Raw genomic sequence first — 100,753 nt, 5'->3', positions numbered from 1 at the left:
TCAGCTTTCTCGGTCGGGGCCGAATGGACAACCTCCTGAAGGCTCACAGCTAGCTAGCGGTACCCCGTCACATCGGCCGGTTTGCCGACGTCCTGAACCTCGGGAACATAACGCCAGGCATCGGGTCGCGAACCGTCGAGATCGGTGAAGCCATAGATCTGCGCCAACCCGCCGCTCGATAGCGATTGCCCGTTCCAGCGCGAACGATCGGGATCCGCCGCCAGCGCCGCCACGGCGCGGCCGACGAAGCGCGGCGTCTCCGAGATGGCAAAATGCGGCACCTTCGCGGTTGCATCGCGCCAGTCGTCCTCCGTGACGCCGAACGCCTCGAGCATCATTTCCGAACGCAACCAGCCGGGCGTGAGCGAAACCGACGTAGCACCATGCGCCGCGAGATCCTTGGCATGGGCCCATGCCATGCGCGTCACCGACACTTTGGCGAGGTCGTAGAAGGGCGACAGCCGATAGTGATCGGCATTGTATTCGGCAGTGCCATCGGTGACTTCGACGAGCAGGCCGCCCGGGCGCTCGATCAGAAGTGGCAGCGCGTAGTGGGCCGTGATCAGATGCGTGTCGATGCCGAGCCGCAGCATGCGAAGACCATTCTTGAGATCATGCTCCCAGACCGGTTTGTTCCATTCGAACAGCTTTTCGCCGCCCCAGATGTCGTTGACCAGAATGTCGAGCCGACCCTGCTCGGAGCGGATACGCTCAACCAGCTTGCGCACGTCTTCGGCAACCAGATGGTCGACTTGCACGGCAATCCCGTTGCCGCCGTGCGCCGAGACCAGCGCCGCCGTTTCCTCGATGGTTTCGGGCCGGGCATATTCGGATTGATGCGTTCGCGTCGTCCGTCCCGTGACATAGACAGTTGCGCCGGCAGCACCCAATTCAACCGCAATCCCTCGCCCCGCGCCCCGCGTTGCACCGGCGACCAAAGCAACTTTGCCATGAAGCGTCATTGAACTCTCCTGAACCAGGCCACTTCGCAGGGGCTGGCCTTCGCCAGCGCCATCGTATATAAATGATCATTCGTTTATAAATTGATGTCAAGATGCCTCGACCGAAAACGCAATCCGACGAGCAGGTGCTTGAGGCGGCCCACAGGCTGATCCATGAGCATGGCCCGGAGGCTCTCACCTTTGATCGGCTGGCGCAGGCTTGCGGCCTTTCCGGCTCGACGCTGGTGCAGCGTTTCAAAAACAAGGTCGTACTGAGGCAAAGGACCTTGCTACAGGCGTGGGACCGGCTGGATGAGAAGACCGCGACACTTGCGGCGATGGTTCCAAGGACCCCCAGCGGGGCGGTCGGGCTGCTCGTGGCGCTGTCGCGAGACTACGGTGGTATTGAATCCTATGCTGAAGGGCTGCTCGTTCTGCGCGAGGATCTTCGTGACCCTGTGCTTCGCGCACGCGGAGCGTCGTGGAAGTCGGCGCTGTGCAATATCCTCGACTCTTGCTTCACTTCAAACGCCAATGCGCCCTTGGAGATCGGCCTGCTGATGGCATCGCATTGGCAAGGCTCGTTGCTGTGGTGGAGTTTCGACCCGAAGCTCGAGGTGGCATCCTATGTCGAAGACAGCCTGAACCGTTTCGTGGCCGCAATCACGACGGCCCGAAAGCCGTAACCGGTCTTCGGGCCGTGGATTGGAAGCGGGCGGCGCTCAGGATGAGCTTACGTCTGGGCTTGGTCCGCATTTCGCGGGCCGAGAAAGAACGCCGCCAAAGCCGCCAGCAACGTCGCGATCCCGCAGTAGGCGAAAGCGCTGGCAACGCCGGCATTGTCGACCAGCAGGCCGCCGAAAACGGCACCCAGCGCGATCGCCACCTGGAACGTGGCGACCATCAGCCCGCCGGCGCTTTCGGCCTGGTCGGGAGCGGCCCGCACCAGCCAGGTTTGCAGCCCGACCGGCACCGCGCCAAAGGCAAAGCCCCAGGCGGCCACTGCTATTGCCGCCACAACAGGCGAGGCGCCGACGGTGAGCAGCAGGAGCGCCGCCACCGCGATCAGCAGAGGCGCCATGCCGACAGCGGTCTTGAGGTTGCGCTCAGCCATGAACCCGCCGGCAAAATTGCCGAAGAAGCCACCGACGCCGTAGGCGAGCAGCACAAGCGAAATGGTCTCGATGTCCAGTGCGGGCACCTTCTCGAGAAACGGGCGGACATAGGTGAAGCCGGCAAAGTGCCCCGAAGCGACCAGCACGACCACCAGAAGCGCAACCCGGATCATCGGCCGCTTCAGCACTTCAAACAGGGTCCGAAAGCTCGCCACGCCCGCCGGCGGCAGCCTGGGAATGGTGGCGACCTGCACCAGCAGCGCCAAGGCGCTGACAACAGCCGCGATCATGAAGGCCGTACGCCATCCCCAGATGTCGCCGACATAGGCGCCGACCGGGGCCGCGCAGACGGTCGCCACCGAAACACCGGTGAGAATGATCGACATGGCGCGTGGCATCAGCCGCATCGGAACAAGCCGCATCGCCATGGCCGCCGACATCGACCAGAACCCGCCAAGGCTGATTCCGAGCATGATGCGAGCGATCAGAAGAACGGGAAGCGAAGACGCAAACGCTGCCAACAGGTTCGACAGGATCAGCAGCACCGTCAGCGCCCACATGACCAGCCTGCGATCCAGCCGTCTGGTGACGATGGCCATGGTCGGGGCGGCTATCGCGCCGACAACGGCTGTCGCCGTCACCGCTTGTCCGGCAGTTCCTTCCGTGACACCGAGATCCTGCGCCAGCGGCGTCAGCAGGCTGGCGGGCAGGAATTCCGCCGTCACCAGTCCAAACACACCGAGCGCGAGGGATACGACCGCCCCCCACGCCGGCTCGGCTCGTTCGTCAGTTTCCGCAGGATCGAGAACGGCGTCCATGACGCCTGTCGCGGGTTCGGTCATGATGGATCTCCGGTCTGGTTGCAGTGCAACAATTGGCTGCAGTGCAACATAGGGAGTGACTGTCTGGAGTTTCCATGCTAGAAACGCCGCAATGAATTACAATTCGTCCAAAACTACCCTGCCGGCTTCTGGCGATCCGCTGACTGATATGCTGCGCGGATTGCGTCTCGATGGCGTCGACTATGGCCGCTGTGTCCTGGGCGAACCGTGGGCAGTGTCCTTTCCTGCCCAGAAGGCGGCGCGGTTCCACTTTATAGGCCGGCAAGGCTGCTGGCTGCTGTCGCCGGCGAAAGAATGGATCGAGCTGACGGTGGGCGACGCGCTGCTGATACCGCGCGGCGACGAGCACGTGCTGGCCAGCGCGCCGGGGGTATCAGCTGTGCCCATCGGCCGATACAGCATCGAACCGGTGTGCGAAAACGTCTACGACGTCTCGAACGAGTGCGGCGGCCCAAAGACCTTGCTGTTCTGCGGCAGCATGCATTTCAATCTCGACGGATCGCATCCCTTGCTGGACATGATGCCCGACCTGATGCGCGCGCATGAACTGATGGCGAATGCGCCGGGCATCCAGCATCTGCTTGATGCAATGGCAGGCGAGGTGACAATGGACCGGGTCGGATCGGGCGGCATACTGGCACGCCTTGCCGACGTGCTGGCCGCTACGATCATCCGCTCCTGGGTGGAGAATGGCTGCGGCGACGCTACCGGCTGGATCGCGGCGGTCAGAAATCCGGATGTCGGAAAGGTGCTGGCCGCAATTCACATCCAGCCGGACCGGGACTGGACGGTCGAAGCCCTGGCGCGGACGATGGGAGCCTCGCGTTCTGCCTTTGCCCAACGCTTCGCAACCGTGGTCGGAGAAACGCCGGCTAAATATGTCCTGCGGGTGCGCATGCATCAGGCGCGGCAATGGCTGGCCCGCGACAGAATGAGAGTGTCCGTGGTCGCGGCGAAGCTGGGCTACGATTCAGAAGCGTCCTTCAGCCGCGCTTTCAAGCGGGTCATCGGCGTGGCGCCGAGCCATCTTCGCAACACCGGCGGCAGCGACGACGAGAGCTGAAACGGGGAAGCTCAGCCGGCTGCCGGGCCTGGAGGAATTGCCAAGTCTTTTGGACGGCGCGTCATTGCCCAGCGACGTCTCGTGAATAATCTGACCAGCGGAGGAACCCTTGATGGCCAATCGCTTTCCACTGTTTGCGCTCGCCGCCTTGTCCTTCATTCCGGGGCGGGCATTTGCCCTTGAAGACAGCTACCTGCCGACCGACAAGATCCCCTATGTCGCTGAAGCGCCGGACCAGCCGCAACGCCTCGGCGCGCTATGGGGCGACCGGGCCAAGGGCCCGGCGGGAACCTTGCTCAAAGTCCCCGGCAACTGGCGCGCACCGGTTCATGCGCATACTGCCGACTATCGCGCGGTGGTCATCCAGGGGCTCTGGGCGCATTGGCAAATGGACGGCGGCGAAGCAACCAAGGTCGAGCTTCCTCCGGGGTCCTACTGGACCCAGAAGGCCAATGAAATGCATGATGACGCCTGCCTCTCGGATACGGAATGCGTGATCCTGCTGATCAACGAAACGCCTTACGAAACCTATCTGCCGAAATAATCAGGCTGGTAACCATGGAGCAACGCCAATACGGCTGCGTGCCAGGGCGCCTGCTTGCGGGGCGACAAGCCAAGGCTGCTGCCGCAAGCCGCAAAAGGCCTTAACCCGCCTCATCCGGCGTGACGCAGGCTTATCCCACTGCCCTTGTCGAACAGCACCACCTTGTCCGGGTTCCAGGCAAAGCGCACCGGCTGTTCGATCTCGACATCAGTTCTGGCCGGCACCGTGGCCCGCAACATGGCGTCGCCGACCCGCAGCGTCAGAATCTTTTCGACGCCATGATTTTCGACATCGTGGATGCGGGCTTCCACCGGCGCCCCGGTCTCGAGATAGACGTCCTCGGGACGAATACCGAAGACGAGCGGGCGACCGTCCGTCGCCGCGCCCGTCTTGGCACCCCCCGCGAAAGGCAGTTCGAAATTCAGCGGCGCCATCACCGCCCGGCCGTCGACGAGCTTGCCGTCGATGAGATTCATCGGCGGCGAGCCGACGAAGCTCGCCACATAGGTGTCGCGCGGATTGTTGTAGATTTCATACGGTGTGCCGGTCTGGACGATGCGGCCATGGTTGAGCACGCCGACCTTGTCGCCCATCGACATCGCCTCGATCTGGTCGTGCGTCACGAACAGGAAGGTGGCTCCGAGCTGCATCTGCAGGTTCTTCAGCTCGGTGCGCAGCGCCTCGCGCAGCTTGGCGTCGAGCGCCGACAACGGCTCGTCCATCAGGAACACGCGCGGCTTGCGCACGATGGCGCGGCCGATCGAGACACGCTGCATCTCGCCGCCCGAAAGCCGGTCCGTCTTGCGGTCGAGCAGATGCTCTATCCGCAGTGTCCTGGCGGCGCGGTCGACACGATCCTTGATCTCGGCGTCGGGCAGCCGGCGTATCTTCGGCTTCAGCGGAAATTCGAGGTTTTCGCGCACCGTGTAACGCGGATAGAGCGAATATTGCTGCAGCACCAGCGCCACGTCGCGCTCGGCCGCGCCCCAGTTGGCGACATCGACGCCGTCGATGAAGACCTGCCCCTCGCTCGGCTTTTCCAGGCCGGCGATCATCCGCAGCGTCGTCGTCTTGCCGGCGCCCGTCTCGCCGAGCAGCACGAAGAACTCGCCATCGGCGATATCGAGGTTGAGCCCGGTCAATGCGGTGTGATTGCCGAATGTCTTCGAGATGTTCTTGAGCTGGATATGGGCCATCAGAGTCTCACCCCCAGCGATTTGCCGCTCGCCGTATCGAAGAAATGCGCCTGGGCCGGATCGATCCTGGCGAAGACCTTCACGCCGGGCCCGCTGACGAACCCGCTCCTGGTGCGGGCACGCAGCATCGTGGAGCCGACCTTCAGGTCGACGATGTCGAAGGATCCGAGCGGCTCGACGATCTGCGCCTCGACCGGCAAGAACCCTTCCGTCGCTTCGCGGCGAACGATGACGCCTTCCGGCCGGATGCCGAGCGCGAGTTTGTCACTGGCATGGCCGTTGAGCTTCGACAGCAGCGCGCGCGGGAACTCGAAGCCGGTGGCCGCTCCGCCGACCGTCACCGAGGCAGACGAGGCTTTTTCCGCCACAGCCACGTCGGCGACGTTCATCACCGGGCTGCCGACGAACTGCGCAACGAACAGATTGGCCGGCCGCGAGTAGACCTCGTCCGGTGAGCCGACCTGCTGCAGCACGCCTTCATGCATGATGACGATGCGGTCGGCGAGGCTCATCGCCTCGATCTGGTCATGGGTGACATAGATGGTCGTCGAGCCCTGCTTGATGTGGAGGCGCTTGATCTCGGCCCGCATCTCCTCGCGAAGCTTGGCGTCGAGCGCTCCGATCGGCTCGTCCATCAGCATCGCCTTCGGCCGCCGCACCAGCGCCCGGCCGATGGCCACGCGCTGCATGTCGCCGCCCGACAGCGCCGAGGGCTTCCTGGCGAGGAGATCGCTGATCTGCAGCGTCTTGGCGACCGAGCGCACCTCGCTGTCGATCTCGGCCTTGCTCTTGCGCGTCGCCCTGAGCGGGAAGGCGATGTTCTCGTAGACGCTCATATGCGGATAGAGCGAGAACGACTGGAAGACCATGGCGATGTCACGATCGGCCGCCTTGAGATGCTGGACCGGCTTGCCGTCGATGAGGACATCGCCGCCGTCGATCGTCTCCAGCCCGGCGATGGCGCGAAGCGTCGTCGTCTTGCCGCAGCCCGACTGGCCGAGCAGCACGATGAACTCGTTGTCGTCGATCTTGAGATTGAGGTCCTTGATGACCTGAACGGCGCCGAAATACTTCTGGACGCCGCGAAGCTCGATTTGGGTCACGTGCGGCCCTCATTGTGGTCGGAGACGTCGAAGACCCCATCTGTTTTCTCGGTTTCATCGTCCGGCTTGCCGAACCAGTTGGTGCACAGGAAGGTAACGAGCCCGATCAGGATGATTGTCACCCCATAGCGGTGCAGGAAGAGATTCCACGGCTGGCAGAGCGCGATGATGCCGCACACCATCACGATCTCGGCCGTGCGCTGGATTGTAGCATGGCGGATCATTTGCGGATCGCTCCGAAGGACATGCCGCGCAAGAGGTGGTTGCGAAGCAGGAAGGTGAAGATCGCGACCGGCAACAGGAACAGGAAGGTTCCGGCTGCAATCACTGTCCAGTCCGGAAGGCCGGAGCCGACCTGGCTGGGGATGAAGGGCGGTGCCGTCTGGGCGCGGCGGTTGGTCATGATCAGCGCGAAGGCATATTCGTTCCACGCCGTGATGAAGCAGAACACCGCGGTGGCGGCGATGCCGGTGGCGGCCTCCGGCAAAACGATCTTGAAGAAGGCCTCCATGCGCGTATAGCCGTCGACGAGGGCCGCCTCCTCATACTCCTTCGGAATCTCGTCCATGAACCCCTTCATCAGCCAGACCGAGAAGGACAGGTTGAAGGCGGTATAGAGGATGATCAGGCCCCAATGCGTGTCGTTGAGGCCGACGGCCCGGTACATCAGGAACATCGGGATCGCCACCACCACTGGCGGCAGCATGCGCGTCGACAGGATGAAGAAGAGCAGGTCCTGTTCGCCCTTTATCCTGAAGCGCGAGAACCCGTAAGCCGTGAAGGTGCCCATGCCGACGGCGAGGACGGTGGAGGTGATGGCGACGATCAGCGAATTCATGAAGCGGTTCGGATAGCCGGACCACTGCACCTCGCCCCTGCCCGAGCGCACCACCTTCTCGCCGCCGTCAAACACCAGCCGCTCCCACCACGGGGCGGCGGCGTATTGTTCCGGCGTCGGCGCGGTGCGCAACTGCGACCGCTTGGTGAAGAGCTTTACGAAGGGCGATATCTCCGGCTGGAAAACCACCGTCGGCGGGATGGTGGTGGCAAGGTTGCGCGGCTTGAACGCCGTCGAGGCTATCCAGTAGATCGGCGCCAGGAAGATGATCGTGACGATCAGCACACCGACGATGGCCAGCTTGTTGAGCGAACGCTCGGTAGAGGTGGTGACAGCGGCCATTCTAGCGCTCCTTCACCTTGTTCAGGTATTTGACGTAGATGTTGGTGATCGCCAGGATCATGATCAGCACGATGTAGGCGAGCGCGCAGGAGCGCCCGGTCTGCCATTCCTGGAATGCCATCTTGTAGAGCCGGATCGAGATCACCTCGGTGGTTGGCTGGCTGGTCAGGATGTAGGCGAGATCGAAGGTCTTGAACGCCTCCATGGTGCGGAAGATGATCGCAATCATCAGAATCGGCGCGACCAAGGGCAGCGTGATGCGAAAGAAGGTGTAGAACGAGCCGGCGCGGTCGATCGCCGCTGCCTCGTAGAGGTGCTTCGGCACTGCCGACAAGCCGGCAAGCGACAGCAGCATCACGAAGGGCGACCACATCCAGATGTCGGTGATGGCAACCGCGTAGAGCGCCATGTCGGGGTTGGACAGCCACTCGAAGGAGCCGAGGCCGAGCGTATAGTTGATGATGCCGAAGGACGGATCGTAGAGCAGTTTCCAGAACAGTCCGACGACGGCCATCGACAGCATCATTGGCAACAGCAGCAGTGTCGTCAGCAGGCCCTTCAACGGGATATCGCGGTTGAGCAGCAACGCCACGCCGAAGCCGACGATGACCTGGCCGACGACGGAGACGATGACATATTTGGCGGTGATGGCGAAATTCGACCAGATGAACGGGTCGTTGAGCAGCTCGCGGTAATTCTGCAGTCCGACGAAACTGGCCGGCGCGGGGCTCGACGCGCGAAAGTCGGTGAACGAATAGCCGAGCGAATAGAGCAGCGGAAAGATGTTGAAGACGATCAGGAAAATGATCGTCGGAATGATGAAGAGATTGCGGATCGTGAGGTCGCTCATGCCTCGGGCGGCGGAGCGCGAGTTGGGATCCAGCGTGGTCATGACTGCAGTGGCCAAGGCCCGTTCCTTCCTTGTCCGGAAACGAAAACGGAAGGGGCGGGCTCCCGCCCCCTCCGAGCGTTAGTGCCGGTTACTTCACGCGGTTGTATTTCTTGAACGTCGCGTTCCAGTCCGCGGCGAGGGAATCGAGCACTTCCTTGGCCGTGCCCTGATTGCCGGTGATGTACGGATAGACGCGTTGGTTCATCTGGATGAGCAGCTCGGCATATTCCGGCGTCGCCCAGAAGTCCTTCACCTTGAACATGGTTTCGTAGAAGGCCTTGTTGTAAGGCGTGGCGTTCTGGAATTCAGGCGACTCGAGCACCTTGGCGCTTGCCGTGTAGCCGCCGAGTTCCGCCCATTTCTTCTGCGTCTCGTCCTTGATGAACCATTCCAGGAACTTCATCGCCTCTTCCTGATTCTGGGAATAGGAGATGACGGAGATGCCCTGGCCGCCAAGCGCGGCGAACTGGTCGCCGTTCGGTCCTGGAGGATTGGCGAAGAAGCCGGTGACCTTGGCATTCGGGTTCGACGCCTCGTTGATGAGCGCCGGGAAGAAGGCGAAGTAGTTCATGCTCATCGCCGCCAGGTTCTCGGTGATCGCCTGGTTGTCCTCAATGAAGAAGCTCTTGGCCCAACCAGGAGGGGTGAAGGAATAGAGCTCCTTGTAGGCCTCGAGCGCCTTGACGTTCTGCTCGGAGTTGATGATCCCGTCGACCTTGTAAGTGGCATAGTCGCCAAGTTCGCCGCCGAAGGAGAAGATGGCGTTCTCGACACCCATCACCAGGGCGTCATACGAGTTATCGGTGTAAATGGCGACGCCGTAGCGTTTCTCGTCGGGACGGTGGAAGAATTCGGCGATGTCGCGCAGCGCCTTGAAATCCTTCGGCACGTCGAGATCGTAGCCATACTTGGCCTTGAAGGCTTCCTTTTCCTTGGGGTCCTCGAACCAGTCCTTGCGGTAGGACCAGCCGACTGCGTCACCCTCGGCCGGGATCGACCAGTACTTGCCGGAGTTCGACGGATATTCGGCGTAGTACTTGACTGTCGCTGGCGCCATCACCTCCTTCAGATTGTGCTTGTTGAAGAAGTCGGTGAGGTCGACATAGTGGCCCGCCTCCGATGCGGCGCCGATCCACTGGGAATCGCCGACCACCATGTCGTAGGCGCTGCCCTTGGCGTTGAACTCGGTGAAGGCCTTGGTCTGGAAGTCGGACCAAGGCGTGGTTTCGACCGTGACCTTCACGCCGGTCTCGGCCTCGTAAAGGTTGACGAGTTCCTGCAGGTAATTGGCCGGATCCCATTCCGCCCAGAAAATCGTGAGCTCCTGCGAATACGCCGCCGTTCCGCTGGCAAGCGTCATCGCGATACCAGCAAGCACGCTGGTCATTGTCTTGCGCATAATGATTTCCTCCCTTGTGCGCATTCTACCCGTGTCATGCGAGCCGGCGGCGAGGCCGGCCCTGGTAGTTCCTCCCGTGATGGCACCGTCCCGGTTTTTGAGCCTCCTCGCCCAGCCGGAAATGGATCGCAGCCCTCACTTTTAATCCGCGTCATTGTCCTGATCTGGTATTACCAATTTCGGACGAACGTCAAGCTCTTTCTTGGATGATGGAAGGCCCTCAGACAAGGGGATTCCAGCAACATCTGCCTGTTTTTCTTAAATTTTCCTACTCCTTGATACGCAAGGGCCTTGTTCGGACTACAGCATCGCGACTATTGTCGGTAATCGGCATCTCCATCTGGTCGAACCAGATCAAAGATTATTCCGTGGCTGTCGCCGGCGCGCTCCTGCCTCCTTCGGTCATCGATTCCATCACTGCAGCCCGTACCAGGGCGCCGGCTGCCCACTGCGCCACCGACATCATCTTGCGGCTGTCCAGCCCCCATATGTCTTTCAGCACGATGAGCACTTCGACGCCGAAGATCAATGACAGGGCCTGCGCCAGGCGCTTGAATTCGCGTGGCGGCAGCCGGTCCTTGAGCGGTGCGATCGCGTCCTTGAGCAGATCGACGCGATGGCCGCGCGTGAGGGCCGGCTCGCCGCCCAGCGTGCCGGCCTGCCGCCGCGCCCATTGGTCGAGCGACAGCTTTAGCGCCGCCTTGAAGGTCGCCTCGAAAGCTTCGATACGCGGCATGGCCGTGTCGAACAGTTCGGCAACCCGGCGTTCGGCATCGGCCGAGGTCGATTGCCAGGTGAGGATCGGCCCGAGACCTTCGTCGACCACTGCCTGTACCAGCGCCGCCTGGCTCGGAAAATAGCGATAGGCGGTAGCACGGGAAACCTGGGCCGCTTCCGCGACCTCACTGACCGAGGGCGTGGCGCCCGACTGCATCAGCCTTGTCGCCGTCTCCAGCATCAACCGCTTTGTGCGCACGCGGGCCCCATGCTTCGCTGCTTGGCCGGTGTCATCGTTCACCACTTGTTGACGTGAGACATCCATATCAATACGATACGCGCGTCTCAAAAAATTGCAATGGCATTCGCGTCGCCGAACGGCCGGCAAGAGCGGCAGGCGGCAACGCCGAGCGCGCCGAAAACCGGGGAAACGCAATGAAGCGCATCTACGTGGTGGGCACCGCCGACACCAAAGGCGAGGAACTCGCCTTTCTTGCCGACGCGATCACCGCCACCGGTGCCGTTGTTGCCCGCGTCGATGTTGGAACACGTGGCGCGACCGTGCCGGTCGATGTCTCGGCCGAGGAGGTCGCCGGTCACCATCCGGATGGCGGCAGTGCCGTGCTGGGCATCGATGACCGCGGCACCGCGGTGGCGGCAATGGCCATAGCCTTCACCCGGTTTGTCCAATCCCGCACCGACATATCAGGCATGGTCGGTATCGGTGGTGGTGGCGGCACTTCGATCATCACTGCCGCCATGCGCACGCTGCCGCTCGGCCTGCCTAAGATCATGGTCTCGACGCTCGCTTCGGGCGACACCGCGCCTTATGTCGATGTGTCCGACATCGTCATGATGCCGTCGGTGACCGACATGGCCAGCCTGAACCGGCTGTCCCGTGTCGTGCTGCACAATGCCGCCCAGGCGATATCCGGCATGGCGGCGAAGCCGGCGCCGCCGCCCGACGGCAAGCCGTCGATCGGCCTCACCATGTTCGGCGTGACCACGCCATGCGTGACGTCCATCGCCGATGAGCTTCGCTCTACCTATGACTGTATGGTCTTCCACGCCACCGGCACCGGCGGCCGCACCATGGAGAAGCTTGCCGACAGCGGCCTGCTGGCCGGCGTCATCGACATCACGACGACCGAGGTCTGCGATCTCTTGCTCGGTGGCGTGCTGCCGGCGACCGAAGACCGCTTCGGCGCGATCGCCCGCACCAGGCTGCCCTATGTCGGCTCGGTCGGCGCACTCGACATGGTGAATTTCTGGGCGCGGCCAACCGTTCCGGAACGCTATCGCGAACGCTTGTTATATGAGCACAATCCCAACGTGACGCTGATGCGCACGACCCCTGACGAAAGCCGCAAGATCGGCGAATGGATCGGCGCAAGACTGAGCCTCTGCGAGGGACCGGTCCGGTTCCTCATTCCCGAAAAAGGCATTTCGGCGCTCGATATCGAAGGCGGCGCCTTCTTCGACCCCGAAGCCGATGCAGCACTCTTCGAGGCCATCGAGCGCACGATCATGCCTGATAACACGCGACGCGTGACGCGCTTGCCGCTGCACATCAACGATCCCGAATTCGCCAAGGCTGCAACAGCGGCCTTTCTCGACATCGCCAGACAGTGAGAGACGAACCATGCCCGCCATACCGCGCAAGAAGATCCTGGAAAAATTCCGCAAGATGATTGCTGGTGGCGTGCCGATCGTCGGCGGCGGCGCCGGCACTGGCCTGTCGGCCAAGGCCGAGGAGGCCGGCGGCATCGACCTGATCATCATCTACAATTCCGGCCGCTACCGCATGGCCGGCCGCGGCTCGGCCGCCGGCTTGCTCGCCTATGGCAACGCCAACGAGATCGTCAAGGAAATGGCCTACGAGGTGCTGCCGGTGGTCAAGAAGACGCCGGTGTTGGCCGGCGTCAACGGCACCGATCCCTTCGTCATTATGCCGCTGCTGCTGACCGAACTGAAGACGATGGGCTTTTCCGGCGTGCAGAACTTTCCAACCATCGGCCTGTTCGACGGCCAGATGCGGCAGAGCTTCGAGGAAACCGGCATGGGCTTCGGGCTTGAGGTCGACATGATCGCGGAGGCGCACAAGCTCGACCTCCTGACGACGCCCTATGTGTTCAACCCCGACGAGGCGCGCGCCATGACCAAGGCCGGCGCTGACATCATCGTCGCCCATATGGGGGTGACCACCGGCGGCTCGATCGGCGCGACGTCGGCCAAGTCGCTGGACGACTGCGTCATAGAAATCGACGCCATCGCCGCGGCAGCGCGCTCGGTGCGCAAGGACGTCATCCTGCTTTGCCATGGCGGGCCGATCTCGATGCCGGACGACGCCCGCTACATCCTCGAACGCTGCAAGGGCCTGCACGGTTTTTACGGCGCCAGTTCGATGGAGCGGCTGCCGGCGGAAGCGGCAATCGCCAGGCAGACGGCGGATTTCAAGGCCATCACCCATGGCGGCGCAATCGCCAAGAAAAAGAAGGGATGAGACGATGACCGACAAGAGCAAGGTATTCGTGTATCCGAAGGATGTCAGCGCCTTCGGCTTCGACTGGGGTAGACTGTCGCTGACAGTCGCGCCCGAGGTGAACGGCGCGACGCACTTTTCCGGTGGCGTCGTCGACCTGCCATCCGGCAAGGGCCACACGCGCCACAATCATCCGGGCGCGGAGGAGATCATCTTCGTCATATCAGGCCATGGCGAGCAGATGGTCGAGGACGAGAGCGGCAATCCGGTCGTTGAGAAGGTCGGACCCGGCTGCACCATTTACGTGCCGGAAAGCCGCTTCCACTCAACACTGAACACCGGCGATGGCCCGATGCAGCTTTTCGTCGTTTATTCGCCGGCCGGGCCTGAGCTGGTGCTGCGCGACCTACCGGATTTCCGGCTGCTGCCGCCGGGCGGGAAATAGGCTCGGCTGCTTCCTTCTTCGGCAGCGCCGCCCCTCATCTGGCTGCCGCCATCTTCTCCTCGCAAACGGGGAGAAGGACGCTGCCACCAATGATTTCGCCAACCGCCAGCGTTGGCAGGAAGAGTGCCGGGGTCGCGCTCAGTTCCCTTCTCCCCCCGTCACTATACGGGGAGAAGGTGCCGGCAGGCGGATGAGGGGCAGCACCGTCATTCGCCTTATGAAGCGCTACCCCTGTTCCAACCCCTGCCCCGGTCGCCGAACATGACGTAGCCGGTATCGGTAACCGCCACCGTGTCCTCGAGCTTGATGAAGCCGCGCGTCGGGTGAAGCATCGTCGTCTCGACCGAGAGCACCATGTTTTTCTCCAGCGGCTTTTCGGCATAGGTGCCTTCATAGGTCACCGGATGGTTGGTCATCAGGAACGGCGCTTCATGCGTGATCAGCCCCATGCCGTGGGCAAAGAAATCGGTATAGGAGGCAACCTTCGATGCTTTCAGCACACCTTGCGCGTGGGAGATCATGTCGCCGCCGAGCGTGCCCGCCCTGACCTTGGAGAAGGCCGCCTGCTGCACCGTCTCGACCTCGGCCAGCAGATCTTCCAGCTCGGCGTCCGGCTCGCCCAGCACGCCCATGCGGCAGAGGTCGCCGATATAGCCGTGATAGTTGCCGCCGGAATCGATCGACAACACCTCGCCCTTCTGCCAGGCCTGCGGCGAGGCGGCTCGGTTGTGGCTGGAGCCCAGCGTCAAAAGGCAATATTCGAAATGCGCGCCGCGATTGGTCTCCTCGCGCCGCAACTGCTCGATGATCTCGCTCTTGGTCGTGCCTTCGCGCGCCCAGGCTATGGTTGCCAGCATGGAATCGGTGATCAGCTCGGAGGCAATGCGCAGCTTCTCCAGCTCTGCTTCCGTCTTGATCGCCCGCATCCGCTCCAGCATATCAGTCGCATCGATCAGCTTGGCGTCCGGCAGCGCCTTGCGGATCAGCGTGTAGGCATCGGACGGCAGAAAGGCCGGCTCGATGCCAATGCGGGCATCGCCCTTGCCGATTTTCGTCAGGTGTTCGACGGCAAGGTTTGCGGCGTCGAGCGTGCCCCAGCAGGCGGTGTGCAATGTCGGCGTCCAGAACGGGTTGTTCTGATGCTCACCGCCTTCCATGCGGTTGCCGATATAGGCGGCATGCTCCGGCCCACCCTTCTCGTAGACGACAACCGGCAGATAGCGACTGTGGCCGATCGCATCCATGGCCGCGAAGAAGATGAACTTATAGCCGCCAAGCAGATACTGCGTGTTGTGCTTGGAGGTGGCGAGCAGCACGTCGATGCCGGCCTCCTCCATCAGCCGATCGACCCTGGCGTGATCGAACGGGATGGTGCTGACGGCATTCTTGCCCGGGGCGACGTTCATCTTTCTTCTCCCTGAATCCCTGGCCGGCTGGTCGGATTGCCTGACTGTCGGTCAAATCTGCACTATTCTATCCAGTCTGGTCCAGCCAGAAATAGGTGCAACGGTCGCGGCGGCGCGCTCTGCCATCGTATACAGCAGCGTCGAACCTGATCTGGTCCTACCAGAATAGATCGACTTGAACCGCTTCCCTGCAACTGGTCCAGCGGACGGAATTTTCAAAGCCACAAGAGGATGCGCCAAATCCATCTCTGGCGAAACCCTCGGCGAGGCTCATAATCACACTTGCAAGGATACCATCTGGCATCCGAGGGTATTGGCCCACCCGGCCTGGGTGGCTGAGAGGGACGGAGTTCGATCATGTCAGAGTTCACGATTTCCAGGCGCACGGTGCTTGCCGGTTCGGCATTCCTTCTGGCTTCGACGGCGCTGCCGACCATCGGTCTGGCGCAGACTCCGAAGAAAGGTGGGCGGTTGGTCGTCGCCGCCGATTCCGAGCCGCGCAACCTCAATCCGGCGATCGTCGCCTCCAACGGCGTGTTCTTCATTTCGAGCAAGGTCGTGGAAACGCTGGCCGAGGCCTCCTTCGACGGCAAGGACGGGCTCGACCCGCGCCTCGCGCTCAGTTGGGAAGGCGCTGCCGACGGCCTGTCGGTGACATTCAAATTGCGCCAAGGCGTCAACTGGCATGACGGCAAACCCTTCACCTCCGCCGACGTCGCCTTCTCGGCGCTGCAAATCTGGAAGCCGCTGCAGAATCTCGGCCGCACCGTGTTCAAGGATCTGGAGGCGGTCGACACGCCGGACGAACTGACCGCGGTGTTCAAATTCGCCAAGCCGACACCGTTCCAGTTGATCCGCAACGCCCTGCCGGCGCTGAGCAGCGTGGTGCCGAAGCACGTCTACGAGAGCGGAAAGATCGAGGAGAACCCGGCCAACAACGCGCCGATCGGCACCGGCCCGTTCAAATTCGCCGAACACAAACCCGGCGAATATTACCGGCTGGAGAAGAATGCCGACTATTGGGGCAAGGACCAACCCTACCTCGACGAGATCATCTATCAGGTGCTGCCCGACCGCACCTCGGCAGCAAGCGCGCTTGAGGCGGAAGAGATCCAGCTCGCGGCCTTCTCCGCCGTGCCGCTGGCCGACCTCGACCGCATCTCCAAGGTGCCTGGTCTCAAGGTGATCACCAAGGGCTATGAAGGGCTGACCTATCAGCTCGTCGTCGAGCTCAACCATCGCCGCAAGGAGCTGGCCGACCTGAAAGTGCGCAAGGCGATCGCTCACGCCATCGACAAGGATTTCGTCGTCAAGACGGTGTTCCTCGGCTACGCCGCCACTGCCACCGGCCCGGTGCCGAAAAACGATCCGCAGTTCTATACGGCCGATGTGCCGACCTATGCCTTCGACGTGGCCAAGGCCAACGCCTTGCTCGACGAAGCCGGCTACAGACGAAGCGACGACGGCAAGCGCTTTTCGCTGAAGCTGCTGCCGGCACCCTATTTCAACGAGACCAAGCAGTTCGGCGACTATCTGCGCCAGGCGCTCGCCGCCATCGGCATCGACGCCCAGTTGGTCAACAACGACTCGGCCGCGCATATCAAGGCCGTCTACACCGACCACGCCTTCGACCTTGCGGTCGGGCCGCCGGTGTTCCGCGGCGATCCGGCGATCTCGACCACCATTCTGGTGCAGAGCGGCATTCCGGACGGCGTGCCTTTCTCCAACCAGGGCGGCTACAAGAACGACGAACTCGACGCCCTCATCGCCAAGGCATCCGAGACGCTCGACACAGCGGCCCGCACCGAACTCTACAAGGCATTCCAGAAGAAGGTGGCCGAAGACCTGCCGCTGATCAACGTCGCCGAATGGAGCTTCATCAGCGTGGTCAGAGACACGGTCGGGAATATCGCCAACAACCCGCGCTGGGCGGTGTCGAACTGGGCGGATACCTGGATGGAGGCTTGAACGAGCCATCCAGGCTTGCACCCGGACTATTCGGGTGCTCAGTTTCGATAATGAGCGTTCCTTCGCGCCCCCCTCTGTCCTGCCGGACATCTCCCCCACTTGGGGGGAGATCGGCTGTCATCTGGCCTTTCGCCAATCGCCAACGTTGCAGGAGTGAGCTGAGCGCCGAAGCTGCCAATCTCCCCCCTTGTGGGGGAGATGTCCGGCAGGACAGAGGGGGGCGCCGTAGAGCGCAGCACCGAAGACTTGGCTCTCCTATCAGCGTTGCACCATGAACCGCGCCCTCACCCTCATCCGTCGGCGCCTCATTGGCGGCATCTTCGTGCTGTTGATCGTCGTCATCGGCACTTTCCTTTTGCTGGAAACGGCCCCCGGTGATGCGGTCGACGCCTATATCGCCTCGACCGGCGGCGACGCCGGCATGATCGAATTGCTGCGCCATCGCTGGGGTCTCGATCAGTCGGTGCTGACGCGCCTAGCCAACTATCTCTGGGCGCTGCTGCATCTTGACCTCGGCCAGTCCGTCACCTTCTCGCGGCCGATCCGCGACGTGATCCTCGAACGCCTGCCCAACACGTTGCTGTTGATGGGCAGCGCCACCGCGCTCTCCTTCGGCCTCGGCTCGGCGCTTGGCATCTATGCCGGCGCCAGACCCGGCAGTGTTCGTGACCGCTTCTTGTCGATCGGATCCCTGGCCCTCTACGCCGTACCGGGCTTCTGGCTCGGGCTGGTGCTGATCATTGTCTTCGCCGTCGACCTGCGCTGGTTTCCGATCGGCGGCATCGAGAGCATCGCCTCGGGCAAGACCGGCCTCGACCGGGCTGTCGATATCGCCCGCCATCTCGTCCTGCCGGTGTCGGCACTCGGCTTCATCTATCTCGCGCTCTATCTGCGCATGATGCGTGCCGGCATGGCCGAGGTCTGGCGACAGGATTTTGTCCTTGCGGCTCGCGCCAAAGGGCTTTCCCGCCGCCGCATCGTGCTCGCCCACGTCGCCCGCAACGCACTGTTGCCGCTGGTCACCATGCTCGGCCTGCAATCGGCGCAGATGCTCGGCGGCAGCGTCGTCATCGAAAGCGTCTTTTCCGTGCCCGGCCTCGGACGGCTGGCGCAGGAAGCGGTGGCCGCGCGTGACATACCATTGTTGCTCGGTATCATCCTCGTCAGCGCCGTTATGGTCATCGTCATCAACCTTCTCGTTGACATCGCCTACGCTGTCCTTGATCCGCGCGTCGGCGCCAGCGAGGCGAGCGCGTGAACCCGCTCCGCCGCTTTCTCGGCACGCCGGAAGCGGTTGCCGGCGCGATCATCCTGATAGCGCTGTTCGCCATGGCGCTGACAGCGCCGCTGATCTTTCCCGGCGATCCGCAAGCCATTGCCGGGCCGGCGCTGCTGCCGCCTTTCCAGGACTGGTTGCTGCCGCTCGGCACCGACCGGCTCGGCCGCGACGTAACGGCCGAGCTTTTCCACGGCGCCCGCACCTCGCTGGCGGTCGGGCTGGCGGCGGCAGCCGCGGCTCTTGTCATAGGGGCAGTGGTCGGCACGCTGGCCGGCTTTGCCGGCGGCCTCGTCGACGAAGTGCTGATGCGTGTCACCGACGCCTTCCAGACCGTGCCAAGCTTCCTGCTGGCGCTCGCCTTCGTCAGCATCGTCGGGCCGTCGCTCGGCGTCGTCGTTGCGGCGATCGCGCTCGGCGCCTGGACCGGGCCAGCGCGTGTCGCCCGCGCCGAAGTGCTGTCGATCCGCGAGCGCGATTTTGTCGCGAGCGCCCGCGTCATCGGCATGCATCCGCTGGAGATCGCCTTTCGCGAAGTGCTGCCCAACGCATTGCCGCCGGTGCTGGCACTGTCGTCGGTGATCGTCGCCGCCGCGATCCTCACCGAAGCGGCGCTGTCGTTTCTCGGCCTCGGCGATCCCAACCGCGTGACCTGGGGCGGCATGATCGCCGAAGGCCGCGCCGTGCTGCGCACCGCGCCCTTCCTGTCGATCGTTCCGGGCATCGCACTCGTGCTGACCGTGCTCGGCGTCTATCTCGCCGGCGAAGGCGTCGTCGAGACGACAGCGGTGAGAAGGAGCCTGTCGTGACGGTGCTGCTTTCGGTCCGCGATCTGACGGTTACCTATCGCCGCGACGGAAGCGAGGTGGCGGCATTGAAACATATCAGCATCGACGTTGCCGCCGGCGAACGCGTCGCCATCATCGGCGAGAGCGGTTCAGGCAAGAGCACGCTGGCGCTTGCCATTGCCGGGCTGCTGCCGCAATCCTCGAGGATTGAAGGCCGCATCGATTGGCCGGGACGCAACCATGCTCCTATCGGTGGCCGCGACATCGGCTTCGTCTTCCAGGACCCCTCGGCCAGCCTCGATCCGGTGATGGCGGTCGGCAAGCAGATCGCGGAAGTCGCGCACACGCATCTCGGCCTTGGTTGGTCGGCCGCCTATGCCAAGGCAAAAACCCTGCTTGAACGCGTCCGCCTGCCCGACCCGGACGTCGCCTTGCGCGCCTATCCGCATCAGCTGTCCGGTGGCCAGAAACAGCGCGTGGCGATCGCCGCCGCGATCGCAGCCGGTCCGAAATTGCTCATCGCCGACGAGGCGACCAGCGCGCTCGACACCATCGTGCAGGCCGAGATCGCAGCACTCATCCGGCAATTGGTGGCCGAGGACGGCATGACGCTGCTGTTCGTCAGCCACGACATCGCGCTGGCCGCAGAGCTTGCCGAACGCATCGCCGTGTTCCGGCACGGCGACCTGGTGGAAATCGGCACGACCGCGCAGGTCGTCAATACCCCGCGCAACGCCTATACAAGAGCGCTGCTCGATGCCCACCTCGGCCTCGATGCCGGGCCAATGCCGTGGCGGACCGGAACGCCTGCATGAGCAGTCCGTTGCTGGCCGTTTCCGAACTGACCAAGCGATATCGTCGCGGCGGCCAGACCATTGCCGCCGTCGACGGCATTTCCTTTCACATCGAACCCGCCGAGACGTTGGCGCTGGCCGGGCCTTCCGGCAGCGGCAAGTCGACGATCGCACGGTTGCTGCTGCGCCTCATCGAACCCGACGCCGGCCATATCGAATTCGAAGGCGGCGATTTCCTGTCCTTGAACGGCGCCGCCTTGCGCGCCCGGCGTGCGCGTCTGCAAATGGTGTTCCAGGACCCGCTCGCCGCCTTCAACCCACGCGCCACCGTTGCGCGCGTGCTTGGCGATCCGCTGCGCGTCCATGGCATCGCCTCCCGGCGAGAGCGCCCGCGCCGCATCGCCGCTCTGCTCGAGCGCGTCGGCTTGAGCGCTGACCTGGCCACTCGCGCCATCCACGAGATCTCCGGCGGCCAGCGCCAGCGCATCGCGATTGCTCGCGCCATCGCCACAAAGCCGTCGCTGGTGGTGCTCGACGAGGCAGTGTCCGCGCTCGACGTGTCGGTGCGCGGACAGATCCTGCAATTGCTGCTCGATCTGCAGCGCGAGGAACGGATCGCCTATCTGTTCATTTCGCACGATCTCGGCGTTATCAGCGCCATCGCCCATCGTATCGCCATCCTCGACGCCGGGCGGATCGCCGAGAGCGGCGACGCCCGTGCCGTCATCGATGCGCCGCAGTCGGCGATCGGCAAGGCGCTGGTGGCGGCAACGCCAAAGCTGACCAGAACCAGCATGCATGACGCCTCGTGACAGACCCTGAGACCCGCTGAAAACCGTCGCGCAAGCTCGGCAAACCCGTCCGCGCCCTGCCTTCTGGCTCAGGCGCGACCGATCGTCAGTAACCCAGCGCGCAACCGTCCTTGCGCGGATCGGATGCGCCGGTAAGCGTGCCTTTGTCCCAGTCGATCAGCACCAGTTGGCCGCCGCCATGCGGCTCGGTCGCGATGGACAGCTGGTGGCCTCGCTCGCGCAGGCCGGCGATCGCATCGGCCGGAATTCCACGCTCGGCCTCCACCATGTCCTGTCTGTAAAACACCCTCGGCGCATCCAGCGCCTCCTGCGGGTCCATGCCGAAATCGATCATGTTGGTGAGCAAGTGGACGTGGCCGAAGGGCTGGTAGCCGCCGCCCATCACCCCGAACGGCATGACTGCCCGGCCTTTGGAAGTCATCATGCCCGGCATGATGGTGTGCATCGGGCGTTTTCCCGGTGCGATGCGGTTTGGATGGTCCGCCGCCAGGCGGAAGCTGCTGCCGCGGTTCTGCAGGACGACCCCGGTCCCGGGGCCGACGACGCCGCTGCCAAACGAACCAAAGGTCGAGTTGATGAAGCTGACCGCATTACGGTCGCGGTCGACCACCGAGATGTAGACAGTGTCGCTCGGCTGAAGCTCGAGGCGAGGCAGATGCGTCATCGCGCGCGCCGGATCGATCTCGGCGCGAAGCCGGTCCGCATGAAACCTGGACAGCAACTGCTCCACGGGAACATGGACGACATCCTGGTCGCCGATGAAATTGTCGCGATCCTGATAGGCAAGCCGGCCCGCTTCGATTTCGAGGTGAAGCCGCTCGGCGCCGTTCCGTTCCAGCGAGCCGAGCGCAAAGCCCGACAGCACATTCAGCATGATCAGTGCCGTCAGCCCCTGGTTGTTCGGCGGCATCTGATGGATGTCGTAACCTCGGTAGGACGTACCGACGGGCCTGACATAGTCGCCCCTGGTGGCCGCGAAATCCTCGAGCGCATGCAGCCCGCCAAGCGCACGCAGACGCGATACGATGTCGTCGGCGACCTCGCCCTCATAGAAGCCGGCGCGACCGCGGCGCGAGACGATGCGCAATGTGTCGGCCAGTTGCGGCTGCCGATGCAGCTCGCCGGCCTGCGGTGCCCTTCCATCCGGCAGGAAGATCCGCGCGGCATGCTCGTCGGCGGCAAGCAAGGGAACACTTTCGGCCCAGTCGAAGGCCACGCGGTCCTGGACGACATAGCCCTGCTCGGCGTAGCGAATGGCGGGCGCGAGCGCGGCGTCGATGCCCTTTCTGCCGTGATCCTCGAGCAGTCGGCACCAGGCGTCGATGGCACCCGGTACGGTGACCGCGTGTGGCCCGGATTCGGGCAGCGCGTCATGCCCCCTGTCCAGATACCATTCAGGGGTCGCCGCGGCGGGTGCGCGGCCCGAGCCATTGAAAGCGATGACCTCGCCTTGGCCGTTGGGACAGTAGAGGACGAAGCAGTCGCCGCCGATACCGGTCGATTGCGGTTCGACGACCGCCTGCACCGCAGCCGCGCACACGGCCGCGTCCATTGCGTTGCCGCCGGACCGCAGCATCTCGACCGCCGCCAGCGTCGCCAGCGGGTGCGACGTCGCGGCCATCGCTTCCGTCGCACGAACCGGCGACCGTCCGGGGAATTGAAAATCACGCATGCAGGATCAATAGCCTCTGACGGATCAGATGTGAACTGGCGACGGCGGCCAAAGAGCTGTGCCACCAAGCAGCATGACCGACAGCACGATCACCGTGGCGGCGCTAAACCCCTGGAAATTTCCGGCCTCAATCAGCGAATTTGAAACGATCCGTGGTGTAGTCGGGGTAGGCGTCCAGACTGTCGAAAAGGCCGCCCAGGTCAGGGGTGTCCGCCAATATTCCGGACAAGACCAGCGCAGTCGCCACGCCGGCACCAGTTCCACCGACGATATCGTGTTCGACGCTGTCGCCGACACAGACCACGCTGCTGCGGTCCGGGTTGCCCGCCAGCGCCAGTGCGGCGTCGAAGATCGGCGCGTAGGGCTTGCCGATGCGGGTGACGCTGCCACCGAGGCTCTCGTACAGATCCGCAAGCTGGCCAGCGCCAAAGCGAGGCCCCACTGCCGTCAGCATGATCTTGTCCGGGTTGGTGCAGAAGCACGGCACCTGCCGCATCGCTGCCGGTGCAAAAAGTCTGCGATAGTGGTCTATGTCATAGCGATCGCCCTCACTGGCGGCGATCAGCACCAACTCGGCGTCGCCGCCGTCGCCGGTCAATGCGAAAGGCAGGCCTTCAATCGCCGAGCGGTCGCCTTCACGGCTGATCAGCAGGCACTTTGTGTTTGGGCGCAGCTTTCCGGATGTCGCCATTTCGTGAAAGGACCGCCACGCGATCTCGCCGGAAGAGACGAATTGATCCCAGCTTCCCTGTTCGAAGCCGAGCTTCAGCAAGCGGATCTCGTTGGGCCGCGCCCTCCTGCCGGAGTTCGAGACCAGCACGATCGTCTTGCCTGCGCGCTTCAGCGCCGACAACGCCTCCACAGCACCCGGATAAGGGTTTGTGCCGTCGTGCAACACGCCGAACTGATCGAGCAGGAACACCTGATAGCGCTGAACCAGCGCTCCGATGCCGTCGAGATGTTCAATTGTTTTCGTGCTCACGAAAGCCCCGCTTCGATTGCGCCCATCAGCGCCAGCCGAGCCGTGCCGGCGGCCGCCTCATCCGAAAGCGCAGGCAGAAAGCTGACGCCCAGCTTGCGCTGCCGGATCGCCGTCCAGGCGGGATTTGCCGCACCGCCGCCGACACTTCTGACCGAGATCAGCCGAGGCGCGCCGAGCTCGGCAAGCCGGCGATAGCCGAGCGCCTCGATCCCGGCAATGCCCTCCAGCATCGCTTTCAGATAGTCGGCGTCGTCCGCCGGCCGCGGCGTCAGGCGTGGCGGCAGAGCAGGATCGGCTACGGGGAAGCGTTCGCCGACCGCGGGAAGCGGATAATAGTCGAGGCCCGTCTCTGTCATGGGGTCGATCGCCGCACTGAGCTCGATGATGCGCGCGAGAGGGAAATGCTGCGCCAGCACCTTGCCCCCGGAGTTTGACGCACCGCCCGCTAGATAGGCATCTCCCAACCGGTGACTGTAGATGCCGAACTGCGGTGCCGAGATCGGCCGGTCGGACAGGATCTTGATGGTCAGCGACGACCCCAGCGCGGTCACGCCGTCGCCAACTGCCGAAGCACCCGTTGCCAGGAACGACGCGCAACCATCCGTCGTGCCGGCGACCACGGCCACGTCGCGCGCCAGGCCGAACAGGTGGGCGGCGCTCGCGGTGAGCGTGCCGGAGACATCGCCCGGCCTGACGACACCCGGCAGCAATTCCATGCGCATGCCGGTCGCTGCGATCCAGTCCGGCCAGCGGCGGGCCTCGACGTCGTAGCCGGTTTTCAAGGCATTGTTCTCGTCGCTGATGTCGAAGCGGCCAGAGAACTGTCCCGATATCCAGTCGGCCTGGTGCAGCACCGCGGCGACGCCGGGCAAGCGTTGGAACAACAGTGCCTTGGCCAGACCGGACGTCGCCCCAAGCGCTGCGCTCGCTGCCGGCGCCTCGCGCGCGATCACGGCCAGAACGGCGTCGTCGTCGACCTTGTCGTTGTACATCAGCGGCTCGGCCAGCGGCCGCCCGGCGCCGTCGACCGGCAGCAGCGTGCCGGAAGTGCCGTCGACGGCGATCGACCGGACCGCCGCGCGATCGATGCCTGAAAGCAGTTCCGTCAGCGCCGCGCCGACCGCCGACCACCAGACTGAGGGGTCGCGGGCGTTCTGGCCAAATCTGTCGAGTGGAACGGCGGAACGCGCGGCAATCGAAAAGTTCGGACGCATGGCGACGGCGCGCGCACCTGATGTGCCGATGTCGATGCCGATCGAAAGCGGGCCGATCGAAAGCGGGTCGGTTGGAAGCGCCATGTCAGCTGCCAGCTGCATTGAGTTTCTGGCGATACTGCTCGGCGTCCCAGTTGATCAGTTCGTCGTTCTCGGCGGCGGTGAGATAGTTCAGCTTGGCCGCGACGTCGACCCGCGCCGTCACGTCGGCAAGGCAGCGTTGCAGAGCGTCGGCGCCGACACTGGCGTCGCCGCGCATCAGCACGCCAAGCCCGGGAAACAGGATTGCCGCAGGTGCCGTGCCGCATCGTTCGGTGACATGCTGCACGTCCTCATCGGGTCTCGCCACGACCGAACCCTGGCCGAGAAAGATGACGTGATCCGGATAGAGGCTGCCACCCGATGCCATTCGGCAGCTTTCGGGATCGATCGCGGCTGCATGCGCCTCGACATCCGCCGGCAACCTGTAACCGGTGCGTCCGATGAGCGCCGTCAATGCACCAACGTCGGCCGCCGAAACCTTGCGCGGCGGCCGCGCCAGAAGTCGTGTGACGCGACGCAGCAGCGCCTCGGCTCCGGCGACGGTTTCGGCTGCGACGACCAGGCCGTGATTGGCGAGGATCAGGACATCGACCCCGGGTCGCAGACGCTCGGCAATGCCCTGGGCAAGCGGCAGGCCCGGTCGGCGATAAGGAACATACGCCCATTCGAGGCCATCCAGGCGCTTGGCGACCTGAGCCTCGCAGTCGGCCTGTACCGCGAGCGAAATGGTGTCGACGCAATGGACATGCAGAACGACGCGCTGCGGCATCAGGGCGTGAACCGTGGTCTCGATCGAGGGCCGCAACCTGCTTGTGTTAAGCGCCTCGATGGCGAAGCCCTGTGGCTGGTCGGCGGCCGGGTCGCGCTGTTCGACAGCCCTGAGCAGCGGAGGGATCGCCACGGGAACCATGATGTCTTGCGCAAGCGCATCCTTCAACCAGGTACCGGAAGCCTTGATCCAGAGCGTGTCGCCGGCTTTCAGCGATGTGTTGCCGCCCGCGGCCTGGGTCAAATGCGGGTCGCGCCCGATGCTGGCCGAAAGCGACCGCAAAGCAGCCAAATCCTGCGCATCCGCATAGGTTGCCATCGAAATTCCTCCACAAACCGGCCGCGTGGCCACGGCTTTGGATGTCCCGGTGCCGGGATAACGAGTGACGCTGGTATCGCAGATGCGAGTAAGTTACGTCAATAGTGATCTTATCCCGTCAAATCGAGCTTGCAATCCGATGCGCGTTGAGTAAGTTGCACCAATTGCCGTGACAAAATGGCATTTCGGGAGGGTATCCGTTGAGCGACTCCGGCCGCCAGCGCCAGATCGTCGAGTTGTTGCGGGATCGCCCCTTCGCCTCGGTGCGCGAGCTGCAGGAGCGGCTCGGCGTATCGGCTGCGACGGTGCGGCGCGACATCGACAAGATCGACGAGGCCGGCGAAGCACGGAAAGTCTATGGCGGCATCTCGGCGCTGGATGGCGCTTCACAGGCCGGTATCGCCTATGCCAGGCCCTACGACGAGAACCGCGATCTCGCGGTCGAGGCCAAGCGGCAGATCGCCGCTCTTGCGGCGACCATGGTGCGCGACGGCGACGCGGTCATCGTGCATGGCGGTTCAACCTGCTTCCATCTCGGCGTCAAGCTCGCCGACCGCAACATCCGGCTCTACACCAACTCGATGCCGCTCGCGGCCTACCTTAACGACCACGGCCATTGCAGCCTGACCGTTGCCGGCGGCGAACTGCACCGTGAGCCTGGCATCATCCATTCGCTCACCCAGGCCGTGCCCTTCTACGCGTCGAAGTTCTTTCTTGGCGCGCAAGGCATCGGCCAGGAAGGCGTGCTGGAATCGCATCCGCTGCTGGTCCGCTCCATCGTCGAACTTAGCCTATGCGCCGACCAGATCGTGGTGCTGGCCGACAGCCGCAAACTGTCGATACACGCGCGCAACGTCGCGCTGCCGCTGTCCCGCATCGGCACGCTGGTGACCGACGACGGCCTCTCCGATGCCGACGCACGCATGCTGGAAGACGCCGGCGTCGTGGTGCGGATCGCCTCTTCCTCGGGAGGCATCCCGTGAAGGTGGCCGTCCTCGACTTCGGCAAGACCAACTCGAAGCTGTTCGTCTTCGGTCAGGGCGGGCAGATTCTCGACGAGCGCCGGACCCGCCCGAACTGGACGCGCAAAGGCGGCTTCAGCGTGCTTGACGAGACAGCGCTTCACGACTGGGCGGCTCGCGCCGTCGGCGAAGCGGTCGACATCCATGGCATAGCGGGGCTGATGGTCTCGGGCCATGGCTGCACCTTCGCCTTGGTCGACGATGCGGCGCTGACGCATCCAATCCTCGACTACGAGCAGGAACCGCCGGCTGAGATTGCCGCGCAGATTGATCGCCGCGTTCCGGATTTTGCCGAGACCTTCTCGCCGCGTCTGCCGCTCGGCTTCAACTATGGTCGCCACATGCTGTGGCTGAAGGCGGTGCACCCCAGCGCTTTCGCTGCCGCGAAATCGATCCTCGGCTATCCGCAATATTGGAGCTGGCGCTTTGGCGGCCGGGCGGTATCGGAAGTGTCCTATCTCGGCTGCCACTCGCATCTGTGGGCGCCGCGCAGGCGTGATTTCAGCTCATTGGTCGACGCGGAGGGCTGGCGCGGCCAGATGCCTTCCTTCGAGCGTGCCGGCGCCGTCATCGGTGAGCAGCGTTTTGGCGACGGGGTGCAGCCGATCGCCATCCACAACGGCGTCCATGACAGCAATGCGGCGCTCCATGCCTATCGCAGGCAGGAGCTTGGGCCGGTAACCGTCGTCTCGACCGGCACCTGGGTGGTCGTGCTCAATCCGGACTGTCCGCTCGATGCCCTCGATCGCGACCGCGACATGCTGGTCAACGTCGATATCGATGGTGGCCCGGTGCCGACCATCCGCTTCATGGGCGGGCGCGAATTCGCGACGATCAGCTCCGGCTGGCAGGGCGCGATCGCCCGCTCCACGGCACAGCAGGTGATCGGCGCCGGCATCATGGCGCTGCCCAGCTTCGCGCCGGGCGGGCCAATGCCTGGCCATCCCGGCGAATTGATCGGGCGCACGCCCAACGCGGAGGAACGCGCGGCCGTGGCGCTGCTCTATGTCGCGCTGATGGTCGATCTGTGTCTCGACCTGATCCATTCGAACAACACCGTGATCGTCGATGGCGGGCTGAACAGTGGCGGCCTGCTCGCCAGCCTGCTGGCGCAGCTGCGTCCCGGCCAGGCCTTCATGCAGGGCGCCACGCTGGAGGGCAGCGCCACCGGAGCAGCGGCTCTGGCCTTCGAGAACGTCGGACGCGAATTTGCCGCGGAGGCGCCGGAGCCTGTTCATGCTTCGAGCTTCACCGGGCTTGCCGGCTACCGCGACAGCTGGCGCGGCCTCGCCGCCGACCGGGGCGTCGCCGGCGCAGCAGCCGGAGGCGTGCAATGACCGCCGCTGCCCGAATCGAGACGGCGCGCCAGCCGGTGCTGGAAATGCGGCACATCTCCAAGACATTCGGCCCGATCCGCGCCTTGCAGGATGTGTCGCTGACCGTCCACGCCGGCGAACTGCACGCGCTGATGGGCGAAAACGGCGCCGGCAAGTCGACACTGATGAAGGTGCTGTCCGGCGCCTATCGGCCCGATACCGGCGGCGAGATCCTGATCGACGGCATACCGGCCGCCACCGGCGACCCGATCAAGGCACGCGCCAACGGCATTGCCGTCATTTATCAGGAGTTGTCGCTGGCGCCCAACCTGACGGTTGCGCAGAACATCTTCCTCGGCAACGAGCCGAGACGGTTCGGCATCGTCGACCGTGACCAGTGCAACCGGCGCGCCAAGGAAATCATCGCGCGGCTCGGCGTCTCCTTCTCGGCGCGTGCCTCCGTCTCCAGCCTCTCGCTCGGCGAACGCCAGCTGGTCGAGATCGCTCGCGCGCTGTCGACCAGCGCGCGCATCATCGTCATGGACGAGCCGACCACCTCGCTGACCTCGCGCGAGACCGACCGGCTGTTCGAGGTCATTGCGACGCTGAAGTCGCAAGGCATCGCCATCATCTACATCAGCCACCGCATGGAAGAGGTCTATCAGCTTGCCGATCGCGTCAGCGTGCTGCGCGACAGCGGCTATGTCGGCACGCTCGACCGCGCCGACCTGAATGCCTCACGCCTCGTCTCGATGATGGTCGGCCGTGACCTGTCCGCCTTCTACAAGAAGGATCACCGCCCACCGGACGAAAAGCGCGCAATCGCGCTATCGGTGCGCAGCATGTCGGACGGCAATCTGTTGAAGGACTGCTCCTTCGACCTGCACAAGGGCGAAGTGCTGGCACTGGCGGGCCTGGTCGGCTCGGGCCGCACCGAGCTCGCGCGGCTGATCTTCGGCGCCGACAGGCACACATCAGGCACGCTGGAGCTCAACGGCAAGTCTGTATCCATCGGCTCGCCGCGCGAGGCGCTTGATGCCGGCATCGCCTACCTCACCGAGGACCGCAAGGAACTCGGCCTGTTCCTCGACATGTCGATTTCCGACAATATCAGCATGGGTGTGCTCGCAAAGGATGCGCGGGGCGGCGGTTTCCGCGACTTCGCGGCGGCCGAAAAGCGTGCCGCCAAGTCCGTTTCCGACCTCTCCATCCGCACTAGGTCGGTGCAGGCCAATGCCGGCTCGCTGTCGGGCGGCAACCAGCAGAAGGTGCTGCTCGCCCGTCTGCTCGAAACCGAGCCGCAGGTTCTCATCCTCGATGAGCCGACCCGTGGCGTCGATGTCGGGGCAAAGTCGGAAATCTACCGGCTGATCGACGATCTCGCCAAGAAGGGCATCGCCATCCTGATGATCTCCAGCGAACTGCCGGAGGTGATCGGCGTCGCCGACCGCGTGCTGGTGATGCGCGACGGCACAATATCAGGCGAAGTGACGGCATCCGAAGGCCAGCCGCTCAGTCAGGAAGCAATCATGGAACTTGCAACGGGAGCAGCCAAGGGATGACCGACAAGGCAACCGAGATGAGCGACCAGGCTGTCGGCAGGAGCCGGCGGCTGCACACCGCCTTCGCCGCGCTTGGCATGCTGCCGGTCCTGATTCTTTTGGCGGCCGGCTTCCAGTTCATGAATCCGCGCTTCCTCACCGAGACCAATCTTCTGATCGTCACGCAGCAGTCGTCGATCAACATCGTGCTTGCGGCCGGCATGACCTTCGTCATCCTCACCGGCGGCATCGACCTGTCCGTCGGCTCCATCCTTGCCGCCTCGGCGATGGTGGCGGTGATGGTGTCGCTGGTGCCCGAGTGGGGCATGCTCGGCGTGCCGGCGGCTATTCTGGTCGGCCTCGGCTTCGGCGTCATCAACGGGCTGCTCGTCGCCTATATCAGGCTGCCGCCCTTTATCGTCACGCTGGGTTCACTGACAGCCGTGCGCGGTGTTGCCCGCCTGCTCGGCCAGGACACGACGGTGTTCAACTCGGACCTGCCGTTCGACTTCATCGGCAACGGTTCGCTGTTCGGCATCCCCTGGCTGGTCATCATCGCTTTGTCGGTCGTGGTGCTGTCCTGGCTGGTGCTGAAGCGCACGGTGCTCGGCACCTGGATCTATGCTGTCGGCGGCAATGCCGAGGCCGCGCGCCTCACCGGCATCAAGGTGCCGCTGGTACTGCTCTTCGTCTACGGCGTTTCCGGCCTTCTGGCCGGCCTTGGCGGCGCCATGTCGGCGGCCCGGCTGTACGCGGCCAACGGGCTGCAGCTTGGGCAGTCCTACGAACTCGACGCCATTGCTGCTGTCATTCTCGGCGGCACTAGCTTCGTCGGCGGCGTCGGCTCGATCTGGGGCACGCTGATCGGCGGGCTGATCATAGCGGTGCTCTCCAACGGACTCATCTTGGCCGGTGTTTCGGACATCTGGCAGTACATCATCAAGGGATTGGTCATCATCGTGGCGGTCGCCCTCGACCGCTACAGGCTCCAGGCAGGAGCAAGAACGTGATTGACCTTAGTCGCCGGCGTCAACGACCCGGTTTCATGTGTAACGCACCGTGAGAGGCGCGGGGCATCAGGAGGAAAACAATGAAGACCATCGCTAAACTGCTCTGCGGCGTTGCCCTCGCGGCCGTCGCCATCGCACCGGCTGCGGCCAAGGATCTGAACAAGGTCGGCATCTCGGTCGGCCTTCTCGGCAACCCCTTCTTCGTCGCCACCATCAAGGGCATCGAGGACGCGGCCAAGAAGATCAATCCCAATGTCGAAGTGACGTCGGTGTCGGCCGACTACGACCTCAACAAGCAGGTCTCGCAGGTCGACTCCTTCATCGCGGCCGGCGTCGACGTGATCATGCTCAACGCCGTCGATGCCAAGGCGATCGCGCCGGCGGTGAAGAAGGCGCAGGCGGCGGGCATCGTGGTTGCCGCGTTCGACGTTTCGGCGCCGGGCGCCGACGTCACCGTGATGACCAACAACGTCAAGGCCGGCGAAGCGGCCTGTCAGTATCTGGTCGACCAGACCGGCGGCACGGGTGACTATGTCATCCTGAACGGCCCGGCATCGTCGTCGATCCTGGAGCGGGTCAAGGGCTGCAAAGACGTCCTGGCAAAACACCCCGACATAAAGATCCTCTCCGACGACCAGAATGCCGAAGGCTCGCGCGACGGCGGCCTGAAGGTGTTCCAGTCGCTGCTGACCCGCTTCGACAAGATCGATGCCGTGTTCGCCATCAACGATCCGACGGCGATCGGTGCCCAGCTTGCGGCCAAGCAGCTCAACCGCTCGGAGTTCATCTTCACCGCGGTCGACGGCGCGCCGGACATCGAGAAGGAACTTGCGTCCGGTACGTCGATGATCAAGGCTTCGGCCTCGCAGGACCCCTATGTGATGGCTGGTCAGTCGCTGCAGATGGCAGCCGAAGTGCTCGCCGGCAAGAAGCCGGCCGAAGCGACGGTGCTGCTCGATCCGCAGCTGATCACGGCCGAGAATCTGAAGGACTACAAGGGTTGGACCGCGGCCCGCTAAGCCTCCAAGGCTGGTGCGGCCGGGATGACCGGCCGCACCGCTTTTTGTCTAAGCAACGGATTCTCCCGAGACTGGTTTCCATTTTTGGGTCCGATGCTCCCGCGTAACCGGAGACGATCATGTCGCGTATTGGAATTCATTCTTTCGTCTGGTCGGCGAGCTCGGCGCAAGGCGACCTCGAACGGACGCTGGCCAACACTAGGGAGGCCGGCTTCGACCTGATCGAATTCTCCTATCTCGACCCTGCCAATGTCGATGTTGGCGGGCTGGCCAAGCGCATCGCCGACCTCGATCTCGGCGTGGCGATCAGCATCGGGCTGCCGGCCGACGGCGACATTTCAAGCGCCGACAAGACGATTGCCGCGCACGGCGTCGAAATCCTCAACAACACGATCGCACTCACCCGTGATCTCGGCGGCCGGAAGGTCGCCGGCATCCTCAGCACCAGCCATGGATTGCAGACCGAGGCGCCGACGCGCGATCAATGGAACCGCAGTGCAGGCACGCTTGCCAAAGTCGCGGAGGCGGCCAAGGCCGCCGGCGTCACGCTCAACCTCGAGATCGTCAACCGCTTCGAAAGCAATCTGCTCAACACCGCCGCGCAAGGCCTGGCCTTCATCAAGGACACCGGCTCCGACAACATCTTCCTGCATCTCGACACCTTCCATATGAACATCGAGGAGGCCGATGTCGGACTGGCCATCCGCCATGCCGCTGACAAGATCGGCTATGTCCATATCGGCGAGAGCCATCGCGGCTTCCTCGGCACCGGCAACATCGACTTCGCTGCGATCTTCGATGCGCTGACCGCAATCGGCTATAGCGACGACCTCAGCTTCGAATCCTTCTCGTCTGAGATCGTCGACGAGAAGCTGTCGAAGAAAACCGCCATCTGGCGCAATCTGTGGACCGACAACATGGAGCTGGCCCGGCATGCGCGCCGTTTCATCGCCATCGGGCTGGAGACAGCGCAGCGCAAGGCCGAGCTTGTTTCATCAAGCCATCAGCCTTAGCACCACCCGACACTGACCGGGCGTGGCGCTAGATTGGAACCGCGGCCAGATCGATCTCGGTAATATGCCAGCGACCAAGGTTGGCGGTATAGAGTTTGTTACCCTTGAACGCGATATTGGTGGGATGCGCGAGCGTCGTCGCCGCCCGATCCTCGATCAGCACTTCGAGGCCTCTGTCTCGGCGCCAGCGATAAATCCGGCTTGGCTCGTAGCATGAGATGAAAAGCGAACCGTCGGGGGCAAAAGCCAATCCGTCCGGGACGTTGTCCACGCCCTCGACGACGACCTGCCGAGCCTCCGCCGCGCCGTCAGCGCCGATCGGCACATAGCTGATGCACGCCGCGTTGCTTTCCACCACATAGAGCCCGCTGCCGTCCGGTGCCATCGCCATGCCGTTGGCGAAGGCCATGGTTTCAACGCACCACAGGCCGCCGTCGCCCGTCTTGAGATCGTAGCGGAAGATGCCGGAGCGGTTGTCTTCGCCAACGCTGTCGGAAACGTAGAGCCAGCCTCTTGCCTCGTCGACGACCGGATAGTTCGGCACGCGGATGCCAGCCGAGGCGAAGCACTCCATAAGACCCGTCCCCGCATTCCAGCGAAAGATCGCCGAATGCTTCAAATCGCAGGCAAAGCAGTTCCCGGCGCTGTCGAATGCGATGCCGAGCAGAAAGCCTTCCGTGCCACCCATGCGTTCGACCGAGCCGCCATCGGCGGCCAGCCGCAAGAGATCGCCGGTTTCGGTGCCGCACCAGATGGACCCGTCGCGGTGGATCGCCACACCCTCCGGATGCGCGACACGCGGAGTGGTGAAGATGCCGTCGAAGAAGATCCTCGCGGCGGAGATTTCGAGCAGCGGCTTTGCCATGCAACCTCCCTTCAACTTCTCGCCATACGCAACCCCTGCTGGGCGGCGATGCAGCGCTCGACCATGACGCGGTCGGCGGCGAGAATCTCGGCGATGAGCGCGCCACGCTCCTTGGCGCTGACGAATTCCAGTCGGCGCAGACCGAGGGGATCGATCCGGTTTCGCAGGACATCCATCATATCGTTCGAGGGGAGCGAAATTTTCCGGCAATCGGCATCGAATGACACAGAAAAGCCGGTGGCATCGCGGATCTGCTGGTGCGTGATATCAGGCATGGTTTCGATGACAATCAGTTCCCGGCTCGATCGGTCGAGCCGAAAGACGCAAAGATCGGTGAACACAAGCGCCTCACCGATCCGATAGCCCATCGGCTCGCGTTCGGCCTGCGTCAGCAGTCCACGCGCCGAACTGGCGATCTCGACCGTCTCGACCAGCGACTGCGCCGAATGGCGGGGAACGTAGAGCAGATAGTCGCGATGCATGTTGGCGACATCGGCCATGCCGCCCTGCCCCGGTAGCCGGATCAGGCCGCCGTCGCGCTTGCGCAGCGCGATGGTGTTGACGCGGCCGCGTCGATCGACCTGCGCGGCGCCGACGATCTCGTGGGTCACCGCGCCGGCCTGATAGTAAGTCGAATAGGTGTCGTCGCCCCCGGCATGCGCCACCGCCGTCTCACAATCGAGACTTTCAATCAGCGACAGGATCATTGGGCTCGGCGCGATGTCGAGGTGGCCGCAACTCATCGTCGCGATGATCATGTCCGGCGCGTGCGTCGCCTTTGCCAGCCGGTAGGCGACGTTGGCCAGCGGCGACACCGCGCCGGCGCTGGCAAAGCTCTCATTGTCGAGTTCGGCGGCGATGCGGGCGGCAATGATCTCGTCGACGGACGCTTTCTCTTCGCCCTGCGCGAGCCCGGGCATTGCGATCACCGTTTCGGTGCGGACCTGCGCGGCTTTTTGAACCGGCTCCGGCACGCCTTCGGAAGGCAGGCTCAGAGTATCTACCAAAGAGGTTTCCCTAGCCGCGAAGACCCCCGACAACGCTTGATAGTCGGTCACATAGAATGGCAGGCAGGAGGCCGGATACGCGCCACCCGGCGCCAGCGCTATGGCCGAAACCTGATTGCGTGTGAGGAGGCTCTGGCGGCCGTCATGCCGCAGCGTCCCGACCGGGACGATTTCCTCGACCGTGACCAGCACTTGGCGCGCCGCGCCGGCCATGGCGAAGTCCAGCGCCCTTGGCCCGAGGATCTGGACATTGCCGCTCTCGTCGGCGCGCTGGGCGTGAACGACAAAAGTGTCGAGCCGCAAGGCCGGGATCATGCCGGTCGTGGTTCCCTCGATCGGATCTGGCGCGGAGATCGCGCCCGGCACGCGCGCCAGCATGTCCGATCCCTGCGGAAGCTGGAACGGCATTGACGGCAGGTTCTGTTGCGCCGCCCGCAACGCCTGGATCATCGCCAGCGCCGTCCAATCGCGGACTGGAACGGCATTCGTCTCGGCAGCCGCGCGGAACCGCGGCGGAAGGCCGAAAATATCCAGGCTGGAAAAGCAGAGGTCGATTTCCGCCACCGCATCCGCTTCGAGCAGCAGTTCGAGCGGCAACCCGCCGGCCCAGCAGACGTAGCGCAAATCCTTGACGTCCGAGCGGGCGATGGCGCGCAGCAAGGCGATCGGCAGCCGGGCGAAATGGTGGCCGCCGACGCCGAAGACGTCGCCGCTTCCGACCATCGCGGCCAGCCCGTCGACATCGGTGAAGCGCGGCCGGTTCGATTTGACCAGGGAGGTTGTCACACGATCTTTCACAGGGCGGATGCCTCGATACGATAGCGGGTCACGAACGGCCGGTCAGGTGAGAACTCCAGCGCCGTTGCAATACCCGACCGCGCGATGGGATTGTCCGCCAGCGCGGTCACAGGCCCGAGCCCGAAAGGTGAGCAGATCGGTTCGATGCCGATGGCGACATGGCGGCCGTTCCATGGTTCTGCCTTGCGGCCGCGATTGGAGTACCAGAGCAGCAGGCTCGGGAAATGCTCCTTCTGCCAGGATAGTTTCACCCGGTAGCCTTCCGAATGGTTGGCCAGCGATGCTGTGCCATCGAGCCCGTCTATCTGAAGAAGTTCCTCCGTCTCGGCCGCCAAAGGCAGGCGCGACGCGTCGACCAGGCCACCAGCGCGTGCTGGCACGCTGGTCAGATCGGCAAAGGTCGTATTCCCCGTAAACAGCGCCGCGCCCGGCTCCACGTCGTTCGGATAGGTGCGGCCATGGTCGAACGCGCCAAGCTCCAGCGCGGCAGCGCCGGTCTGCGTCGGCAGGCGGAACACGGGGTGCAAGCCGATCGGCAGGCGGCAGGCACGGCGAACGATGACCCTGAATTCGATGTCGATGGCAGGCGCCGACGGGTCGGGCGTCACCGTCCGCTCGACATGCGCGACCGGGCTCGAAGTCGGGTAGTCGAGCGTCAGAGATAGCGACCGACCGTCACTGTCTCGCCAATCCCACGCATGGTTGGAACTATGGCCATGGATTTCCTCGTCGGGCTCCGGCGGCCCCATGATCCGCGACCAATTCTCGGGCCATCCCTCCGTCGGCACCGAATAACCGAAAGGCACGCAAGGCCATTCGCCACGCAGCTTGCGCAGAATGCCCGGCAACGCTTCCGACCCCGGCTCGCCGGCCCAGGGCGCGACATGCATCGGCGAAACCTGCCGGCCGTCGGCAAGCACGAAAGTCACTGGCGCGAGCATCGCGCCGAGCCGCTGGACGGTCAACGCGCCATGCGCCCAGCCCAGTCCGCGATAGTCGTCGCCAGTCTTCATGACACGGGCTTCTTCATGACCCGGCCTTCTTCGCCCGCGCTCCGCTCTTCTCGGCGAACGCCTTCACCCGTTGCTGGCCGGTCTCGCTGCGATAGAGCCCGCCCAGAATGTCGCGTTCCATGGCAAGGCCGTCGGCCAGGCGGCCTGACACAGCATGTGCTGTCAGCGCTTTCAGTCCCTCGATCGCTGCGGCCGGTTCGGCAGCGATCATCCCGGCGAGCTCCAGCGCCCGCGGCATCAGCCTTTCGACATCGACGACCTCGTTGACCAGGCCGGCGTCGATGAATTCGGAAGCCGGCACAATGGCGCCGGTCATCAGCAGGAGATTGGCGCGGTTGCGGCCGAGTTTTTGGACGCTGCGCTGTGTGCCGCCGCCGCCGGGGATCAGCCCGAGCTTGATCTCCGGCAGGCCAAGTTTCGCATATTGGTTGGCGATCACGATGTCGCAGCACAGCACCAGCTCCATGCCGCCACCTAGCGCAAAGCCGTTGACCGCCGCGATCACCGGCTTGCGGTTGTTCTCGATCGCCGCATACATGCGCGTGCCGGCGGCCTGGAAGGCGTCGAACTCGGCAGCAGTCTGGGCGGCATATTCCTTGATGTCGGCGCCAGCCATGAAACCGCGCCCCTCGCCGGTCACCACGATCGCACCGACGCCCGCGGCCCCGGACAGCGCCTCGAAGGCTCCGGTGATCTCGCCTTGCATCAGCCGGTTCATGGCGTTGAGCTGGTCGGCGCGCCGGAAGGTGACGACGGCGACGCGGCCCGAGGTCTCGACCGTAAGTGTCTGGTAGGCTGGCATCTCAGGCAGCGTCCACGGTCATGTCGCCGGACGCTTCGAGCGCGGCGATCTCGTCTTTGGAGAGGCCGAACTCGGCCAGGATCTCGCGACCATGCTGGCCGACCAGCGGCGCGGGCCTTTCGATGCTTGCGGGCGTCTCGCTCATTTTGACTGCCGGCGCGACCACCCTGACCTTGCCGCCACGCGGATGATCGTAGCTGGTGATCATGCCCATGTGTTCGACCTGCGGGTCCTCGGCCGCGCGGCGAATATCCTTCACCTCGGCGCACCAGATGTCGACTGCGAGCAGCCGTTCCAGCAGATCCTGCGTGGCAAATTTCCTGGTCTCGGCGTTGACCTTTTCGAACACCTCGTCACGCTTGTCGAACAAGGTCTTCAGATCGTCGTAGACGGCAAGCTGCGGCGCCTCCAACGTCTCATACAGCGTCTTGAACGGGCTCATGGCGATCGACACGTAGCCGCCGTCCTTCGTTTCGTAGATGCCGAACGGCGCCTGCATGCCGGGATGGCCGATGCCGGAATTCGGGCGCACGAAATCCTCGCCGAGATTGAGCACGGCGACATATTCCTGGTTGAGATGCGCGAGCAGGCCGGCCAGCAGGTTGACCTCGATCTTCTGGCCCTTGCCTGTTTTCTCGCGATAGTAAAGCGCCGACAATATGCCGTAGACCATGTTCATCGCGCCGATCTGGTCGGCGAGACCGGCACCCGCCGGAACAGGTGCCTGATCGCCGCGGCCGGTGTTGGAAATCAGCCCGGACAGCCCCTGGATCAGCATGTCCTGGCCGGGACGCTCGACATAGGGACCTTCCTCGCCATAGCCGGAGCCCGAGCAATAGATGATGCCGGGATTGACTGCCTTGAAGTCCTCGTAGCCATAGCCGAGCTTGGCCAGAACGCCGGGGCGAAAATTCTGCACCACGACGTCGGCTTTCCTGGCCATGTCCATGACGATCGCATGCACCTTGCGGCTCTTCAAATTGAGCGCGATGGAGCGCTTGTTGCGGTTCCAGGCGAGGAAGTTCGGGCTCTCGGAACCGCCGATCCATTTGGCGAAGAAGGTCATGCTGCGGAACATGTCACCGGCGCCGGCGCGCTCGATCTTGATGACGTCGGCGCCCATGTCGCCGAGCAGCTGCGTGGCGAACGGCCCCTGCAGCAGATGGCTGAAATCAAGAATGCGGACGCCTTCGAGGGCCTTGTTCATTTTATGTCTCGTTTCGTGTTGTCAAAGCAGATCGGGAACATAGCGTGGCGCGGCGGTGAGCCCACCGTCGACGCGCAGGTCGGTGCCGGTGGTGAAGCCGGCGGCATCCGAAGCCAGGTAGACTGCGGCTTCGGCCACTTCGGAAGGCTCGCCGATGCGGCCGAGTGGATGCATCTTCACCCAGGCTTTGGCGAGATTACCGCCGATCTCCCTGACCAATTTGTCGTTCATCGGCGTGTTGATGGCGCCCGGCGAGATCGAGTTGACGCGGATGTTGAGCGGGCCGAACTCGACCGCCATCTGGCGTGTCATCGCCATCACCGCGCCCTTGGCGCCGGCATAGGCGGTCCAGCCGTCGAGCCCGATATGCCCCTGCGCCGAGGCCATATTGATGATCGAGCCCGATTTCTGCGCGATCATGTGCGGCAACGCGTATTTGCAGCCACGGAAGACGCTGGTCAGGTTGACCGCGATCAGGCGATGCCATTGCTCTTCGGTCATCTCGTGGACCGGCATGCCACCGATGGCGATGGCGGCGTTGTTGACCATCACGTCGAGATGGCCGGTCTTGCTGACGGCGGTAGCAATGACGTTGGCAATGTCGGCCTCTTTCGACACGTCGCAATGCACATAGTCGGCTTTGTGGCCGGCAGCGCGCAGTTCCGCTGCGAAGTGTTCACCCCTGTCGTCGGCGATGTCGCTTAGGAAGACATGCGCGCCTTCCCTTGCCATCGCCGCCGCGATCGCATGGCCGATGCCATCGGCAGCGCCTGTGATGATTGCGGTTTCGCCCTTGAGACGATCCATATCAGCCTCCAATGATGCGCCGGCGCTTCGCTTCGTCGAAAGCGACCGCGGCTATGATGATCATGCCGGTGATGACCAGCTGCCACTCGGTCGGCAGGCCGAGCCCGCGCAGCCCGTTGGACAGGAACTGCAGGATCAGCACACCAAGCGCCATGCCGGTCAGGCTGCCGATGCCGCCGGCAAGGCTCACCCCGCCGAGCACGGTGGCGGCAACGACCTGGAACTCGAAATTCAGTCCCGCCGTATGCTGCGCCGAGCCGACGCGGGCCGCCAGGATGATGCCGGCAACCGTCGCCAGCAGCGCGCTGATGATGAAGCAGATGAACTTGACGCGTCGCACGTCATAGCCGGCGAGCCGTGCCACCTCCGGATTTCCGCCGACGGCATAGATCTGCCGCCCGAATGGCCGGTGCTGCATCATGTAGGCGAAGGCGGCGAGCAGGACGATCGCAATCACCGCCGAATAGGGAACGACATTGAACAGGCGGCCATCCGACAGCGCGATGAAGCTGTCGAGGGCGGCATCGTCTGGGATCGCGCGCTGGCCGGTATAAAGATACACCCCGCCGCGCATGACGAACATCGTGCCCAGGGTCACGATCAGCGAGTTGATGCCGGCATAGGCTGTGAGATAGCCATTCACCACACCGATGGTCAGCCCGAACAGCAGCGCGCCACCGACGCCGAGCGCAAGCGAGTTCGTGTCGTTCATGATGATGATCAGCGGCAGGGCGATGGTCGCCAGCAGCGACCCGATCGAAATGTCGACCTCGCCGGACATGAAGACGATGGCGCAACCGATGCCGGCCGTCAGTGCGAGGGACGCCTGCCCGAGCACGTTGGTCATGTTGCGCACGGAGAAGAAATTCTCCGCGGTGAAGGAAAAGAATGTGATCACGAGAATGAGACAGAGGAGCAGCGCCAGTTCCTGCCGCGCGAAGAGCCGCGCCAGCATGGACGGCCCTTCTTTCATGGTATCGGTGCTTGCAAGACTCATCGCTTGCTCCCTTGGAAGGCGCCGGCCGAACGACGGCGAATGCTGCCGTGGAGCATCATCGTCTCATCCGATCGCTGCATTGAGGATTTTCTCCTGCGTGGCCTCGTCGCGGGACATGATCGCGGTGAGGCGACCTTCGCACATCACCGCGACACGATCGGCAAGGCCCAGCAGCTCGGGCATTTCCGACGTCATCATGACCACCGCCAGGCCTTCGCCGGCCAACCGGTCGATGAGCGCGAAGATCTCCGACTTGGCACCGACATCGATACCGCGGGTCGGCTCGTCGACCACGATCACTTTCAGGCCCCGCATCAGCCAGCGCGAAATCAGCACCTTCTGCTGATTGCCGCCGGACAGATTCTTGATCTGCTGGAACAGGCTGGGTGTCTTGATACGAAAGCGGTCGACATAATCCTGCACCGCCTTGCGTTCCCTGGCCTTGTCGATGAAGCCCATTCTGGCGAAGGCGCCGAGCGAGGCGAGGCTGGCATTCTGGTACACCGGCAATTCGCCCATCAGCCCTTCACTCTTGCGATCCTCGGTGAGCAGGCCGATGCCGAGCCGGACGCCGGTGTGCGTGTCGTGCGGCATCAGGTGACGACCGTCGACGGAAATCGTGCCGGAGATGATCGGATCGAAGCCGACAACCGCCTTGGCAAGCTCGGTTCGGCCCGCCCCCATCAAGCCGAAGAAGCCGAGGACTTCGCCGGCGTTCGCCTCGAAGGACACGTCCTTCAGCTTCTTCGCCGTGCTGAGCCCCTGCACGGAAAGGGCGACCTTGCTGCCCGGCGCGCCGCGCTTGCGGGGAAACAGGCTTTCGATGCGCCGGCCAATCATGTCCTGGATTAGCGTGTCGTTGGTGTGCTCGCCGATCGGTCTGGTCGAGACATGCCGGCCGTCGCGCAGAACAGTGACCGTGTCGGCAATCTCGAAAACCTCGTCGAGCTTGTGGCTGACATAAAGCACTGCGATGCCGAGCGCGGCCAGCCGGCGGATGACGGTGAACGGCAGCGAAATCTCATTCGGCGTCAGCGACGACGTCGGCTCGTCCATCACCACGACGCGGGCTTCATGGGCGAGCGCGCGAGCGATCTCGACCATCTGCTGCTGGCTGACCGGCAGCGATCCCGTCCGCGCTGCCGGATCGACGTTGAAGCCGATGCGGTTGAACAGCGCGGCGGAATCCGCGCGGATCTTTTTCCAGTCGATCGAACCGCCCTTGCCGGTCGGATAGCCTTCGAGGAAGATGTTCTCGGCGACCGTGAATTCGGAGATCAGCGCGATCTCCTGGAACACCACTTTGATGCCCTCTTTCAGGCTGTCGCGCGGCGACCTGATGTCGAGCTCGCGTCCGCGCATGCGGATGGTGCCGGCATCCTTGCCGTAGACCCCGGCCATGATCTTGATGAGCGTCGACTTGCCGGCGCCGTTCTCGCCCATCAAGGCGTGGATCTTGCCGGGCTCCAGGGTGAGATCGACATTGTCCAGTGCCACCACGCCCGGAAAGCGCTTGTCGATGCCGCGCATCTCAATCGCCGGCACGCCTGTGTCGACGGCCGCGCCTTCGCCGGGATAAAGGAAATCAACGGACATTGGCTCTGTTCCGGATGATGTCGAGATAGGTGGCCAGAATGATGACGACGCCGGGCACCACCATCTGCAGATCCTGGTTCCAGCCGAGAATGATGATGCCGTTGTCGATGACCTTCAACACCAGCACGCCGAGCAGCGTGCCGAACAGCGAACCGCGCCCGCCGAGCAGGCTGGTGCCGCCGAGGATGACGGCGGCGATCACCGTCAGCTCGAAGCCGCGCCCGGCGGTCGGCTGGCCTGCATTCATCAGCGACGACAGGATCATGCCGGCGACCCCGACGCACAGACCGGTGACGACGAAGGCAAACAGCTTCAGGCGTTCCGAGCGCACGCCGGAAAGACGAACCGCACGCTCATTGGCGCCGACCGCATAGAGATAGCGGCCAAGCGTGGTGAAGCGCAGCGTCACGGCTGCGATGGCGAAGATGACCACAGCGATGACCACGGGCAGCGGGATCGCGCCGATATAGCCGGCACCCAGATCGGTGAAGCTGATGAGGCGGTGGTGGTTCTGCACGGCCTCGCGGGTGAACAGGTAGACGCCGCCCTGCAGCATCATCATCGTGCCGATGGTGGCGATCAGCGAGTTCACCTTGAGCCTGGTGACGACCAGCCCGTTGAACAGGCCGACCCCGCCGGCAAAGGCAAACGCCGCCAGCATGCCAAGTGCGAGGCTGTGCGTCGAATTGAGGACGGCCATGCCGATACAGCCGACAAAGGCGAGCGACGCCCCGACAGAGAGATCGACTTCAGCGGTGATGATCAGCATGGTCATGCCCGAGGCGACGATCAGCACCAGCGCGCACTGGCGCAGGATGGCGATGATATTGGCCTCGGAATAGAACTGTGGCGCCGCCAACGAGATGGCGATGCAGAGCACGGCCAGGATGATCCCCAGCACGAGTTGGCTGCTGCCCAACAGCTGACCGCCGACAGAACGTCTGGGCGCGGAGGATTGCGTAAGCTCGCTCATTTCCGTCCATTTCCGATCCGCATCGACTGCCATCGCCATTCGAAACCAGCCGGCTCGAAACCCGGCCGGTTGCCTGTTTCGCCGTCGACACGACCTGATCCGGCGCCCTGCCCGCACGGCGGACAGGGCGATTTGGGATTCTACTTCTTCAGGTCGGCGGAGGTTTTCATGCACTTTTCCGGCGGCTGGAGCGCATTGACGGCGTCCCATTTGATCGTGCGGACAGTGCCGTCGTAATCGTAGTACTTCTTCCAGTCGTCGCCGTTCATCGGCGCGGTCGGGCTGACGATGTGCTCGGGCACCTCTTCGCCGTTGAACAGCTTCACTGCGGCATCGATAGCGGTGTGGCCTTCCTTTTCCGGGAACATCGCGGCTTCGATGCGGTAGGAGGGTTCGTTCTGTATCGCATTGATGAAGGCAAGGCCTTCGCCGCCCGTGCCGACCGTCAACAAATTATCCTGCGACTTGCCGGCCGCCTTCCAGGCCTGCAGGCCGCCAAGCGAAGAGGAATCGTTGATGCCATAGATGATGTTGATGTCGGCGTTCTTGGCAAGCGCCGCCGAAGACACTTCGAGCGCGCGGTCGGGATTGCCGCCGCCGTCGAGATCGTGGACCATGACCGCGTCGGGGATGATGGTCTTCAGGCCGTCCATGAAGCCTTGCGAACGCAGGACGGTGGCAGACAGGAGCGGCAGGCCGACATTCATCACCTGGGCTTTGCCGCCGAGCTTTTCCTTGGCGTATTTGCCTGCTTCGACGCCAGCCGTATAGCCGGTATCATAGTCGCAGATCGCGACCATGGTCGTCATGCCCTTGACCGGGTTGCCTTCCAGAACGACCGGGACGTCGTTGGATTTCGCCTGGCGCAGCAGCGGAACGACGCCCTCTTCGTTGACAGGCGTGACGATCAGCACGTCAACGCCTTTGGCCATAAAGTCTTCCGCGGCAGAAACCTGCTTGGCGATGTCGAGATTGGCGTCCTGCACCTCGAGCTCGATGCCGAGTTCCTTGGCGCGGGCCTGCATGCCCTTGATGACGTTCTGATACCACTCATGGGTGGCGTAGTTGGTGACATAGCCGATGCGCTTTGGCATATTTTCGGCCTGCGCGGCAGCAGTGCTCAGAGCCAGCGCGGCCGCTGAGGAAAGCAGGATTGACTTGGACCAGTTCATCTTCTTCTCCCTATTTATCATCTTGTTAGTTGCTGAACGGATAGTCCCGCCGTTCCGGGTCGGCACGTGACGAGGCGGTGGCTTCACCCGCCCCCAGCGCCGCCGATATTGTCTCGGCGGCCGCCTTCGCCCGCTCGAAGACGGTTTCGCGGTCGAAACGCGCGGCTTTCTGCGGCAGGAACGGGACGGTCAGCGCCGCAATGACCGCACCGGTGTGATCGCGCACCGGCAGTGAGACGTTGGTGCAGGCCTCGACGGCCAGGGAGGCGCGCATCTCGTAGCCGAGCCTTGCAGCTTCGTTCAGCCGCGCTTCGATTTCGGCCCGCGTGCCCTGTCCTTCGCCTGCAGCCACGATCCGCTCGACGATGCGCTCACGCTCGGCCTGGTTCGAATGCGCGAGCAGCACCGCGCCGGAGCTCGTTTCGAGGATCGGAAAATGCGAGCCGAGCGCGACCGAGTAGCGCATCGGCAAAGGCGAATCGATCTGCAACACCACCAGTGCGCTTTCGCCTTCGCGAACGACCAGATGACAGCTTTGATCGGTATTGGCGGAGAGCTCGCGCATCACCGGCAGCGCGCATTCGACCAGCCGGTTCACCGGCGGATGCAAATGCGCCAGCTCGAACAGCTTCAGCGAGAGGCGGAAGCGGTCGGATTGCGTCCGGAAGATGTAGCCGCGCTTTTCCAGCAGAAGCAGGATACGGTATATCTCATGGATGGAGCGCCCCAGGCCGGTGGCGATCTCGGTCTGGGTCAGCGGCTCGGCGCTGGACGCCATGAACTCGAGGACATCGAGCGCCTTTTCCACCGCCGGCACCCGATAGCCGTTGCGGCCGCTTTCGCCTTCATCACCGATCTGGGCTACGTCGGCGGCCATTATGCGACGCTCCGTTCCGGTTGGCCTTGCCTGGTCTCGCGATACAGCCGGTTAAGCCGGTCTGCCAGTTCCGTTGCCGGCATGTCGCCGGCGATGGCGGCCGCCGCATGCGGGGCGCATTCGCGAAAAAAGGTGATGAAGCCCGGATGCGTCGGGCGCAGGTAGGACGCCTCGATCGTCGCGAGTGTCGAGCTGAAGAAATTGCCGGAAAAATCGTTAACCTCGGCGTCCTTCCATGCTGCCAGCGATCCCGGCTGTCCGCCTGACTTCACGTAGTCGCCGCGCTGATAGCCGGGCGAGCATAGAAAAAGCGCGTAATCGATGGCGACCTGTTTGTGTTTCGACTGGGCGCTGACGCCGATGCCGGCACCACCGAGCAAGGCGCCGGCGAATCGCGGGGTCGGCACGTCGGCGAAGCGAAGATACGGCCTGTCGGCCTTCGAGGCGTAGTTCACATAGCCGAAGGCGAACGGCACATAGACCACATCGTCATGCGCGATCATGTGGTCGTAACAGCGGATCGGATTCCATTTCGACGAGTTCGGATGCGACAGCTCGGCAAGCTGGCGCAGCTGCGCGACAGCCTGCTGGACCTTCTCCCTTGCAATAAACTCCTCGCCGTTCTCCTGCGGATCGCCGAGTGTCAGGAGCAGGCACATGGCGTCCGTCGGCACGAACGGCAGGCCAAGCCACTTGCCGTCCCTGCGCACGCGCCGGCCAAGCTCCAGCACCTCTTCATGCGTACTGGGCACCGCTGCGTAGCGCTCCAGGAGATCCGGGCGATATGAAGCGATCTGGCAGGCGGCATCGATCGGCAGTGCCCACTGGCGCCCGTTCCTTGCGTAGGATCGCCAGGATGCGCCGACCGAATCGTGCTCGAACAAGCGGCGCTGCTCCAGCGACAGATGGCCGTCGAACGGCACCATCAGCTCACCATCGGCGATGTCGCCGATAAAGGGATGATCGAACACGATCAGATCGTAGGTTCCGAGCACGGGACCAAGCGCGCCCTCACCGAACTCGTAGAGGCTGCGGCGGTCCCATTCGATTTCCAGACCGGGATTGCCGGCACAGTACGTCTCGCTGCTGGCGTCGAGCGGACCCCAGCAGCGTCGATGATCCCATGCCAGACCGCGCAGTCTTGTCATTCGTAAAAATACCTCCCGAACCTACCATGCGCCGGGTCGGCCGATTAGTAGCAGGTATTTTTACCTGGACAAGTAGTTTTTACATACGAAAATCCTAACTTCTTGTTCCCGCTCGGCGATCCTCAGGCCAGCCCAAAACGCTCCACGGCGCGCATAATGCCGCGTAACTCGGCGAGGCCTTTCAGGCGGCCGATCAACGAGTAGCCAGGATTGATCCTGGTCTTGCCGATATCGTCGGCGAGCAGATGGCCATGATCGGGACGCATGGGAATCCGCCAGTCGGCACGACCTTCCTTGCGGCGACGCGTCTCTTCCTGCATCAAAGCGAGGATGACATGCGCCATGTCGGTGCCGCCCTCCAGATGCTCGGCTTCATAGAAGGAGCCGTCATCCTCGATGGTTACATTGCGCAGATGGACGAAATGGATCTGGTCGGCGAATTCCTTGACCATGCCGACAATGTCGTTGTCTGCGCGCGTACCATACGAGCCGGTGCAGAATGTCAGGCCGTTCGCCGGACTGTCGACGGCGTTGAGGATGAAACGCGCGTCCTCGGCGGTCGAAACGATCCGTGGCAAGCCATAGAGCGAGAATGGCGGGTCGTCGGGATGGATGCACATGCGCGCGCCGACTTCTTCGGCGACCGGAATGATCTCCTTCAGGAACCAGGCAAGGTTTTCTCGCAGTTCCGCCGGCCTGATCGCATCGTAATCGGCCAGCGCCTCCTTCATCGTCTCGCGATTGTAGCTGCGCTCGGTCGCCGGCAGGCCCGCGATGAGATTGCGTTCGATCCTGTCGATCTGCTCGTCGTTCAGCGCCTTGAAACGCAATTCCGCTTCCGCGATACGTGCCGCGCTGTAGCTGGCCTCGGCATTCCTGCGCTTCAGGACGAACAGGTCGTATGCGGCAAAATCGATCGCATCGAAACGCAGGGCGTAGCCTGTCGTTGGAAGTCGATAGGCAAGATCGGTGCGGGTCCAGTCGACCACAGGCATGAAGTTGTAGCAGATGGTCTTTATGCCGGCCTTCGCCAGCGCGCGGATGGTATCCTTGTACCAGCCCGAATAACGTTGCCTTTCCGCCGAGCCGATCTTGATCGAATTGTGAACGGGAATGCTCTCCACAACAGACCACGTCAGCCCTTCGGCCTCGATGATCCGCTTGCGCTCCAGTATGCTGTCGAGCGGCCAGGCGCGCCCGTCATAGATGTCGTGCAGGGCCGTCACCACGCCCGTCGCGCCTGCCTGTTTGACATGATCGAGCGTTACCGGATCGTCCGGTCCATACCATCGCCAACATTGTTCCATCGAGGCTTTCCCTTGCAATAAGACAGAACCGTATTGTTGGGCCACAACGGAAGTCAAACTAAAACTGGGAGCGCGCCGCCCATGAAACCACCAGGGTTTTAGGCCAGATCGGTTGCCTTTGCTGGGCTCAACGCTATGCTGGTCCAACAATTAGATGAAGGATCCGCCATTTTGGAGAGCTCTCAAGCTGCGCGCGAGAATGCCGCCGGACGGCGCATCGGCGGCAGGTCCGCAGTCGACATGACGGCCGGGCAGATCCTCGATCTGATCCGCGTACGGCAACTCAGCGTCGGCGACGTGCTGCCGACCGAACGTGAGCTCAGCGAGCTTGTCGGCGCCAGCCGCAATACCGTGCGCGAGGCGTTGCGCACGATCCGCACCTACGGCCTTATCGAGCCGAAGCCCCGCGTCGGTGCCGTCCTGGCCGATGGGCAGAGCACGGCCATCCGGAATTTCTTCGCGGCGCATATGGATATCTCGCGCTCGTCCTTCGCCGACATACAGGGGTTCAGGCGCATCATCGAGGTCGGCATCGGCGATCATATCGTCCTGCATGCCTCGAATGAACAGATCGAGGCACTCGATGAGATCAACGGCCAGATCGTTGCGAGCCGCTCGATCGAGGAGGCGGCCGAGAACGATTTCAATTTTCACAAGGCATTGATCGAGCTGTCGGGCAATCGCATGCTGGCAGACATGTACTCCTTCCTTTCCCCCGTGATCCTGCGGATCATGACCATCGGAAAGGAAATGCGCCCGGTGCTTGACGATACAAGGCGCGCTCACGGCGAGATCGTCGCGGCGTTGCGCTCGCGCGACAGGGTGGCCTATGCCTACCTGGTGAGCCGCCATCTCGATTTCGCCCTGCGGTTCCTGCCGGAAGAGCCGGCGTCCGACAGCCAGTGAGGGAGTTTCCGCAATGCAGGATTTCGACGGCAAGATCGCTCTGGTGACAGGGACGACCGGGATCGGCCTGGCAACCGCCAGACGTCTCGCGGCAGACGGCGCGGCGATCATCGCCTGCGGCATCGACCGCGCGGCCAATGCGGCGATGAAAGCGGAACTGGAAAGCTCCGGCGCCGAGGCGCTGGTCATGGCCGTCGACGTCTCCGTGCAGGATCAGGTTCGAGACGCGGTCGCGGCCGGTGTCGAGCGCTTCGGCGGCCTCGATATCATCGTCAATTCCGCGGCAATCCATCCGTATGGAACCGCGACCAGCACCGATTTCGACACCTGGAACCAGACGATGTCCGTCAATGTCGGCTCGATCTACCTGACCGCGCATTTCGGCATCCCGGAAATGATAAGGCGGGGCGGCGGGGCCATCGTCAACGTGGCTTCGGTGCAGGGCTTTGCCTGTCAGCAGAACGTCGCCGCCTATGCCACGACGAAGGGCGCCATCCACACGCTGACGCGCTCTCTGGCGCTCGACTATGCGCGCTCAGGCATCCGCGTCAATTCCGTCAGCCCGGGCTCGATCCGCTCCCCGATCCTGGAAAAGGCGGCCCGCGGAGAGAATGGCACCGATGCCGATGTCGAGGCCGCCTACAGGCGCTTCGGCGAAGCCCACCCCATCGGGCGCATCGGCGAGCCGGAGGAAGTGGCGGAGCTCATCGCCTTCCTCTGTTCGTCGAAAGCCGGGTTCTGCACCGGTGCGGACTACAAGATCGATGGCGGCCTGACTGCCGGTATCGGCGTGAAGTAGCGCCTGCGCCACGTTTGAGCGGTCTCGTGTCTATTTCAGGAATTGACGGAAGCGGCGAAGCGAAAGACCAAACAGCGCCGTTCCGATAATCAGCAGCGCCGCAAGCTGCGGCCAGACAACGTCAAGGCCCGCGCCACGGAACAGGACGGCCTGGGCCAACATGACGAAGTGCGTGTTTGGCGCGACGAACATGATGGCCTGGATGATCTCGGGCATGCTCTCACGCGGCGTGACGCCGCCGGACAGCAACTGAAGCGGAAGAAGCACCATCATCAGCAGCAGCCCGAATTGCGGCATCGAGCCCGCGATGGTCGCGAGGAATATCCCCAGACAGGTCATGGCGAATATGTCCAGCGCCGCTCCTGTCATGAACAGCAGTGCGGATCCGTTCGTGGGCACGGCGAGCAGGCCTTGCACGACAAAGCCCAGCGAGAGGCCGGAAGCCACCAGCACGACGAGACCCATCGACCAGACCTTGCTCAGCATGATTTCGAACGGCGTTACGGGCATGACCAGCAGGTGCTCGATCGTTCCATGCTCACGCTCGCGGATGAGTGCGGCGCCGGTCAGGATGATCGACAGCATTGTGATCGAATCGATCATGTCGGAGATTGCGCCAAACCAGCCTTTGTTGAGTCCGGGATTGAACCGCGCACGCAAGTCGAGAGCGACCGTTAGGGACGTCTCGGCGCGGTAGCGATTGAGAAATTCGCTCACTTCTCCCGATACGATCGACTGGACATATCCCCCGCCGGCGAAAGCCTGCGACATGCGCGTTGCATCGACATTGAGCTGGATCGTTGGCGACCTGCCGGCCAGAAGATCGCGCTGAAAGTTCGGAGGGATGTCGAGTGCGAATGTATCCGCGCCGGAATCCATGCGGCTGTCCATTTCGGGCTGCGAGATAAGCCGCGGCGCTGTGAAATAGGGAGGGTAGAACGCGGTTACGATGCGCGAGGATACCGGCGACTGGTCTTCGTCGACAATCGCGATCGGAGCACGGTTGAGGGTTTCGGGCATCGCCTTGGATGCTGTGTATATCGCCAAGGTGAAGGCATAGGCGATCAGCACGATCAGCATCGGATTCCTTGCGAGACCGCGCAGTTCCTTGAGACCAAGCTGGAGAACATTGACGAAACGCATTTCAGCGAGCCTGCTTCCTGAGAAGGACAATTCCGAGGCCCAGCAATACGGGAATGGCGATGAGGAGCGGCAAGAAGGCGCTCGACAGATCGCCAAAGCCGAGTGCCTTCGAGAAGGTACCGCGCGAGACGATGACGAAATAGGTCATCGGGTAGATCTGGCCGATGAAGGCGCCCACGCCCTCGAGCGACGAGACCGGATTGATCATGCCCGAATACTGAGATGCCGGAATCATGGTGATCAGTGCGGTTCCGAAGATCGCGGCGATCTGACTGCTCATGAAGGTCGAGAGCAGCAGCCCCATCCCCGTCGTGACAATGACATAGAGAAAGGCGGCAGCGGCGAAGGTTGCAAAACTGCCGGTGAACGGCACGCCGAAAACGAAGATGGCGAAGGCTGTCAGCAGCAGGAAGTTCAGCATCGCAAGCACGACATAGGGAATCTGCTTGCCGAGCAGGAATTCGAATCTGGTAACCGGCGTGACGTAGAAATTGATGATCGAGCCGAGTTCCTTTTCACGCACGACGCTCAGCACGGCGAGCATCGACGGTATCAACAGGAGAAGCATCGGGATCACCGCCGGCACGATGGCATCGAGGCTCCGGACATCGGGGTTGTAGCGATAGCGGATCGCCAGCTGGAAATCGGGAGCTGCTGCGGCATCGCCGTAGATTTCGCGTGCCTTCTGCGTCAGCCAGCCTGCATGCATGCCTTCGACGTAACCGAGCACGGTCTCGGCCCGCGTCGGCATGGCACCGTCGATCCATGCGCCGATCGTAACGTCGCGGCCACGCGCCAGGTTGCGTCCGAAACCGGGCGGGATTTCCATCGCCAGGCTGAGTTCGCCGTTCTCCATGCGCCGGTCGAGATCGGCGTGGTCCAAGATGGGCGCCTTCTCTATAAAATATCGCGAACCGGCGATTTGCAGCACGTAGTCACGGCTGATTGCCGTGTCGTCGTGATCGAGGACGGCGAAGGAGAGATCCTCCACATCCATGTTGATGCCGTAACCCACGACGAACATCAGGATGAGAGTGCCGACCGTGGCGAGCGTGGCACGGATCGGGTCGTGCAGAAGTTCGAGCGCCTCCCGCCGCGTATAGGCGAACATGCGCCGGGGATCGAAGAACCGCTTCAACTTGCCCGGTTTCCCTCGGGCATACGCGGCGGTGGTTGGGCTCTCCTTGTCGGCTTTCGGGAGCTCGGTCTGCCGCGTGCCGATGGCATCCTCCAGATAGCCTATGAAAGCCTCTTCCAGCGTTGCTACGGAGCGATTCTGGACGATCGCGGCCGGCGTATCGGTGACAAGAACCTTGCCCGCATGCATGAGCGAGACGCGGTCGCAACGTTCCGCCTCATTCATGAAGTGCGTCGAGACGAAGATCGTCACGTTCTGCTTGCGGGAGAGTTCGCAGAGTATTTGCCAGAACCCGTCGCGGGCGACCGGGTCCACACCGGATGTCGGCTCGTCGAGGATCAGGATATCGGGGGAATGGATCATCGCCACCGCGAGCGACAGGCGCTGCCGGATGCCGAGCGGCAGGGCATCGGGAAGCGTGTCCATATCGCCGACGAGACCGAAGCGCTTCGCCACGTCCTCGACCCTTTGCGGGATGGCGGCTGCATCCATGCCGAAAAGCCGGGCGTGGAGTTCGAGGTTCTGACGTACTGTCAGCTCGGAATAAAGGGAAAATCCCTGGGACATGTAGCCGACGCGCCGCCGAACCTCGATGTCATTCGGGTCTATCTCGCGCCCGAAGAGGCGGGCCTTGCCTTCGCTTGCCTGAAGCAGCCCGGTCAGCATTTTCATGGTGGTCGTCTTGCCGCAGCCGTTCGAGCCCAGGAAGCCGAAGATCTCGCCACGCCCGATACGGAAGCTCACATCGTCGACGGCGACGAAATCACCGAAGCGCTTGGTGAGATGTTCCGCTTCGATGGCAACTTCGCCGTTGACGCCCGCGGACCGGGGCGGGATCACCACCTGTTCGTGGCCGGCCTGCTTTTCTTGCGGAAGCAGTGCGATAAAGGCAGCGTCGATGTCGGGCGCGCCAGTCCGCTCAAGCAACTCTGCCGGCGTTCCCGAGGCCAGCACGCGCCCGCCATCCATTGCGATCAGCCAGTCGAAGCGGGCTGCTTCCTCCATGTAGGCTGTAGCAACGATGACGCTCATGCCGCCACGATTGCCGCGGATTTGATCGATCAACTCCCAGAACTGACGGCGCGACAGAGGATCAACGCCGGTCGTTGGCTCGTCCAGGATGAGGAGGTCGGGATCGTGGATGAGGGCGCAGCACAGACCGAGCTTCTGCTTCATGCCGCCGGAGAGGTTGCCAGCCTGCCGATCCTCGAAGGGTGCGAGTCCCGTGCTTTGCAGAAGTTCGCCGATGCGGCGCTCCCGCTCATCCCGGTCATGCCCGAACAGACGGCCGAAGAAGTCGATATTGTCGAAGACGGACAGCGTCGGATAGAGATTCTTTCCCAAGCCTTGCGGCATGTACGCAATCCTGGGGTACGCGGTCTGCCGATGGCGGGCGTCGGCCATGTCGCCGCCAAGCACTTCGATGTGTCCTTCCTGCAGCGCCCGCGCTCCGGCGATCAAGGATAGCATGCTGGACTTTCCGACGCCGTCCGGCCCGATCAGGCCAACCATGCAGCCGGAAGGTATTTCGAGGATAACGGCGTCCAGCGACCGTGTTTTTCCATAGCTATGGCCGACCTTCTCCAGACGTGCGACGGGCTGCGGCGACAGATTTGCAACGCCCGCGGACCAAGCATTCATTGCACCAGCTTTCCCTGGAGGCTGGCCGGCCACGCGGCCTGCGGATCAAGCCGGACATAGGCAACGCCCGGCAGGCCGGTCTTGACCTGTTGGATGTATTTGCGGAGCAATTCCGGCGAGATCTGCGCCTTGATCCGGAACATCAGCTTGAGGCGTTCTTCCTCGGTCTCGACTGTCTTGGGCGTGAACTGGGCGACGGCGGCGACGTAGCTGGCCTTGGCAGGGATCAGATACTGCGGCGCTGCGTCGAGCACGATCCGGATCTCCGTGCCGATGGCCACGCGGCCTGCCTGGGCCGTCGGCAGGAAGAAGGTCATGTAGACGTCGCCGAGATCGACGAGGTTGAGCACGCGCCCGCCGGCGGACAATACCTCTCCAGGTTCTGCCACCCGGTACTGCACACGTCCATCGCGTGGAGACTTGAGCGTGGCGTCGTCAATGTCGGCGTCGATGCTCTCGATCGCGGCGTGGGCTGCGGCGACTGCCGCCTTGGCGTCGATAACCTGTGCCTTGGCAGCGCTGATGGCGGCATCGCTTGCCGCTTGCTGGGCTTGTGCCGCAGCCACCGTAGCCTTTGCGGCCTGCTCGGCTGCCCGGTCGTTGTCGAGAATCTGTTGGGAAGTGGTGTTGTTCGCGGCAAGCTGCTTGGTGCGCACCAGTGTGCGCTCCGCGGCATCCAGTTCGGCTTCACGCTGCGCGACGACGGCGGCCGCGGACGTTCTTTCGGCTTCGCGCTGCGTGACCAGGCTGTTGGCTGTCTCAACGCCAATTATAGCGCGTTGCAACTGCGCTTCGGCCTGCCGGCGCTCTGCCTCGAGCTGCGCGGTGTCCATGCGGGCAAGCACGTCGCCGGCCTTGACGAAATCGCCTTCACCGACAAGGATTTCCTTGATCCGCCCCGGCGCTTTCGTCGACACGTCGATCTCGACCGCCTCTATGCGGCCGTTCCCCCTGGCTATGCCTTCCGGCAGATCGCCATCCTTGGATTGCTGCCATGCATAGTAACCGCCCGCGCCAAGAGCGATTAGAAGGCCAACGATCGGCCACGTCCTCTGTGAGATTTTCATCATTGGCCCTTGGTACCGGTGAGCACCGTTTCGTCATGTTGATCCGCCCGGACCCAAACAGAGACCGGCTGCGACGACCTTGATCCGCGTCAATCGCGGAAAGACCCATGCCGACAGCCTGGGCCGGTTTGTCGCGCGACTTCCTGTCATGGGGCGTCGACATTCGTCTTGCCGGCACGCATCGGCCTCGTCGACTACGCTTGGCGTTTTTCATGTGCACGGCGAGCCCAATGCCTGCGTAACACGCTGTAAGTGCGCATAGTGCACTTGCAGCCGAGTCAACCGTCTGATTCCCTTGGCTACGCTGGGCTGTCCTGATTCGCTCACTGTCTAAAGTCTTGCAGTGTGCGGGGAACAAGCCTTCCACCGACCGCTGCGCTGGCGCATTCAAGGGGAGAAACGGCAAATGAACACCGCAACGAGGCCGGTAATCTCGGAGATGAGGCCCAAGATTTCCGTCATCGGCGTTGGCGGCGGTGGCGGCAACGCCGTCAACAACATGATTGCCGAAGGCCTGCAGGGCACGGAATTCATCGTCGCCAACACCGATGCCCAGGCGCTCGCCATGTCGAAGGCAACGCGGCTGATCCAATTGGGAGCGCACATCACGGAAGGCCTGGGGGCAGGATCCCTGCCCGAGGTCGGCCATGCCGCGGCCGTGGAATCGATCGACGAAATCATGGACCATCTCGCGGGAACGCATATGTGTTTCGTGACCGCGGGCATGGGAGGCGGAACGGGAACTGGTGCCGCGCCGATCATAGCGCAGGCCGCCCGGAACGCGGGAATACTGACCGTGGCCGTCGTCACCAAGCCGTTTGTCTTCGAGGGGAACCGTCGAATGCATGCGGCCGATGAGGGCATCGAGCGGCTCCGCGAAAGTGCCGATACCGTCATCGTCATTCCGAACCAGAACCTCTTCAGGATCGCCGACGCCAAGACGACGTTCGCGGACGCGTTCGCGATGGCGGATCGCGTCCTCTACGCCGGCGTCGGCTGCATTACCGATCTCATCGTCAAGGAGGGGCTGATCAATCTCGACTTTGCCGACGTGAAGTCGGTGATGCGCGACATGGGTCGCGCGATGATGGGAACTGGCGAAGCCACCGGGGAGGACCGTGCCAGGAAGGCGGCCGAAGCGGCAATCGCAAACCCGCTTCTCGACGAAGCGTCCATGATGGGCGCCAAGGGCGTCCTTGTCTCGATATCGGGCGGCACGGACATGACGCTGTTCGAGGTCGACGAAGCCGCCACCCGCATCCGAGAGGAGGTCGACGCCGATGCCGATATCATCGTCGGCGCTATCTTCGACAAGGCGCTGGCAGGAAAATTCAGGGTGTCGGTCGTTGCGACGGGATTGCGGCGGGGGCTGGAGATACCGCTGACGGCAGGGGCGGAAAACCGCATGAATTGAACGACGCCCCTCATGGCAGCGCCGACGGTAGGATTCGACTTGGAACGCCGCCGCTAGAGACTACTATCAGATAGCGGTCGCTTACCAAACCGCAATTGTTGCGACCTGCGGCTTAAGTTATCGATTTTGTCTGTGCGCCCCTTGCCGGGAATTGGAACGTCAGCCCAGCGCTCATGGCACCGGCCGCGTGAACAGGGTGCGAAACAGCTCCTCCGCACATCGCAGGCCTTCATCTGTCAGAACCACCGACTTCGCCTTGTTTGCTGGATTCGCGATCATCCCCTTCTGGTGCAAGCGATCCAGGGCATCCCAATCCAACCCCTTCCAGGCGCGCCTCTCTTCATGCAGCGTTAGCCAAAGCAGGCCCAGAACGGCATCGTCGATCTTGTCGGTGTCCATCTCCATGCAAGCAGTCTAACACGGGAAAACGGCACCTGTCCCGCTGCGTCGGCTTCGCGCCCTTGCGGCCTCTGACCTCTGATGAGGACTAAAATCAACCGGCCGGCACAGCCGAACGCAAAAACGGCCCGCACAAGGCGGGCCGTTTTTGATATTTGGTTGCGGGGACACGCAACCATACCGACAATCACTGATCGTTTCGATTTGAGAATGCTAGGCCGCACCATGTTGGGGAATTTTTGGGCCCGGAGGACGCATTAAAATTGTTGATTTCATCGAGTTTTTCGTCGGCCTAAATCAAAAATCTTCCCGTATCGTTCCGCACACTGGCGATGGTACGGAACTGGATTGGCCGGCACCAACTCCGGCGATATCTCCGTGTCGAGTATGGCGTGGAGCACCCGGGTCGTCTCCGCGCTCAACCTCGCCCGAGGCGGCGACGAAGCGAATGAGATGCTGCATCAGGGTCTTGGGAACCGACGCGATGACTTTGTAGCGGGACATGTAACTGTCGACGCGTAGGTGCACCAACCCAGCTCGGCCAAGACGCCGGTGCCGACGACGAGCCCGCCATTCTGGTTGGCGAGGCGGAACAGGTAGTCCGTACACAGCCCAGCCTGCACTTCCTTGCACCGAATTGACCATGATCAATGCCGCGCATGTGAAGCCGTCGATGATTTAATTTGGAGGCGCTTGAGATCAGGGACGGAGAAATCGGTTATGAGCAGGCCCGCGCACCCGATCGAACCTTCGAGTGATCAGATCACGAAGCTATCTTCTTCCTTTTCGAAGGTGCCAAACCTTACGGACTATGCGGGCGAGTATATGCGCTTCACCTGGCGGGATGCCTGGAGGTTGCTCGACGGCCTGCCCGGCGAAAAAGGCTATAATATTGCTCACGAGGCCGTCGATCGGCATGCTGCCGGCCCAAAGGCCGACAAGGTGGCGATCCGCTGGCTCGGCAAGTCGGGTGATCGGCGCGAATTCACCTACCGCGATCTAAGCGAAGCAACCAGCCGTTTCGCGAACGCACTAATTAACCTTGGAGTTCTACCCGGCGAGCGTGTGTTCGTCCTGATGGGCCGTCTGCCTGAGCTCTATGTAGCGGTTCTGGGAGCACTCAAGGCGCGCTGCGTAGTCTCACCGCTCTTCTCCGCATTCGGCCCCGAGCCGATTGCAACACGTGTCGAGATTGGTGACGGGCGGGTCTTGGTCACGACACTCGGACTCTACCGCCGAAAGGTGGAAAGCGTGAGGGCGAAGCTTGCTGGGCTTGCCCACGTCATTTTGGTAGGCGACGAAACATTCGAGGATGCCGGACTACATGCTTGGTCCGCGCTGATGGAGACGGCATCAGCCAGTTTTGCGATTGCCCCGACCGACCCCGAAGACATGGCGCTTCTGCATTTCACCAGCGGCACCACGGGCCGGCCAAAGGGAGCGATCCATGTGCACGGTGCGATAGCCGCGCATCATATGACTGGCATCTACGCGCTCGATCTTCACGACGATGATGTCTTCTGGTGTACCGCCGATCCCGGCTGGGTCACCGGAACCAGTTACGGCATTCTGGCGCCGCTGACGAACGGCGTGACCAGCGTCGTCGTCGAAGCTGAATTCGATGCGCAGACTTGGTATTCGGTGCTTCAGCGCGAACGTGTGAACGTTTGGTATACTGCACCGACCGCCATCCGTATGATGATGCGGCTAGGTTCAGACGTGGTGAAGAGCTACGATCTGTCGGCACTGCGCTTCATGGCAAGTGTTGGTGAACCACTAAACCCGGAGGCGGTGGTGTGGGGCCAGGAAGCGTTTGGAATACCGTTTCATGATAACTGGTGGCAGACCGAAACCGGTGGCATCATGATTGCCAATTTCGCGGCACTTCCCATCAAACCGGGCTCGATGGGTCTGCCGCTGCCTGGCATCGCAGCGGCAATCGTGCGGCGCCTGAAGAATGGCGGAGTCGACGGCATCGACACGCCCATGGTCGAAGGCGAACTCGCACTCAGGAAGGGCTGGCCGTCGATGATGCGAGGCTATCTCAATGAGGAAGAGCGCTACCGCAAATGCTTCGTCGGTGACTGGTATCTGACCGGCGATCTCGCCAAGCGTGATTCCGACGGTTATTTCTGGTTCGTAGGACGAGCCGACGATGTCATCAAGTCGGCCGGCCATCTGATCGGTCCGTTCGAGGTGGAAAGCGCTCTCATGGAGCATCCGGCAGTGGCGGAGGCCGCTGTCATCGGCATACCAGATCCGACCGTCGGCGAAGTGGTCAAGGCTTTCGTCGCTCTGAAACCAGGCCACGAGCCGAACGAAAATCTGCGCAAGGAACTGCTCGGGCATGCCCGCAAGCGGCTAGGTCCCGCCGTTTCGCCCAAACAGATCGATTTCCGCGCAAACCTGCCCAAGACGCGCTCGGGCAAGATTATGCGCCGACTGCTCCGGGCCCGCGAACTTGGGTTACCGGAAGGGGATTTGTCGACGCTCGAAAGCGATGAGAAATGAGCGAAAGGCTACACATCGACCGTCAGCACGGGCAGCAGCTTTTCAGGGATATGCTGCGCATACGCCGCTTCGAGGCCAAATGCGCCGAACTTTATCAGGCGCAGAAGATCCGTGGCTTCTTGCATCTCTATGATGGGGAGGAGGCGGTCGCAGTTGGTGTCATGCAGGCGCTCGAAGCGCACGATGCCGTCGTCGCCACCTACCGTGACCACGGCCACGCGATTGCTAGAGGCCTTGCCATGGGCTCGCTCATGGCCGAAATGTACGGAAAGGTGGAGGGTTGCAGCCGCGGTCGTGGCGGCTCGATGCACTTTTTCGATCGGGCCAGGCGCTTCTATGGCGGCAACGCCATCGTTGGCGGCGGCTTGCCGCTTTCCATCGGCATCGCGCTCGCTGACAAGGAACTTCGTCCCGGTGCAGTCACAGCCTGCTTCTTCGGTGAAGGTGCGGCCGGCGAAGGCGAATTTCACGAGAGCATGAACCTCGCCGAGTTATGGGAACTGCCCGTCATATTCGTATGCGAGAACAATCTTTACGCCATGGGCATGCCACTCGAGCTTGCGGAAGCCGAGACTGACATCTTCCGCAAGGCGCAAGCATACCGCATGCCGAGCGAGAAGGTGGACGGTATGAACCCGGTCGCGGTCGAGGCCGCATCGCTGCGGGCGGTGGAGCGGGCGCGAAGCGGAAAGGGCCCCTCCTTCCTCGAGTGTCGCACCTATCGATTCCGCGCCCATTCCATGTTCGACGCCCAGCTCTACCGCACCAAAGAGGAGATAGCCCTTTGGAAGGAGCGCGACCCGGTCCCGCGAATGCAGGCGTGGCTTGAAGAGAACCACATGCTTTCCGCGGAGGAACTCAAGCGCATCGAGGATCAAGTCGATGTCGAGATCGATGCAGCCGTCGCCTTCGCCGAGGCAGGCCAGTGGGAGAAGGTGGAGGATCTCGAACGTTTCGTGCTGATGGACGAGGTGCCCGAATGAATTCCCCTGTGGCGAAACCTGTTCGAATGTCCTACCGAGAGGCGTGCCGGCAGGCGATCCGAGACGCGTTGACCAACGATCCGCGCACCTTCCTAATGGGCGAGGATGTCGGCCTCTATGGTGGCTGCTACGCCGTTACCAAGGGGCTTCTCGACGAGTTCGGTCCGAGTCGTATCCGCGATACGCCGCTCGCGGAGAGTGCTTTTGTCGGCGCCGGGATCGGAGCGGCGGTCGCGGGGATGCGCCCGATCGTCGAAATCATGACATGCAATTTCAGCTTGCTCGCGCTCGACCAGATTCTCAACAACGCCACTTCGATCGCGCATATGTCGGGCGGGCAGTTTGCCGTGCCGCTGGTCATCCGCATGGCAACGGGCGCCGGGCGCCAACTCGCAGCCCAGCATTCCCACAGCCTGGAGGGCTGGTATGCCCATATTCCCGGCCTCAAGGTGTTGGCGCCGGGCACCGTCGAGGATGCGCGACATATGCTGGGATCTGCGTTGGCAGATCCCAATCCGGTGCTGATCTTCGAGCACATCGTGCTTTACAACGCCGAGGATGAACTCGATCCGGCGGTCGCGTCGGTGGACATTGGTTCCGCAAAAATCCGGCGGCCGGGACGCGATGTAAGCGTGCTGACCTACGGCAATAGCCTGCCCAAGGCCTTGGCTGCCGCCGAGACGCTTGCCAAGGAAGGCATCGAGGCCGAGGTCGTCGACCTTCGCGTTCTGCGCCCGCTCGACAATGCGACAATCTTCGAGTCCGTCACTCGCACGCGGCGCTGCATCATTGTCGATGAGGGCTGGAAGAGCGGTTCAATTTCCGCCGAGATTGCCGCGCGCCTGTCGGAGGACCTCTTCTTCGAGCTTGACGGTCCGATCCGCCGGATCTGCAGCCGCGAAGTTCCCATTCCCTATTCCCGACACATGGAAGAAGCTGCCTTGCCGCAGACGTCTGCCATCATTGAAACCGCTCGAATCCTTGTTGGAAGCCGATGAGCGATTTCCTTATGCCATCGCTCGGAGCCGACATGGAGCGCGGCAAGCTCGTTGAGTGGCTTGTCAAGCCTGGCAGCGAGGTGAAAAAAGGCGACGTGATTGCCATCGTGGAAACTCACAAGGGGGCCTTTGAAGTCGACATATTCGAAGAAGGGGTGATTTCGGAGTTGTGTGCCGGCGAAGGCCAAGAGGTTCCGGTTGGCGGAGTGCTGGCACGGCTCATGCCGTCAAACAGCGTACCCGCAATCGTGCCACCACCCGGTCCAATGGCTCCCACTGCTGTGGTGAAAGCCCCCGAAGTTGCCTTGGCAGCACCGCCCTCACCCGGAGCTCCTTCCGCCTCTGCAAAGTCGCCCACGGTGGCACAGAAGGTATCCTCAATCAGTCCTGCATCAAGGGCGCGTGCCAAGGTGACGCCAGCCGCTGGGCGCCGGGCGGCTGAACTTGAAATCGATCCCTACACACTTAAGGGCACCGGAATCTATGGCTCGGTGACAATCGCCGATGTCGAGCGGGCATCAGCTTCGCAGGTCAGCCGGGAGGCATCGGCAAGACCGACAAGGCCGGGGCGTGGTTTCGATCCCCTGCAGATGCGCCAAGCAATTGCGGCGGCGATGTCACGTTCGAAGCGCGAGATCCCACACTACTACCTCACCACTACCATCGATATGGGCCCCTCATTGTCCTGGCTTGAGACGTTCAACACAGAGCGGCCACCAGATCAGCGTCTGCTGCCCGCCACCCTGTTCCTAAAGGCCACTGCCCTGGCGCTGCGCGAGGTACCGCAGTTCAACGGCTTTTGGGAGAATGGTCGGTTTAGGCCGGGAAGCGGAATACACATCGGCTGGGCAGTGTCGTTGAGAGGTGGCGGGCTGATCGCGCCGGCCGTTCACGATGTCGACACCATGACTCTATCGGAGCTCATGAGCGCGCTGCGCGACCTTGTGGCACGTGCACGTGGTGGTGGTCTGCGCAGCTCCGAGATGACCAATCCGTCATTTACTGTAACCAGCCTCGGCGAACGCGGCGCCGATTCCGTGATCGGTGTGATTTATCCCCCTCAGGTGGCGACGTTGGGTTTTGGGCGCATTGCCGTGCGTCCCTGGGTCATTGATGACAAGGTGACCGCGCGCCCGATAGTGGTGTCCTCGCTCGCAGCCGACCACCGCGCCAGCGACGGACATGCCGGCGGGCTGTTCCTCGCTGCCGTCGACCGCCTGCTTCAGGAGCCCGTCAAACTATGACCAAGGCCGAGATTCGACAGCTTGCTCTGGACATCCTCTCCGGCATCGCGCCCGAGACGGATCCTTCCGCAATTGCAGGCCACGAGGATATCCGTGAAGCACTCGACATCGATTCAATGGATTTTCTCAATTTTGTCATAGCCCTGCACCAGCGCACGGAAATTGAAATCCCGGAGGCCGACTATCCCAAACTGTTCACTCTCGACGGAGTGGTTGCGTATCTAAGTCAGTGACGCCGAGGTGAGATGCGAGTGGTGTCGATAACAGGCAATGCGGACTATGGCCGGAAACGACAAATAAGATCGCGACATGCAACCTGAAGCGCTGTGGTCGGCAAGGGCATCCGCGGTGCGCCCCGCGACGCTGATTGCAGATATCGCCCCGGCTCACGCGCGCGGCGCCAGTTTCGGGCTTCGCCAGTCGCTTGACACGGTTGGCGCGTTTGTCGGGCCGCTCCTGGCAATCGGCCTCATGTGAGACTCACTGCCAATCAATTCGTGACCGTGTTCTGGGCCGCTGTTATTCCCGGCTTTCTGGCGGTTGCTGTGCTAGTCATTGCCGTCCGCGAGCCGGTTCGACCTGCGGACCTGCGCAAGGTGCGCGCGCCGTTGAGTTTGCCCGAGCTGCGGCCTGGGCTTACCCTTCTGGTTCGTTGGCGCGGGCTTCACGGCGCTGGCGCTCCTTGGTCTGGGCCTGACCCGCTGGCGTGTCCCAGCCCTTGGGCACAATCAGAAGACCGAGACCGAAGAAGGAACAACGTCCAGTCAATCCGAAACTCGTCCCTGATGCACCTATTCGGTGGAAACCAATTGGCAGCGATGCAAGGCGGCATTGACCCGAATCAAAACCAAACTTCTTGCCTACTGTATGATTCAAAGTAAATCATCTGAACGAGGCTACCATGAAACCGCAGAGAACTTGGGTCCTGATCGCAGATGGAGCACGCGCACGAATTCTGCGAGATGCCCTGTCGACTGGGAAGACGCCTGACAAACAAGAAGATCTGGTGTTCCATACGGAACCGTGGCAATTGCGCGAGATCATGGCCGACAAGCCGGGTCGCAGCTTCGCTTCGACTGGGGCCCGACGATCGGCGATGGAATATCATTCCGATCCGGTGCGCGAGGAGGACCGAGCCTTTGCTGCAAAGCTGGCCCACACGCTGCATGGTCATCATGTTGCTGGAGATTTCGACCAGCTCGTGGTCGCTGCGCCCCCCCAGATGCTAGGCGACCTTCGTCTGGCCTTTCCGGAAAGCCTTCGCAAGGTCACGGCCGCAGAAATAGCCAGGGATCTCACCAAGCTGCCAGAACATGAGCTTCGGGACGTGATCCGGAAGCTCGAAATCAAGCCCCTGTCCGGGGATTGATGACCAGAGGGTAGCAGTCTTGTCGTCGTTCACCGAGTTCGTTCGCTCTCTCCGGGGTCGCATCGACCTAGCAACTGGCTGTGGCTGCGCGAATTCCTAATTTCTTGACCCTACCCGGGGAGATAGACGATGTGGATACGCACCCTGAGCATGAACGAATGCACAGAAGTGCTGGCCGGGCATCATTTGGCCCGCCTGGCGTGCGCCAAGGACGGGCACCCATATGTGGTCCCGATCTACTACGCCTACGCGGACAACGCACTCTATTGCTTCTCCATCCCAGGCAAGAAGATCGACTGGATGCGTGCCAATCCGCTTGTGTCGGTGCTCGTTGAAAGTCCGCTCCGAAGACGTCAGTGGAAGAGCGTGATCGCGGACGGACGCTATGAAGAGCTGCCCGAGAGGATCGGGCACAAGCGCCAGCGGGATCATGCATGGTCGTTGCTGAGCACGCATACGGATTGGTGGGAGCCGGGCGCCCTGAAGCCGGTGACGCCTCCCTTGGCCGACGATGCCCGGCACATATTCTTCCGTATAGTCATTGAGGAGGTTTCGGGACGCGAAGCGAAGGAGTAAAGGGGGCGCGGATCAACTCTGGTCACGAGCACCCTTGATGAATTCCGTTGTGACGCCCCGAGGGACGCTCACGTGTAGCCGGCAGACAAAGTGACAACGCGGAGATTGTCCACGACGCGGACAGCGCCCGGCGTGTTTTCCGCCGCGATGCGTATTGCTGCGCGCACCTTTTCATCCGCGACCGTTCCGTTCAGATTGACGACACCGTCGCGAACGACGATGTCGATCGTGGCGCCCTGCGTCCAGGGCTTGCTTTCGACTTCGTCCAAAATGCTCTTGCGGATTGTCAGGTCGCTGAAGACCGATGAAGGGATTTCACCCGTATGTCGCGATAGCGCCAACAATAGGTTGGAGCGGCTTACGATGCCGATCACTTTGCCGTCGCTGACGACCGGCAACCGCTTGATGCCACGTTCTTCCATCAGGTCGACGATCTCGCTGAGGGGGGTGTCCGGTCCGACGCTTGCGACATCGCGGCTCATGACGTGCTCGACCTTCCGCCCGTGCTCCTGCGCGTATTCCTGCGCCAGCTGTCTCGCACTCAGCCAGATTTCGAGCCATCGTGGGCGATGACGCTCGGTTCCGATCTCCTCCCGGCGCAACAGGTCACGTTCGGTAACAATGCCCAGCAGCTTTCCTTGTGCGTTGACGACCGGCAGGCCGCTGACGCGATGCTCAAGCATGACACGCGCCGCATGCTCGATGGTAGTGTCAGGGCGTACCGTCGTCGCCCCCAATGTCATGATGTCACTGGCTTTCATTGTCTTGCCTCACTGTTTTTTGGTCGCCGCTTCCGCCATAGCGACCTTGCGCTTCACCGCGATGAAGCTGTCGGGACTGACCGAGATCGAGTCGATGCCGCAGTCGACGAGGAATGTCGCGAATTCGGGATGATCGCTCGGCGCTTGCCCGCAGAGGCCAATCTTGGCGCCAGACTTGCGGGCTGCACTGATGACGTTCGAGATCATCCATTTGACTGCGGCATCCTGTTCATCGAACAAGCTCGCGAGCTCGGCGGAGTCCCGATCGACGCCAAGAGTGAGCTGTGTAAGGTCGTTCGATCCGATCGAGAAGCCGTCGAAGCGTTTTGCGAATTCCGCCGCTAGAATGACGTTGGACGGAATTTCGCACATGACGAAGACCTCCAGATCATCTTCGCCGCGCCTGAGCCCGTTCGCTGCCATGGCCTCGAGCACCTGGTCGGCCTCATGCGTCGACCGGCAAAACGGGATCATCACGATGACGTTCCGAAATCCCATTTCGTTCCGCAGCCGACGGATGGCTCGGCACTCAAGCGCGAAGCCCTCTCGGTAAAGCGGAGAATAGTAGCGGGATGCGCCTCGGAACCCGATCATCGGGTTTTCCTCTTTTGGCTCGAACTGGGCGCCACCGATCAGCCCGGCATATTCATTGGTCTTGAAATCGCTCATGCGCACAATGACGGGCTTCGGGTAAAGCGCCGCGGCGATGCGCGACAGTCCGCGCGCCAGCCGGTCGACAAAATACTCCGTCTTGTCTGCATAGCCGACCGTCAATTCCGCGATCTCGCGTTTGGCGGCCTCGACTTTGAGCTGATCATAGTGCACCAGCGCCATCGGATGGACTCGGATGTGGTTACTCACCACGAACTCCATGCGGGCAAGACCGACACCGTCGGCAGGAAGACGCCACCAGCGCAGCGCGGCGGCCGGATTTGCCAGATTGAGCATAATCTGGGTGTGCGTTTCTGGAAGGTTGGTCATGTCGACCATTTCTGTTTCGAAGTCGGCCGTTCCTTCGTAGACAAACCCCTGGTCGCCTTCGGCGCAGGACACCGTTACCACTTGCTCGCCATGCAGCAATTCAGTCGCGTTGCCGGTGCCAACGATTGCTGGCAACCCGAGTTCGCGACTGACGATGGCAGCATGCGATGTACGCCCGCCGTGATCGGTGACGATCGCAGCTGCCCGCTTCATGATTGGTACCCAATCCGGATCGGTGGTTCCTGTGACGAGGATAGCACCGTCGACGAAGGTGGCGATATCGCGGGCATTTTCGATCAGGCAGACTCGACCTGCGACGACCGCATCGCCGATGGCAAGGCCAGTGGTAAGCTTTCTGCCCTTTCGTGTGATTGTGTAGGACCTGAACGCCGCCGCTTCACGACGCGACTGGACCGTCTCCGGCCGGGCCTGGACGATGAAAGTCTCGCCCGTCTCGCCATCCTTTGCCCATTCCATGTCCATCGGGCAGCCGTAGTGGGTCTCGATCACAGTGGCCCACCTGGCCAGCGCCAGGATCTCGCGATCCTCAAGTACGAAAGCTGCGCGCTCCATCTTCGAGGTTGGCACGTTGCGAGTTGGCTTGTCGCCGGCGGCGTAGATCATCTTTTGCGCCTTGTCGCCGCACTTCTTGCCGATGATGGGTGCGAGAGCGGGATCGGAGAGCAGCGGCTTGAAAACCTGATATTCGTCGGGATCGACCGCGCCCTGCACAACGTTTTCACCCAGTCCCCAGGCGGCGTCGATCACGACGACATCCTTGAAGCCGGTTTCCGTGTCGATTGAGAACATGACACCCGATCCGCCAAGATCCGAACGGACCATCTGCTGAACGCCGATTGAAAGGGCGACGCTCATGTGGTCGAAGCCTTTTGCCTGGCGATAGCTAATGGCTCGATCGGTAAAGAGCGAGGCGTAGCAACGGCGGCATGCCACCAACAGCGCCTTGTCACCACGAATGTTCAAAAAGGTCTCCTGCTGGCCGGCAAAGCTCGCGTCGGGCAAATCCTCGGCGGTCGCGCTCGAACGCACGGCGACATCGACCTCTGCTTTTCCAATGCGCTGGCAAAGCTCGCGATACGCAGCCGTGATCGCGGCCGCGGTTTCCGCGGGCCAATCACCATGTAGAAACAATTCCCGAATCGCCTGGCCCGTCTCGGCAAGAGCAGCCTTGCCGGCAACCAATGCGCCAAGCAGCTCTTGGATGCGCTCTTTTAGCCGGTTCGCTTGTATGAAATCCCAGTAGGCCTCAGCCGTCGTCGCAAACCCAGGCGGGACACGAATGCCTTTTGGTGCCAGGGCCTGAACCATCTCGCCCAGGGAAGCATTCTTGCCACCGACACGGCCCACATCACCGCGTCCGATCTCTTCAAATCGGACCGCGAGTTTGTCGGCTCGTGAAGGCCGCCCACTCATTCGACTCTCCCTGACATTTTCTCAGTCTGCCAACTTCGCGTGCAGAAGCTTTGATCCCAGTCAAGAAATCGAAGGGCGCTGTTGTTGGCGGGTCATTAATGCAGCCTATGTCCTGCTTGGTGATCGAGCAGGCAGGACTCAGAGGATCGCGCCGGCACAGTCCTGTTTCCGATCCCTAAAGGGCTGGAAGCGGCAGCGAGACCCATCTGGGCGTCGAGCTCGTGCTCGGCCCTCAGGCCAGAGGTGATCGTTCGTGAGGGCGCACACCGGCCCAGGGCGGACACGTTTTTATTCGAACGCGCGATCGACGTGGTCGAGCCGACTGGTCCCGACACGTTGCTGGTGTTTACGCTGGGCGGGATCGAGGCGATCGGGCGCGTTGACCCGCAGGACAAAGTGCCCGTAGGAACGATGTTCCGGTTCGAGGTCAACATGAACCGCGCAAAGATATTCGATCCCGCAACCGGCCTTCACCTGTGACGTCAGGAACCTCGATGAGGCGCATCCGGAACCCGATTTTTTGCGGGCCTTGGGACAACGCGGACTTTAACCAGCTGGCACCGAACGCCTTGGCGGCAATGGATGTTGTCGAGGTCGAGGCGCATTATTACATTTTGATATTTGCGCCAGGTCAAGGCGGCGACAAGCCGGGTCCCAGCAAGCTGTTCGTCTGATAGTCAGTCGCGATTGGCGTACGCGATACAAGCGCCAATGGCTCACGGGTTGGTGTGGAAGATTGCCGAGCAGCTCGTGACACGGATCCTGACCATAACGCTCAACCCAGCGCTCGACGTTTCAAGCGAAACGGAAACCGTGCGCCCGACTCGCAAGGTGCGAACCACCGACACAAGGTTTGATCCCGGTGGTGGCGGGATCAATGTCGCTCGCGTGATCACGGCGTTAGGAGGAGAAGCCGAAGCCTACTTCCTTGCAGGAGGAGAGACAGGCTCCTTACTGGCTCGCCTGCTGCAAAAGGAAGGAGTGCTCGGTCACCTTGTGCCGATCAGGGGCGATACCAGGATCAGCTTCATGGTTCGCGAACGCAGCACGGGCCTCGAATATCGCTTTGTTCCCGAGGGGCCTTCAGTGCGGCCTGGAGAATTGAAGCCGTGTTTAGATATAATTGCATCCCACGCAGGGCAGTACGTTGTTGCGAGCGGGAGTCTCCCCAAGAACACAGCTTCCGACATTTACGGCCGAATGGCCAAGTTAGCTGCAGCGCGCGGTGCGAAATTTGTTCTCGACAGTTCCGGCACCGGTCTCGGTACGACGCTTAAGCATTCGCGTGTCTTCCTGGTGAAGCCGAGCCTTGGGGAGCTGGAGCAGTTTGTCGGCCACAAACTTGATGAAAGGGGTGTCCGCCAAGCTGCGTCCGACATCGTGGCCGGCGGCGCGGCAGAGTTGGTCGCGGTTACCATGGGGGCGGACGGCGCACTCCTTGCTAGCGCTCAAGGTGTACTGCGCGTACCTGCAATCCAGGTGCGAGCGCGCTCTACCGTAGGCGCGGGAGACAGCTTCCTCGGAGCAATGATCTGGGCACTTTCCGAAGGTAAGGCCCTTGAAGACGCTCTCAGATTGGGCGTTGCCGCTGGTGCAGCTGCAATTATGAGGCCCGGCTTTCAGCTTTGCCGTCGAAAGGACGTGTTCGACCTCAGCGCAGCTGCATTGTCATAGCGGCTGGCGCCATTGTGCTGAGCTACCTATCCGGCGAAATGCTGTCGAATATGTTAACATAAGACTTCCGCCTGGGACAGCGCCACTGCCGCACCACGCAATCCCGCGTCCAGCGCCTTGATCACAAAGATCGGGATCGGCTCGAGAAAGGACGACAGGCGCCCCTTATATTGAAACTCCCTGTGGAAGAACGCCAAACGGAAAGCGGTGGCTTCTGAAGGGTCGAAAACCCTCGCGGGGATGCCGCCGCCGAGATAGACGCCGCCCCGAGCGCCGTACACAAGGGCCATGTCTCCGGCGAAACGGCCGAGCCATTTCTCAAGATATCCGAGAGCTTCGAGGGCGAGGCGATTCTCGCCGTGCAGCGCCTGTTCCACGATCTCGGGTGCCGACGCCAGTCCCACCGCGCCCCCCTGCGTCTGGGCCAGCGCTTGGTAGATCTGCACGAGCCCTGGACCTGAAATCAAACGCTCCGCCGACACGTGCTTTTCGTTTTTTGCGATGAGCTTGATGAGCGAGAGTTCATCGGCATCTTCGGCCGCGAAGGAAATGTGGCCGCCTTCGCTGGGGATTGCGATCCAACCTGACGGAGAAGAGACAAGACCGGCAACACCTAGACCCGTGCCTGGTCCAAGCACGACCTTCGGCGCGCGGTCCACCGCGTCTCCTCCGCCGATCTTGTGGAGGTCGTGTGGGCCCAAGAAGGGCAGAGACATGGCGAGCGCCTCGAAATCATTGACCAAATGAACGTACTTTGCACCGCTTGCTAAACACAGATCCTTACGCGAGAAGGACCATGGAAGATTTGTCATTCGGACAGTCTCTTCCGTAACCGGACCGGCAATAGCAAAACCCGCGATCGAAGGCCGGTGCGGGATGCAATCCATGTAGGCTTTGATCGCGGTTTGGAGCGATGGAAACATGTCGCACCGAAAACTGGCGAAATGTTTGATTGTGAGCTCATCGATGTCCGCAATCGCAAACCGCGCATTGGTCCCGCCTATGTCAGCCACAAGAGCGATGCGAGATTTATCGGTTAGGGTCATGTTTCCAACACTCACTTCAAATGGATAGGTTCAACACAAGAGGATGTTCCGTTGATGCCAACTGATCATCCGCAAGGCAGGCGCGTAGCAGGCATTGCCGCCATACACCCAGAAATTTGAATGCTAGCACAAACGCCCAAAGCCATTTTGATTCACGTCAACGGACAATCCGTGTCTCTGCTCGAGGTTCAACAGTGAGCGTTTCACAAAAAATCCTGAATGGCGCTCACTTGTTTATCGCAACAACCACGGGTCTGCCTTGGTGCAACCTTTCAAAATGCAATACTATGATGACGCTTGCCGCAGCCGCGAAGAAGCACGGACGGAGACAAAAGCCTCCCAGTAGAGCGTGTAGGCGACGACCAAACCCACGAGAACGAGGCTCTTGCGGAGACGTGATGACCGGTCGCGGCATCGATCAGAATCCTGCCGCGCCCTCCGATCCAACGCTCTATGAGCCTCTCCTCCGTTCCGCAACCGATTACGCCGCCCGGCGGAACACAGGTCCGGCGAGATCGGTTATGACGACGCTTGCCCGCGGACTTTTCTGGTCGGGCAGGAAAAACATAAGCAAGCCGGGATGGGCACGCAGCTGTGGTTTCATGCTGACACCGCATTCCGGGCAAAAACGCGAGGTGGAACCAACATGGACATGATGTTCACCAGCCCAGCCTTCGACAATGACGCCATCGTCCCGCGTCGCCATACCTGCGGCGGGGAAGATGTCTCGCCGCCTTTCAAATGGCAGGACGCACCTGAGGGCACCAAAAGCTTCGCACTCACCTGTCACGATCCGGACGCACCCAGCGGCACGTTCTTCCACTGGGCCATATTTGATATCCCCTCACGCCAATTGCAGCTTGCCGAACGTCTGCCGCGAACGGAGACTTTTGCTGACGGCACGAAGCAAGCGGTGAACGATTTCGGCAGGATTGGTTATGCCGGGCCCTGCCCACCCAAGGGGCATGGCATCCACCATTATCATTTTCGGCTATTCGCACTTGATGTGGATCATCTCGACCTCGGCAAGGCAGACTGCCGACAGGTCGTGGCAGCGCTACAGCCCCATGTTCTGGCTTTCACCGAAATCGTCGGCCGCTTTCAGCGCTGATCTCAATCATGGGCGCGGTCCACGCAACGGTCAGGAATATCTGAGCCACTATTCGTTGACTGTGGAGGGCCTTCCTGCGGCCACCCTGGCCTGTGCGGCGTCCATCAAGGCAATCACGTCCTGATCCCTCAATTGACGGAAATCGCGATAATAAAGACCGATCGCCTGAAAGAATTCGGGCTCTTCAAGACAGATGACATCGTCGGCCTCTTTCCTCAGCGCCTCGATCGTCTCAGGCGGGGCCACCGGAACCGCCAGCACGATGCTGCCAGGCTTGCGTCGCCTCAGGCCGCGGATCGCGGCCCGGACGGTCGCGCCTGTTGCGATCCCGTCATCGACAATGATCGCAATCCGGCCTTCGACGTCGACACGGTGGCGATCGCCAACGTAGAGACGACGCCGGCGTTCGATTTCGGCGAGTTCCCTCTCGCATGACTTGTCAAACTCTGCCGCCGACACCCAGGCAAGGCGAATGACATCTTCGTTGCGCACAACGATGGGATCTTCGCCGTCGATGATCGCGCCCATGGCGAGCTCAGGCTGGGCAGGCACCCCAATCTTACGCACCAGCAGCAGGTCGAGCGGAGCCTTCAGATAGGAGGCCACCTCTGCCGCCACCGGTACGCCGCCGCGGGGCAAGGCCAGCACGATGACATTCTTCCCTCGATAGCGATCAAGGGCCTTGCCCAGCCGTTTTCCTGCCTCGGAGCGATCTGCGAACGGCATGGGATCAACCCTCTCTCGCATGGCGGGCTGCCGGCGAGAGGTGGCGCGTGAACCACGCGCTCGCCTCGGCGACAACAGCGTCAAGCGCACCAGATTCTAAAAAAAGATGGCTCGCACCCGGAATGACTTTCAGCTCCTTGGGACAGATGAGACGAGCCAGCGCCGATCTGTTCAGCGCAAGAACATCCTGGTCGTTCCCGCCAACAATCAGCAATGTTGGCGCACGGACCTTTTCGAGCGCGGCCGCCGCCATATCCGGTCGCCCGCCGCGCGACACCACGGCACCTATCCTGTCTCCGAGCGCCGCCGTCGCGACGAGGGCAGCTGCAGCACCGGTGCTTGCGCCAAACAATCCCACTGGCAGTTTATCCGTCCGCGGGTCCGCGAAGGTCCAATTCAAGGCTGTAGTCAGGCGTTCTGCGAGGAGCGGAACATCGAAGACATTGGATCTATCCGCCTCTTCTTCCTTCGTCAGCAAATCGAACAGCAAAGTGGCAAATCCAGCATGATTGAGGGCTTCCGCCACATAGGTGTTGCGCGGACTGAGCCGGCTTGAACCGCTGCCGTGAGCGAAGGCTATGATGGCACGCGACTGTTGCGGAAGGCACAGCGATCCGGCCAATCCAATCGGAGGGATCAAAACCTCGACGACTTCCCCGCGATCACCGCGATACAATTTGGGACTCCTGCTCACCGCTTCGCTCCAGACCGGTCTGAGTGCGGGACCGTGACAGAGCTTTGCGATCGGCCATGCTGCTTCGAGGGCGCACAATGTTCGACATCAATCGGGCCGGTGAGTGTTCCAAGTGCGACCAGGACTTGACGCAGCACGTCAGTCTCTTCGCCAGGCATGCTTTCCTCGAGAGCGACGGCCTCTTCTTCCGCATTGTAGAGCCAGCGACCGAGGATCTCGATCTTCTGCTCCTTCGATAGCATTGTTCGCGCCAAGACATCTTCCGGCCGACCAAAGACCGATGCCGGGTCGTTCAAGGCCTCTTCGAGATCAATCGCTGCCATCGAATTCAATCCTTAGCCTCGCTAGCCTATCGGTCCGATGCGAGGCACATGAGTAATCCATGAGACGCTCAGCGCGGCATTGATTCCGATCAACGAATGTGAAAATCGATGCCAGCAAGACTTGGCGGGCACGGGGGGAAAGCTGACGATAGACCTCGCTACGATCGCATGTCCGGCCCTTTCCGTAGGTTACTTGACATTCGTCCCCCAGCGCCGGTGAACAAATCGCTCCCAGGGCGAAAACAGAATTCTGTCAGCCAGCGAACCGATGATCACGATCATCGCCATGGCGCCGATTACCTGATCCATCGCCTGCAGCTCCCGCCCATAGTGCAGCAGTTGACCAAGGCCAAATCCCGTCAGGATGGTCACGTAGATCTCTGCCGCCATCAGGGAACGCCACGCGAAAGCCCAACCTTGCTTCATGCCGCTCACCAGGAACGGCAAGGATGCAGGCAGCATCACCCTGATCCAGAGATGCAGCCCCTGCGATCCCATGGTTCGCGCCGCGCGGGCATAGATCGGCGGAATGGTGCGTGCGCCATGATCGGTGGCGATGATAACGGACCAAACAGTTCCCATGACGACCACGAACAGCATCGCGCCTTCGGTCTGGCCGAACCACAGAAGTGCGAGGGGTACCCAACATACACTCGGCAACGTCTGCAGCCCGAGCGCTAGCGCTCCGACCGTATCCTCCAACATTTGTGAAGAACTGACGAGCAACCCGAGCGGCAGTCCGATCAGCAAACCGATTGCATAACCAACCAGAAGCCGCTTCATCGTCACATAGATCGCCTCAACAAGAGTCCCATCCAGCAAAGCTCCCCGAAGATACTCAGCAACGCTCCATGGTGAGGGGAACAGAACGGGCGACCACCGCCCACTGCTGGCAGCGATGCCCCAAATTGCCAGCAAGGCAATGAAGAAGAGTAAGGAAACAACAATGCGCTTCATTCCGGGACGCCGCCTCCAACTGTGCCCCGGAGGGCATCGGCGATGCGCGCGGCGTGCCCAACCAGGTCGACGTCATAGATGCTTCGCGGCCGTGGCAACGGAATGTCAAACGCCTGGATAATCTTTCCCGGCGCCTGCGACATCAGCAGTACCCGATCACCCAGACAGACCGCCTCGCGCATGTTGTGAGTGACAAAAACAATCGTCTTGCCGCTGTCGCGCCAGATGCGTTGTACGTCGTCGTAGAGGTGCTCCCGGGTCATCGCATCGAGCGCGCCAAACGGCTCATCCATAAGAAGCACTTGTGGATCGGCGGCAAGGGCGCGCGCCAATGCTACGCGCTGTTTCATGCCACCCGACAATTCGTGAACATGCACCCGCTCGAATTTCTCCAGCCCGACCAAGACAAGGAACCGATGTGCAATTTCGCGACGCTCGCCATTGGTGAGCTCGGGGCAGAGTTTCAGGCCGAACATGACGTTGCCGAACACGTCCAGCCACGGAAACAGCGACGGCTCCTGGAACACGACCAGCCGCTGCCGCCCGGGACCAGTGACCAGTTGACCGTCGGCAAGCACGTGCCCAGAGTCTGGCTTGGTCAGCCCGGCAATGATATCGAGGAGCGTTGACTTGCCACAACCGCTCGGCCCGACAAGGCAAACGACTTCGCCCGCCGCGACCTCGATCGAAATGCCGTCGAGTGCGTGTACGGTTGCCCGTGGAGTTCGGAACCACTTCGACACGCTTTCCACGATGAGCTTGCTTGAGGCTCCGGAGCCATGCTCGGACGTCACGCCCTGCCTTTGCGCTTCACCCATGTTCATGGAACATCAAGAAAGCGCGACAAATCGGGAACGGCGTGCAGGAAGCCGACTTGCTGAGCGCTGCTGACAAATCTCTGTAACGCTTCAAGCGAGATGTCGCTGGTCACCGTCAAGCGCGACCACGCACGCGCTATAAGCTCTGGCGCCATGTCGGTTCTGAACTGGAGCCTGAGTTCTTCCCTGATCATGCGCTGAGCTTCGGCAGGATTCTGGTTGATCCAGTCGGTCAGAGCCCGGTGGGCGGCTGCGAAGCGAGCTACAATCTCCCGATGCGACGATAGAAACTCAGCACGCGACACGAGGATGGTCGTAACAGCATTTTTCTCCTCGACCAACACCTTGCCTCCGGCTTCTTGCTCAAGGCGCGTTACCCATGGCTCAACGGTCCAGACAGCGTCGAGTTGTCTGGTCTTGAATAGCGCCAGCTGATCAGGATTGGCCGTCGGCAGGACCAGCGCGTCGCCGCCAGTTTGCGTGATCCGCAGTCCACCTGCCATGAGCCAAGCCCGCGCAGCGACATCCTGAGTATTTCCAAACTGAGGGGTGCCGATTCGTTTGCCGCGAAAGTCTGATGGGGTGGCGAGGTTTGCACCGGGCTGCACAACGAGCGCCGATCCTCCGTTTACCGCTCCGGCGATCACGCGAATCTCCTGCCCGTCAGAGCGTGCGTAAGCATTGATGGCCGGATTCGGTCCAACGTAGGCAAGGTCGAGGCTTCCAGCAAAGATCGCTTCCATGGCGCTCGGACCGGCGTTGTAAGCGTACCATTCGACCTCGACATCCTGGCCGATGCGCGCCGCAAACCAGTTCCGGCCCTGCCGTTCGAAATTCCTGGCGACCAGCGCCTGGACATGGGTGATGTTCGGAAAATGACCAACTCGCAGCGTGATGCCCTCTCCGCAAGCCGTCGATGGTACAAACGCCGACACGCCCAAGACTAACAACGCCAACAACCGTCGAGGCTTCAGATGCGAGTGGGACAACGAAGTGCGCCGGCCCGTATGGATTTCTCTCCGGCCAATCAATAGGCGCGGCGTCGAGCGGAGGATCCCAAGGAGAGCCCAAAGCACGCTCTCAGCGCACCGGCACAGCTCGCCGACCACGATTTCCCTCCAATACTTGAGCACTATATCGTGTAAGCGCCAATCCATAGGGACCGACCCTGTCGACGCATTGATACCGATCAACTCTTTGCCAGTGCACAGGCGGTTCATCAGAAACCTGGATCGCGTTCCCACGTAAGCAAGGGATTGCCACGAGCGTGCTTCTCATGCCATCTCGGTCCTGGCCCGCGCATATAGTGAAGCTCGGGCCGGTACGGGTCGAACAGATCTGTCACAAGCCCTTGCAATGCCCTTGCAATGGCTGGCCCTCTCCGAAAAGAGGCTGCGATAGCGATAGCTTTGGATGTCAGGTGTGCGCAGAGCATCAAACCACTCCCATGTCGGCCTACCGTTGAGTTGACGTCCGACAACCATCAGGCACTTCAACTGAATATCGGGACGCCGTTTGTACTTTGGATTTCAGTGCAAAAGCGCCTGTCCAACAATTCGGTTATGCCCTTAGGGGATTCTACGAAGTGCCGGCCGCCGTTCGGGTCCGATGGTCTTCCTTCGATCCGTGCCGATTTGTTTCTGACCCTCTCGCGACGGACCGCCAAAGTGCGGGGTCGGTCGTCAAAGACCTGTCCATCTGCAGACGCATCCTGTGGGAATAGCGAAAAGCCAGCGGGGCCGCTCAGGGCCCGCAGACCAGCGCTTGCGAAGCGCCGCTAGTCGATCCCGCTACGTGCTGCAACCGTCATCAACGATGAGTCTTGACCCGGATCAACGACACATTCGACTTCAGCCGGAACCGTCATTCAACAAAATCGAGAGGGCCAATGTTTTCAGGGAAGCGATTGGCTTTCCCTCAGGCAGTCCAAAATGAACCTGAAATGGCACCTGTCGAATGAGCCACCGCCACTCCGCACTTCGGATGAGGGACTGGTCTGGCATCTGAAACATGCCGTACATTGTGGTTGCCGGCCATTGCTGAATGATGTCAAGGACGAGGTGGAGAACCGTGGGATTTTTGTTGTTGTGCAATCCCGCACCTAGCTTGAGAAATATTCCGAGCGAATCCCAGTCTCCAATGCATTGAAGCTCAACGGGGCTCACCGCACAAGGAACCCGGTTGGTCCGTCTATCGCACGTCAAGAGGACAACCAATTGCTGTTCCTTTGCATACTGCATACTGCACGACATATGCGGTCAATTCATCGTCGCTTTCGTTGCAATCGGGCCGAGCCCATCGCACTGCTTCAATCGTGGATTTGGTTGAAATCGTTTCGCCGGCGTGATGCGCCGAGAGCGCCGCGGCGACCAGCTTCGATTTTTGAGGGACCGGCCGTAGTTTCAGTCCGACCCGCCCATCCTGGCCGCTCGCTTGGGTTGGTCAAGCCAGGATGATTTGATCCGGCTCAATGCGAAGATCGCTCCGAACGCTAGAATGACAAAATAAATTGAAGGAGCGATCGCATGACTCACACCTCTTTTACGGGGTTTGCACACGCGGCCGAGCAGGCCCAGCAATGGGTGAACGAATTGGCCCAGGATTTGGGCTTGAGCGAACAAAACGCCCACAGGCTTCTAAAATCCGTCCTGCACGCGTTGCGAGACTGGCTGTCGCCAGAGGAGATGGCCGACCTTTCAGCTCAGCTGCCCACACTCATCAGGGGCATATATTTCGAAGGCTGGAAACCGGACGCACCCACTTGGGAAAGGAAAAAGAGCGACTTCGTGATCTGCGTCAGGAACCACTTCGGATATGAACTCGACGTCGATATCAATCAGGCAATCAAAGCGGTTTTCAGGGTTCTCGACCGTCATATATCGCATGGCGAGATCGTCCAGGTCCGGAACTCGATGAAGAAGTCTCTTCGTCAGCTGTGGCCGATGGATTGACCCATGTTCCGTGATCGACAGGAGGCCGGACAAAAGCTTGGCGTTGAGTTGGAGAAACTCGGTTTACATCAGCCGGTCGTTCTCGCAATGCCGCGAGGTGGTGTCCCTGTCGCCGTGGAAGTGGCCAAAGTCCTGAAGGCTCCACTCGATCTCGTTGTCGTGCGCAAAATTGGCGCGCCGGGAAATCCTGAACTGGCAGTCGCGGCGATCGTGGATGGCAACCCCCCCGACATCGTGCTGAACCGCGAGATCGTCGAGGCCTACATGCTCGACGATGATGAGCTTCGCGTCTTGATTGCAAAGGAGCGCCCAGAACTGGAACGGCGCCGGCTCGCCTATCGCGGCAAGCGTCCACCCTTGTCGATCGCCGGCAAGACGGCAATCATCGTCGATGACGGTATCGCGACCGGGACTACCATGAAGGTTGCGATCCGGGCGCTGAAGCGGCGGTCGCCCGGCGAGATCGTCGTGGCAGTCCCTGTCGCGCCGCCCGACACATTGGCCGAGCTCGCCCGGGAAGCGGATCGGGTCGTGTGTCTCAGCCAGCCGGCAGGTTTCCATGCCCTTGGTTACCACTACCGCAGCTTCCCCCAGCTTACCGATGACGAAGTAACGGGAGCTCTCGCCGAGATCAGACAAGAACGCCGCGCGGGTCAGCGAACAGTTCGGCGCCGGACGACCACGCCCCGGGTGGCTTGAGTTACTCCAAGTTCTGTTCTCCGTCCGCCAGGCTATCGGCGGCAGGGTTTGATGAACCTCAAGGTGGCAAGCCGCGAATGCCGCGACAGTCGGCGGAACACAGGGCTCGCAAAGCATGCATCCGATTTTTTCTGCCCATGGCGTGACCAAGGTCTACTGCGCAGGCGATGTCGAGGTGTTCGCCCTGCGCGGATGTCGCTCTCGACCTCTATGAGGGAGAGATCGCTGTCCTGCTGGGACCATCAGGCGGCGGAAAGTCCACGCTACTCAACATCATGGGCGGGCTCGACCGGGTGACGACGGGTACCGTGCGCTTTCGTGGGGAGGAACTGACCACCTTTTCCGAGAGGCAGCTCACCCGCTTCCGGCGCGACCATGTCGGCTTTGTGTTCCAGTTCTACAATCTGATCCCGAGCCTCACCGCCTGGGAAAACGTCGCATTGGTCACCGAGATCTCGTCCAATCCGATGAAGCCCGATGAGGCGCTGAAGATGGTCGGCCTCAAGGATCGCATGGTGCATTTCCCCGCTCAGCTCTCCGGCGGTGAGCAGCAAAGAGTGGCGATTGCCCGTGCAATCGCCAAACGGCCCGAGGTTGTCGCGGATCAACGAGGAAATGAAGACGACCATGGCGATCATCACGCACAATGCCGGCATCCGCCAGATCGCGCATCGCGTCTTCACCTTCAAGGACGGTCGCATTGCCGATGTCGCCGTCAACGACCAGCGGGCAAGGCGCAACTGAGTTCGCGACGAATTGGCACTTCGATTGATGCGTATCAACGCAAGAACCTGAGCTGACATCATAACAGCCGACATTGATCATCCAATCCATGTCCACACTTGAGCGCACGAAGCTGCTGGCCGCGAGCCGGCTTGGGTATCTGGGGTGCACGCAAGGAGGGCAGCCTTACGTTGTACCGATCCACTTTGCCTACGCCGATCACCATCTCTATGCCTTCTCGATGCCTGGCAAGAAGGTCGAATGGATGCGGGCAAACCCCTTGGTATCCATCCTGGTCGATACGCGCGGCGAAGGGCGAGAATGGAAAAGCGTAGTAGCTGATGGTCGATACGAGGAACTGGTGGACCGGATCGACCGCATGTCGGAACGGGAGCATGCCTGGTCAATCTTGAGCAAGCATGTCGACTGGTGGGAACCTGGAGCCCTTAAGCCGGCGACACCTCCGCTTGCGGACCATTCGACACATGTATTCTTTCGGATTTCGATCGAGCACGTGTCAGGTCGCGAAGCGAAAGAGGGTACTATCTAAAACAGCTGTTGCGCACACTGGCCGTGCTTCATCGCGCCAATAAGACAGGCAGCAATTGATCCTCAAGCATCGACTTGGTGACGCCGCCGAAAATCCGCTCGCGCAATCGGGAATGACCATAGGCGCCCATCACCATCAGCTCCGCGCTGCTGTCGACCGCGTGCTGGCGAAGAACATCAGCGACGGAATGGTTCGCACTCGGCAGGCGGTCGACTGTTACTTTCACGCCATGCCGGGCGAGGTAGGCTGCGGCATCAGCTCCGGGTTCCTGACCGTGTGGTATTCGTCCTCCACCGGATCGACCATGACGAGGTGTACCGCATCGGCACCTACCAGCATGTCGAGTGACTCGCGGACGGCACGCGATGCCTCAAGACGGGCGTCCCACGCGACCATTACCCGCTTCGGCTTCAGTGTCGGCCGCGTCCCCGGGGGAACGATCAGCAGCGGCTTCCCGGACGAAAACAAGACGCCTTCGATCACCTTGCTCTTCAGCGTCTCGCCAGCGAGCAACTCCGGCCCGATCACCGTAATGTCGGCGTAGCGTGCGCGGCGACCAATTCTTTCGTCAGCCCAGCCAACCTCCGGATATTCGCTGGAGACATCGGCCGAAAGCGCCCTGTTCGCAAGAAAAGCCGATACGGCAGTGGCTCGCTTCTTCAAGAGCTTCTCATCGGCCTGCCGCTCCTTCAGCCAATCTTCCAAAACGATTGCCGCATACTCTCCGACCGGCGGTGCGGCGATGGCAACAGCAAGAACAGCAAGATGGGCGCCGATTTCGTTGCACAGATCAGCGGCGAGTTTGAGATCATCGTAACCCATATGCGGTCCCGTAACCGCAAGTATCGTCCTGAAAGCCATGGCGGCGGCTCCCGATCCTGTGTCAAATTTTGTGGCAATAATACCAAGACGGTTCGGCATGTTCATTGCGCTCAATCAAAGGCCATGCCGCCCAATTGATCCGGATCAACACGTGTACCCGTTGACGCAGTATGCTCAGCCGATCAATCCGTGGATACGCACATGAGATTCCTGATCGCAGCAGCTCTCGCAACGATGACCTGCGAAACGTCTAGTGCGCAGGAAATGAGTTATGGCGAGGCGGAATATCTGAATTCCTGCGCGGTCTGTCATGGCCTTGAGGGCAAGGGCGATGGTCCCCTTGGCGACGTGCTGTTGAAGCGCCCAGCCGACCTGACGCGCCTCTCCAAACTGAACGGCGGGATGTTTCCATATTCGAGGGTCTTTGGGACCATCGACGGCCGCTATGCCGTACCGGGTCATGGCGACCGTGAGATGCCGATCTGGGGTCGTCAGTTCCTCGAGCAAGACGAAAAACTCTACGGCCCCAGCGGCGGTGAGGTCGTCACGACCGAACGCATCCACAACCTGGCCGGTTACATTGAGACGCTCCAGCAATAGTTTCGGCGGCTGCGAAGGTCACCAAATGGCTTGCTGTGCCTGCATGGATTGGCGCACGTTCTCTCCGCGCCACCAACTTGGTTCTGGACCGCGATGAATGATATCAGCCTGAGGTTGGACGAGCGCCTTGGCCGGATTCATGCCAGGCAGCGTCTGGGGATCGAAGAGGATCACGAAGCACAAATCTTCGGCCAGGGCCTGAACTTCTTTCACCTGGAGAATTGGTATTCGATCCATGCGGTGATCCGCAACGGGCTGCGATTCACGGGGCTCTATCGGCGCGGGTCCCGCAATGCCGCCAACGTCCAACTCCGCGTCAACACGATCGTGTCGGCGACCCTGCCACGTGGCTTCCAAGGATTCCGGATACTGCACCTAAGCGATCTGCATACGGACATGAGCGGCCCAGCGATGGATCGCGTCATCGAACTTGTCGCCAGTCTTGACTATGACATTTGCGTGCTGACCGGTGATTTCCGTGCAAAGACCTTTGGCCCCTTTGAAGCTGCCCTGGACGGTGTTGCCCGCGTGCGCGCCTCTCTTAAGGGTCCACTATACGGAGTGCTTGGTAACCACGACACAGTTCGAATGGTTCCAGCCTTGGAGGACATGGGCATTCGCATGCTGATGAATGAACTCGAAGCGATCGAGCGGGGCGGAGAGCGTATCTATCTCGCAGGAATAGACGACGCGCATTTCTTCCGGGTCGACAATTTGGAGAAGGCGGCTGCCGATATGCCGGCCGAAGCTTTTTCGATCCTACTTTCGCACACGCCCGAGATTTTTCGCCAAGCAGCTCACGCTGGATTCGACGTGCTGCTCGCAGGTCACACCCATGGCGGCCAGATCTGTCTGCCGGGGGGAATTCCGATCACCCTGGATTCGAGACTCCCGCGGACGATGGGAGCCGGCGCGTGGATGTACCATGGCATGATGGGTTACACCTCCGTTGGCGCCGGCTCGAGCGTCGTCGCAGTACGGCTAAACTGTCTTCCCGAGATCACACTCCACCATCTGGCCAGCAAGGATTAGTAGGGTCTGTCTCTGATGCGCAGCATGTAGAGAAGCCGGGAGAACACGAGTTCGCCTATCCAGAACGCGCCGACACCGATCAAAATGTCCCAGCCCGAAAATCCCACAAGGTTCTTGACCGCCAGGAAAGGCAACAGAGATTCTGGCACCTGATCGAGGCCTGGCGCCTCGGCGCTCGGAGCCAAGCGCAAGCGACGTTTGATGAAGCTCGACAGCATGTCGCCAATCATGGCGTTCAACCCGACGAGCGCTCCGGTTTCAATGTCCAGCCCCACAAGAGGACCGCCCATCGCAGCTGCCATGATGGCTAGAACGAGACCGCGAAGAGTCTTCGACCGACCCAGGAGCGGCCGTCCGTCCCAGAAAAGCCAACCACCGTCGATCGGCCATACGAGCCAATCGCCAAGCATTTTCTTGGCGAGAACAGGCACACCGTTCGCGAGGGTCAGCAAAATGAGGCACTGAACGATCGACCAAAAATGAAACTCAGTCATAGGATTCCCAAAACGCATGAGGCCAGCGTCCTGCGGAAATCGCGAGCCTATCTTTATGCAAGCCGGAACAAATGCTGCATCTCGCGCATGACTTCGATAGCAATGCGCAACGGCATCCGAGGGTTGACCTTGGCAACTCGTTGAACCCTTCGGTGACAAGTCTAGCCTGTGCTTCGACCCAGCTGAGGCCGATCAAGGCAATGGTCGATGAGGGGGCTCGAGACATTTAGCCTTTCTTCTATCCGCAGCGCATTGTTCGGGTGCGCCGCCAAGTCACTTGCTCAGGTGCTACTGCCGCCGGCCTCAAGCGCCCTGCGCATGCGCCTGATGACCGCTGCGCGACTCCGTTCGTCGGCCGCGGCGCTGACCGCCTCGTTGACGTCCAGGAGAAGCTTTGAAAGGTCGTTGTGCCAGTCGAGGTGGGCAATCTTTTCCGGCCTCAAACGGCGGGGCTCGTTGACCTCGACCGGCAAATTGTGACCCGGGGTCAATTGGAAAGCATCGTCTAGCCTCGGGATGATGATCTTGTCGTCGGGTACCAATCCTGCGAGCCTTCCGCGCAGGCCGCCGAGTCCAGCTTCCTCTCCATGCGTCAAGAACACCAACTGCTTCACCGGAGTTCGGGCCGTGAACCAAGCGACCAATTCGCCGGCGTCGGCGTGGCCGGAATAGAGGTCCAACAGGCTGATACGTGCCTTGACCTCGACTTCCTCACCCTGGATGCGAACGCGCCGCGCGCCGTCGAGAAGTATCCTCCCGAGCGACCCTTGGGCCTGGTATCCGGCCATCATCACCGTGGCGTTTCGGCGCCAGAGATTGGCTTTGAGATGATGGCGGATACGCCCCGCGTCGCACATCCCGCTGGCGGCGATCACCACGAAGAAGCCGCTCAGGCGATTGATCGCCTTGCTCTGCTCTACCGTCTCCGTGAAGCGCAGTTCCCGTGAGTTGAGGGCCTGGCGCAGCACCTCTCCCTGTTCGATCTCGTTGGCATGCCGCTCGAAAATCGCGCTGGCGCGTGTCGCCAGCGGCGAGTCAACGAAGACCGGAGCTGTCGGCACCTCCCCCGCTTGCATGAGCAAATACAGGTCGACCAGCAGTTCTTGCGTCCGCTCGACAGCGAATGATGGGATAATGAGGGGGCCGTTCGCCTCGGCGGCGCCACGAACGACATCGCCGAGCTGGGATCGCCGCTGCTCTGGCGTGACGTCCGGCCGGTCGCGGTCGCCATAGGTCGATTCGCAGATCAGATAGTCGACGTCAGCCGGCCCCTCGGGATCGGTCTGTAGCAGCTTGTGGCCTGGGCCGATGTCGCCCGAAAACATGATGCGCAGCGGCGCATCATGTCGGTCGATCTCTAGCTCTACCGATGCCGAACCAAGCAGATGGCCGGCGTTCCAGAAGCGTGCGCGAAGGCCTTCAGCAACCTCGGTCCATTCGCCGTATGCAACAGCCCGGAACAAAGTCATGCACGCGGCGGCATCCTGCAGGCTGTAGATCGGTTCGACCGGCGGCCGGCCGCGCTGCGCGTTGCGGCGGTTCAGGTGTTCGACTTCCATTTCCTGGATATGCGCCGCGTCCGGCAGCATGACCGAGCAAAGATCGATGGTGGCACGGGTCGTATGGATCGGACCAGAAAAGCCCTGTTTGACCAGTTTCGGCAAAAGGCCGCTGTGGTCGATATGCGCGTGCGTCAGGATGACGGCGTCAATCGCGTCCGGTGGAAACGGGAGCGCACCATAGTTCAATTCCCGCTCGGACTTCGACCCCTGGAACAGGCCGCAGTCGATGAGAATGCGCGAATGCGGCGTCTCGATCTCATAACATGAGCCGGTGACGCCATGGGCTGCGCCGTGGAACCGCAGGATAGGATCCGTGTCGCCTCTCATCTCGCCACGACCTAGTGCGACAGGAGGACAGGCAGGCGCAGATCCGCGAGAACGCCTTCGGTCGCACCGCCTAGCACGAAGTCCCTGACGCGGGAATGACCATATCCACCCATGATAAGCAGGTCGCCGCCGATCTTGAGAGCCTCCTCCTGAACAGCAATTCCGATTGAACGATCCCCCGCCTGGATAGAGGCGGCCTCGGCCACCAGACCACGCGTCCTCAAGCCCTGTGCAAGGCGTTCGCCAATGTCGTGTCCGGGAAGCGGTTTTTCGTCGGTCACGGTCAGAACGGTAATCGAGGCGGCACGTTCGAGAAACGCCTGTGCGTCGGCAACAGCCCTTGCCGCCACACGGCTGCCGTCCCAGGCGACAACGACATGCCGAAGGACCTCGACGTCTGTGGAGTCGGGGAGGAGCAGGGTCGGTCGACCCGAACCGAACAGTATCGCCTCGGCTATCATCCGAGCCGTCTGGTTGGCCGGCGCCCAGCCGATCAGACCGACATCGAAATAGCGGCACTGCTTTGCGGCAACATCGCCCATCAAGGCCGGCGGCGCGGTCAGCTCCTGCGTAGTGAGGGTTACACCGCCATGCGCCGCCTGTTTCGCAATTGCCTCGAGCAGAGTACGCCCGCCCTTGCGACTCGCTGCTTCGACATCTCGTATCTTGGTGGGAAGATCGAGCAAATAGGTCGAGAGTGCGTTCGAAACGTCGGGAATGTCGACGTTAATGGCAACGGCATGCAGCGCTGCGTCGATCTGCTTTACAAGAGCGACCGAGTTCGCTGCGATTTTCGAGGAGTTCGCGTCTGGATAGGTAGCCAAGGTCAAGGAGGCAATCACTTTCATTAGATTCACCGCCATTGCCGCAACTGCCGATCGGCCGTCGTTTGCAACATTTTTGTAGTCGCAATGGACAAGACCAGCTTTGATCCAACGCAAATGCGGCAGCGCTCGAGCTGCACCGATAGTCCCGGCACAGCTGTTGCTCCGATTGCCGGCGTGACCGTCCGTTGCGAATTGAGGACCGCACAAACGTAGGCCGGATACGCTCACCGCGGAGCTGGGTTGCGGGCCGAGCAGGGCGAATCGAGTCGCTTCACAGGTCGGCGGTCTCTTCTCCGAGCCCGAGACGCTGCCGCCAGGCGAGCCGATGGCCGGCGGTCTTGCCGCGCACCAGGCTACATGCCTACCAGTCGTTACGCATGGCCCGGGTGGCGGGTCATGCGTAAGCCCAGAGCTTAGATCCAGCCTATTTCTACTCTGGCTGCGGCAAGACGCCGACAAAGGGCTCGTCGCCGCACGATTGACCACAAACGTACAAGAAGATTTTGCGGCAGTTGGCCACCCAGCCCAAAAACCTAACAATGGTGCAACGTAATAACCTAATCAACGCGCAGCATAAAAACCTAATACTAGGGCAGCACAAAACCCTAACGAGCGCTCAACACGAAAGCCTCAGAGGCCGTTTGGAAAATCGAGGGTTGGGGTTTTGCGGTGAGGCGATTTGTGATTCAAGCTGTGGATGTGGACCAAACAGAGTCGTGGGCGGATGGCCCAGATCGCCAAGAAGACCGAGCGTTACCCGTCTGATTTGACGGACGAGGAAGGACCAGATCGCCCCGCTGATACCCAAGCCCGGGCGTCGAGGCCGTCCGCGCGAGATTGATTTTCCGGGAGGTGATCAACGCCGTGCGCAATCTGGTCCGCTCCGGTTGCGGGTGGCGGATGCTGCCGATCCACTTCGGGCCTTCGCAGACGGTCTATGGCTGGTTCCGTGAACTGGCGCGGCGCTTTCTGTTCCTCCTTCGCGCCAATTCCAGACATTTTGATTATTCTAGAGATGCGCCTAGGCTAGCAAAGAGCCTTGGTTCCAAAATTGCACGCTTGTTCAAAGATCAGCGAATGCGCGCGCCTTGTGCGTCGAAGACGCAGGTGCGGCCTGGCACGAAGCGAAGCGTTATGGTCTCGCCAAACCGTGGCTGATCCTCGCGCCGTTCGGCAACCACCGTCTCGCCGCTCGGCAGCACACCGTGAACATAGGCGGTCGATCCGAGGCGCTCGGTGACGTCAACGGCAAGCGCAAGCTCAACACCTTGCTTTTCGTCGAGATGCTCCGGCCTGATGCCCAACATGACGTCCTGGCCGTTCTCGAGCCTTGTGGCCAGATGCGAAATGTCGACCCTGGCATCCCCGACAGTCACGGCCTTGCCGCTGTCGACCACGCTCGCCCTAAGGAAGTTCATGCGCGGCGAACCGATGAAGCCGGCGACGAAAGCATTGTCGGGGTCGTCATAGAGCGACAGCGGCGTGCCGATCTGCTCGATCTTGCCGGCCTTGAGCACGACGATCTTGTCGGCGAGCGTCAGCGCCTCGGTCTGGTCGTGCGTGACATAGACCATGGTCTTGCGGATCGACTGGTGCAGCCGCTTGATCTCGGCCCGCAACTCCGTGCGCAGCGCCGCGTCCAGATTGGACAGTGGCTCGTCAAACAGGAAGAGCCTGGGATCGCGCACCAGCGCCCGGCCGATGGCGACGCGCTGGCGCTGGCCGCCCGACAGCTCGCGCGGCCGGCGACCAAGCAGCGGCTCGATCTGCAGCAGGCGAGCCACCGCCTCGACCTTGTCGGTGGAAGTTTTGCGGTCGAACCCGCGCATCTTCAGCGGGAAGGCGATGTTCTCGGCGACCGACATGGTCGGATAGAGCGCATAGGACTGGAACACCATCGCCACGTCGCGCTCACGCGCGGGGAGATTGGTGACGTTGCGCTCGCCAATCACGATCGCGCCGGAATCGATCGGGTTCAGCCCGGCAATCGCATGCAGCAATGTCGACTTGCCGCAGCCGGACGGCCCGAGCAGCACGACGAAGGAGCCCTCCTCGACCTCGACCGAGACATCGTTCAGCACGCGCACCGCGCCGTAGGATTTCGACACCGACCTTATCGACAGTTTCGCCATCGGATTGTCCTCAGCCCTTTACGCTGCCCAGCGTCATGCCGCGCACGATCTGTCCCTGCACCAGAACGCCAAGCACGATCATCGGCAGCATGATGAGGGTGGCGGCCGCGGTGAGCGCGCCCCACTGGATGCCCTGGAATGTCAGGAACGATGTGATCGAGACCGGAAGGGTCTGCGTGTTGCGCCCGGTCAGCACCAGCGCGACAAAGAACTCGTTCCAGGTGAACAGCACACATAGGATAAGCGTGGCGACAATGCCGCCACGCGCAGCCGGCAGATAGACATGCCAGAACACGCTGAACTCTCGCGCCCCATCGACACGGGCTGCGTCGCGCAATTCCTTGGGGATGTCGTCGAAGAAAGTGATGAGCAGCGAGATGGCGAAGGGCACGTTGACGAAGGCGTAGGCGGCAATCAGCAGCCAATGCTGGTTCAAGGCGCCGATGCGGGTCGCCAGATAGTACATCGGAATGACGAACAGCAGCGCCGGCGCGATACGCAGGCTCAGGATGAATTTCTCCTTCGAGCGGCGCAGGGCGGCGGGCTGCTGCGCCAGCCCGTAGGCGGCGATCGAGCCGATGGCCACGGCAAGCGCGCTGGACAGGATCGAGATGATGAAGGAGTTGGCGAAGGCGCTGAGGAAACCCCGATTGGCGAAGACAGTCCGGTAGTTTTCCAGTGTCGGGCTGAACAACCAGACCGGCGGAATGGCGAAGGCATCGCGCGTCGTCTTGAACGAGGTGACAACCACCCAATAGAGCGGGAATAGCACCGCCAGCAGCAGGAGCAGCAGCCCGACATAGAAAAGCGCGCGTCTTGCCATCAGCGCTCTCCCGCCTTCGGAAACAGAACGCTGTACATAGTCAGCAGCGCGACATTGGTGAAGATGGTCAGGATGATGGCGATGGCCAGCGCGTAGGAAATGTCGAAATTGGTGAAGGCGACGATGTAGCCGTAATAGTTCAGCGTCTCGGTCGAGAGCGCCGGGCCGCCGCGCGTCATGATGTAGAAGAGATCGAAGGCCTTGATGCTGTCTATCGCTCTGATCAGCGCAACGATGGCCAGCGCCCGGCGCAGCATCGGCAACAGCACATACCAGGTGACCTGCCATTCGCGCGCGCCATCGACGCGGGCGGCATCGAGGGGATCGGTCGGCGCCGATTCAAGTGCGGCCATCACCAGAAGGATGACGAAGGGCGTCCATTGCCAGATATCCGCAATGAGCACCGAAAACAGTGCAACCTGCGGACTGCCCAGCCAGTCGACCTGGGATATGCCGGCCAGAGACAGGAGATAGTTCGCCATGCCGGAGGCGGGGTCGAAGAGGAAGCGCCAGGTCAGGCCGACAACCACCGGCGTCATGATGATGGGAACCAGAAGCAGCGTTCTGACCAGCCGCTTCATGGCGAAGTCACGATCGAGGAACAGCACGACGGCAAGCCCAAGCGCGATCTCGATCACTGTCGCCAGCGTCGTGAACAGCACCGTGCGCCAGAGCGCGGCCATGGCGCGCGGATCACCGAAGAAGCGGACATAATTATCCAGGCCAACGAATTTCTCGCGCCCGGCGCGCATCAGCGACAGGTCGTGCAGCGATATCCAGATCACGAACAGCGTCAGCGCCACCGATGCAACGGTCAGGCAGACGATGATCGGCTGGAAGAAATGCCTGGTCGGATCCGACGCTGTGGCCACGGTACTCAATCGATCAACCTCGCCGTTGATATCGCCCTGCCGCGCACAGGGAGCGCACGCGGCAGGGCACGCCTGCCCGCCTATCGGGCGAGCGCGGCGTTGTTGGCGTCATCGGCCTCTTTCAAGGCATCCGCGGCGCTGGCCGTCCCAGCGAGCGCCTTGGAGACGGCGATGCCGGTGTTGTTGATGATCTCGTTGGCCTGCTCGACCGTCGGCAGATATTGCGGATTGCCGGCATTGATGGCGGCGATCATGCCTTCCTTGAAGGCGCCATAACGCTTGCCGAAGGCCTCGCCGTTCAGAACCGAAAGCGAGGTCACGCCGGAGTTGGGATCGGTCTCGATCGCCTTCAGCTGCTGTTCCTTGGCGGTCGCCCAGGCGGCGAAGAGTGCTGCCGCCTCCTGGTTCTTGGATTCGGCCGAGACATACATCGAGTGGACGGCGAGCGAGGACGACCCGCCCTTGGGCGAGGCCGATTTCATCGGCACCGGCACATAGCCGACCTTGCCGGCCACCGACGAGACGGCCGGGTCTTCATTGTAGGCGCCGTTGACCGTGGCATCGAGCGTGATCGCCGCCTTGCCCTGCTGGAACAGAATCCGGTTTTCCTCCCAACCGAAGTTGGCGACACCGACCGGGCCGTAGTCCTTCAGCATCTTGGTGAAGGCATCGAGCGCGGCGACGCCCTCCGGCGTTGCCAGCGCCGACTTTCCATTGGCATCGAGGAAGGAACCGCCGAAGCCCCAGAGATAGGCGGCCCAGACATAGACGCCCTGGATGCCTTGCTGACCGCGCATTGTGATGCCGGCGATCTCCTTGTTGGTCTTTTCCGAGATCGTCTTGGCCGCGGTCTCGATGTCCTCGAAGCTCTTGGGTGCGGCGAGGCCGTATTGTTCGAACAGGTCCTTGCGGTACATCACGAACGTGCTCTCGCCATAGACCGGAAGCCCGTACACCTTGCCGTCGAGAACATTGGTGTTGAAATAGCCGGGCACGAAGTCAGCCTTGTCGTAATAGGCGGCGTGCTTGGCCAGGAAGTCGTCGAGCGGCACGATGAAGCCCGACTTCACGAAGCCCGGCAGGTAGATGATGTTGTTCTGGACGACGTCATAGCGGCCGGATTTGGAGGAGAATTCCAGGAGCTCCTTTGCCGTGATGTCGCTCTCGGGAACGACTTCGAGCGCCACGTCGATACCGGTCAGTTCCTTGAAGGCCGGCAGCAGTTTCTGGATGGCATCGGTGGTTGGATGACCTTCAAGCAGCACCGACAGTTGCACCCCGTCGAACGGCTTGTCCTGAGCCCAGGACGGCGAGGCCAGTGCGAGTGCGGCGGTGGCCGCGGTAAGCATCAACACATTGCGTCTGGTAAGCATTTTTTCGTCTCCCATTGTTGGGCCACTTGGCCTCGTTCATTTCGCGCCTAGTCAAAGCGCACGATTTCGCCGCTCTCTGCCGATTGCATCATTGCGAGGGTGAGTTCGAGCGAACGAAGGGCATCGCGACCGGTGGCGATCGGCATGTCAGCGCCGTCCAGCCAGGCCAGCAGGCCGTTGAGCTGGCGTGAGAGGTCGCCATCAATGCGGCCGTTGATAACAGGCCAATGCTGGGTGTCGATCTCGCGCGAGCTGTCGTTTCCGGCGTAATAGAGGCCGCTGTCGCCGCACTGGACCTCGAACGAGCCCTCGGTCCCGATCAGCTCCATACGGGCATCGATCATGTGGCGGGCGCCCGAAGGCAGCGACCAGGCGCTCTCGAAATTCACCACCGTGCCGCCGGAAAAGCGCACGATCGCCGCTATGCTGTCCTGCGTGCCGGAGGCGCCGAGCAGCCGGTCGGTCTGCTGGGCGTAGACGGAGACCGGCCACTGCCCGTCGAGCATCCACAGCACCATGTCGACGTCATGGACGGTGACGTGCAGCGCCAGCGGCAGCTTGCCGCCATAGCGCTTGGGACCTTCGGTGCGGGCGCTGTTGCGCCGGGCGTAGATGTGGATCGGCTCGCCGATCTTGCCTGATGTCATCAAGTCCTTCGCCGCGGCATAGCGCGGATCGAAGCGCAGGAGATAGCCGACGCCGAGCCTGACCTTGGCCGCCTCGCACGCCGCGATGATCGCCTGCGCGTCCTCGACCTTGGAGGAGATCGGCTTTTCGACGAAGACGTTGATGCCGGCCTTGGCCACCGCAACCGCCGGCGCCAGATGCAGATTGTCGGGCGTGCAGATCGAGACGAGGTCGAGATCGCGCTCGGCTGCCAGCAGCGCCTCATGGCTGTCATAGACCTTGCAGCCCGGCGCCTTGGCCGCCACTGCCCCGGCCAGCGCCAGATTGGGATCGACGATGGCCGCCAGCTCGCAGCCGACCATGTTGGCGAAGATGCCGGCATGCATGGAACCCATGAAGCCTGCACCGATAACGGCGACGCGGCGGCGCTTGATCATGTCGGGTTCCTTTTCAACTGCGGGCGGGCGTTCCAGGCAGCGACCTCACCAGCGAAACGGCGGGTGATGGCATCGGGCCTGGTGATGGCGCCGCCAACGACGATGAAGCGGGCGCCGAGTTCGAAGCAGCGGACAGCCTCCTGCGGGCTCCAGATCCGGCCTTCGGCGACGAAGGGCAGACCGGCGTGGGCGAATTCTTCCATCAGGTCGAAGGCGGGGCCGCGCTGCTCGGTGGAGTAATCCGTGTAGCCAGCCATGGTGGTGCTGATGACGCTGGCGCCGGCGTCGATGGCGCGCTTGCCTTCGTCCAGCGTGCTGACATCGCCCATCGACAGCCGCCCCCTCGCCGCAATAGTGTCGAACATCGCCTTGAGGTCGGCCGGGCGCGGCCGGTTGGTGGCATCCAGCGCCACGATGTCGGCGCCGGCATCGATGATCTTAGCCACATCGGCAAGCGTCGGGGTGATGTAGATCTCGGTGTCGTCGCGCCGGATCTTGATCAAGCCGATGACCGGGAGGTCGATGCGCCGGCGGACGGCGGCGATGTTGGCCGCGCCCTCGATGCGGACGCCGGATGCGCCGCCGATCACCACGGAGTGGGCCATCGCGGCGATATGCTCGGGAGCATCGAGCGGCATGCCGGGCTCCGCCTGGCACGACACAACCAGCGATCCTTCAAGCTGGGCGAGCACATTGCCCTGCACCTGGGGGGCCTGCACCTGGAGCATCTCCTTCGAACGGAAGCGTGACCCCTGCAAGCAACAGCAGATGAAACTTTCTGTCAAGAAATTATTTTTGATGAAAATTTCCGTCAACGAGCATTGCGGCTCCCAGCAGACCGGCGTCCGCCCCGGCCCGGGCGGCAACGATGGGACGCTGGAAAATGCGCGGCAGCAGCAGCGAGCGCGCCTGGAGCGCCTCGATGAAACCGCCGGCCAGGCCAACGCCGCCGCCAACCGCGAAGCAATCGACATCGACGGCCGCCGTCAGGTCGGCAAAGGCGTTGACCAGCGCCTCGACGGCGACGGCGATCACCTCCTTGGCACTTCCCTCACCTTGCGCGGCGGTCTCGAACAGTTCAGGGGCGGCAACCGGGCGGCCGAAGCGTTCGCCGCCACGACGGGCGAGAGCCGTGCCAGAGGCAATCGTTTCCAGGCAGCCGCGCCGGCCGCAGCCGCAAACGACGCCATCGGGCTCGGCCATGGTATGTCCGAGATGGCCGGCCAGCCCGGTGGCGCCGGTCAGTAAGCGGCCATCGACAACCAGGCCGCAGCCGATGCCGGTCGACACCGTGACGAACGCGAAGTTGCGGTAGAACCGGCCCGCGCCAACGCTGAACTCGGCCCAGGCTGCCGCCTGGGCATCGTTGATGACAAGCGGCGGCACGCCGAGCACGCTTTCGATCGCCTGCGCCAGCGGATAGCCGTCCTCGATGGGCAAGGTTTGCGGATTGAGCGCCGTCAGCGCGCCATCGCGAACGATGCCGGTGGTGGCGACGGCAACGGCGCCGACCCAATGCTTCGGGGCAAGACCGGCGATCGCCGCGACGAGGTCGTCGCCCTTGCCGGTCCTCGGCGTCGCCGTCTGCCACCGGCCAATCAACTGCCGGCCCCGGATTTCGGCGGCGGCAATTTTGGTGCCGCCGATGTCGATCGCCAGGACCGGCGCCGGGCGATCAGAAGCTGCGGTCACTCACGACCTCCGCCGTGCGGCTGAGCAGCACGAGCCGCCCGGGATCCTGCCGCGTCATCTCGGCCACCAGCGCGTCAACGATCAGAAGCTGGCTGATCTTCGACGGAAAGGCGCCACCGGTCAGCGGCGTTTCCGGCCACGACGCGATCAAGGCAAGATCGCAGGCGGCGATCAGCGGGCTTTTCGAACGGTTGGAGATGCCGATCACAAAGGCGCCCTTGGACCGGGCGAGCTCGGCGATGCGCACGGCATCAATGGTCGAGCCCGAGCTCGAAATGACCACCTGCACCGTACCCGGCTGCGCGGTTCCCGCCGCCATGACCGCCAGATGCGCGTCGCCCAGCGCACGGCTGAGCTTGCCGATGCGGGTCATCTTGTAGGCGAGGTACTGCGCCGTGACGGCGGAAGCTGCGATGCCGAAGCAGTCGATCGCGGTTGCGGCCAGAAGCTGGCCCGAGGCCTTCGCAATATCTGCCCTGACAATCAGCTGCTCGGTCTCGCGCAGCGAGATGATCGCGGTTTCCACCAACCGCTGGATATCGTCGGTCGGCAAGCCAATGTCCCTGGCCCGCTCGTCGGTCGCCAGTTCCTTGGCGAGCGCGAGCTTGAAGTCCTGAAACCCGGCAAAGCCCTGATCCCGGCAGAAGCGCATGACGCTGGCCTCGGACGCTCCGGACGCCTCGGCAAGTTCGGTTATGCTCTGGCGCAAAGTGGCGTCGGGCTGCGCCAGCACCGTGTCGGCGACGCGCGCCAGCGCCGGCGTCATGTCTCCGGCCGCCGCCCTCAGCGAGGCAATAAGCGCGTGTGTCATGGAATTTCCTTGCTGCTGCGATTTCCCTTTCGGGATCATGTCTTTCTATTTGAGTGCCACTTTTGGGATCATGCTCTAAAAGTGCTCCGCCACCCAGGGCGGCGGGCCGGCAAAGAGCTGGTCACACAGAATTATGTCTGCCGCATCGCCGGCGACCTGGCCATATTGCGCCAGTTTCGAGGCACTGCGAAAGCCCGTGAATAGCTGCACGAATGCCGGCGCCTGCAGGGCGACGGTCGGACCCGATGGGACTGTTGCCTCGCGCACCTCGACCGTGCCGGCCCTGATCTCGATTTCCAGCGCCGCCTGTCCGATCCGCAGCGCCAGCCTGGCATCGCGGACGTGGTAGCCGCGCTGCTTCAAGGCCGTGGCGGGATCGAGCACGCTGGCAAGCCATTCCTCCTGATGGGCAAGACGCCAGCCCTTGTCTGGCATCGCCGCCACCAGATCGTCCTGCGGGCCGCCATGCCAGCGCACGACCGGGTAGACCGAGCGGAACCTGGCCAGGAAGGAGAGAAGGCCTTGCGCGGCCTCCGGCGAACCGGCGTACCAGTCTCTGATATCAAGACGCGCCTCATCACCCATGTCGAGGATCAGGTAGGCCCCTTCGGCCAGATAGGCGGCCAGCGCGTCCGTCGGTTTGCGCCGCAGCTCGTTCCAATGCGCCGGGCATCGGGCGAGTAGCCCGGCTTCCCGGGTTGTCTTTTCGGCATAGGCTCTGGCAATGCGCGGATCATCAAGCTCGACGCGTTCGAAAGCGAGCTTGGATGCTGCTGGCAGGTTGGCTGTCTCCGCCTCGTAGACGATTTCATGGCCGGCGAGTTCGAAGCCGCTCCGACGATAGACCGGTCGCGTCGAGGCAAAGAGCGATGCGATGGCAGCACCTTTGCGTCGCGCTTCCTCGCAAAGGCCATCGACGAAGGGGATGGCCAGCCCCTGGCCGCGACGCTCCGGCGCGATCGCCACATGGGCAATGTTGGCCGCACACACAGGCCGGCCATGAAAGAGCTGCGCCGTCTCGAGCAGCGCCGCGCAGGCTGTTGCCTCACCCCTTTCGCCGCGCAGCAGCCTGAGCGAGCCGAGGCCGACATTGGCAATGTATTCGTCGGATCGCGCCTTGCTGAAGCCAAAAGCCCAGCTTAGCAGGGACGCGATCTCTGGAGCGTCCTTCGCCGTTGCCTGTCCAATGGTGGCGTTGAAGTTTTTTTTCACTAGTTTTCCATAGGTGATGATTTTCATCATACCTTGAAAACGGCAATGCGCAACCCGACCCCAAATTCATTCACACTCCTGCGGAAAACGGCAGGGTCGGCTTGGCGCTGGCCACCGCGGACTTGCCCAAGCCCATCCACCTGAAGCGATCTGCGGGCCAACCTGCGCGGTAGCTGACTTCTAATAAGTCCGTATCGATCTTGGCGGTCGCCTGCCGTCGGACCGACGAGCAATCACGTCCACGGTACGGAGACGATGACGCCACAAGGCTGAAGGACCCGGAACGGTTCTCCCTGGCCGGTCCCTCTTCGGGATGATTCGGCCACAACCTGACCTTCGCGTACGCGCTCAGGCAGCAGGTGTCAGACAACTTTGAAGCCCGCTCGCGGCTGGCGTGGCTGTGTCAGCTGACTACTGGATTTCTCTCTTGACTGAATTCGCAGTGAGGCACTGCTCGAAATCCGCCAAGCTGTTCCGCGTCTTCACTCATGCTCCCACCGGACCGGTCAGCCCGCGACAACTGGAGAAATCAAGTCTGGGCCGACCAGCTGAAAACCGGGCACCCCGCAAAGTTTCAGGCCGGTTGCGATTTCCTCGAGCAAGAGGTCCAGGACCCGTTCGACACCGGCCTGTCCCTCCACGGCGCCCAACAGAGCGGCCCGGCCGATTGCCGAGGCCGTCGCTCCGCGTGCTTTTGCCTTGATGACGTCCATGCCCGTACGGATGCCGGAATCGATCATCACCGAAGCCTGGCCGCCAACGGCATCATGCACGGCCCCGACGGCATCTATGCTCGAGACCGCGCCGTCGAGCTGGCGGCCGCCATGATTGGACACCCAGATCCCGTCAGCGCCCTCCCCAATCAATCTCGCCGCATCGCCCGGGTTGAGAACGCCCTTGACGATCAGCAGGCCCTTCCACCAGTCGCGGATCGTGCGAAAGTCATCCCAGTCGAAACCCGCATGGAGATTGCGGCCGACACGGGCGGCGATCGTCAAACCCGCGCTGGTGTCGCCGAGATAACCGCGAACATTCTCGAACTGCGGGAAGCCGCCGCGAAGCAAGCGAAACGACCACGCCGGATGCGCGATCCCTTCGAGCACGTGCCGCAGGGAAGGCCGCAGCGGGATCGATATCCCGTTCCTCAAATCCTTCTCGCGCTTGCCGCCCGTTTGGAGGTCGACGGTGACGACCAGCGCCGAATAGCCGAACTCTTCCGCCTGACGCACCAGCTTGCGATTGAAATCGAAATCCTTCAGCACATAAAGCTGGAACCAAAGCGGTCCCTGGACGGCCCTTGCCATCCGCTCGATGCCGGTCGTCGCATGGTCGACAGCGTGTAAGGTATGCCGCGCGCCGCTGCCGCCGTCGCAATGGCAATGTCGGCGCTGGGGCGCACGAGCGCGCACGATCCCATCGGACTGATCACCATCGGCGTCGGATAGGTCCTGGACCACAGCGTTGTGCTCAAGTCCGGCTGGGATACATCGGTCAGAACACGCGGCAGCAGCCGGATACGCTCGAAGCCGGCGCGGTTGTCGCGCAAGGTCAGTTCCTGCCCCGCCCCGCCATCGACGAACTCGAAGACGGATTTCGGCAACCGGCGGCGTGCCAGCTTGCGGAAATCCTCCACCGAGACGATGCGATCGAGCCGCCGCATCGCCTCAAGCCGCGAGCCGATCACAAACGGTTCCGGTGATCTCGGAGGTCGATGACCTTCCCTTCAGATCGGCGCTGAGCAGCCCCCTTGCCAGGCACGCTTCCGTCACGCGGCGGATCTGTTCGGCGGCCCGGCGCAGCCTTTCGTCGTCATGTCCGCGGCCGAGCCAGTCGAGCATTGCCGCCGCCGACAGGATCGTCCCGTAGGGATTTGCTATGCCCTTGCCGGCAATGTCCGGCGCGGACCCGTGCGCCGCCTGAAAAAAGCCCTTTGCGTCGCCGACCTCCGCCGACGGCGCCATGCCCATTCCACCGACCGTCGCCGCCGCCAGGTCCGAGAGAATGTCGCCGAACATGTTCTCGCTGACGATGACATTGAAATGGCCGGGCTTCAGCACGAGGTGCATGGCCATGGCGTCGACCAGCGCATGTTCGGTGGCAATGTCGGGGTAGTCCGTCGCCACCTCGTCGAAGACGGAGCGAAAGAAAGCGTAGCTGCGCAGCACGTTGGCCTTGTCGCAGCATGTCACCCGCCGCACGCCGTCGCGGGGCGCGCCGTTCGACTGACGCGCCAGCTCGAAGGCCTTGCGCACGATCCGCTCGATCCCGGCGCGCGTCTGCACGAGCGTATCGACCGCCACATCGCCTCGCAGCAGCGCCCCTGCCCCGCGCGCCGCGTAAAGCCCCTCGCTGTTCTCGCGCAGGATGATGTAGTCGATGTCGCCGGCCTTCACCCCGCTGAGCGGGCTGGGCACCCCTTCGAAGAGCCTGATGGGGCGGATGTAGGCGTAGAGGTCTAGCTCAAAGCGCAGCCTGAGCGTGAAATCCAGGCCTGCTTCCGTGCCGTCCGGATAGACCACGCCGGGCAGGCCGCCGGCGCCGTGCAGGATCGCATCCGCCGCCCGGCAGGCCTGGAAGGTCGGCTCGGGAAAGCTCTGCCCGGTCTTCAGGAAATGTTCCGCCCCGGCTGGGTATTCGGTGAACCGCAAAGGGCAGTCTGGCCCAAGCGCCGCCTTCACCACCTCGACCGCCGCGGCACACACCTCGGGGCCGATGCCGTCGCCATGCACGACCGCGATCTGGTAGACATCCTTCATCGCCAAATCCCCCGGGAACACCAGATGTTCAGATGCATTTGCCGCCGTCGACATTGAGGTCGACGCCCGTGATCATGCTGGCTTCGTCCGAACACAAGTAGGCTGCGGCGCTGCCCATGTCCTGCGGCGTCGACAGCCGGCCGATCGGAATGGTGGCGACGACGCGGGCGCGGTTTTCCTCGCCTGAGCCGATGAAGGTAGACAGAAGCGGCGTGTCGCCGGCAACCGGGTTGATCGCGTTGACGCGGATGCCGAACGGGGCGAGTTCCACCGCCATGGCGCGGGTGGCGGCGATCGCCCAGCCCTTGGAGGCATTATACCAGGTGAGGTTCGGACGCGGAGAGACGCCGCCGGTGGAAGCGACATTGAGGATGGCGCCGGATTTGATGGATTTGAAATGCGGAACAACGGCGCAGGCGCCGTTGTAGATCGAGCGCATATTGACGTTGGCGATGCGGTCGAACAGGCCTTCATCCATCGCCTCAAGGGGTAAGGGCGGCTGCGCGACACCGGCATTGTTGACCAGTATGTCGAGCCCGCCGAAGGCCGAGCGGGCCAGATCGGCGGCCGTCGCAAAGCTCTCCAACGTGGAGACGTCGCCTGTGATCGGCCGCACCTTGTCGCCGGCTCCGCGGCCGACGCGAGCCGCGGCGGCCTCGTCACGGTCCATCAGCACGACCGACGCGCCTTCGCTCACGAATTTCTTGACGATGCCTTCGCCAAATCCCGACCCGCCACCCGTGACGATGGCGACTTTGCCAGCAAGTCTCATATCTGTTCCTCCGTTGCCGGAACCATCGGGGAAGTCGCGCGCGTTGCACAGTCCGATTATCTGAACGCCCTTTTAGCTTTCCTTGTTTGAGGTCGCGCACGCCGGGAGTAATAGTCGCGTCGGAATTGCGAGGAGGAGAAGATGACGCTGAACTTCGACCCGAGGGTGAAGGCCGCGACGCTCTACCATGGCGAATTCCGGCCGATGCTCATCGGCGGCAAGTGGGTCGCGGCGCAGTCCGGGCGGGAGATGCAGGCACTCAACCCGGCGACGGGCGAAGTGCTGGCGACGGTGCCGCGCGGTTCGGCTGCCGATATTGACGCAGCCGTGGCCGCCGCGCGCACCGCTTTCGAAGGCCCGTGGTCCAAATTCTCGCCCTACGAGCGACAATGCGTGCTGCTCAGGATCGCCGATCTCTTCGAGAAGAACTGGGAAGAGCTCTGCGTCTCCGACACGCTCGACATGGGGCTGCCGATCACGCGCACGCTCGCCAACCGGCGCCGCGTCATCGGCATGCTGCGCTTCTATGCCGGGATGGCGACCGCGCTGCATGGCGAAGCGATCGACAATTCCATTCCTGGCGAGATCGTCACCTTCACCCGGCGTGAGCCGGTTGGCGTCGTCGGCGCGATCATCCCATGGAATGCCCCGACCGCCGCCTCGATCTGGAAGATCGCGCCGGCGTTAGCCACCGGCTGCACGATCGTGCTGAAGCCGTCGGAGGATGCTTCGCTGACACCGCTGCTGATCGCGCGGCTGATGCAGAAGGCCGGAGTGCCCGACGGCGTCGTCAACATCGTAACCGGAACCGGCGCCGAGGCCGGCGCAAGGCTTGCCGAGCATCCCGACGTCAACAAGATCGTCTTCACCGGCTCGACACTGACCGGCCAGGCGATCGCCCGCGCCGGTGTCACCAATCTCAAGCGCGTTTCGCTGGAGCTCGGCGGCAAGTCGCCGATCATCGTCTGCCGGGACGCCGATATCGACAAGGCTGTTCCGGTCGCAGCGATGGCGGTGTTCGTGCATTCGGGCCAGATCTGCATCGCCGGTTCGCGCCTGTTCGTGGCGCGCGAGGTCCATGACGAGTTCGTACGCCGGGTCGCCGAGTTCGCCGGCAAGCTGCGCATCGGCCACGGCATCGAGGCGGAGACCGAAATCGGGCCGCTGATCAACGCAAGACAGGCCGGAAGGGTCGAAGGCTACATCAAGGCCGGCAGCGACGAGGGCGCCAAGCTGGTCGCCGGCGGCTCGCGGCTGACGGGCGAGCTCTATGACGGCGGCAACTTCATCGCGCCGACCGTCTTCGGCGCGGTGTCGGACAAGATGACCATCGCGCGGGAAGAGATTTTCGGGCCGGTCATCTCGGCGATGCCTTTCGACACGCTGGATGAGGCCGTCGCGCGGGCGAACGCAACGCCTTACGGTCTGGCGGCCGGTATCTTCACCAGCAATCTCGGCACCGCGCACAAGCTCGCCCGCCGCGTCAAGGCCGGCTCGGTCTGGGTCAACATGTACCACGCCATCGATCCGGCCGTGCCGTTCGGCGGCATGAAGATGTCCGGTTACGGCCGTGAGGGCGGCGTCGAGCATCTGCACGAATATCTGGAGACGAAGGCGGTCTGGATCCAAACCGACTGAGGGTATGCTGATATTCAGATGAGGCCGGCCTGCGAACGGCGGCGTTCTGCGCTTCCGATGCTCACGTACTTTAAGTACGCTCCGCTCCGATTCTCGAACGCCACCATTCTCGACTCGGCCTGGCCTGAATCTCAACACACCCTGGCACGGGTGTAAGGTACCTGTCCGAAAGCATGGCGGGTCAGTGAGCCAGTTCGCGCAGATTGGTGCGGATCAGGTAGCCAAGCTGATCATCGTGGACGCCATGGACGTCGTGGCGGCGGCGGACAGGAGGACATCTCCGCCGTGCAGGACCGCTACTTCACCTGGGTAGAGGAGGATACCGACCCGAACGTCCTGGCCAACGTGCTGCACGCCTACATGCCGATGCTGAGGACTGCCGAGTTCGTCACGAAGAAATACGGCTTCAGCCGCGAGGCTCAGGACGAATATGCGCTTCAGTCACAGCTGCATACCGCTGTCACTCAGCAAGGAGGGCGGTTCGCCGACGAAATCGCCGTTCAGCATCACGATGCTGGTGAAGGACAGGGGCACCGGCGCGGTATCACATCATCTGATCACGCTCGACCGCGACGAGGCAACCGCCCGCAGACCGCGCTCGAAGGCCTGGCCGGGTTCAAACCCGTGATCGGCGGCGGCACGATTACCGCAGGCAATGTGAGCCAACTGTCCGAGGGGCCTCGGCCTGCATCGAAGCTCGCGGCGAGGCAGAACTGAAAAGGACAGAGCGGGAACTGGAGAAAGCGGTAGACGCGATTCTCGCTGGCATACCCCCGCTCAAACTGAAGGACCGTATCGGGACACTAGAGCGTTTCAGGTTTTGACGGAAGCATATCCTGCGTTGTTGAAATAGTTGGC

92 protein-coding genes and 6 pseudogenes are annotated in these 100,753 nt (G+C 62.3%); 41 read left to right on the top strand and 57 right to left on the bottom strand.

The window, feature by feature from the left end:
- Positions 1 to 53: 53 nt before the first annotated feature.
- Entirely contained in the window at positions 54 to 962 is a 909-nt protein-coding gene (locus tag E5X88_RS26460) for an SDR family oxidoreductase (RefSeq protein WP_292166469.1), read from the bottom strand.
- Between the two features lie 92 nt (positions 963 to 1,054).
- On the opposite strand from E5X88_RS26460, the gene E5X88_RS26455 reads away from it, so the two are divergent.
- Positions 1,055 to 1,627 carry a TetR/AcrR family transcriptional regulator gene (locus E5X88_RS26455; protein ID WP_292166468.1) on the top strand — a complete coding sequence of 191 codons (573 nt, stop codon included), beginning with the start codon at positions 1,055 to 1,057 and terminating at the stop codon, positions 1,625 to 1,627.
- 47 nt (positions 1,628 to 1,674) lie between these two features.
- On the opposite strand, the gene E5X88_RS26450 is transcribed toward E5X88_RS26455, so the two are convergent.
- Complete coding sequence (locus tag E5X88_RS26450; protein WP_292166466.1) at positions 1,675 to 2,898, bottom strand: MFS transporter; 1,224 nt, start codon at positions 2,896 to 2,898, stop codon at positions 1,675 to 1,677.
- Positions 2,899 to 2,989: 91 nt separating this feature from the next.
- On the opposite strand from E5X88_RS26450, the gene E5X88_RS26445 reads away from it, so the two are divergent.
- Together E5X88_RS26445 and E5X88_RS26440 are read left to right on the top strand one after the other, a co-directional pair.
- On the top strand, positions 2,990 to 3,961 hold the full coding sequence (locus E5X88_RS26445) for an AraC family transcriptional regulator (RefSeq protein WP_292166464.1): 972 nt from the start codon (positions 2,990 to 2,992) through the stop codon (positions 3,959 to 3,961).
- A 112-nt stretch (positions 3,962 to 4,073) separates the two neighbouring features.
- On the top strand, positions 4,074 to 4,505 hold the full coding sequence (locus E5X88_RS26440) for a DUF4437 domain-containing protein (protein WP_292166462.1): 432 nt from the start codon (positions 4,074 to 4,076) through the stop codon (positions 4,503 to 4,505).
- A 110-nt stretch (positions 4,506 to 4,615) separates the two neighbouring features.
- On the opposite strand, the gene E5X88_RS26435 is transcribed toward E5X88_RS26440, so the two are convergent.
- The 7 genes from E5X88_RS26435 to E5X88_RS26405 all read right to left on the bottom strand — a co-directional run bounded on the left by E5X88_RS26435 (position 4,616) and on the right by E5X88_RS26405 (position 11,317).
- Positions 4,616 to 5,701 carry an ABC transporter ATP-binding protein gene (locus E5X88_RS26435; RefSeq protein WP_292166460.1) on the bottom strand — a complete coding sequence of 362 codons (1,086 nt, stop codon included), beginning with the start codon at positions 5,699 to 5,701 and terminating at the stop codon, positions 4,616 to 4,618.
- A complete protein-coding gene (locus tag E5X88_RS26430; RefSeq protein ID WP_292166458.1) occupies positions 5,701 to 6,804 on the bottom strand; it encodes an ABC transporter ATP-binding protein in 1,104 nt (367 codons plus the stop codon). The genes E5X88_RS26435 and E5X88_RS26430 overlap by 1 nt, the downstream gene beginning before the upstream one ends.
- Complete coding sequence (locus E5X88_RS26425) at positions 6,801 to 7,028, bottom strand: hypothetical protein (protein WP_292166457.1); 228 nt, start codon at positions 7,026 to 7,028, stop codon at positions 6,801 to 6,803. The genes E5X88_RS26430 and E5X88_RS26425 overlap by 4 nt, the downstream gene beginning before the upstream one ends.
- Positions 7,025 to 7,984 carry a carbohydrate ABC transporter permease gene (locus E5X88_RS26420; RefSeq protein ID WP_292166456.1) on the bottom strand — a complete coding sequence of 320 codons (960 nt, stop codon included), beginning with the start codon at positions 7,982 to 7,984 and terminating at the stop codon, positions 7,025 to 7,027. Before E5X88_RS26420 ends, E5X88_RS26425 begins: the two co-directional genes overlap by 4 nt.
- Before the next feature lies 1 nt (position 7,985).
- On the bottom strand, positions 7,986 to 8,891 hold the full coding sequence (locus E5X88_RS26415) for a carbohydrate ABC transporter permease (RefSeq protein WP_292166455.1): 906 nt from the start codon (positions 8,889 to 8,891) through the stop codon (positions 7,986 to 7,988).
- Between the two features lie 73 nt (positions 8,892 to 8,964).
- On the bottom strand, positions 8,965 to 10,275 hold the full coding sequence (locus tag E5X88_RS26410) for an extracellular solute-binding protein (RefSeq protein WP_292166454.1): 1,311 nt from the start codon (positions 10,273 to 10,275) through the stop codon (positions 8,965 to 8,967).
- 361 nt (positions 10,276 to 10,636) lie between these two features.
- Positions 10,637 to 11,317 carry a TetR/AcrR family transcriptional regulator gene (locus tag E5X88_RS26405; RefSeq protein WP_292166452.1) on the bottom strand — a complete coding sequence of 227 codons (681 nt, stop codon included), beginning with the start codon at positions 11,315 to 11,317 and terminating at the stop codon, positions 10,637 to 10,639.
- A 110-nt stretch (positions 11,318 to 11,427) separates the two neighbouring features.
- Here E5X88_RS26405 and E5X88_RS26400 point away from each other — a divergent pair, with 110 nt between their 5' ends.
- From E5X88_RS26400 to E5X88_RS26390, 3 genes are read left to right on the top strand one after another with little or no spacing between them, the layout of a single operon-like run.
- Complete coding sequence (locus tag E5X88_RS26400) at positions 11,428 to 12,624, top strand: Tm-1-like ATP-binding domain-containing protein (RefSeq protein ID WP_292166450.1); 1,197 nt, start codon at positions 11,428 to 11,430, stop codon at positions 12,622 to 12,624.
- 10 nt (positions 12,625 to 12,634) lie between these two features.
- Positions 12,635 to 13,495, top strand: a complete 861-nt coding sequence (locus E5X88_RS26395; protein ID WP_292166449.1) for a phosphoenolpyruvate hydrolase family protein — start codon at positions 12,635 to 12,637, stop codon at positions 13,493 to 13,495.
- A gap of 4 nt (positions 13,496 to 13,499) precedes the next feature.
- Positions 13,500 to 13,919, top strand: coding sequence for a cupin domain-containing protein (locus E5X88_RS26390; protein WP_292166447.1), 420 nt, complete (start codon positions 13,500 to 13,502; stop codon positions 13,917 to 13,919).
- A gap of 215 nt (positions 13,920 to 14,134) precedes the next feature.
- Here the strand turns inward: E5X88_RS26390 and E5X88_RS26385 are convergent, their stop codons facing one another.
- Positions 14,135 to 15,325, bottom strand: coding sequence for a Xaa-Pro peptidase family protein (locus E5X88_RS26385; RefSeq protein WP_292166444.1), 1,191 nt, complete (start codon positions 15,323 to 15,325; stop codon positions 14,135 to 14,137).
- 357 nt (positions 15,326 to 15,682) lie between these two features.
- Here E5X88_RS26385 and E5X88_RS26380 point away from each other — a divergent pair, with 357 nt between their 5' ends.
- The 5 genes from E5X88_RS26380 (at position 15,683) to E5X88_RS26360 (ending at position 20,963) form a co-directional block, all read left to right on the top strand.
- On the top strand, positions 15,683 to 17,293 hold the full coding sequence (locus E5X88_RS26380; protein WP_292166442.1) for an ABC transporter substrate-binding protein: 1,611 nt from the start codon (positions 15,683 to 15,685) through the stop codon (positions 17,291 to 17,293).
- A gap of 271 nt (positions 17,294 to 17,564) precedes the next feature.
- Positions 17,565 to 18,551 carry an ABC transporter permease gene (locus E5X88_RS26375; RefSeq protein WP_292166440.1) on the top strand — a complete coding sequence of 329 codons (987 nt, stop codon included), beginning with the start codon at positions 17,565 to 17,567 and terminating at the stop codon, positions 18,549 to 18,551.
- Positions 18,548 to 19,378 (top strand): ABC transporter permease, encoded by an 831-nt coding sequence (locus tag E5X88_RS26370; protein ID WP_292166439.1) that lies wholly within the window; start codon positions 18,548 to 18,550, stop codon positions 19,376 to 19,378. The genes E5X88_RS26375 and E5X88_RS26370 overlap by 4 nt, the downstream gene beginning before the upstream one ends.
- Entirely contained in the window at positions 19,375 to 20,172 is a 798-nt protein-coding gene (locus E5X88_RS26365; protein WP_292166437.1) for an ABC transporter ATP-binding protein, read from the top strand. The genes E5X88_RS26370 and E5X88_RS26365 overlap by 4 nt, the downstream gene beginning before the upstream one ends.
- Positions 20,169 to 20,963, top strand: a complete 795-nt coding sequence (locus E5X88_RS26360) for an ATP-binding cassette domain-containing protein (protein WP_292166435.1) — start codon at positions 20,169 to 20,171, stop codon at positions 20,961 to 20,963. Before E5X88_RS26365 ends, E5X88_RS26360 begins: the two co-directional genes overlap by 4 nt.
- Positions 20,964 to 21,048: 85 nt before the next feature.
- Here E5X88_RS26360 and ggt read toward each other — a convergent pair whose 3' ends face one another.
- From ggt to E5X88_RS26340, 4 genes are all read right to left on the bottom strand, one after another.
- Positions 21,049 to 22,635 carry a gamma-glutamyltransferase gene (ggt, locus tag E5X88_RS26355; protein ID WP_292166434.1) on the bottom strand — a complete coding sequence of 529 codons (1,587 nt, stop codon included), beginning with the start codon at positions 22,633 to 22,635 and terminating at the stop codon, positions 21,049 to 21,051.
- A 127-nt stretch (positions 22,636 to 22,762) separates the two neighbouring features.
- On the bottom strand, positions 22,763 to 23,617 hold the full coding sequence (locus tag E5X88_RS26350; RefSeq protein WP_292166433.1) for a TIGR01459 family HAD-type hydrolase: 855 nt from the start codon (positions 23,615 to 23,617) through the stop codon (positions 22,763 to 22,765).
- Positions 23,614 to 24,915 carry an FGGY-family carbohydrate kinase gene (locus tag E5X88_RS26345; protein ID WP_292166432.1) on the bottom strand — a complete coding sequence of 434 codons (1,302 nt, stop codon included), beginning with the start codon at positions 24,913 to 24,915 and terminating at the stop codon, positions 23,614 to 23,616. The genes E5X88_RS26350 and E5X88_RS26345 overlap by 4 nt, the downstream gene beginning before the upstream one ends.
- 1 nt (position 24,916) lies before the next feature.
- Positions 24,917 to 25,960: a class II aldolase/adducin family protein gene (locus E5X88_RS26340; protein WP_292166431.1), complete on the bottom strand. Its 1,044-nt coding sequence runs from the start codon at positions 25,958 to 25,960 to the stop codon at positions 24,917 to 24,919.
- Positions 25,961 to 26,160: 200 nt separating this feature from the next.
- On the opposite strand from E5X88_RS26340, the gene E5X88_RS26335 reads away from it, so the two are divergent.
- The 6 genes from E5X88_RS26335 to E5X88_RS26310 all read left to right on the top strand — a co-directional run bounded on the left by E5X88_RS26335 (position 26,161) and on the right by E5X88_RS26310 (position 32,881).
- Positions 26,161 to 26,943, top strand: coding sequence for a DeoR/GlpR family DNA-binding transcription regulator (locus E5X88_RS26335; protein WP_292166430.1), 783 nt, complete (start codon positions 26,161 to 26,163; stop codon positions 26,941 to 26,943).
- The gene (locus E5X88_RS26330) at positions 26,940 to 28,319 is read left to right on the top strand and encodes a carbohydrate kinase (protein ID WP_292166428.1); all 1,380 of its coding nucleotides are present in this window, start codon (positions 26,940 to 26,942) and stop codon (positions 28,317 to 28,319) included. The genes E5X88_RS26335 and E5X88_RS26330 overlap by 4 nt, the downstream gene beginning before the upstream one ends.
- Positions 28,316 to 29,860 (top strand): sugar ABC transporter ATP-binding protein, encoded by a 1,545-nt coding sequence (locus E5X88_RS26325; RefSeq protein WP_292166426.1) that lies wholly within the window; start codon positions 28,316 to 28,318, stop codon positions 29,858 to 29,860. Before E5X88_RS26330 ends, E5X88_RS26325 begins: the two co-directional genes overlap by 4 nt.
- Entirely contained in the window at positions 29,857 to 30,849 is a 993-nt protein-coding gene (locus E5X88_RS26320; RefSeq protein ID WP_292166424.1) for a ribose ABC transporter permease, read from the top strand. Before E5X88_RS26325 ends, E5X88_RS26320 begins: the two co-directional genes overlap by 4 nt.
- A gap of 80 nt (positions 30,850 to 30,929) precedes the next feature.
- Positions 30,930 to 31,868, top strand: coding sequence for an ABC transporter substrate-binding protein (locus E5X88_RS26315; RefSeq protein ID WP_292166423.1), 939 nt, complete (start codon positions 30,930 to 30,932; stop codon positions 31,866 to 31,868).
- A 119-nt stretch (positions 31,869 to 31,987) separates the two neighbouring features.
- Complete coding sequence (locus tag E5X88_RS26310; protein ID WP_292166421.1) at positions 31,988 to 32,881, top strand: sugar phosphate isomerase/epimerase; 894 nt, start codon at positions 31,988 to 31,990, stop codon at positions 32,879 to 32,881.
- Positions 32,882 to 32,909: 28 nt separating this feature from the next.
- On the opposite strand, the gene E5X88_RS26305 is transcribed toward E5X88_RS26310, so the two are convergent.
- From E5X88_RS26305 to uxuA, 13 genes are all read right to left on the bottom strand, one after another.
- Positions 32,910 to 33,746, bottom strand: a complete 837-nt coding sequence (locus E5X88_RS26305) for an SMP-30/gluconolactonase/LRE family protein (RefSeq protein ID WP_292166419.1) — start codon at positions 33,744 to 33,746, stop codon at positions 32,910 to 32,912.
- 11 nt (positions 33,747 to 33,757) lie between these two features.
- Positions 33,758 to 35,539, bottom strand: coding sequence for a CoA-transferase (locus tag E5X88_RS26300; RefSeq protein ID WP_292166418.1), 1,782 nt, complete (start codon positions 35,537 to 35,539; stop codon positions 33,758 to 33,760).
- A gap of 8 nt (positions 35,540 to 35,547) precedes the next feature.
- The gene (locus E5X88_RS26295; protein ID WP_292166416.1) at positions 35,548 to 36,564 is read right to left on the bottom strand and encodes a hypothetical protein; all 1,017 of its coding nucleotides are present in this window, start codon (positions 36,562 to 36,564) and stop codon (positions 35,548 to 35,550) included.
- Positions 36,565 to 36,577: 13 nt separating this feature from the next.
- The gene (locus tag E5X88_RS26290) at positions 36,578 to 37,366 is read right to left on the bottom strand and encodes an enoyl-CoA hydratase/isomerase family protein (RefSeq protein WP_292166415.1); all 789 of its coding nucleotides are present in this window, start codon (positions 37,364 to 37,366) and stop codon (positions 36,578 to 36,580) included.
- A 1-nt stretch (position 37,367) separates the two neighbouring features.
- A complete protein-coding gene (locus E5X88_RS26285) occupies positions 37,368 to 38,573 on the bottom strand; it encodes a CaiB/BaiF CoA-transferase family protein (RefSeq protein WP_292166413.1) in 1,206 nt (401 codons plus the stop codon).
- A gap of 21 nt (positions 38,574 to 38,594) precedes the next feature.
- A complete protein-coding gene (locus E5X88_RS26280) occupies positions 38,595 to 39,380 on the bottom strand; it encodes an SDR family NAD(P)-dependent oxidoreductase (RefSeq protein ID WP_292166410.1) in 786 nt (261 codons plus the stop codon).
- 1 nt (position 39,381) lies between these two features.
- On the bottom strand, positions 39,382 to 40,377 hold the full coding sequence (locus tag E5X88_RS26275; protein ID WP_292166408.1) for an ABC transporter permease: 996 nt from the start codon (positions 40,375 to 40,377) through the stop codon (positions 39,382 to 39,384).
- A gap of 63 nt (positions 40,378 to 40,440) precedes the next feature.
- Positions 40,441 to 41,973, bottom strand: coding sequence for a sugar ABC transporter ATP-binding protein (locus E5X88_RS26270; RefSeq protein ID WP_292166407.1), 1,533 nt, complete (start codon positions 41,971 to 41,973; stop codon positions 40,441 to 40,443).
- On the bottom strand, positions 41,963 to 42,946 hold the full coding sequence (locus E5X88_RS26265; RefSeq protein ID WP_292166405.1) for an ABC transporter permease: 984 nt from the start codon (positions 42,944 to 42,946) through the stop codon (positions 41,963 to 41,965). Before E5X88_RS26265 ends, E5X88_RS26270 begins: the two co-directional genes overlap by 11 nt.
- 140 nt (positions 42,947 to 43,086) lie before the next feature.
- Complete coding sequence (locus E5X88_RS26260) at positions 43,087 to 44,118, bottom strand: sugar ABC transporter substrate-binding protein (protein ID WP_292166403.1); 1,032 nt, start codon at positions 44,116 to 44,118, stop codon at positions 43,087 to 43,089.
- Positions 44,119 to 44,143: 25 nt separating this feature from the next.
- Positions 44,144 to 44,995, bottom strand: a complete 852-nt coding sequence (locus E5X88_RS26255) for an IclR family transcriptional regulator (RefSeq protein ID WP_292166399.1) — start codon at positions 44,993 to 44,995, stop codon at positions 44,144 to 44,146.
- Positions 44,995 to 46,143: an extracellular solute-binding protein gene (locus tag E5X88_RS26250; RefSeq protein ID WP_292166398.1), complete on the bottom strand. Its 1,149-nt coding sequence runs from the start codon at positions 46,141 to 46,143 to the stop codon at positions 44,995 to 44,997. The genes E5X88_RS26255 and E5X88_RS26250 overlap by 1 nt, the downstream gene beginning before the upstream one ends.
- Before the next feature lie 122 nt (positions 46,144 to 46,265).
- On the bottom strand, positions 46,266 to 47,450 hold the full coding sequence (gene uxuA, locus E5X88_RS26245; protein WP_292166396.1) for a mannonate dehydratase: 1,185 nt from the start codon (positions 47,448 to 47,450) through the stop codon (positions 46,266 to 46,268).
- 171 nt (positions 47,451 to 47,621) lie between these two features.
- On the opposite strand from uxuA, the gene E5X88_RS26240 reads away from it, so the two are divergent.
- The gene (locus E5X88_RS26240) at positions 47,622 to 48,356 is read left to right on the top strand and encodes an FCD domain-containing protein (RefSeq protein ID WP_292166395.1); all 735 of its coding nucleotides are present in this window, start codon (positions 47,622 to 47,624) and stop codon (positions 48,354 to 48,356) included.
- 13 nt (positions 48,357 to 48,369) lie between these two features.
- Positions 48,370 to 49,155, top strand: a complete 786-nt coding sequence (locus tag E5X88_RS26235; RefSeq protein ID WP_292166393.1) for an SDR family oxidoreductase — start codon at positions 48,370 to 48,372, stop codon at positions 49,153 to 49,155.
- Positions 49,156 to 49,185: 30 nt separating this feature from the next.
- Here E5X88_RS26235 and E5X88_RS26230 read toward each other — a convergent pair whose 3' ends face one another.
- The 3 genes from E5X88_RS26230 to E5X88_RS26220 are packed head-to-tail and all read right to left on the bottom strand — an operon-like array spanning position 49,186 to position 54,144.
- Positions 49,186 to 50,298 carry an ABC transporter permease gene (locus E5X88_RS26230; protein ID WP_292166391.1) on the bottom strand — a complete coding sequence of 371 codons (1,113 nt, stop codon included), beginning with the start codon at positions 50,296 to 50,298 and terminating at the stop codon, positions 49,186 to 49,188.
- 1 nt (position 50,299) lies between these two features.
- Positions 50,300 to 53,077, bottom strand: a complete 2,778-nt coding sequence (rbbA, locus tag E5X88_RS26225) for a ribosome-associated ATPase/putative transporter RbbA (protein WP_292166389.1) — start codon at positions 53,075 to 53,077, stop codon at positions 50,300 to 50,302.
- On the bottom strand, positions 53,074 to 54,144 hold the full coding sequence (locus E5X88_RS26220; RefSeq protein ID WP_292166471.1) for an HlyD family efflux transporter periplasmic adaptor subunit: 1,071 nt from the start codon (positions 54,142 to 54,144) through the stop codon (positions 53,074 to 53,076). Before E5X88_RS26220 ends, rbbA begins: the two co-directional genes overlap by 4 nt.
- A gap of 406 nt (positions 54,145 to 54,550) precedes the next feature.
- Between E5X88_RS26220 and ftsZ the strand changes: the two genes are divergently transcribed.
- Positions 54,551 to 55,558 (top strand): cell division protein FtsZ, encoded by a 1,008-nt coding sequence (ftsZ, locus tag E5X88_RS26215; RefSeq protein ID WP_292166388.1) that lies wholly within the window; start codon positions 54,551 to 54,553, stop codon positions 55,556 to 55,558.
- A gap of 171 nt (positions 55,559 to 55,729) precedes the next feature.
- Here the strand turns inward: ftsZ and E5X88_RS26210 are convergent, their stop codons facing one another.
- A complete protein-coding gene (locus tag E5X88_RS26210; protein ID WP_292166387.1) occupies positions 55,730 to 55,963 on the bottom strand; it encodes a DUF6429 family protein in 234 nt (77 codons plus the stop codon).
- A 341-nt stretch (positions 55,964 to 56,304) separates the two neighbouring features.
- Positions 56,305 to 56,586 (bottom strand): annotated as a pseudogene (gene nadE / locus E5X88_RS26205) (NAD(+) synthase); the annotation flags it as partial.
- Between nadE and acsA the strand changes: the two are divergent.
- The 8 genes and pseudogenes from acsA to E5X88_RS26165 all read left to right on the top strand — a co-directional run bounded on the left by acsA (position 56,585) and on the right by E5X88_RS26165 (position 63,638).
- On the top strand, positions 56,585 to 58,468 hold the full coding sequence (gene acsA, locus E5X88_RS26200) for an acetate--CoA ligase (RefSeq protein ID WP_292166386.1): 1,884 nt from the start codon (positions 56,585 to 56,587) through the stop codon (positions 58,466 to 58,468). The pseudogene nadE and the gene acsA overlap by 2 nt on opposite strands.
- Entirely contained in the window at positions 58,465 to 59,451 is a 987-nt protein-coding gene (gene pdhA / locus E5X88_RS26195) for a pyruvate dehydrogenase (acetyl-transferring) E1 component subunit alpha (protein ID WP_292166385.1), read from the top strand. Before acsA ends, pdhA begins: the two co-directional genes overlap by 4 nt.
- Positions 59,452 to 59,477: 26 nt before the next feature.
- Positions 59,478 to 60,449, top strand: a complete 972-nt coding sequence (locus tag E5X88_RS26190; protein WP_292166382.1) for an alpha-ketoacid dehydrogenase subunit beta — start codon at positions 59,478 to 59,480, stop codon at positions 60,447 to 60,449.
- Positions 60,446 to 61,693, top strand: coding sequence for a dihydrolipoamide acetyltransferase family protein (locus E5X88_RS26185; protein WP_292166380.1), 1,248 nt, complete (start codon positions 60,446 to 60,448; stop codon positions 61,691 to 61,693). Before E5X88_RS26190 ends, E5X88_RS26185 begins: the two co-directional genes overlap by 4 nt.
- Complete coding sequence (locus E5X88_RS26180) at positions 61,690 to 61,926, top strand: acyl carrier protein (protein WP_292166378.1); 237 nt, start codon at positions 61,690 to 61,692, stop codon at positions 61,924 to 61,926. The genes E5X88_RS26185 and E5X88_RS26180 overlap by 4 nt, the downstream gene beginning before the upstream one ends.
- A 96-nt stretch (positions 61,927 to 62,022) precedes the next feature.
- Positions 62,023 to 62,353 (top strand): annotated as a pseudogene (locus E5X88_RS26175) (MFS transporter); the annotation flags it as partial.
- A gap of 226 nt (positions 62,354 to 62,579) precedes the next feature.
- On the top strand, positions 62,580 to 63,062 hold the full coding sequence (locus E5X88_RS26170) for a host attachment protein (RefSeq protein WP_292166470.1): 483 nt from the start codon (positions 62,580 to 62,582) through the stop codon (positions 63,060 to 63,062).
- A 129-nt stretch (positions 63,063 to 63,191) separates the two neighbouring features.
- Positions 63,192 to 63,638 carry a pyridoxamine 5'-phosphate oxidase family protein gene (locus tag E5X88_RS26165; protein ID WP_292166376.1) on the top strand — a complete coding sequence of 149 codons (447 nt, stop codon included), beginning with the start codon at positions 63,192 to 63,194 and terminating at the stop codon, positions 63,636 to 63,638.
- 68 nt (positions 63,639 to 63,706) lie between these two features.
- Here E5X88_RS26165 and E5X88_RS26160 read toward each other — a convergent pair whose 3' ends face one another.
- Positions 63,707 to 64,399, bottom strand: a complete 693-nt coding sequence (locus E5X88_RS26160; protein ID WP_292166374.1) for a CBS domain-containing protein — start codon at positions 64,397 to 64,399, stop codon at positions 63,707 to 63,709.
- A gap of 9 nt (positions 64,400 to 64,408) precedes the next feature.
- Positions 64,409 to 66,814, bottom strand: a complete 2,406-nt coding sequence (gene ppsA / locus E5X88_RS26155; protein ID WP_292166372.1) for a phosphoenolpyruvate synthase — start codon at positions 66,812 to 66,814, stop codon at positions 64,409 to 64,411.
- 243 nt (positions 66,815 to 67,057) lie between these two features.
- Here ppsA and E5X88_RS26150 point away from each other — a divergent pair, with 243 nt between their 5' ends.
- From E5X88_RS26150 to E5X88_RS26140, 3 genes are read left to right on the top strand one after another with little or no spacing between them, the layout of a single operon-like run.
- On the top strand, positions 67,058 to 67,294 hold the full coding sequence (locus E5X88_RS26150) for a hypothetical protein (RefSeq protein ID WP_292166370.1): 237 nt from the start codon (positions 67,058 to 67,060) through the stop codon (positions 67,292 to 67,294).
- A 14-nt stretch (positions 67,295 to 67,308) separates the two neighbouring features.
- Positions 67,309 to 67,488: a hypothetical protein gene (locus E5X88_RS26145; RefSeq protein WP_292166369.1), complete on the top strand. Its 180-nt coding sequence runs from the start codon at positions 67,309 to 67,311 to the stop codon at positions 67,486 to 67,488.
- A 37-nt stretch (positions 67,489 to 67,525) separates the two neighbouring features.
- Positions 67,526 to 68,488 carry a 1-phosphofructokinase family hexose kinase gene (locus E5X88_RS26140; RefSeq protein WP_292166367.1) on the top strand — a complete coding sequence of 321 codons (963 nt, stop codon included), beginning with the start codon at positions 67,526 to 67,528 and terminating at the stop codon, positions 68,486 to 68,488.
- Positions 68,489 to 68,541: 53 nt separating this feature from the next.
- On the opposite strand, the gene glk is transcribed toward E5X88_RS26140, so the two are convergent.
- The gene (glk, locus tag E5X88_RS26135) at positions 68,542 to 69,534 is read right to left on the bottom strand and encodes a glucokinase (protein WP_292166365.1); all 993 of its coding nucleotides are present in this window, start codon (positions 69,532 to 69,534) and stop codon (positions 68,542 to 68,544) included.
- Positions 69,535 to 70,180: 646 nt separating this feature from the next.
- On the opposite strand from glk, the gene E5X88_RS26130 reads away from it, so the two are divergent.
- Positions 70,181 to 70,645: a YbhB/YbcL family Raf kinase inhibitor-like protein gene (locus E5X88_RS26130; protein WP_292166364.1), complete on the top strand. Its 465-nt coding sequence runs from the start codon at positions 70,181 to 70,183 to the stop codon at positions 70,643 to 70,645.
- Positions 70,646 to 70,693: 48 nt separating this feature from the next.
- Here the strand turns inward: E5X88_RS26130 and E5X88_RS26125 are convergent, their stop codons facing one another.
- From E5X88_RS26125 to E5X88_RS26100, 6 genes are all read right to left on the bottom strand, one after another.
- Positions 70,694 to 71,371, bottom strand: coding sequence for a phosphoribosyltransferase (locus E5X88_RS26125; RefSeq protein ID WP_292166359.1), 678 nt, complete (start codon positions 71,369 to 71,371; stop codon positions 70,694 to 70,696).
- A gap of 4 nt (positions 71,372 to 71,375) precedes the next feature.
- Positions 71,376 to 72,047: a dienelactone hydrolase family protein gene (locus tag E5X88_RS26120; protein WP_292166358.1), complete on the bottom strand. Its 672-nt coding sequence runs from the start codon at positions 72,045 to 72,047 to the stop codon at positions 71,376 to 71,378.
- A gap of 14 nt (positions 72,048 to 72,061) precedes the next feature.
- On the bottom strand, positions 72,062 to 72,361 hold the full coding sequence (locus E5X88_RS26115) for a hypothetical protein (RefSeq protein ID WP_292166357.1): 300 nt from the start codon (positions 72,359 to 72,361) through the stop codon (positions 72,062 to 72,064).
- 216 nt (positions 72,362 to 72,577) lie between these two features.
- Entirely contained in the window at positions 72,578 to 73,345 is a 768-nt protein-coding gene (locus E5X88_RS26110; protein WP_292166355.1) for an ABC transporter permease, read from the bottom strand.
- The gene (locus E5X88_RS26105) at positions 73,342 to 74,169 is read right to left on the bottom strand and encodes an ABC transporter ATP-binding protein (protein ID WP_292166353.1); all 828 of its coding nucleotides are present in this window, start codon (positions 74,167 to 74,169) and stop codon (positions 73,342 to 73,344) included. Before E5X88_RS26105 ends, E5X88_RS26110 begins: the two co-directional genes overlap by 4 nt.
- On the bottom strand, positions 74,166 to 75,119 hold the full coding sequence (locus E5X88_RS26100; RefSeq protein WP_292166352.1) for an ABC transporter substrate-binding protein: 954 nt from the start codon (positions 75,117 to 75,119) through the stop codon (positions 74,166 to 74,168). Before E5X88_RS26100 ends, E5X88_RS26105 begins: the two co-directional genes overlap by 4 nt.
- A 1,569-nt stretch (positions 75,120 to 76,688) precedes the next feature.
- Between E5X88_RS26100 and E5X88_RS26095 the strand changes: the two genes are divergently transcribed.
- From E5X88_RS26095 to E5X88_RS26080, 4 genes and pseudogenes are all read left to right on the top strand, one after another.
- A complete protein-coding gene (locus E5X88_RS26095) occupies positions 76,689 to 77,114 on the top strand; it encodes a DUF2267 domain-containing protein (protein WP_292166351.1) in 426 nt (141 codons plus the stop codon).
- A gap of 3 nt (positions 77,115 to 77,117) precedes the next feature.
- Positions 77,118 to 77,813 carry a phosphoribosyltransferase gene (locus E5X88_RS26090; RefSeq protein WP_292166350.1) on the top strand — a complete coding sequence of 232 codons (696 nt, stop codon included), beginning with the start codon at positions 77,118 to 77,120 and terminating at the stop codon, positions 77,811 to 77,813.
- A 115-nt stretch (positions 77,814 to 77,928) separates the two neighbouring features.
- Positions 77,929 to 78,557, top strand: a pseudogene (locus E5X88_RS26085) (ABC transporter ATP-binding protein).
- Positions 78,558 to 78,645: 88 nt separating this feature from the next.
- Positions 78,646 to 79,086 carry a pyridoxamine 5'-phosphate oxidase family protein gene (locus E5X88_RS26080; protein ID WP_292166348.1) on the top strand — a complete coding sequence of 147 codons (441 nt, stop codon included), beginning with the start codon at positions 78,646 to 78,648 and terminating at the stop codon, positions 79,084 to 79,086.
- A 28-nt stretch (positions 79,087 to 79,114) separates the two neighbouring features.
- On the opposite strand, the pseudogene E5X88_RS26075 reads toward E5X88_RS26080, so the two are convergent.
- Positions 79,115 to 79,947, bottom strand: a pseudogene (locus tag E5X88_RS26075) (universal stress protein).
- Between the two features lie 162 nt (positions 79,948 to 80,109).
- Between E5X88_RS26075 and E5X88_RS26070 the strand changes: the two are divergent.
- Complete coding sequence (locus E5X88_RS26070) at positions 80,110 to 80,508, top strand: cytochrome c (protein ID WP_292166346.1); 399 nt, start codon at positions 80,110 to 80,112, stop codon at positions 80,506 to 80,508.
- Positions 80,509 to 80,601: 93 nt separating this feature from the next.
- A complete protein-coding gene (locus tag E5X88_RS26065) occupies positions 80,602 to 81,540 on the top strand; it encodes a metallophosphoesterase (protein ID WP_292166341.1) in 939 nt (312 codons plus the stop codon).
- On the opposite strand, the gene E5X88_RS26060 is transcribed toward E5X88_RS26065, so the two are convergent.
- The 3 genes from E5X88_RS26060 to E5X88_RS26050 form a co-directional block, all read right to left on the bottom strand.
- Positions 81,537 to 82,034 (bottom strand): CDP-archaeol synthase, encoded by a 498-nt coding sequence (locus tag E5X88_RS26060; protein ID WP_292166339.1) that lies wholly within the window; start codon positions 82,032 to 82,034, stop codon positions 81,537 to 81,539. The genes E5X88_RS26065 and E5X88_RS26060 overlap by 4 nt on opposite strands.
- A 281-nt stretch (positions 82,035 to 82,315) precedes the next feature.
- A complete protein-coding gene (locus E5X88_RS26055) occupies positions 82,316 to 83,923 on the bottom strand; it encodes an MBL fold metallo-hydrolase (RefSeq protein WP_292166337.1) in 1,608 nt (535 codons plus the stop codon).
- Between the two features lie 11 nt (positions 83,924 to 83,934).
- On the bottom strand, positions 83,935 to 84,978 hold the full coding sequence (locus E5X88_RS26050; protein ID WP_292166335.1) for a universal stress protein: 1,044 nt from the start codon (positions 84,976 to 84,978) through the stop codon (positions 83,935 to 83,937).
- 469 nt (positions 84,979 to 85,447) lie between these two features.
- Between E5X88_RS26050 and E5X88_RS26045 the strand changes: the two are divergent.
- Positions 85,448 to 85,725, top strand: a pseudogene (locus tag E5X88_RS26045) (transposase); the annotation flags it as partial.
- A gap of 95 nt (positions 85,726 to 85,820) precedes the next feature.
- Here the strand turns inward: E5X88_RS26045 and E5X88_RS26040 are convergent.
- The 12 genes and pseudogenes from E5X88_RS26040 to E5X88_RS25985 form a co-directional block, all read right to left on the bottom strand.
- A complete protein-coding gene (locus E5X88_RS26040; protein WP_292166333.1) occupies positions 85,821 to 86,882 on the bottom strand; it encodes an ABC transporter ATP-binding protein in 1,062 nt (353 codons plus the stop codon).
- Between the two features lie 10 nt (positions 86,883 to 86,892).
- Positions 86,893 to 87,705, bottom strand: coding sequence for a carbohydrate ABC transporter permease (locus tag E5X88_RS26035; protein ID WP_292166332.1), 813 nt, complete (start codon positions 87,703 to 87,705; stop codon positions 86,893 to 86,895).
- Positions 87,705 to 88,577 (bottom strand): carbohydrate ABC transporter permease, encoded by an 873-nt coding sequence (locus E5X88_RS26030; protein WP_292166331.1) that lies wholly within the window; start codon positions 88,575 to 88,577, stop codon positions 87,705 to 87,707. The genes E5X88_RS26035 and E5X88_RS26030 overlap by 1 nt, the downstream gene beginning before the upstream one ends.
- Positions 88,578 to 88,657: 80 nt before the next feature.
- A complete protein-coding gene (locus E5X88_RS26025) occupies positions 88,658 to 89,950 on the bottom strand; it encodes a sugar ABC transporter substrate-binding protein (protein ID WP_292166329.1) in 1,293 nt (430 codons plus the stop codon).
- A 47-nt stretch (positions 89,951 to 89,997) separates the two neighbouring features.
- Entirely contained in the window at positions 89,998 to 91,014 is a 1,017-nt protein-coding gene (locus E5X88_RS26020) for a Gfo/Idh/MocA family oxidoreductase (protein ID WP_292166327.1), read from the bottom strand.
- Positions 91,011 to 91,733, bottom strand: a complete 723-nt coding sequence (locus E5X88_RS26015; protein WP_292166326.1) for an N-acetylmannosamine-6-phosphate 2-epimerase — start codon at positions 91,731 to 91,733, stop codon at positions 91,011 to 91,013. The genes E5X88_RS26020 and E5X88_RS26015 overlap by 4 nt, the downstream gene beginning before the upstream one ends.
- Positions 91,734 to 91,803: 70 nt before the next feature.
- Positions 91,804 to 92,706: an N-acetylmannosamine kinase gene (locus E5X88_RS26010; protein ID WP_292166325.1), complete on the bottom strand. Its 903-nt coding sequence runs from the start codon at positions 92,704 to 92,706 to the stop codon at positions 91,804 to 91,806.
- Positions 92,690 to 93,517, bottom strand: a complete 828-nt coding sequence (locus tag E5X88_RS26005) for a MurR/RpiR family transcriptional regulator (RefSeq protein WP_292166323.1) — start codon at positions 93,515 to 93,517, stop codon at positions 92,690 to 92,692. Before E5X88_RS26005 ends, E5X88_RS26010 begins: the two co-directional genes overlap by 17 nt.
- 75 nt (positions 93,518 to 93,592) lie before the next feature.
- Complete coding sequence (locus E5X88_RS26000; protein ID WP_292166322.1) at positions 93,593 to 94,729, bottom strand: GNAT family N-acetyltransferase; 1,137 nt, start codon at positions 94,727 to 94,729, stop codon at positions 93,593 to 93,595.
- A gap of 506 nt (positions 94,730 to 95,235) precedes the next feature.
- Positions 95,236 to 96,389, bottom strand: a pseudogene (locus tag E5X88_RS25995) (alpha-hydroxy acid oxidase).
- Positions 96,390 to 96,393: 4 nt separating this feature from the next.
- Complete coding sequence (locus E5X88_RS25990) at positions 96,394 to 97,485, bottom strand: isocitrate/isopropylmalate dehydrogenase family protein (protein WP_292166321.1); 1,092 nt, start codon at positions 97,483 to 97,485, stop codon at positions 96,394 to 96,396.
- 28 nt (positions 97,486 to 97,513) lie between these two features.
- The gene (locus tag E5X88_RS25985; protein ID WP_292166319.1) at positions 97,514 to 98,257 is read right to left on the bottom strand and encodes a glucose 1-dehydrogenase; all 744 of its coding nucleotides are present in this window, start codon (positions 98,255 to 98,257) and stop codon (positions 97,514 to 97,516) included.
- A gap of 141 nt (positions 98,258 to 98,398) precedes the next feature.
- Between E5X88_RS25985 and E5X88_RS25980 the strand changes: the two genes are divergently transcribed.
- Positions 98,399 to 99,895, top strand: coding sequence for an aldehyde dehydrogenase family protein (locus E5X88_RS25980; RefSeq protein WP_292166317.1), 1,497 nt, complete (start codon positions 98,399 to 98,401; stop codon positions 99,893 to 99,895).
- A 285-nt stretch (positions 99,896 to 100,180) separates the two neighbouring features.
- Positions 100,181 to 100,612: a hypothetical protein gene (locus E5X88_RS25975; protein WP_292166316.1), complete on the top strand. Its 432-nt coding sequence runs from the start codon at positions 100,181 to 100,183 to the stop codon at positions 100,610 to 100,612.
- Positions 100,613 to 100,753: the final 141 nt, after the last annotated feature.

This window comes from Mesorhizobium sp. (assembly GCF_004962245.1).
GTDB lineage: Bacteria > Pseudomonadota > Alphaproteobacteria > Rhizobiales > Rhizobiaceae > Mesorhizobium.
This window is presented reverse-complemented; position numbering and strand designations above follow the sequence as displayed.

Bases quoted from the DNA above. Each gene is read 5' to 3' on its own strand.
- E5X88_RS26460 (WP_292166469.1), bottom strand. From the start codon at position 962: ATGACGCTTCATGGCAAAGTTGCTTTGGTCGCCGGTGCAACGCGGGGC.
- E5X88_RS26455 (WP_292166468.1), top strand. From the start codon at position 1,055: ATGCCTCGACCGAAAACGCAATCCGACGAGCAGGTGCTTGAGGCGGCC.
- E5X88_RS26450 (WP_292166466.1), bottom strand. From the start codon at position 2,898: ATGACCGAACCCGCGACAGGCGTCATGGACGCCGTTCTCGATCCTGCG.
- E5X88_RS26445 (WP_292166464.1), top strand. From the start codon at position 2,990: ATGAATTACAATTCGTCCAAAACTACCCTGCCGGCTTCTGGCGATCCG.
- E5X88_RS26440 (WP_292166462.1), top strand. From the start codon at position 4,074: ATGGCCAATCGCTTTCCACTGTTTGCGCTCGCCGCCTTGTCCTTCATT.
- E5X88_RS26435 (WP_292166460.1), bottom strand. From the start codon at position 5,701: ATGGCCCATATCCAGCTCAAGAACATCTCGAAGACATTCGGCAATCAC.
- E5X88_RS26425 (WP_292166457.1), bottom strand. From the start codon at position 7,028: ATGATCCGCCATGCTACAATCCAGCGCACGGCCGAGATCGTGATGGTG.
- E5X88_RS26420 (WP_292166456.1), bottom strand. From the start codon at position 7,984: ATGGCCGCTGTCACCACCTCTACCGAGCGTTCGCTCAACAAGCTGGCC.
- E5X88_RS26410 (WP_292166454.1), bottom strand. From the start codon at position 10,275: ATGCGCAAGACAATGACCAGCGTGCTTGCTGGTATCGCGATGACGCTT.
- E5X88_RS26405 (WP_292166452.1), bottom strand. From the start codon at position 11,317: ATGGATGTCTCACGTCAACAAGTGGTGAACGATGACACCGGCCAAGCA.
- E5X88_RS26400 (WP_292166450.1), top strand. From the start codon at position 11,428: ATGAAGCGCATCTACGTGGTGGGCACCGCCGACACCAAAGGCGAGGAA.
- E5X88_RS26395 (WP_292166449.1), top strand. From the start codon at position 12,635: ATGCCCGCCATACCGCGCAAGAAGATCCTGGAAAAATTCCGCAAGATG.
- E5X88_RS26390 (WP_292166447.1), top strand. From the start codon at position 13,500: ATGACCGACAAGAGCAAGGTATTCGTGTATCCGAAGGATGTCAGCGCC.
- E5X88_RS26385 (WP_292166444.1), bottom strand. From the start codon at position 15,325: ATGAACGTCGCCCCGGGCAAGAATGCCGTCAGCACCATCCCGTTCGAT.
- E5X88_RS26380 (WP_292166442.1), top strand. From the start codon at position 15,683: ATGTCAGAGTTCACGATTTCCAGGCGCACGGTGCTTGCCGGTTCGGCA.
- E5X88_RS26375 (WP_292166440.1), top strand. From the start codon at position 17,565: ATGAACCGCGCCCTCACCCTCATCCGTCGGCGCCTCATTGGCGGCATC.
- E5X88_RS26360 (WP_292166435.1), top strand. From the start codon at position 20,169: ATGAGCAGTCCGTTGCTGGCCGTTTCCGAACTGACCAAGCGATATCGT.
- ggt (WP_292166434.1), bottom strand. From the start codon at position 22,635: ATGCGTGATTTTCAATTCCCCGGACGGTCGCCGGTTCGTGCGACGGAA.
- E5X88_RS26345 (WP_292166432.1), bottom strand. From the start codon at position 24,915: ATGGCGCTTCCAACCGACCCGCTTTCGATCGGCCCGCTTTCGATCGGC.
- E5X88_RS26340 (WP_292166431.1), bottom strand. From the start codon at position 25,960: ATGGCAACCTATGCGGATGCGCAGGATTTGGCTGCTTTGCGGTCGCTT.
- E5X88_RS26325 (WP_292166426.1), top strand. From the start codon at position 28,316: ATGACCGCCGCTGCCCGAATCGAGACGGCGCGCCAGCCGGTGCTGGAA.
- E5X88_RS26320 (WP_292166424.1), top strand. From the start codon at position 29,857: ATGACCGACAAGGCAACCGAGATGAGCGACCAGGCTGTCGGCAGGAGC.
- E5X88_RS26315 (WP_292166423.1), top strand. From the start codon at position 30,930: ATGAAGACCATCGCTAAACTGCTCTGCGGCGTTGCCCTCGCGGCCGTC.
- E5X88_RS26310 (WP_292166421.1), top strand. From the start codon at position 31,988: ATGTCGCGTATTGGAATTCATTCTTTCGTCTGGTCGGCGAGCTCGGCG.
- E5X88_RS26305 (WP_292166419.1), bottom strand. From the start codon at position 33,746: ATGGCAAAGCCGCTGCTCGAAATCTCCGCCGCGAGGATCTTCTTCGAC.
- E5X88_RS26295 (WP_292166416.1), bottom strand. From the start codon at position 36,564: ATGAAGACTGGCGACGACTATCGCGGACTGGGCTGGGCGCATGGCGCG.
- E5X88_RS26290 (WP_292166415.1), bottom strand. From the start codon at position 37,366: ATGCCAGCCTACCAGACACTTACGGTCGAGACCTCGGGCCGCGTCGCC.
- E5X88_RS26285 (WP_292166413.1), bottom strand. From the start codon at position 38,573: ATGAACAAGGCCCTCGAAGGCGTCCGCATTCTTGATTTCAGCCATCTG.
- E5X88_RS26280 (WP_292166410.1), bottom strand. From the start codon at position 39,380: ATGGATCGTCTCAAGGGCGAAACCGCAATCATCACAGGCGCTGCCGAT.
- E5X88_RS26275 (WP_292166408.1), bottom strand. From the start codon at position 40,377: ATGAGTCTTGCAAGCACCGATACCATGAAAGAAGGGCCGTCCATGCTG.
- E5X88_RS26270 (WP_292166407.1), bottom strand. From the start codon at position 41,973: ATGTCCGTTGATTTCCTTTATCCCGGCGAAGGCGCGGCCGTCGACACA.
- E5X88_RS26265 (WP_292166405.1), bottom strand. From the start codon at position 42,946: ATGAGCGAGCTTACGCAATCCTCCGCGCCCAGACGTTCTGTCGGCGGT.
- E5X88_RS26260 (WP_292166403.1), bottom strand. From the start codon at position 44,118: ATGAACTGGTCCAAGTCAATCCTGCTTTCCTCAGCGGCCGCGCTGGCT.
- E5X88_RS26255 (WP_292166399.1), bottom strand. From the start codon at position 44,995: ATGGCCGCCGACGTAGCCCAGATCGGTGATGAAGGCGAAAGCGGCCGC.
- E5X88_RS26250 (WP_292166398.1), bottom strand. From the start codon at position 46,143: ATGACAAGACTGCGCGGTCTGGCATGGGATCATCGACGCTGCTGGGGT.
- uxuA (WP_292166396.1), bottom strand. From the start codon at position 47,450: ATGGAACAATGTTGGCGATGGTATGGACCGGACGATCCGGTAACGCTC.
- E5X88_RS26235 (WP_292166393.1), top strand. From the start codon at position 48,370: ATGCAGGATTTCGACGGCAAGATCGCTCTGGTGACAGGGACGACCGGG.
- E5X88_RS26230 (WP_292166391.1), bottom strand. From the start codon at position 50,298: ATGCGTTTCGTCAATGTTCTCCAGCTTGGTCTCAAGGAACTGCGCGGT.
- rbbA (WP_292166389.1), bottom strand. From the start codon at position 53,077: ATGAATGCTTGGTCCGCGGGCGTTGCAAATCTGTCGCCGCAGCCCGTC.
- E5X88_RS26220 (WP_292166471.1), bottom strand. From the start codon at position 54,144: ATGAAAATCTCACAGAGGACGTGGCCGATCGTTGGCCTTCTAATCGCT.
- ftsZ (WP_292166388.1), top strand. From the start codon at position 54,551: ATGAACACCGCAACGAGGCCGGTAATCTCGGAGATGAGGCCCAAGATT.
- E5X88_RS26210 (WP_292166387.1), bottom strand. From the start codon at position 55,963: ATGGAGATGGACACCGACAAGATCGACGATGCCGTTCTGGGCCTGCTT.
- pdhA (WP_292166385.1), top strand. From the start codon at position 58,465: ATGAGCGAAAGGCTACACATCGACCGTCAGCACGGGCAGCAGCTTTTC.
- E5X88_RS26190 (WP_292166382.1), top strand. From the start codon at position 59,478: ATGTCCTACCGAGAGGCGTGCCGGCAGGCGATCCGAGACGCGTTGACC.
- E5X88_RS26185 (WP_292166380.1), top strand. From the start codon at position 60,446: ATGAGCGATTTCCTTATGCCATCGCTCGGAGCCGACATGGAGCGCGGC.
- E5X88_RS26180 (WP_292166378.1), top strand. From the start codon at position 61,690: ATGACCAAGGCCGAGATTCGACAGCTTGCTCTGGACATCCTCTCCGGC.
- E5X88_RS26165 (WP_292166376.1), top strand. From the start codon at position 63,192: ATGTGGATACGCACCCTGAGCATGAACGAATGCACAGAAGTGCTGGCC.
- E5X88_RS26160 (WP_292166374.1), bottom strand. From the start codon at position 64,399: ATGAAAGCCAGTGACATCATGACATTGGGGGCGACGACGGTACGCCCT.
- ppsA (WP_292166372.1), bottom strand. From the start codon at position 66,814: ATGAGTGGGCGGCCTTCACGAGCCGACAAACTCGCGGTCCGATTTGAA.
- E5X88_RS26145 (WP_292166369.1), top strand. From the start codon at position 67,309: ATGAGGCGCATCCGGAACCCGATTTTTTGCGGGCCTTGGGACAACGCG.
- E5X88_RS26140 (WP_292166367.1), top strand. From the start codon at position 67,526: ATGGCTCACGGGTTGGTGTGGAAGATTGCCGAGCAGCTCGTGACACGG.
- glk (WP_292166365.1), bottom strand. From the start codon at position 69,534: ATGACCCTAACCGATAAATCTCGCATCGCTCTTGTGGCTGACATAGGC.
- E5X88_RS26130 (WP_292166364.1), top strand. From the start codon at position 70,181: ATGGACATGATGTTCACCAGCCCAGCCTTCGACAATGACGCCATCGTC.
- E5X88_RS26125 (WP_292166359.1), bottom strand. From the start codon at position 71,371: ATGCCGTTCGCAGATCGCTCCGAGGCAGGAAAACGGCTGGGCAAGGCC.
- E5X88_RS26110 (WP_292166355.1), bottom strand. From the start codon at position 73,345: ATGAAGCGCATTGTTGTTTCCTTACTCTTCTTCATTGCCTTGCTGGCA.
- E5X88_RS26105 (WP_292166353.1), bottom strand. From the start codon at position 74,169: ATGAACATGGGTGAAGCGCAAAGGCAGGGCGTGACGTCCGAGCATGGC.
- E5X88_RS26095 (WP_292166351.1), top strand. From the start codon at position 76,689: ATGACTCACACCTCTTTTACGGGGTTTGCACACGCGGCCGAGCAGGCC.
- E5X88_RS26090 (WP_292166350.1), top strand. From the start codon at position 77,118: ATGTTCCGTGATCGACAGGAGGCCGGACAAAAGCTTGGCGTTGAGTTG.
- E5X88_RS26080 (WP_292166348.1), top strand. From the start codon at position 78,646: ATGTCCACACTTGAGCGCACGAAGCTGCTGGCCGCGAGCCGGCTTGGG.
- E5X88_RS26070 (WP_292166346.1), top strand. From the start codon at position 80,110: ATGAGATTCCTGATCGCAGCAGCTCTCGCAACGATGACCTGCGAAACG.
- E5X88_RS26065 (WP_292166341.1), top strand. From the start codon at position 80,602: ATGAATGATATCAGCCTGAGGTTGGACGAGCGCCTTGGCCGGATTCAT.
- E5X88_RS26060 (WP_292166339.1), bottom strand. From the start codon at position 82,034: ATGACTGAGTTTCATTTTTGGTCGATCGTTCAGTGCCTCATTTTGCTG.
- E5X88_RS26055 (WP_292166337.1), bottom strand. From the start codon at position 83,923: ATGAGAGGCGACACGGATCCTATCCTGCGGTTCCACGGCGCAGCCCAT.
- E5X88_RS26040 (WP_292166333.1), bottom strand. From the start codon at position 86,882: ATGGCGAAACTGTCGATAAGGTCGGTGTCGAAATCCTACGGCGCGGTG.
- E5X88_RS26035 (WP_292166332.1), bottom strand. From the start codon at position 87,705: ATGGCAAGACGCGCGCTTTTCTATGTCGGGCTGCTGCTCCTGCTGCTG.
- E5X88_RS26025 (WP_292166329.1), bottom strand. From the start codon at position 89,950: ATGCTTACCAGACGCAATGTGTTGATGCTTACCGCGGCCACCGCCGCA.
- E5X88_RS26020 (WP_292166327.1), bottom strand. From the start codon at position 91,014: ATGATCAAGCGCCGCCGCGTCGCCGTTATCGGTGCAGGCTTCATGGGT.
- E5X88_RS26005 (WP_292166323.1), bottom strand. From the start codon at position 93,517: ATGACACACGCGCTTATTGCCTCGCTGAGGGCGGCGGCCGGAGACATG.
- E5X88_RS25990 (WP_292166321.1), bottom strand. From the start codon at position 97,485: ATGAAGGATGTCTACCAGATCGCGGTCGTGCATGGCGACGGCATCGGC.
- E5X88_RS25985 (WP_292166319.1), bottom strand. From the start codon at position 98,257: ATGAGACTTGCTGGCAAAGTCGCCATCGTCACGGGTGGCGGGTCGGGA.
- E5X88_RS25980 (WP_292166317.1), top strand. From the start codon at position 98,399: ATGACGCTGAACTTCGACCCGAGGGTGAAGGCCGCGACGCTCTACCAT.